The sequence below is a fragment of the Pseudomonas sp. LM13 genome (assembly GCF_041381355.1).
Lineage (GTDB): Bacteria > Pseudomonadota > Gammaproteobacteria > Pseudomonadales > Pseudomonadaceae > Stutzerimonas > Stutzerimonas frequens.
This window is the reverse complement of sequence record NZ_JACBXH010000006.1, coordinates 1-110,516: the sequence shown is the minus strand read 5'-3', so window position 1 is coordinate 110,516 and position 110,516 is coordinate 1. Positions and strand designations below refer to the sequence as shown.

112 protein-coding genes, 1 tRNA gene, 1 other RNA gene, 1 pseudogene and 1 riboswitch (1 of these 116 running past the window's edge) are annotated in these 110,516 nt (G+C 63.5%); of the genes and pseudogenes, 52 read left to right on the top strand and 63 right to left on the bottom strand.

Annotation, left to right across the window (positions count from 1 at the left end):
- Together rhlB and HZR81_RS07285 are read left to right on the top strand one after the other, a co-directional pair.
- Window positions 1–1,305 carry the 3' portion of an ATP-dependent RNA helicase RhlB gene (gene rhlB / locus HZR81_RS07290; protein WP_500127702.1) on the top strand. The gene continues 126 nt to the left of window position 1, outside the view, so the window shows 1,305 of its 1,431 coding nt (coding positions 127–1,431); its start codon lies off the left edge, out of view; the stop codon is at window positions 1,303–1,305.
- 123 nt (window positions 1,306–1,428) lie between these two features.
- The gene (locus HZR81_RS07285; protein ID WP_013982033.1) at window positions 1,429–1,593 is read left to right on the top strand and encodes a hypothetical protein; all 165 of its coding nucleotides are present in this window, start codon (window positions 1,429–1,431) and stop codon (window positions 1,591–1,593) included.
- Window positions 1,594–1,597: 4 nt separating this feature from the next.
- Here HZR81_RS07285 and moaE read toward each other — a convergent pair whose 3' ends face one another.
- The 5 genes from moaE to dmeF form a co-directional block, all read right to left on the bottom strand.
- Window positions 1,598–2,056, bottom strand: coding sequence for a molybdopterin synthase catalytic subunit MoaE (gene moaE, locus HZR81_RS07280; RefSeq protein WP_500127701.1), 459 nt, complete (start codon window positions 2,054–2,056; stop codon window positions 1,598–1,600).
- Window positions 2,057–2,058: 2 nt separating this feature from the next.
- Complete coding sequence (locus HZR81_RS07275; protein ID WP_500127700.1) at window positions 2,059–2,307, bottom strand: MoaD/ThiS family protein; 249 nt, start codon at window positions 2,305–2,307, stop codon at window positions 2,059–2,061.
- Entirely contained in the window at window positions 2,304–2,774 is a 471-nt protein-coding gene (moaC, locus tag HZR81_RS07270) for a cyclic pyranopterin monophosphate synthase MoaC (RefSeq protein ID WP_063544663.1), read from the bottom strand. The genes HZR81_RS07275 and moaC overlap by 4 nt, the downstream gene beginning before the upstream one ends.
- A gap of 97 nt (window positions 2,775–2,871) precedes the next feature.
- Complete coding sequence (locus HZR81_RS07265) at window positions 2,872–4,260, bottom strand: PhoH family protein (protein WP_063544661.1); 1,389 nt, start codon at window positions 4,258–4,260, stop codon at window positions 2,872–2,874.
- Window positions 4,261–4,518: 258 nt separating this feature from the next.
- The gene (gene dmeF / locus HZR81_RS07260) at window positions 4,519–5,487 is read right to left on the bottom strand and encodes a CDF family Co(II)/Ni(II) efflux transporter DmeF (protein WP_500127699.1); all 969 of its coding nucleotides are present in this window, start codon (window positions 5,485–5,487) and stop codon (window positions 4,519–4,521) included.
- 132 nt (window positions 5,488–5,619) lie between these two features.
- Here dmeF and yaaA point away from each other — a divergent pair, with 132 nt between their 5' ends.
- On the top strand, window positions 5,620–6,399 hold the full coding sequence (gene yaaA, locus HZR81_RS07255) for a peroxide stress protein YaaA (protein WP_208217661.1): 780 nt from the start codon (window positions 5,620–5,622) through the stop codon (window positions 6,397–6,399).
- Between the two features lie 464 nt (window positions 6,400–6,863).
- Here yaaA and HZR81_RS07250 read toward each other — a convergent pair whose 3' ends face one another.
- Window positions 6,864–7,022, bottom strand: coding sequence for a hypothetical protein (locus HZR81_RS07250; protein ID WP_500127698.1), 159 nt, complete (start codon window positions 7,020–7,022; stop codon window positions 6,864–6,866).
- A gap of 141 nt (window positions 7,023–7,163) precedes the next feature.
- Between HZR81_RS07250 and HZR81_RS07245 the strand changes: the two genes are divergently transcribed.
- Both HZR81_RS07245 and HZR81_RS07240 read left to right on the top strand, forming a co-directional pair.
- On the top strand, window positions 7,164–8,609 hold the full coding sequence (locus HZR81_RS07245) for a mannose-1-phosphate guanylyltransferase/mannose-6-phosphate isomerase (RefSeq protein WP_500127697.1): 1,446 nt from the start codon (window positions 7,164–7,166) through the stop codon (window positions 8,607–8,609).
- Between the two features lie 316 nt (window positions 8,610–8,925).
- Window positions 8,926–9,147: a hypothetical protein gene (locus tag HZR81_RS07240; protein WP_110777896.1), complete on the top strand. Its 222-nt coding sequence runs from the start codon at window positions 8,926–8,928 to the stop codon at window positions 9,145–9,147.
- A 79-nt stretch (window positions 9,148–9,226) separates the two neighbouring features.
- Here HZR81_RS07240 and HZR81_RS07235 read toward each other — a convergent pair whose 3' ends face one another.
- From HZR81_RS07235 to purU, 3 genes are read right to left on the bottom strand one after another with little or no spacing between them, the layout of a single operon-like run.
- The gene (locus HZR81_RS07235) at window positions 9,227–10,693 is read right to left on the bottom strand and encodes a helicase HerA-like domain-containing protein (RefSeq protein WP_316959177.1); all 1,467 of its coding nucleotides are present in this window, start codon (window positions 10,691–10,693) and stop codon (window positions 9,227–9,229) included.
- Between the two features lie 42 nt (window positions 10,694–10,735).
- Window positions 10,736–10,909, bottom strand: a complete 174-nt coding sequence (locus HZR81_RS07230) for a hypothetical protein (RefSeq protein WP_500127696.1) — start codon at window positions 10,907–10,909, stop codon at window positions 10,736–10,738.
- 12 nt (window positions 10,910–10,921) lie between these two features.
- Window positions 10,922–11,773 (bottom strand): formyltetrahydrofolate deformylase, encoded by an 852-nt coding sequence (gene purU / locus HZR81_RS07225; RefSeq protein ID WP_063544647.1) that lies wholly within the window; start codon window positions 11,771–11,773, stop codon window positions 10,922–10,924.
- A gap of 339 nt (window positions 11,774–12,112) precedes the next feature.
- On the opposite strand from purU, the gene mvaT reads away from it, so the two are divergent.
- Entirely contained in the window at window positions 12,113–12,493 is a 381-nt protein-coding gene (gene mvaT / locus HZR81_RS07220; protein ID WP_200594600.1) for a histone-like nucleoid-structuring protein MvaT, read from the top strand.
- Window positions 12,494–12,612: 119 nt separating this feature from the next.
- Here the strand turns inward: mvaT and sbcB are convergent, their stop codons facing one another.
- Window positions 12,613–14,049, bottom strand: coding sequence for an exodeoxyribonuclease I (gene sbcB, locus HZR81_RS07215; protein WP_500127695.1), 1,437 nt, complete (start codon window positions 14,047–14,049; stop codon window positions 12,613–12,615).
- Window positions 14,050–14,278: 229 nt separating this feature from the next.
- On the opposite strand from sbcB, the gene HZR81_RS07210 reads away from it, so the two are divergent.
- From HZR81_RS07210 to HZR81_RS07185, 6 genes are read left to right on the top strand one after another with little or no spacing between them, the layout of a single operon-like run.
- A complete protein-coding gene (locus HZR81_RS07210) occupies window positions 14,279–14,986 on the top strand; it encodes an RDD family protein (RefSeq protein ID WP_063544641.1) in 708 nt (235 codons plus the stop codon).
- Entirely contained in the window at window positions 14,983–15,966 is a 984-nt protein-coding gene (locus tag HZR81_RS07205; RefSeq protein WP_500127694.1) for a stage II sporulation protein M, read from the top strand. The genes HZR81_RS07210 and HZR81_RS07205 overlap by 4 nt, the downstream gene beginning before the upstream one ends.
- Window positions 15,953–17,506, top strand: coding sequence for a DUF4129 domain-containing protein (locus HZR81_RS07200; RefSeq protein WP_500127693.1), 1,554 nt, complete (start codon window positions 15,953–15,955; stop codon window positions 17,504–17,506). The genes HZR81_RS07205 and HZR81_RS07200 overlap by 14 nt, the downstream gene beginning before the upstream one ends.
- Window positions 17,503–18,678: a DUF4350 domain-containing protein gene (locus tag HZR81_RS07195; RefSeq protein WP_500127692.1), complete on the top strand. Its 1,176-nt coding sequence runs from the start codon at window positions 17,503–17,505 to the stop codon at window positions 18,676–18,678. The genes HZR81_RS07200 and HZR81_RS07195 overlap by 4 nt, the downstream gene beginning before the upstream one ends.
- Window positions 18,675–19,688, top strand: a complete 1,014-nt coding sequence (locus HZR81_RS07190; RefSeq protein WP_500127691.1) for an AAA family ATPase — start codon at window positions 18,675–18,677, stop codon at window positions 19,686–19,688. The genes HZR81_RS07195 and HZR81_RS07190 overlap by 4 nt, the downstream gene beginning before the upstream one ends.
- Entirely contained in the window at window positions 19,685–21,016 is a 1,332-nt protein-coding gene (locus HZR81_RS07185; protein WP_500127690.1) for a DUF58 domain-containing protein, read from the top strand. The genes HZR81_RS07190 and HZR81_RS07185 overlap by 4 nt, the downstream gene beginning before the upstream one ends.
- A 5-nt stretch (window positions 21,017–21,021) precedes the next feature.
- Here HZR81_RS07185 and HZR81_RS07180 read toward each other — a convergent pair whose 3' ends face one another.
- From HZR81_RS07180 to HZR81_RS07170, 3 genes are read right to left on the bottom strand one after another with little or no spacing between them, the layout of a single operon-like run.
- The gene (locus HZR81_RS07180) at window positions 21,022–21,450 is read right to left on the bottom strand and encodes a PilZ domain-containing protein (protein WP_500127726.1); all 429 of its coding nucleotides are present in this window, start codon (window positions 21,448–21,450) and stop codon (window positions 21,022–21,024) included.
- Between the two features lie 44 nt (window positions 21,451–21,494).
- Window positions 21,495–21,917: a DUF4124 domain-containing protein gene (locus HZR81_RS07175; protein ID WP_102840645.1), complete on the bottom strand. Its 423-nt coding sequence runs from the start codon at window positions 21,915–21,917 to the stop codon at window positions 21,495–21,497.
- A gap of 30 nt (window positions 21,918–21,947) precedes the next feature.
- A complete protein-coding gene (locus HZR81_RS07170) occupies window positions 21,948–22,325 on the bottom strand; it encodes a tetratricopeptide repeat protein (protein WP_253747612.1) in 378 nt (125 codons plus the stop codon).
- Window positions 22,326–22,476: 151 nt separating this feature from the next.
- On the opposite strand from HZR81_RS07170, the gene pyk reads away from it, so the two are divergent.
- Window positions 22,477–23,925 (top strand): pyruvate kinase, encoded by a 1,449-nt coding sequence (gene pyk / locus HZR81_RS07165; RefSeq protein ID WP_500127689.1) that lies wholly within the window; start codon window positions 22,477–22,479, stop codon window positions 23,923–23,925.
- Between the two features lie 51 nt (window positions 23,926–23,976).
- Here pyk and HZR81_RS07160 read toward each other — a convergent pair whose 3' ends face one another.
- Window positions 23,977–24,924 carry an iron-sulfur-binding ferredoxin reductase gene (locus HZR81_RS07160; RefSeq protein ID WP_500127688.1) on the bottom strand — a complete coding sequence of 316 codons (948 nt, stop codon included), beginning with the start codon at window positions 24,922–24,924 and terminating at the stop codon, window positions 23,977–23,979.
- Window positions 24,917–26,047 (bottom strand): GGDEF domain-containing protein, encoded by a 1,131-nt coding sequence (locus HZR81_RS07155; protein WP_500127687.1) that lies wholly within the window; start codon window positions 26,045–26,047, stop codon window positions 24,917–24,919. The genes HZR81_RS07160 and HZR81_RS07155 overlap by 8 nt, the downstream gene beginning before the upstream one ends.
- Before the next feature lie 195 nt (window positions 26,048–26,242).
- Between HZR81_RS07155 and HZR81_RS07150 the strand changes: the two genes are divergently transcribed.
- Window positions 26,243–27,766 (top strand): fumarate hydratase, encoded by a 1,524-nt coding sequence (locus tag HZR81_RS07150; RefSeq protein ID WP_253747604.1) that lies wholly within the window; start codon window positions 26,243–26,245, stop codon window positions 27,764–27,766.
- A gap of 72 nt (window positions 27,767–27,838) precedes the next feature.
- Here the strand turns inward: HZR81_RS07150 and HZR81_RS07145 are convergent, their stop codons facing one another.
- The 4 genes from HZR81_RS07145 to HZR81_RS07130 all read right to left on the bottom strand — a co-directional run bounded on the left by HZR81_RS07145 (window position 27,839) and on the right by HZR81_RS07130 (window position 31,090).
- Window positions 27,839–28,060: a VF530 family protein gene (locus tag HZR81_RS07145; RefSeq protein WP_020306428.1), complete on the bottom strand. Its 222-nt coding sequence runs from the start codon at window positions 28,058–28,060 to the stop codon at window positions 27,839–27,841.
- Between the two features lie 83 nt (window positions 28,061–28,143).
- Complete coding sequence (locus HZR81_RS07140) at window positions 28,144–28,725, bottom strand: DJ-1/PfpI family protein (protein WP_014596005.1); 582 nt, start codon at window positions 28,723–28,725, stop codon at window positions 28,144–28,146.
- A gap of 53 nt (window positions 28,726–28,778) precedes the next feature.
- The gene (locus HZR81_RS07135) at window positions 28,779–29,936 is read right to left on the bottom strand and encodes a phospholipase D-like domain-containing protein (RefSeq protein ID WP_500127725.1); all 1,158 of its coding nucleotides are present in this window, start codon (window positions 29,934–29,936) and stop codon (window positions 28,779–28,781) included.
- Window positions 29,937–30,196: 260 nt separating this feature from the next.
- Window positions 30,197–31,090, bottom strand: a complete 894-nt coding sequence (locus HZR81_RS07130) for an acyl-CoA dehydrogenase middle domain-containing protein (protein ID WP_500127686.1) — start codon at window positions 31,088–31,090, stop codon at window positions 30,197–30,199.
- Window positions 31,091–31,256: 166 nt separating this feature from the next.
- Here HZR81_RS07130 and olsB point away from each other — a divergent pair, with 166 nt between their 5' ends.
- The 3 genes from olsB to HZR81_RS07115 are packed head-to-tail and all read left to right on the top strand — an operon-like array spanning window position 31,257 to window position 33,383.
- A complete protein-coding gene (gene olsB / locus HZR81_RS07125; RefSeq protein WP_048328673.1) occupies window positions 31,257–32,000 on the top strand; it encodes an L-ornithine N(alpha)-acyltransferase in 744 nt (247 codons plus the stop codon).
- Entirely contained in the window at window positions 32,001–32,774 is a 774-nt protein-coding gene (locus HZR81_RS07120) for a lysophospholipid acyltransferase family protein (RefSeq protein ID WP_500127685.1), read from the top strand. It abuts the gene before it with no gap.
- A 39-nt stretch (window positions 32,775–32,813) separates the two neighbouring features.
- Window positions 32,814–33,383: an acyl carrier protein phosphodiesterase gene (locus HZR81_RS07115; RefSeq protein WP_500127684.1), complete on the top strand. Its 570-nt coding sequence runs from the start codon at window positions 32,814–32,816 to the stop codon at window positions 33,381–33,383.
- A gap of 12 nt (window positions 33,384–33,395) precedes the next feature.
- Here the strand turns inward: HZR81_RS07115 and HZR81_RS07110 are convergent, their stop codons facing one another.
- Both HZR81_RS07110 and HZR81_RS07105 read right to left on the bottom strand, forming a co-directional pair.
- The gene (locus tag HZR81_RS07110) at window positions 33,396–34,172 is read right to left on the bottom strand and encodes a class II aldolase/adducin family protein (RefSeq protein WP_110777915.1); all 777 of its coding nucleotides are present in this window, start codon (window positions 34,170–34,172) and stop codon (window positions 33,396–33,398) included.
- Between the two features lie 105 nt (window positions 34,173–34,277).
- Window positions 34,278–34,730, bottom strand: a complete 453-nt coding sequence (locus HZR81_RS07105) for a flavodoxin (protein ID WP_102840636.1) — start codon at window positions 34,728–34,730, stop codon at window positions 34,278–34,280.
- Window positions 34,731–34,935: 205 nt separating this feature from the next.
- On the opposite strand from HZR81_RS07105, the gene HZR81_RS07100 reads away from it, so the two are divergent.
- The 7 genes from HZR81_RS07100 (at window position 34,936) to HZR81_RS07070 (ending at window position 38,476) form a co-directional block, all read left to right on the top strand.
- Window positions 34,936–35,562 carry a hypothetical protein gene (locus tag HZR81_RS07100; protein ID WP_063544601.1) on the top strand — a complete coding sequence of 209 codons (627 nt, stop codon included), beginning with the start codon at window positions 34,936–34,938 and terminating at the stop codon, window positions 35,560–35,562.
- A gap of 67 nt (window positions 35,563–35,629) precedes the next feature.
- The gene (folM, locus tag HZR81_RS07095) at window positions 35,630–36,334 is read left to right on the top strand and encodes a dihydromonapterin reductase (RefSeq protein WP_063544599.1); all 705 of its coding nucleotides are present in this window, start codon (window positions 35,630–35,632) and stop codon (window positions 36,332–36,334) included.
- 17 nt (window positions 36,335–36,351) lie between these two features.
- Complete coding sequence (folX, locus tag HZR81_RS07090; protein ID WP_003285881.1) at window positions 36,352–36,726, top strand: dihydroneopterin triphosphate 2'-epimerase; 375 nt, start codon at window positions 36,352–36,354, stop codon at window positions 36,724–36,726.
- Between the two features lie 76 nt (window positions 36,727–36,802).
- The gene (locus HZR81_RS07085) at window positions 36,803–37,096 is read left to right on the top strand and encodes a DUF1244 domain-containing protein (RefSeq protein WP_063544771.1); all 294 of its coding nucleotides are present in this window, start codon (window positions 36,803–36,805) and stop codon (window positions 37,094–37,096) included.
- On the top strand, window positions 37,093–37,431 hold the full coding sequence (locus HZR81_RS07080; protein WP_500127683.1) for a HopJ type III effector protein: 339 nt from the start codon (window positions 37,093–37,095) through the stop codon (window positions 37,429–37,431). The genes HZR81_RS07085 and HZR81_RS07080 overlap by 4 nt, the downstream gene beginning before the upstream one ends.
- A 213-nt stretch (window positions 37,432–37,644) precedes the next feature.
- Window positions 37,645–38,400 (top strand): sulfate transporter CysZ, encoded by a 756-nt coding sequence (gene cysZ, locus HZR81_RS07075; RefSeq protein ID WP_500127682.1) that lies wholly within the window; start codon window positions 37,645–37,647, stop codon window positions 38,398–38,400.
- Window positions 38,366–38,476 (top strand) — tRNA-OTHER (locus tag HZR81_RS07070). The genes cysZ and HZR81_RS07070 overlap by 35 nt, the downstream gene beginning before the upstream one ends.
- Window positions 38,477–38,575: 99 nt before the next feature.
- Here the strand turns inward: HZR81_RS07070 and HZR81_RS07065 are convergent.
- The 4 genes from HZR81_RS07065 to HZR81_RS07050 all read right to left on the bottom strand — a co-directional run bounded on the left by HZR81_RS07065 (window position 38,576) and on the right by HZR81_RS07050 (window position 41,571).
- Window positions 38,576–39,685 carry an NADH:flavin oxidoreductase gene (locus HZR81_RS07065; RefSeq protein ID WP_500127681.1) on the bottom strand — a complete coding sequence of 370 codons (1,110 nt, stop codon included), beginning with the start codon at window positions 39,683–39,685 and terminating at the stop codon, window positions 38,576–38,578.
- Between the two features lie 15 nt (window positions 39,686–39,700).
- Window positions 39,701–40,345 carry a TetR/AcrR family transcriptional regulator gene (locus tag HZR81_RS07060; protein ID WP_500127680.1) on the bottom strand — a complete coding sequence of 215 codons (645 nt, stop codon included), beginning with the start codon at window positions 40,343–40,345 and terminating at the stop codon, window positions 39,701–39,703.
- Between the two features lie 143 nt (window positions 40,346–40,488).
- Window positions 40,489–40,971, bottom strand: a complete 483-nt coding sequence (locus tag HZR81_RS07055) for a glutathione peroxidase (protein ID WP_500127679.1) — start codon at window positions 40,969–40,971, stop codon at window positions 40,489–40,491.
- A 114-nt stretch (window positions 40,972–41,085) separates the two neighbouring features.
- On the bottom strand, window positions 41,086–41,571 hold the full coding sequence (locus HZR81_RS07050; protein ID WP_063544587.1) for an FKBP-type peptidyl-prolyl cis-trans isomerase: 486 nt from the start codon (window positions 41,569–41,571) through the stop codon (window positions 41,086–41,088).
- A gap of 239 nt (window positions 41,572–41,810) precedes the next feature.
- Between HZR81_RS07050 and HZR81_RS07045 the strand changes: the two genes are divergently transcribed.
- The 3 genes from HZR81_RS07045 (at window position 41,811) to yihG (ending at window position 46,298) form a co-directional block, all read left to right on the top strand.
- Complete coding sequence (locus tag HZR81_RS07045) at window positions 41,811–42,998, top strand: acetate kinase (protein WP_208217626.1); 1,188 nt, start codon at window positions 41,811–41,813, stop codon at window positions 42,996–42,998.
- A gap of 163 nt (window positions 42,999–43,161) precedes the next feature.
- Window positions 43,162–45,258, top strand: a complete 2,097-nt coding sequence (pta, locus tag HZR81_RS07040) for a phosphate acetyltransferase (RefSeq protein WP_063544583.1) — start codon at window positions 43,162–43,164, stop codon at window positions 45,256–45,258.
- Window positions 45,259–45,389: 131 nt separating this feature from the next.
- Window positions 45,390–46,298 (top strand): 1-acylglycerol-3-phosphate O-acyltransferase, YihG family, encoded by a 909-nt coding sequence (yihG, locus tag HZR81_RS07035; RefSeq protein ID WP_500127678.1) that lies wholly within the window; start codon window positions 45,390–45,392, stop codon window positions 46,296–46,298.
- 7 nt (window positions 46,299–46,305) lie between these two features.
- On the opposite strand, the gene HZR81_RS07030 is transcribed toward yihG, so the two are convergent.
- From HZR81_RS07030 to HZR81_RS07015, 4 genes are all read right to left on the bottom strand, one after another.
- Window positions 46,306–48,435 (bottom strand): two-component system response regulator, encoded by a 2,130-nt coding sequence (locus HZR81_RS07030; RefSeq protein WP_208217624.1) that lies wholly within the window; start codon window positions 48,433–48,435, stop codon window positions 46,306–46,308.
- Between the two features lie 125 nt (window positions 48,436–48,560).
- On the bottom strand, window positions 48,561–52,277 hold the full coding sequence (locus HZR81_RS07025; RefSeq protein WP_500127677.1) for a CHASE domain-containing hybrid sensor histidine kinase/response regulator family protein: 3,717 nt from the start codon (window positions 52,275–52,277) through the stop codon (window positions 48,561–48,563).
- 215 nt (window positions 52,278–52,492) lie between these two features.
- Complete coding sequence (locus tag HZR81_RS07020; protein ID WP_063544575.1) at window positions 52,493–53,146, bottom strand: YiaD family glycine zipper/OmpA-like lipoprotein; 654 nt, start codon at window positions 53,144–53,146, stop codon at window positions 52,493–52,495.
- A 140-nt stretch (window positions 53,147–53,286) separates the two neighbouring features.
- Window positions 53,287–53,931, bottom strand: coding sequence for an MBL fold metallo-hydrolase (locus HZR81_RS07015; RefSeq protein ID WP_500127676.1), 645 nt, complete (start codon window positions 53,929–53,931; stop codon window positions 53,287–53,289).
- 180 nt (window positions 53,932–54,111) lie between these two features.
- Between HZR81_RS07015 and HZR81_RS07010 the strand changes: the two genes are divergently transcribed.
- Complete coding sequence (locus HZR81_RS07010) at window positions 54,112–56,076, top strand: hybrid sensor histidine kinase/response regulator (RefSeq protein ID WP_500127675.1); 1,965 nt, start codon at window positions 54,112–54,114, stop codon at window positions 56,074–56,076.
- Between the two features lie 9 nt (window positions 56,077–56,085).
- Here the strand turns inward: HZR81_RS07010 and HZR81_RS07005 are convergent, their stop codons facing one another.
- Entirely contained in the window at window positions 56,086–57,765 is a 1,680-nt protein-coding gene (locus HZR81_RS07005; RefSeq protein WP_500127674.1) for a fatty acid--CoA ligase, read from the bottom strand.
- A gap of 106 nt (window positions 57,766–57,871) precedes the next feature.
- Window positions 57,872–58,501 carry a LysE family translocator gene (locus HZR81_RS07000; protein WP_079328469.1) on the bottom strand — a complete coding sequence of 210 codons (630 nt, stop codon included), beginning with the start codon at window positions 58,499–58,501 and terminating at the stop codon, window positions 57,872–57,874.
- A 71-nt stretch (window positions 58,502–58,572) separates the two neighbouring features.
- On the opposite strand from HZR81_RS07000, the gene HZR81_RS06995 reads away from it, so the two are divergent.
- From HZR81_RS06995 to HZR81_RS06980, 4 genes are all read left to right on the top strand, one after another.
- A complete protein-coding gene (locus HZR81_RS06995; protein WP_500127673.1) occupies window positions 58,573–59,532 on the top strand; it encodes a 2-hydroxyacid dehydrogenase in 960 nt (319 codons plus the stop codon).
- A 70-nt stretch (window positions 59,533–59,602) separates the two neighbouring features.
- Window positions 59,603–60,601, top strand: coding sequence for a methyltransferase (locus HZR81_RS06990; protein ID WP_500127672.1), 999 nt, complete (start codon window positions 59,603–59,605; stop codon window positions 60,599–60,601).
- 54 nt (window positions 60,602–60,655) lie between these two features.
- Window positions 60,656–60,772, top strand: a riboswitch (yybP-ykoY riboswitch).
- 90 nt (window positions 60,773–60,862) lie between these two features.
- Window positions 60,863–61,450 carry a TMEM165/GDT1 family protein gene (locus HZR81_RS06985; RefSeq protein WP_200600098.1) on the top strand — a complete coding sequence of 196 codons (588 nt, stop codon included), beginning with the start codon at window positions 60,863–60,865 and terminating at the stop codon, window positions 61,448–61,450.
- Window positions 61,451–61,534: 84 nt separating this feature from the next.
- The gene (locus HZR81_RS06980; RefSeq protein ID WP_063544561.1) at window positions 61,535–61,978 is read left to right on the top strand and encodes an ester cyclase; all 444 of its coding nucleotides are present in this window, start codon (window positions 61,535–61,537) and stop codon (window positions 61,976–61,978) included.
- A gap of 26 nt (window positions 61,979–62,004) precedes the next feature.
- Here the strand turns inward: HZR81_RS06980 and HZR81_RS06975 are convergent, their stop codons facing one another.
- Window positions 62,005–62,823: a M48 family metallopeptidase gene (locus tag HZR81_RS06975; protein WP_063544559.1), complete on the bottom strand. Its 819-nt coding sequence runs from the start codon at window positions 62,821–62,823 to the stop codon at window positions 62,005–62,007.
- A gap of 121 nt (window positions 62,824–62,944) precedes the next feature.
- Here HZR81_RS06975 and HZR81_RS06970 point away from each other — a divergent pair.
- Together HZR81_RS06970 and HZR81_RS06965 are read left to right on the top strand one after the other, a co-directional pair.
- Window positions 62,945–64,507 (top strand): annotated as a pseudogene (locus HZR81_RS06970) (methyl-accepting chemotaxis protein); the annotation flags it as partial.
- A 15-nt stretch (window positions 64,508–64,522) separates the two neighbouring features.
- Window positions 64,523–65,365: a methyl-accepting chemotaxis protein gene (locus tag HZR81_RS06965; RefSeq protein ID WP_500127724.1), complete on the top strand. Its 843-nt coding sequence runs from the start codon at window positions 64,523–64,525 to the stop codon at window positions 65,363–65,365.
- A gap of 39 nt (window positions 65,366–65,404) precedes the next feature.
- Here HZR81_RS06965 and HZR81_RS06960 read toward each other — a convergent pair whose 3' ends face one another.
- From HZR81_RS06960 to HZR81_RS06950, 3 genes are read right to left on the bottom strand one after another with little or no spacing between them, the layout of a single operon-like run.
- On the bottom strand, window positions 65,405–66,022 hold the full coding sequence (locus HZR81_RS06960) for an SOS response-associated peptidase (RefSeq protein ID WP_500127671.1): 618 nt from the start codon (window positions 66,020–66,022) through the stop codon (window positions 65,405–65,407).
- A gap of 11 nt (window positions 66,023–66,033) precedes the next feature.
- On the bottom strand, window positions 66,034–66,294 hold the full coding sequence (locus tag HZR81_RS06955; RefSeq protein WP_063544553.1) for a putative signal transducing protein: 261 nt from the start codon (window positions 66,292–66,294) through the stop codon (window positions 66,034–66,036).
- A complete protein-coding gene (locus tag HZR81_RS06950) occupies window positions 66,294–66,476 on the bottom strand; it encodes a CPXCG motif-containing cysteine-rich protein (protein ID WP_063544551.1) in 183 nt (60 codons plus the stop codon). The genes HZR81_RS06955 and HZR81_RS06950 overlap by 1 nt, the downstream gene beginning before the upstream one ends.
- A gap of 239 nt (window positions 66,477–66,715) precedes the next feature.
- Between HZR81_RS06950 and HZR81_RS06945 the strand changes: the two genes are divergently transcribed.
- Window positions 66,716–67,882 (top strand): 1-acyl-sn-glycerol-3-phosphate acyltransferase, encoded by a 1,167-nt coding sequence (locus HZR81_RS06945; RefSeq protein ID WP_063544549.1) that lies wholly within the window; start codon window positions 66,716–66,718, stop codon window positions 67,880–67,882.
- 54 nt (window positions 67,883–67,936) lie between these two features.
- Here the strand turns inward: HZR81_RS06945 and HZR81_RS06940 are convergent, their stop codons facing one another.
- A complete protein-coding gene (locus HZR81_RS06940) occupies window positions 67,937–68,212 on the bottom strand; it encodes a hypothetical protein (RefSeq protein ID WP_102840615.1) in 276 nt (91 codons plus the stop codon).
- A gap of 355 nt (window positions 68,213–68,567) precedes the next feature.
- On the opposite strand from HZR81_RS06940, the gene HZR81_RS06935 reads away from it, so the two are divergent.
- Complete coding sequence (locus tag HZR81_RS06935) at window positions 68,568–69,917, top strand: DUF1329 domain-containing protein (RefSeq protein ID WP_125868301.1); 1,350 nt, start codon at window positions 68,568–68,570, stop codon at window positions 69,915–69,917.
- Window positions 69,918–70,043: 126 nt separating this feature from the next.
- On the opposite strand, the gene HZR81_RS06930 is transcribed toward HZR81_RS06935, so the two are convergent.
- Window positions 70,044–70,628, bottom strand: coding sequence for a YajG family lipoprotein (locus tag HZR81_RS06930; protein ID WP_125868300.1), 585 nt, complete (start codon window positions 70,626–70,628; stop codon window positions 70,044–70,046).
- A 174-nt stretch (window positions 70,629–70,802) separates the two neighbouring features.
- Between HZR81_RS06930 and HZR81_RS06925 the strand changes: the two genes are divergently transcribed.
- The gene (locus HZR81_RS06925; RefSeq protein ID WP_500127670.1) at window positions 70,803–70,994 is read left to right on the top strand and encodes a hypothetical protein; all 192 of its coding nucleotides are present in this window, start codon (window positions 70,803–70,805) and stop codon (window positions 70,992–70,994) included.
- 75 nt (window positions 70,995–71,069) lie between these two features.
- Here HZR81_RS06925 and mqo read toward each other — a convergent pair whose 3' ends face one another.
- Complete coding sequence (gene mqo / locus HZR81_RS06920) at window positions 71,070–72,575, bottom strand: malate dehydrogenase (quinone) (RefSeq protein WP_256076047.1); 1,506 nt, start codon at window positions 72,573–72,575, stop codon at window positions 71,070–71,072.
- A 331-nt stretch (window positions 72,576–72,906) separates the two neighbouring features.
- Complete coding sequence (locus HZR81_RS06915; RefSeq protein WP_044316277.1) at window positions 72,907–73,194, bottom strand: PA4642 family protein; 288 nt, start codon at window positions 73,192–73,194, stop codon at window positions 72,907–72,909.
- A gap of 193 nt (window positions 73,195–73,387) precedes the next feature.
- On the opposite strand from HZR81_RS06915, the gene dauA reads away from it, so the two are divergent.
- Window positions 73,388–75,118, top strand: a complete 1,731-nt coding sequence (gene dauA, locus HZR81_RS06910) for a C4-dicarboxylic acid transporter DauA (protein ID WP_152480922.1) — start codon at window positions 73,388–73,390, stop codon at window positions 75,116–75,118.
- A gap of 41 nt (window positions 75,119–75,159) precedes the next feature.
- Here the strand turns inward: dauA and HZR81_RS06905 are convergent, their stop codons facing one another.
- Window positions 75,160–76,071 (bottom strand): SDR family oxidoreductase, encoded by a 912-nt coding sequence (locus HZR81_RS06905; RefSeq protein ID WP_102840611.1) that lies wholly within the window; start codon window positions 76,069–76,071, stop codon window positions 75,160–75,162.
- A gap of 727 nt (window positions 76,072–76,798) precedes the next feature.
- Between HZR81_RS06905 and HZR81_RS06900 the strand changes: the two genes are divergently transcribed.
- The 10 genes from HZR81_RS06900 (at window position 76,799) to HZR81_RS06855 (ending at window position 83,562) form a co-directional block, all read left to right on the top strand.
- Entirely contained in the window at window positions 76,799–77,386 is a 588-nt protein-coding gene (locus tag HZR81_RS06900; RefSeq protein WP_102840610.1) for a cytokinin riboside 5'-monophosphate phosphoribohydrolase, read from the top strand.
- A 381-nt stretch (window positions 77,387–77,767) separates the two neighbouring features.
- Window positions 77,768–78,238: a DUF2726 domain-containing protein gene (locus tag HZR81_RS06895; protein WP_267932294.1), complete on the top strand. Its 471-nt coding sequence runs from the start codon at window positions 77,768–77,770 to the stop codon at window positions 78,236–78,238.
- 121 nt (window positions 78,239–78,359) lie between these two features.
- Window positions 78,360–78,845, top strand: a complete 486-nt coding sequence (locus HZR81_RS06890) for an SgcJ/EcaC family oxidoreductase (protein ID WP_500127669.1) — start codon at window positions 78,360–78,362, stop codon at window positions 78,843–78,845.
- 140 nt (window positions 78,846–78,985) lie between these two features.
- Entirely contained in the window at window positions 78,986–80,008 is a 1,023-nt protein-coding gene (locus HZR81_RS06885) for a DUF5924 family protein (RefSeq protein ID WP_500127668.1), read from the top strand.
- A 58-nt stretch (window positions 80,009–80,066) separates the two neighbouring features.
- The gene (locus HZR81_RS06880) at window positions 80,067–80,585 is read left to right on the top strand and encodes an MgtC/SapB family protein (RefSeq protein ID WP_110779018.1); all 519 of its coding nucleotides are present in this window, start codon (window positions 80,067–80,069) and stop codon (window positions 80,583–80,585) included.
- 29 nt (window positions 80,586–80,614) lie between these two features.
- Entirely contained in the window at window positions 80,615–81,955 is a 1,341-nt protein-coding gene (locus HZR81_RS06875; protein ID WP_500127667.1) for a PQQ-dependent sugar dehydrogenase, read from the top strand.
- A gap of 57 nt (window positions 81,956–82,012) precedes the next feature.
- Entirely contained in the window at window positions 82,013–82,354 is a 342-nt protein-coding gene (gene osmE, locus HZR81_RS06870) for an osmotically-inducible lipoprotein OsmE (protein ID WP_014595977.1), read from the top strand.
- Window positions 82,355–82,405: 51 nt separating this feature from the next.
- Entirely contained in the window at window positions 82,406–82,804 is a 399-nt protein-coding gene (locus tag HZR81_RS06865) for a Rho termination factor N-terminal domain-containing protein (protein ID WP_013981970.1), read from the top strand.
- Entirely contained in the window at window positions 82,804–82,953 is a 150-nt protein-coding gene (locus tag HZR81_RS06860; RefSeq protein WP_013981969.1) for a hypothetical protein, read from the top strand. The genes HZR81_RS06865 and HZR81_RS06860 overlap by 1 nt, the downstream gene beginning before the upstream one ends.
- Before the next feature lie 75 nt (window positions 82,954–83,028).
- The gene (locus HZR81_RS06855) at window positions 83,029–83,562 is read left to right on the top strand and encodes a ferritin-like domain-containing protein (RefSeq protein ID WP_011912275.1); all 534 of its coding nucleotides are present in this window, start codon (window positions 83,029–83,031) and stop codon (window positions 83,560–83,562) included.
- A gap of 91 nt (window positions 83,563–83,653) precedes the next feature.
- On the opposite strand, the gene lpxC is transcribed toward HZR81_RS06855, so the two are convergent.
- The 18 genes from lpxC to rsmI all read right to left on the bottom strand — a co-directional run bounded on the left by lpxC (window position 83,654) and on the right by rsmI (window position 102,950).
- Window positions 83,654–84,565 (bottom strand): UDP-3-O-acyl-N-acetylglucosamine deacetylase, encoded by a 912-nt coding sequence (gene lpxC, locus HZR81_RS06850; RefSeq protein ID WP_125852637.1) that lies wholly within the window; start codon window positions 84,563–84,565, stop codon window positions 83,654–83,656.
- A 115-nt stretch (window positions 84,566–84,680) separates the two neighbouring features.
- Complete coding sequence (gene ftsZ / locus HZR81_RS06845) at window positions 84,681–85,862, bottom strand: cell division protein FtsZ (RefSeq protein WP_063544521.1); 1,182 nt, start codon at window positions 85,860–85,862, stop codon at window positions 84,681–84,683.
- A 48-nt stretch (window positions 85,863–85,910) separates the two neighbouring features.
- Window positions 85,911–87,158, bottom strand: coding sequence for a cell division protein FtsA (gene ftsA / locus HZR81_RS06840; RefSeq protein WP_063544519.1), 1,248 nt, complete (start codon window positions 87,156–87,158; stop codon window positions 85,911–85,913).
- A gap of 12 nt (window positions 87,159–87,170) precedes the next feature.
- Complete coding sequence (locus HZR81_RS06835) at window positions 87,171–88,028, bottom strand: cell division protein FtsQ/DivIB (RefSeq protein ID WP_102840602.1); 858 nt, start codon at window positions 88,026–88,028, stop codon at window positions 87,171–87,173.
- Between the two features lie 3 nt (window positions 88,029–88,031).
- Window positions 88,032–88,976, bottom strand: a complete 945-nt coding sequence (locus tag HZR81_RS06830; RefSeq protein ID WP_125877271.1) for a D-alanine--D-alanine ligase — start codon at window positions 88,974–88,976, stop codon at window positions 88,032–88,034.
- A complete protein-coding gene (murC, locus tag HZR81_RS06825) occupies window positions 88,973–90,430 on the bottom strand; it encodes a UDP-N-acetylmuramate--L-alanine ligase (protein ID WP_253747555.1) in 1,458 nt (485 codons plus the stop codon). Before murC ends, HZR81_RS06830 begins: the two co-directional genes overlap by 4 nt.
- On the bottom strand, window positions 90,423–91,493 hold the full coding sequence (gene murG / locus HZR81_RS06820) for an undecaprenyldiphospho-muramoylpentapeptide beta-N-acetylglucosaminyltransferase (protein ID WP_152480915.1): 1,071 nt from the start codon (window positions 91,491–91,493) through the stop codon (window positions 90,423–90,425). Before murG ends, murC begins: the two co-directional genes overlap by 8 nt.
- Entirely contained in the window at window positions 91,483–92,706 is a 1,224-nt protein-coding gene (gene ftsW, locus HZR81_RS06815) for a putative lipid II flippase FtsW (RefSeq protein WP_063544509.1), read from the bottom strand. Before ftsW ends, murG begins: the two co-directional genes overlap by 11 nt.
- Window positions 92,706–94,049 (bottom strand): UDP-N-acetylmuramoyl-L-alanine--D-glutamate ligase, encoded by a 1,344-nt coding sequence (gene murD, locus HZR81_RS06810; RefSeq protein WP_500127666.1) that lies wholly within the window; start codon window positions 94,047–94,049, stop codon window positions 92,706–92,708. The genes ftsW and murD overlap by 1 nt, the downstream gene beginning before the upstream one ends.
- Window positions 94,050–94,055: 6 nt before the next feature.
- Entirely contained in the window at window positions 94,056–95,138 is a 1,083-nt protein-coding gene (mraY, locus tag HZR81_RS06805; protein ID WP_063544505.1) for a phospho-N-acetylmuramoyl-pentapeptide-transferase, read from the bottom strand.
- On the bottom strand, window positions 95,138–96,514 hold the full coding sequence (locus HZR81_RS06800) for a UDP-N-acetylmuramoyl-tripeptide--D-alanyl-D-alanine ligase (RefSeq protein WP_500127665.1): 1,377 nt from the start codon (window positions 96,512–96,514) through the stop codon (window positions 95,138–95,140). The genes mraY and HZR81_RS06800 overlap by 1 nt, the downstream gene beginning before the upstream one ends.
- On the bottom strand, window positions 96,507–97,970 hold the full coding sequence (locus HZR81_RS06795; RefSeq protein ID WP_500127664.1) for a UDP-N-acetylmuramoyl-L-alanyl-D-glutamate--2,6-diaminopimelate ligase: 1,464 nt from the start codon (window positions 97,968–97,970) through the stop codon (window positions 96,507–96,509). Before HZR81_RS06795 ends, HZR81_RS06800 begins: the two co-directional genes overlap by 8 nt.
- Window positions 97,970–99,697 carry a peptidoglycan D,D-transpeptidase FtsI family protein gene (locus HZR81_RS06790; RefSeq protein WP_500127723.1) on the bottom strand — a complete coding sequence of 576 codons (1,728 nt, stop codon included), beginning with the start codon at window positions 99,695–99,697 and terminating at the stop codon, window positions 97,970–97,972. Before HZR81_RS06790 ends, HZR81_RS06795 begins: the two co-directional genes overlap by 1 nt.
- Entirely contained in the window at window positions 99,697–99,978 is a 282-nt protein-coding gene (gene ftsL / locus HZR81_RS06785; protein ID WP_202634168.1) for a cell division protein FtsL, read from the bottom strand. The genes HZR81_RS06790 and ftsL overlap by 1 nt, the downstream gene beginning before the upstream one ends.
- A gap of 5 nt (window positions 99,979–99,983) precedes the next feature.
- A complete protein-coding gene (rsmH, locus tag HZR81_RS06780) occupies window positions 99,984–100,931 on the bottom strand; it encodes a 16S rRNA (cytosine(1402)-N(4))-methyltransferase RsmH (RefSeq protein WP_253747547.1) in 948 nt (315 codons plus the stop codon).
- Complete coding sequence (mraZ, locus tag HZR81_RS06775) at window positions 100,928–101,383, bottom strand: division/cell wall cluster transcriptional repressor MraZ (RefSeq protein WP_063544493.1); 456 nt, start codon at window positions 101,381–101,383, stop codon at window positions 100,928–100,930. Before mraZ ends, rsmH begins: the two co-directional genes overlap by 4 nt.
- Window positions 101,384–101,683: 300 nt before the next feature.
- Window positions 101,684–102,043: RNase P RNA component class A (rnpB, locus tag HZR81_RS06770), an RNA gene on the bottom strand.
- 73 nt (window positions 102,044–102,116) lie between these two features.
- On the bottom strand, window positions 102,117–102,950 hold the full coding sequence (gene rsmI, locus HZR81_RS06765; protein ID WP_500127722.1) for a 16S rRNA (cytidine(1402)-2'-O)-methyltransferase: 834 nt from the start codon (window positions 102,948–102,950) through the stop codon (window positions 102,117–102,119).
- Window positions 102,951–103,103: 153 nt separating this feature from the next.
- On the opposite strand from rsmI, the gene HZR81_RS06760 reads away from it, so the two are divergent.
- The 4 genes from HZR81_RS06760 (at window position 103,104) to HZR81_RS06745 (ending at window position 106,551) form a co-directional block, all read left to right on the top strand.
- On the top strand, window positions 103,104–104,921 hold the full coding sequence (locus HZR81_RS06760) for a penicillin-binding protein activator (RefSeq protein ID WP_500127663.1): 1,818 nt from the start codon (window positions 103,104–103,106) through the stop codon (window positions 104,919–104,921).
- The gene (locus tag HZR81_RS06755; RefSeq protein WP_125868282.1) at window positions 104,918–105,280 is read left to right on the top strand and encodes a YraN family protein; all 363 of its coding nucleotides are present in this window, start codon (window positions 104,918–104,920) and stop codon (window positions 105,278–105,280) included. Before HZR81_RS06760 ends, HZR81_RS06755 begins: the two co-directional genes overlap by 4 nt.
- A 102-nt stretch (window positions 105,281–105,382) precedes the next feature.
- Entirely contained in the window at window positions 105,383–105,976 is a 594-nt protein-coding gene (locus HZR81_RS06750) for a phosphoheptose isomerase (RefSeq protein WP_063544485.1), read from the top strand.
- Window positions 105,973–106,551, top strand: a complete 579-nt coding sequence (locus HZR81_RS06745; protein WP_063544483.1) for a BON domain-containing protein — start codon at window positions 105,973–105,975, stop codon at window positions 106,549–106,551. The genes HZR81_RS06750 and HZR81_RS06745 overlap by 4 nt, the downstream gene beginning before the upstream one ends.
- 47 nt (window positions 106,552–106,598) lie before the next feature.
- Here the strand turns inward: HZR81_RS06745 and HZR81_RS06740 are convergent, their stop codons facing one another.
- From HZR81_RS06740 to petA, 5 genes are all read right to left on the bottom strand, one after another.
- Window positions 106,599–107,003, bottom strand: coding sequence for a ClpXP protease specificity-enhancing factor (locus tag HZR81_RS06740; protein WP_110777973.1), 405 nt, complete (start codon window positions 107,001–107,003; stop codon window positions 106,599–106,601).
- A gap of 14 nt (window positions 107,004–107,017) precedes the next feature.
- Window positions 107,018–107,635 (bottom strand): glutathione S-transferase N-terminal domain-containing protein, encoded by a 618-nt coding sequence (locus HZR81_RS06735; protein WP_500127662.1) that lies wholly within the window; start codon window positions 107,633–107,635, stop codon window positions 107,018–107,020.
- A gap of 89 nt (window positions 107,636–107,724) precedes the next feature.
- A complete protein-coding gene (locus HZR81_RS06730) occupies window positions 107,725–108,504 on the bottom strand; it encodes a cytochrome c1 (RefSeq protein WP_133456146.1) in 780 nt (259 codons plus the stop codon).
- Window positions 108,504–109,715 carry a cytochrome b gene (locus HZR81_RS06725; RefSeq protein WP_063544475.1) on the bottom strand — a complete coding sequence of 404 codons (1,212 nt, stop codon included), beginning with the start codon at window positions 109,713–109,715 and terminating at the stop codon, window positions 108,504–108,506. The genes HZR81_RS06730 and HZR81_RS06725 overlap by 1 nt, the downstream gene beginning before the upstream one ends.
- A complete protein-coding gene (gene petA, locus HZR81_RS06720; protein WP_063544473.1) occupies window positions 109,715–110,308 on the bottom strand; it encodes a ubiquinol-cytochrome c reductase iron-sulfur subunit in 594 nt (197 codons plus the stop codon). Before petA ends, HZR81_RS06725 begins: the two co-directional genes overlap by 1 nt.
- Between the last annotated feature and the right edge of the window lie 208 nt (window positions 110,309–110,516).

Below are 110,516 nucleotides of genomic sequence, written 5' to 3'. Positions count from 1 at the left end.
GAAGCCCAACCCAAGCCGCAAGCCACCCAGCGCACCGCTGAAAAGCCGCGCCGCCAGCGCAGCAGCAAACCGCCCAAACCCGCCGCCCCGGCCTGGAAGCTGGAAGACTTCGTGGTCGAACCGGCCGAAGGCAAGACCCGCTTCCATGACTTCAAGCTCGCGCCAGAGCTGATGCACGCCATTCACGACCTGGGCTTTCCTTATTGCACGCCGATCCAGGCTCAGGTGCTCGGCTACACACTCGCTGGAAGGGACGCCATCGGTCGCGCCCAGACCGGCACGGGCAAGACTGCCGCATTTCTGATTTCCACCATTACCCAGTTGCTCGAGACGCCGCCACCGAAAGACCGCTACATGGGCGAGCCGCGTGCCCTGATCATCGCTCCGACTCGCGAACTGGTGGTGCAGATCGCCAACGATGCGCTGGACTTGACCAAGTACACCGGTCTCAACGTGATGAGCTTCGTCGGCGGCATGGATTTCGACAAGCAGCTCAAACAGCTGGAATCGCGTTACTGCGACATCCTCGTTGCCACCCCCGGCCGCCTGCTGGATTTCAACCAGCGCGGTGAGGTGCACCTGGACATGGTCGAGGTGATGGTCCTCGACGAGGCCGACCGCATGCTCGACATGGGCTTCATCCCGCAGGTCCGCCAGATCATTCGGCAGACCCCGCCCAAGAGCGAACGCCAGACCCTGCTGTTCTCCGCCACCTTCACCGACGACGTGATGAACCTGGCACAGCAATGGACCACCAACCCCGCCGTGGTCGAGATCGAACCGGAGAACGTCGCCAGCGATACCGTCGAGCAACATGTCTACGCCGTAGCCGGCAGCGACAAGTACAAGCTGCTGTACAACCTGATTACCCAGAACGACTGGACGCGGGTGATGGTATTCGCCAACCGCAAGGACGAAGTGCGACGCATCGAGGAACGCCTGACCAAGGACGGCATCAGTGCCGCGCAGATGTCCGGCGACGTCCCGCAGCACAAGCGCATCCGCACGCTGGAGGGCTTTCGCGAGGGCAAGATTCGCGTGCTGGTGGCCACCGACGTCGCCGGTCGCGGCATTCACGTCGATGGCATCAGCCATGTGATCAACTTCACCCTGCCAGAAGACCCGGACGATTACGTGCACCGCATCGGTCGGACCGGCCGCGCCGGCACCAGCGGCACCTCCATCAGCTTCGCTGGCGAGGACGACGCCTTCGCTCTGCCGCCCATCGAGGCACTGATCGGCCGCAAGATCCAGTGCGAGATGCCGCCGGCGGAACTGCTTGCGCCCGTTCCCCGTTCGCGCTGAACCCCTTGCTGCCCGGAGCCTGCCCAGGCGAGCCGGTCGCCTGGCACCGATGACCTGGGTCAGGCCGCTTCTGACTCGAAGCGACTAAAGTAGTACCCAGATATCGAATCAGGAGGATCACCGATGGACAGCATGCACTGGTTATTGACCCTCATCGTCGTCGGTTTTGTCCTGCTCTGCGTGGGCTTCAACTACCGGGACAAGCAATGGGGCGTCGGACTGCTGAGCCTCGGCATTCTCACGATGTTTTCTACGCTGGCCTTCAAGATGTACATCACCTTCTACTGAAGGCTCAGCTTTTCTCGTTCCAACGCTCGGCTGCCAACTGATCACTGGCACGGCCTTCCACCCAGCGCGGGCCGGCCGAGGTGTTTTCCTTCTTCCAGAATGGCGCCCGGGTTTTCAGGTAGTCCATGACGAAGCGGCAGGCGTCGAAGGCGGCGTCGCGATGGGCACTGGCCGCACCGACGAACACGATCGGCTCGCCAGGCTCCAGCGATCCAACGCGGTGCAGCACATCCAGGCGCAGCAGTGGCCAGCGATGCTCGGCCTCCTGCACGATCTTCTCCAGCGCCCTCTCCGTCATGCCGGGGGCATGCTCAAGAAACATGCCGGCCACATCCTGCCCGTCATTGAAGTCCCGCACGTAGCCGACGAAGCCGGCGACCGCGCCGATTCCCAGATTGGCGGCATGCAGCGCGTTCAGCTCCGCGCCGGGATCGAACGAGCCCTGTTGAACACGAACCGCCATGCTCAACCTCCGGTCACGGTAGGAAAGAAGGCCACCTCGTCGCCATCGACAACGGCTTCCTCTAGGCCACACAGCTCCTGATTGCGCGCGCACATCAGATTCTGCTCGCCGAGTACCTCCCAGACGCCACCGCGCGCCAGGAGGTACTGGCGTACATCATCCACACTGCCGAACGATTCATCCCATTGGATGCGCTCGCCATCGCTGCCAAGGGTTTCCCGATATCGGGCGAAGAACTGAACCGAAATCATGCCTGCACCTGCCAATGTCCGCTCTTGCCGCCGAGTTTTTCCAACAACCGCACCCCTTCGATCACCATGCCGCGGTCCACGGCCTTGCACATGTCATAGATGGTCAATGCGGCGACGCTGGCAGCGGTCAGCGCCTCCATCTCCACCCCCGTCTGGCCCGCCAGTTTGCAGGCCGCGCGGATCAATACGCTGTCGTCACCATCGGCCTGCAGTTCGACCTTGATGCTGGTCAGCAGCAGCGGGTGACAGAGCGGAATCAGTTCATGGGTTTTCTTCGCCGCCTGGATGCCGGCGATGCGTGCCACGGCGAATACGTCGCCCTTGGGATGGCCGCCCTGCTGAATCATCTGCAGGGTCTGCGGCAGCATGCGCACGCGTGCCTCCGCTACGGCCTCGCGCGCCGTCACGGCCTTGTCGGTGACGTCGACCATGCTGGCGCGGCCTTGCGAATCGAGATGGGTGAGCATTTGGCGCTCCTGAGCTGAAAATCAGGAGTCTACCCCAGCCGCCGGCGATGGACCCGCCTCGTAAGAGGTACTCCGAGCATCGCCAGCCTCGAGCCCTCTACATGTGCGCTTCGGCGTATTCGGCCAGTACCGAGCGCGGCACGCCCTGCAGGGTGATATGCACGCCGTGGGAGAAGTCCTTGAAGCGTTCGGTGAGGTAGGTCAACCCGGAACTGGTAGCGGACAGATAGGGCGTATCGATCTGCGCCAGGTTGCCGAGACAGACCACCTTCGAGCCGTTGCCCGCGCGGGTGATGATGGTCTTCATCTGGTGCGGCGTGAGGTTCTGGCATTCGTCGATCAGGATCAGGCTCTGCTGGAAACTGCGCCCGCGGATGTAGTTCAGCGATTTGAACTGCAGCGGCACCTTTTGCAGGATGTAGTCGATGCTGCCGTGGGTGTTCTCGTCCTCCATGTGCAGCGCTTCGAGGTTATCGGTGATCGCGCCGAGCCAGGGCTCCATCTTCTCGGCCTCGGTGCCGGGCAAGAAGCCGATGTCCTCGTCCAGCCCCTGTACGCTACGGGTGGCGATGATGCGCCGGTAGCGCTTGCTGACCACGGTCTGCTCGATGGCTGCAGCCAGCGCGAGAATGGTCTTGCCCGAACCGGCGGCGCCGGACAGGTTGACCAGATGAATATCCGGGTCGAGCAGCGCGAACAATGCCAGCGCCTGATGAATGTCACGCGGGCGTAGGCCCCAGGCTTCCTGATGCAGCAGCGGCTCCTGGTGCAGGTCGAGCAGCAGCAGTTCATCGGCCTTGATGCCCTTGATCCAACCCACGAAGCCCTGTTCGTCGATGATGAACTCGTTGATATGGACGGCCGGTAGATTGTCGGTCAGCTGCACCCGATGCCAGGTACGTCCGTGCCCCTGATGGGTTTCCACCTTGCTCACACGATCCCAGAACGAACCGGTGACGCTGTGATAGCCCGGCGAAAGCTGTCCGACGTCGTCGACCAGCTGGTCGGTATGGTAATCCTCCGCCGCCACGCCACAGGCCCGCGCCTTCAGGCGCATGTTGATGTCCTTCGTGACGAGTACCACCGGCACCCCGGGGCGCTGTTTGCTCAGCTCGACCACCTGATTGATGATCTTGTTGTCGTTCAGGTCCTCTGGCAGCGCGCTGGATTCACCGCGCTTGCTCATCAGAATCGATAGGCTGCCGCACGGCCCGCTTTTGCCACGCTGGATCGGCACACCGAGCTCGACTTCCTCCGGCGTGGCATCGCCCAACAGCCTGTCGATCAGACGAATCGCCTGACGGCACTCGGCTGCCACACTGTGCTTACCGGTCTTGAGCTGATCGAGCTCCTCCAGCACGGTCATGGGTATCGCGACCTGGTGCTCCTGGAAATTCAGCAAGGCATTGGGATCGTGGATTAGAACGTTCGTATCGAGGACGTAGAGCGTGGGCTGGGTCGCGCGGGATCTGCCGTAGTCATCCATACCGATCACCTTCTTCTAGGGTCAGAAGCGAAGCGGATACGCGCTCCGCCGCAGAGTGACCGCCGTGCGATTGAGGTGAGCGGACGAGGGAAGCCAGTGGATTCGGGGCTACCCAGGAGCCGCCACCTGTGTCGCAGGGTCCGGCGGTCTGGATTCGGTAATACCGTAAAACTTATGACAGACAAAAGACTTTTCCGTTGAATGTCGGTTTTTTTCACGAATCGACCGCAGGTGCTTGGCTCACTCCGTTTTCACGCGTTAATGTCGACGATCAAGGTGCGCGCTTTCGCCGCAGCGATTCACCTCGGCGGTGATGTGCACCAGCTGGGTAAAGGGCTGCAGCGCAGCCTTGTAGCGATCGGCGGTATGTCCCTGATGCGTGACCACGCTGATGATGCAGCTGTACTGCGAACGCCCTACACGCCACAGGTGCAGGTCGGTCACTTCGGTATCGGGCACCCGTTCCAACGCTTCGCGAACCTGCTCGACGAGCGGGTCATCCATCTCCCGATCCAGCAACGCCATCGCCGTATCCCGCAACAAACCACGCGCCCATACGAGAATCACCACGGCACCGACGATGCCCATGGCCGGATCGAGCCAGCCCCAGCCAAACAACTTACCCCCCAGCAAGGCGACGATGGCCGCCACCGACGTCAGGGCATCGGTTAGCACATGGATGAAGGCGGCATGACGGTTGAGGTCCTTGCCTGACTCCCCATGTGCATGCGCATGGCCATGCTCGTTATGGCCATGGCTATGGCCGTGATCGTGCTGATCACGCAACAGCCAGGCCGATAGCAGATTCACCAGCAGGCCGATCACCGCAACCAGCAACGCCTCATCGAAGCCGATCGCCGCAGGCGACCAGAATCGCTGCAGCGACTCGCCGATCATGAACAGCGCCACGACTACCAGCAGAAGCGCACTGGCGAAGCCGGCGAGCACCTCGATCTTCCAGGTGCCGAAAGCGAAGCGCTGGTCCGTCGCGTAGCGTCGCGCCAGTAGATAGGCAAGCGCAGACAGACCGATCGCGACCATGTGCGAAGCCATGTGCCAGCCGTCCGCCAGCAATGCCATCGAGTTGAACCAGTAACCGGCGACTATCTCCACCACCATGGTGAGCCCGGTAAGCAGCACCACGCCCCAGGTCTGCCGCTCCGCGCGGCGTTCCAGAGGACGGTAGTCGTGTGGCGGCTGCCATTGCGCGTGATTGCAATCAGTCATACGAACTCCGAATCGATGGCCACAGCTTGCACCTTGTCATGCAGGTAAGGTCAACAGCGCGTCTATGGCATCCATAGCTGGAGCCGTTCCGGTCACCACCCTACAATCGCGCCATCAGAAAGGAGACCCTACATGCTGATGGTGATTTCCCCAGCCAAGACACTCGATTACGAAACACCACCGATAACCGAACGTTTCACCCTGCCGCAGCACCTCGACCATTCGCAGCAACTGATCGAGCTGCTTCGAGACTATTCGCCAGCGCAGATCAGCGAACTCATGCACCTCTCGGACAAGCTCGCTGCGCTCAATGTGGCGCGTTACGGCAGCTGGACCGCCGAGTTCACGCCGGACAACGCTAAACAGGCCTTGCTGGCCTTCAAGGGCGACGTCTACACCGGGCTCAATGTCGACGATTTCACCGACGACGACCTGCTGTTCGCCCAGCAGCATCTGCGCATGCTTTCGGGGCTCTACGGGCTGCTGCGTCCGCTCGACCTGATGCAGCCCTATCGGCTGGAAATGGGCACCAAGCTCGTCAACCCGCGCGGCAAGGACCTATACGCGTTCTGGGGTGAGCGAATCAGCGACTGGCTGAACGAAGCCCTTCGCGAACAGGGCGACGATGTTCTACTCAACCTGGCGTCCAATGAGTATTTCAGTTCAGTCAAGCGCAAGGCGCTGAATGCGCGGGTCATCGATGTCGATTTCAAGGACATGAAGAATGGCCAGTACAAGATCATCTCGTTTTATGCCAAGAAGGCGCGCGGCCTGATGGCACGCTGGGTGATCAAGGAACGCATTGCCAAGCCCGAACAGCTCTCGGCGTTCGATTACGAGGGCTATCGCTTCAGCGCGGACGATTCCTCGGCCAACCATCTGGTATTCCTGCGCGATACCGACCAGCAGTAACCGTAGCCGCGGTGCCAACCCGCCGGTTGGCGCCGCCCTGCCCGCACGGGCAGCACGAACTCATCCCGCCGCGCCTGACAGCGCACCGAGGCCCGCCGTGGTCTCACCCTTAAGCAGCCATCGTCCGCTGAAACCGTTCGAAAAATCTCACCGATCAACGGCAGTCCACGCGGGAACTATCGCGCATGGCCGGCAATCATAAGCGCGTACCGACAATTCCAGGTGGAAAGGGACGTCGCACATGAACGTGCATTGGGTCACCAATCATGCAATTCGCTCCGCTTCCGGTCGCATGACGGCTGCGACAGGAGCGAAACCTCGGGCAGCGAGGCTGCCGGACATCAGGCCAACGGCCGAGGCGTCGACCAGTGCCAACGCGGCATTCGGGCAGACATACGCCGAGCAAGGCACGAACAGAGGGTTACGGCCATGCAACAGCACCGCTCCTTGCCGACCAGCAGACATCACGCATCGCTCACGACGATGGCGCTCTTCGTCGTGCCGTCGGCCATCGGAGATTCGCCGTGCCGACATTTCTGACCGGCAATCAACCACAGCGCCATCGGGCCTGAGCGGTCCTGGCGCAACCAATGCCGGCCATTGAGACTGACAGCATATTCCATTCCCGAGGCGGCGCCTCGGGACCGAGCGGCTATCGCTCCGAGCGATCGGCGATTCCCTCGATGAACAACCCGGGCGCCGCCAGATGGCCGGCGTCGACGAACAAGTAGAACGACCTTCGAAACGATTCAGGAGAGAGCACTATGATCCCGGTTATTCTTTCAGGTGGCAGCGGTTCCCGACTGTGGCCCCTTTCCCGCAAGTCGTTCCCCAAGCAGTTCCTGGCCCTGACCGGTGAACAGACATTGTTTCAGCAGACCGTCGAGCGCCTGGCCTTCGACGGCATGCAGCAGCCTCTGCTGGTGTGCAACAAGGACCATCGCTTCATCGTCAAGGAGCAGCTGGCGGCGCGCAAACTGGGCGTCCAGGGCCTTCTGCTCGAGCCGTTCGGCCGCAACACGGCGCCGGCCATCGGCATCGCCGCGATGAAGCTGATCGAAGAAGGCCGCGACGAGCTGCTGCTGGTCCTGCCGGCCGATCATGTGATCGAAGACCAGAAGGCTTTCCAGCGCTCCCTGGCACTGGCGACCAACGCCGCCGAGAACGGTGAGATGGTGCTCTTCGGCGTCCCACCGACCCGTCCCGAGACGGGCTATGGCTACATCCGTGGCAGCCAGGACGCCAATACGGGCCTGCCAGAAGGCATCAAGCGCGTCGCCCAGTTCGTCGAGAAGCCCGATGAGGCACGCGCCCAGAGCTATCTGGAATCTGGCGACTACTACTGGAACAGCGGCATGTTCCTGTTTCGCGCCAGCGTCTTCCTGGATGAATTGAAAAAGCACGACCCGGACATTTACGACACCTGCTGGGCAGCGCTCGAGCGCAGCGTGAAGAATGGCGATGAAGTGCTGATCGACCCAGCGACCTTCGCCTGCTGCCCGGACAACTCCATTGACTATGCCGTGATGGAAAAGACGCAACTGGCCTGCGTGGTGCCGATGTCTGCGGGCTGGAGCGATGTCGGCTCCTGGTCCTCGATCTGGGACGTGCATGAAAAGGACGAGAACGGCAATGTGCTCAAAGGCGATGTGATCGCCGAAGACACACGCAATTGCCTGGTTCACGGCAACGGCAAGCTGGTCACCGTGCTGGGTCTGGAAGATGTCGTCGTGGTGGAAACCAAGGACGCCATGATGGTCGCTCACAAGGACAAGGTGCAGGACGTCAAGAAACTGGTGAGCAAGCTCGATGCCCAGGACCGCAGCGAAACCAAGAATCACTGTGCCGTCTACCGGCCGTGGGGCTGGTACGACTCGGTGGATATGGGCGGTCGCTTCCAGGTCAAGCGTATCTGCGTTAATCCCGGCGCCAGCTTGTCACTGCAGATGCATCACCACCGGGCAGAGCACTGGATCGTGGTTTCCGGTACAGCGCAGGTTACATGTAACGAGAAGACCTTCCTGCTCACCGAAAACCAGTCGACTTATATTCCGATCACCTCGGTACATCGCCTGGCCAACCCTGGCAAGATTCCGCTGGAGATCATCGAAGTCCAGTCCGGCAGCTATCTGGGTGAAGACGACATCGAGCGTTTCGATGATGTTTATGGTCGCGCGGAGCAGAGCAACGAAGCCAAAGTGGCCCGTTGATCAATTCAACCGATAGTGAAAAGCCCGCGCACATCGCGGGCTTTTCTTTTTCCATGCCCCTGGCCCGCCTTGCTCGAAAGCAGGCATACTTTCACTCGGCGCGGATGCTGAATTCCGTACGGATAGCGATGTACGTTCACGCCTATTTTTTTGAACTACGCCTCGCTTCTCCGGCTTGCGCCCATTCTGCGCAAACCTTTTCAATTGAACCACGTCATAACAATCACGGTTACCGGGAAAACTCCGGCAAACTTCAGTTACAACTAGGCAATTCCAGGCAACTTACAAGCAATCGCTTCAATACAGGATCTCTTACGTGACGAAAGACGAACTGCGCGCCGAACTCGAACGCCAGGCACAGCGCTTTACGAAAGTCTACGGAGGCGAGATTACGACCTATGCCGCCGAACGCGAGCCTGAGCGTAAACCCTGGCGAAAAAAACCTTCGCTTAGAGATCAGGTGTTTCAACAGGAACTCGAGAAGCTCGAACAGGAAAAACGTGCCGGATTCGAGAGTTCGGCTGCACCACAAGCCTGAACGCTAACCAAACGACAGTCGAAGCACCGCGCGCCGCAATAAGGATGCTGCATCGATAGCTCAGCAGTAATTCTTTAATTCAGCGCTTACCGCCCAGTAGCGAGCCCAGCAGCCCCCTGGCCAGTTGTCGGCCCAGTTGGCCAGCCGCCTGACTCAGGGCACTTTTCACGACCCGCCCGGCCAGCTCACCCAGATCGATGTCGTCACGCCCTCTGCCCTGCTTCGGCTTTTGCGCCTGCGGCTCGCTGGCCTGCCTGGCGCGAGCACTCAATATTTCGTACGCGGATATCCGGTCGACAGGCTTGTCGTAATGACCTCGCAGGGCAGAGCCGGCGATCAGCGCCGCACGCTCCGCATCACTCAATGGCCCGATGCGTGATTGCGGGGGCGCGATCGCCACTCGCTGCACCATGGCCGGCATACCCTTTTCCTCCAGCCCACCGACCAGCGCCTCGCCAATCCCCAGCTCCGTCAGGACCTCCAGCGTCTCGAAATCTGGATTGGCGCGAAAACCGTCAGCCACTGAGCGCAACGCCTTCTGCTCTCTGACGGTGAAAGCGCGGAGCCCGTGCTGGATGCGCAGCCCCAGCTGCGCCAGCACCTGATCCGGGAGATCGCTCGGCGATTGCGTGACGAAATACACGCCAACCCCCTTGGAGCGGATCAGCCGGACCACCTGCACCAGACGTTCCTGCAGCGCCTTCGGCGTATCGCCGAAGAGCAGGTGCGCCTCATCGAAGAACAGCGCAAGCAGCGGACGATCGGCGTCACCGCGCTCCGGTAGCTGTTCGAACAGTTCGGCCAGCAGCCAGAGCAGAAAGGTCGCATACACCTTTGGCGCCTCATGCACCAGCACACTAGCATCGAGCAGATGGATGGGGCCACGCCCGTCAGCGGCAGGCCGCAGCAGATCCTCAAGTTGCAGCGCGGGCTCGCCGAACAGCGCCTCGGCACCCTGCTGCTCCAGCGTCGCCAGACGCCGTAGCAACGCCTGGGAAGATGCTCCGGTGAACAATGCACTGTCTTCGCCGAGCAGCTCGGGTTCTGCCTTGAGATGGGCGAGCAGCGCCTTGAGGTCTTTCAAATCCAGCAGCAGCAAGCCTTGCTGATCCGCCACCTTGAACGCCGCATACAGCGCCGACTGTTGACTGTCTGTCAGCTGCAGGAGATTACCGAGCAGCAGCGGGCCCATTTCGCTCAGAGTCGTTCTCAGCGGATGGCCGCTGCGACCATGCACATCCCACAGGGTGACGGGATAGGCCCGCGGCTGGTGCTGCAGCCACGGCATGCTGGCGATGCGTTCGGCGATCTTGCCCTGCGGCGCGCCTGCAGCACCGAGACCGCAGAGGTCGCCCTTGATGTCAGCGGCAAAAACCGCAACGCCGGCATCACTGAATTGCTCGGCCAGGCGCTGCAGGGTTACGGTCTTGCCAGTGCCGGTCGCGCCAGCGATCAGGCCATGCCGATTGGCCAGTCGCAGGGACTGAGTGCTGGGCTCGCCGGTTACCTCGGCGCCGAGTACCAACCGATCGTTCGAAGCCTTCATCAACCCTCTCCTTCTCGTTCCCCGCACACTGCCACAGCCGCATCAATGCTCGTCGACGGGCTCCCGATCGGCTTGCAGCTCGGCCCAGAGCGCCTCGGCTTCCGGAAAGTCGGTGCCCAGCTCGGACGACAGCGCCTCGGGATCGTATCGCCGGGTACAGCCACCACCAATGATAGGCGGTGCCTTGGCAGCGGCGCGCTCGAACGGATCGGCCATCGTCATCCCCTGTCAGTTGAATACCAACGTCTTGTTGCTGTGCACCAGCACACGATCCTCAAGGTGATAGCGCAGGCCGCGCGACAACACCATCTTCTCTACGTCCTTGCCGAGCCGCACCATGTCCTCGATGCTGTCGCGATGACTGACCCGCACCACGTCCTGCTCGATGATCGGGCCGGCGTCCAGCTCCTCGGTGACATAGTGACAGGTGGCGCCTATCAGTTTCACGCCGCGCAAGGATGCCTGGTGATAAGGCTTCGCGCCGACGAAGGACGGCAGGAAGCTGTGATGGATATTGATGACCCGCTGGGCGAACTCGTCGCACAGCTCTGCCGGCAGGATCTGCATGTAGCGCGCCAGCACGATCGCGTCGGCACGCTGCTCGCGCACCAGTCTGGTCACCTCGGCGAACGCCTCCTGCTTGTTCATCGGATCGACCGGAACATGGAAATACGGAATGCCATGCCACTCGACCATGCTGCGCAGGTCATCGTGGTTCGAAATTACGCAGGGAATATCGCAATCGAGTTCGCCGCTGTGCCAGCGATGCAGCAGATCCGCCAGACAATGGGACTCGCGGCTCGCCATCAGCACGACCCGCTTGCGCTGCTCGGAGTCGGTGATGCGCCACTCCATGGAAAACTCACGGGCAATCGGTGCAAAGGCGTGACGAAATCCGTCCAGGTCGAAGGGTAGCGAGTCCGCGCGGATCTCGTGGCGCATGAAAAACCAGCCACTCTGATGATCGGAGTGATGGTTGGCCTCGGTGATCCAGCCGTTGTAGGTAGCGAGAAAGTTGCTGACCTTGGCGACAATGCCAACGCCATCTGGACAGGCAATGACCAGCCTGAAAGTGCGCATTAACGGTTACTCCGGCTCAAAGGAAACGCGGCATTCTAGCCCAGCTGACAAAAGCACAGCCATCGCATTAACGGCAACGTTTCCGTCAACTAGCAGCATCGAGCGCGGAGGTGCATCGCCCGGAAGATTGGCATCCGGCAGTACCCCGGCTGAAAACACCAAGAAAGTTGTCCATTTAAACAGGCATACATTCATTAACCCGTTGTTTCGACGCATGTCCGTACGTGAAATATCCCTTCAAATAGTAATCCCGCTTTTTTAACCGGCTATATTTACTTGCGCATACGGCAGGACTATGATTGCCAACACTTGCGTTCAAGCCTATCTCAAGGAAGCCACATGTCACTGATCAACGAGTATCGCGCCACTGAAGAGGCCATCAAGGAACTTCAGGAGCGACTGAAGTCCCTTTCCGAAGATGACAAGCTGAAAAAGGAACTGGAGTTCGAGGGTAAGCTGCGCGAACTCATGGGCGAATATCAGAAGTCGCTGCGAGACATCATCGCCCTGCTCGATCCGGAAGCCTCGCGCAGCAGCAAGAGTCCGCGCGCTGCAAAGACGCCTACCACCAGCAAGCGCGCTCGCCGCGTGAAGCAGTACAAGAATCCGCATAGCGGCGAAGTAATTGAAACCAAAGGCGGCAACCACAAGACGCTGAAAGAATGGAAAGCCCAGTGGGGTTCCGACACCGTTGAAAGCTGGGCCACTCTTCTGGGCTAAGCAATAACGGTTAATAGAAACGCCGTTTCTCGATGCGCTTATCGAGAAACGGCGTTTTTCATTTCAGGCCTTGCCAGTACTGCGTTGCAGCAGGATTGTCGGAAGGACAGCTGACGACGTCAGAGGCGCAATCCATAACGCTCGCCCAACCCTCGGCCATACTCGAGCCATTGTTGCAGCAGTTGTTGCTGCGCCACGGTGGCAGTGGGCATCAGCCGCGCAATTTCAGTTTCAAACTGCGCCAGGGTATTCGGCCCGCCATGTGCCCCATCGCTCAGCCGCTGCTGACAGAACGACCTCCACTGCGATTGCTCCTGCACGGATAACCCTTCGGGAAAGTTGCGTGCGCGATAGCGAAACAGCAACGCCTCCAACCGCACATCTTCGAAGCGGCACGGGTGCCTGGCCAATTCGGCTGGCCCGAGCCCACGTATCTGCTCGCACAGGCGCCGGTCTCGCTCGCCGAGAAAGCCGTCATACAGCTGCTGCTCCGGATCGTCGCTGCCACCAAAGCCTTCCTCGGCATAGATCTCGGCCAGCTTATCGACCCAGACGTGCCGACGCTCGCGCAACAGCGCCGCCCGCTCATGACACAGCGACAGGTCTAGAGCCAGACGCCGGACGTCGGCGTCGCGCAGCACCTTGAGCGGCGCCAGCACCGGACACTTGTTGATGTGCACCAGCTTCAAGGGCACCGGCAGCTCACCCTCGCCAAGCTGCTCGCGACGCGTGTAGAGGCGCTGCCGCAACGTCTGTGCACTTTCCTGCCAGAGCGGCTCCACTTCGCCCTGCAGATCGCAGACGATCAGCGCATTGCGATTGCGCGGATGCCAGGCCAATGGCAGAACTATCGACAGGAAGTGGCGGCCTGCGGCGAAGCGCCCCGAGACATGCACAAGCGGCTCGAGCAGGGTGATCTGATCCATCACTGCCTGTTTGCGGCGCAAATTGAAAAGGTACTCATACAGACGTGGCTGGCGCTGGCGAATGAGCCTGGCCAGCGCGATGGTGGCGCGCACATCGGACAGCGCGTCATGGGCATTCAGATGCTCCAGCCCGTTGGCAGCGCTCAAGCGTTCGAGCTTGAGCGTCACTCGCCCGTCTTCCTCCGGCCACACCAACCCTTCGGGACGTAGCGCATAAGCCGTGCGCACCAGATCGATCAGGTCCCAGCGGCTGTTGCCGCCCTGCCATTCACGCGCGTAAGGATCATAGAAGTTTCGATAGAGGCTGTAGCGTGTGACCTCGTCATCGAAGCGCAGGCTGTTGTAGCCAGCGACACAGGTACCCGGGGTAGCCAGCTCCTCATGCAGACGGCGAACGAACTCCGCTTCGCTTAGCCCTTGCTGCTGCAGTGTTGCCGGCGTGATCCCGGTAACCAGGCACGCCGCCGGATGGGGCAGGATGTCGTCACTGAGACGGCAATAAAGATTCAGCGGCTCGCCAACTTCCTCGAGTGCTTCGTTGGTGCGAATACCCGCCACCTGCATCGGTCGGTCGCGGCTGGGCGATATCCCTGTGGTTTCGAAGTCGTACCAGAAAATGCTTGGAGTCACGGGAGGGTCCTTCTCGATCGGCGCGCAGCAGTCTAACAGCCCTCACGCCTGCAACGCGCCAGCGGCCGCTGGCGCAGCGACGACACCCGCGACGACAACTCTGCGAACGACATCCGACATCGACGCAGGCATTTGGCCATAATCGCGCCTCACGCACCGTCTCGTAGATTGCCGCCGGCACGCTTGGCGCATAGCATCGCCCTAGCCTGCACCTGGACGACCTTATCTCTTGCTCCCGACTCTCGCTCGATCACCGCTGCTGGACAATCGCCTGCGCGTGGAAACGCCAGAAGGCGTTGACCTGCTGTTGCGGCCTGCCGGCCTCGTTCCTCGCGCGCTGGCCTTCGCCGTGGATCTGGCGATTCGCGGCGCGATACTGCTCGCGCTGTTTATCAGCCTGGGCCTGCTGGGCAAGTTCGGGATGGGGCTCGGCGCGCTGCTGCTATTTCTGGTGCAGTGGTGGTACATGGTGCTCTTCGAGGTGCTGAACCAGGGGCGCACACCCGGCAAGCACTGGCTGGGCCTGCGCGTCGTGCACGACGACGGCACGCCGGTGGGCTGGGCCTCTTCGCTGACGCGCAATCTGTTGCGTTTCGTCGACCTGCTGCCGTTCGGCTATTTCCTCGGCGCTCTCAGCTGCCTCGGACATCCGGCGTTCAAGCGCCTTGGTGATATCGCAGCCGGCACGTTGGTCGTCTATCAGGAAAAGCCTGCCGAACGTCCTGCGCTTGCGCCGGCCGAACCGGTGGCGCCACCGGTCGGCCTCAGCCTTGACGAGCAACGTGCACTCATTTCCTTCGCCGAGCGCCAGGCCAGCCTGTCCCCGGACCGACGCCGCGAACTCGCCGCGATCCTCGCCGAGCCGCTCGCCACGACGCCTGAGGACGCCGAGCGAACTATCCAGGGAATTGCCCGCGCGCTGATGGGGGCAACGTGAAACAGGCCGAATTCGAACGTCAGCATCAGCAGCTTTGGCTGGCATTGACCACGCAGCTCGATCTGCTCGAACGGGGCCGGCCGCTGGACGAGCCTTCGCTGGACGCGTTCCCTTCCGCCTACCGTCGGCTTTGCCAGCATCTGGCGTTGGCCGAATCGCGTGGCTACAGCGGCCAGCTGATCGATCAGCTGCATCAGCTGGCCTTGCGTGGTCACCAGCAGCTCTACCGGCACCACAGTACCCTGCTTGGCCGGCTGCTGGGCTTCATCACTGGCGGCTTCGCCCGGTCGGCCCGCGAACAATGGCGTTACCTGCTGGCGGCCAGCCTGCTGTTCTACGGCAGCCTGCTCGGCATGGCTGCGCTGGTCTACGCCTTCCCTGATCTGGTCTACAGCATCCTGCCACCCGACCAGGTCGCGCAGATGGAGCAGATGTACGATCCGGACGCCAGCCGCTTGGGGCGCTTTGCCGAACGAGGTGCCGGCGACGATTGGCTGATGTTCGGCTACTACGTGATGAACAACATCGGCATCGCCTTCCAGACCTTCGCCAGTGGCCTGCTGTTCGGCCTTGGCACGCTGTTCTTCCTGCTGTTCAACGGCCTGACCATCGGCGCAGTGGCAGGCCACCTGAGCGGTATCGGCTATCACCTGCCGTTCTGGTCCTTCGTCATCGGCCACGGTGCATTCGAGCTGACCGCCATCACTCTCGCTGGCGCGGCGGGCCTGCAACTGGGCGTGGCGCTGCTGGCACCGGGTCGAATGACACGCGGCGATGCCCTGCGCCAGTCTGCCCGACAGGCTATCCGCCTGGTCGCTGGAGCTATCGTGCTCTTGCTGTTCGCTGCCTTCGTCGAGGCGTACTGGTCGTCCATGACGCTGAGTTCACCGACGATCAAGTTCATCGTCGGCGCATTGCTCTGGCTGCTCGTCGCCGCTTATTTCTCCTTCGCCGGACGCAGCCGTCATGCAGCTGACTGAAGCCAACGTCGCGATCCGCCCTCGCACCCCATGGGAAGCGATCGACCTCGGCACGCAGCTCGCCAGGCGCCATGCGCCGCTGTTGATGGCGGGCTGGGCCGCCGTCACGCTGCCTGTCTTCGCCGTGCTCAGCCTGCTGCTGTGGCAACACCCGAGCCTGGCACTGCTGCTGTTCTGGTGGCTGAAGCCGCTGTACGAACGACTGCCGCTGTTCATCCTTTCCAAGGCACTGTTCGGCGAAACACCCAGCCTCGGAGAGAGCCTGAAAGCGGTCCCCGGGCTGTGGCGCCCACAATGGTTCAGCAGCCTCACCTGGCGTCGGTTGAGCATGACGCGAAGCTTCGACCTGCCGGTTCAGCAACTCGAAGGGCTCGACGGCAACGCCCGCAGACAGCGACTGGTGACGCTCGGTCGACGCGGCGGGCGCGCCGCAAGCTGGCTGACCGTAGTCGGAGTGCATCTGGAGGGCGCCCTCTGGCTCGGCCTGCTGGGGCTGCTCTACCTCATGCTGCCCGCCCAGCTGGTGCAAAGCTGGAACTGGGAGGATCTGCTCGGACTCAGCGCGCAATGGCTCTGGCTGGAGCATCTATCCAACCTGCTCTATGCGCTGCTGTTGATCATCTGGGAACCGGTCTACGTTGCCTGCGGATTCAGCCTATACCTCAATCGCCGCACCCATCTGGAGGCGTGGGACATCGAGCTGACGTTTCGCAAGCTGCGCCAGCGCCTGCTCGGTACTCTGCCGCTGCTTGCGCTTGCCTGCAGTCTTTTGCTCGTCCCGGCCGAGCGCACCGCCTGGGCAGCTGCCGAAACCGCTACGGACAGCGCTTCGCCCGGCCCGGACAGCGGCAGGCTGCTCAATCAACCTCTGACCAGCGAGGCCTCGCGCCAGCGCATCGGCGAGCTGTTGGATCAGCCGCCCTTCCAGCACCGCGAAACGGTTACCCGCTGGCGTCTGGGCGATGCCGACCAGGCGGAAGAAACCGGCACGCTGGCACGCCTGATCGAAAACCTGCTGAAAGGCGGCTCCTTCTGGCGCAGCCTCGAACATCTGGCGCAGGTGCTGGAGGTGCTGCTGTGGAGCGCGCTGGCGATTCTGGTCGTGCTGCTGTGCTGGCGCTATCGCGACTGGCTGCGCACCTTCGCGGGCCGGAGTCGAATACCGACTCGAGCGCAGGACCCGAGCCCCACGCAGATGTTCGGCCTGGACGTCGCCCCGGAAAGCCTGCCGAGCGATGTCGCTGGCGAGGCTGAGCTACTCTGGAGCGAAAACCCCAGAGCCGCGCTCGCACTACTCTACCGCGGCCTGCTCAGCATCCTGCTGCATGAGTTCCGGCTGCCGCTCAAGACTGCGCACACGGAAGGCGAAGTACTGGCCGCCGTGCACCGACTGGCTCAGCCGCAGCTGGTGCGGTTCGCCGAGTGCGTCACTCAGCACTGGCAGCGCCAGGCCTATGGACATCAGGATGCGGACGAGACTGTACGCGACAGACTCTGCGCCGAGTGGCGAGCCCTGTTTTCGACGGCGAGGCCGAGATGAGCCGACTTGGTTCGCGCCTGCTGATCGCGGCCTTCGTGGTGCTCGTCGCGCTCGCGGCCAGCTGGCTGTTTGCCAAGCTGCAGCCCTATGAGGAGGTGGTCGAACACGGCCCGTCTCCTGAAGCACAGCGCAATGCTTATCTCGCCGCCGAACTGTTCCTGCGCTCTCTCGACCTGCAGGTGACTCAGCTCGAGAGTTCGGCGGGCCTCGAGACCCTGCCGAGCCGTGGTCAGACCCTGCTGTTACTCGGCGACCGGCGCAACCTGACGCCGCGACAAACCGATCGCTTGCTGGAGTGGGCCGCAGCTGGCGGTCACCTGGTCGTGGTCGCCGAGCGAATCTGGGATGAGCAGGCGGGCAAGAGCGGCGATCTGCTGCTCGACCGCCTGAACATCCAGCAGTACCAGGCCGAGGATCTGGACGACGAAAGCGCACGCGCTTCCGTCCAGGGTACGGCCGACGATCATCCTCAGCTGACCAAGCTCTATCTGGAAAACGAGACTGCGCCGGCCTACCTGGCCTTCGATACCGACTATCACCTGTACGACGCCGACAATCGCGCCCACGCCTGGGCCAACAGCGCCGGCGCCACCCACATGCTGCAGCTGCAACATGGCGATGGGCTGATCACCGCACTGACCGACAGCTGGCTCTGGCAGAACCGCAACATCGGCAAGTACGACCATGCCTGGCTGCTCTGGTACCTGACCCAGGACAGCGCAGTGACGCTGGTGCACCGCAGCGAGCATGACGGATTGTTCACGCAGTTGCGCCGCTACTTCCCGGAGCTGCTGGTCATTCTCGGCCTGCTCATCCTGCTCGGGGCCTGGCACGTCGGCCAGCGCTTCGGCCCGCTGCAACCGCCGGCCAATAACGCCCGCCGCCAGCTGCAGGAGCACCTGCGCGGTACGGCAGAATTCCTGCTTCGTCACGGTCGCCAACATGGCCTGCTGCAGCGCCTGCAGCACGACATCCGGCGCAGAGCCAATCTTCACCATCCCGGCTTTGACCGGCTTACCGAGCCTGCACAGCGCTCCGTGCTCGCGCGCCTCAGCAACATGCCGGTCGCCAGCATCGAGGCGGCCATGCAACCACGGCCTGCGCAACGGATGTCAGCGGTTGAATTCACCCGGCAGGTGACCCACCTGCAAACCCTCAGGAATGCGCTATGAGCGAATACACCCCCGAATCCAGCAGTCCCGCCTCGAACAGCAATCCAAGCAGCCAGCGCATGCGAGCCAGTCAGCTGGCCCAGGCCCTGCGCGATGAACTGCACAAGGCGGTGATCGGCCAGAACGAGGTCATCGACGGTGTGCTGACCGCCTTGATCGCTGGTGGCCATGTACTGATCGAGGGCGTGCCCGGCTTGGGCAAGACGCTGTTGGTACGCGCTCTGGCGCACTGCTTCGGTGGCGGATTCTCGCGCATTCAGTTCACGCCAGACCTGATGCCCAGCGACATCACTGGCCACGCCGTGTACGACCTGCAAAGCGAGCAGTTCAAGCTGCGCAAGGGGCCGGTGTTCGCCCATCTGCTGCTGGCAGACGAAATCAACCGCGCGCCCGCCAAGACCCAGGCAGCATTGCTCGAGGTGATGCAGGAGCGTCAGGTGACCCTCGAAGGCAAGGCGCTGGCCGTACCCCAACCCTTCCTGGTCATGGCCACGGAGAACCCCATCGAGCAGGAAGGCACCTACCCGTTGCCCGAAGCCGAACTCGACCGCTTCATGCTGATGTTGCGCATGGACTATCCGCAGGCCGAGGAAGAACTGGAGCTGGTGCGTCAGGTCACCCGTTCGGCACGTGCCGACATGCTCGATGTCAGCGCCCTGCGCCAGCTGGTACAACCGCGCGATGTGCTGGCACTGCAGAAAATCGCCAGTGAGCTGCCACTGGACGATCAGGTACTGGACTATGCCGTACGCCTGGTGCGCAGTACCCGCAGCTGGCCGGGACTGACACTGGGGGCCGGGCCGCGCGCATCGATCGCACTGGTTCGCGGCGCCCGCGCACGGGCGCTGCTGCGCGGCGGCGAGTTCGTGACGCCGGACGACGTCAAGGCCTGTGCAACGGCCGTGCTGCGCCATCGCGTACGACTCTCCGCCGAGCTGGACATCGAGGGAGTCGCCGTCGATCAGGTTCTGCAGCAGCTGCTCGACCAGGTGGCGGCACCGCGCGCATGACACCGTCTCGCCGTCTCCTCGCTGCGCTGGGCGCATTGGCGCTGCTGGCTTTGCCGCTTGGCGTCTGCGCCGCGCTCGATGTAGCGCTGGCCGACAGCTGGCACAGCGCATGGTGGGGGGCTTTGCTGGCTCTCTTCGGGTTTGCTTTGTTCGATGCCCTCGCCCTGCGGCGTTTGCCCGTTCCGGCCGTACAACGGCAGCTGGCGGGCAATCTGCCGCTCGGACACTGGAGCGACGTGCAGCTGGTGGTTCGCAACCACCACACCCGCGCGCTGCAGATCGAGCTGTTCGATCATGTCCCGAATGGCATGCGTTTCGAACAGCTGCCACAAGGGCTGCGCCTGCCACCAGGGCAGCACTGCCTGCTGCACTACCGCCTTCGCCCGCTTCAGCGCGGCCATTTTCAGTTCGAGCGCTGCGATATCCGGCTGACCAGCCCTTTGTGTCTTTGGCGCCGCCGCCATCGCGTGGAGCGGGTCGACGAGACGCGGGTCTATCCTGACTTCGCCCAGCTGCAGGGCGCCGGCATGCAGGCCATCGACCTCTGGCTGAACCGCCTTGGTGTACGCCCGCAACCTCGCCGCGGCCTGGGGCTGGAGTTTCACCAATTGCGCGAGTTTCGCGAGGGCGACACGCTGCGCCAGATCGACTGGAAGGCCACTGCCCGCACCCGGACGCCGATCGCCCGCGAATACCAGGACGAACGCGACCAGCAGATCATGCTGATGCTCGACTGCGGCCGCCGGATGCGCAGCCAGGATGACGAGCTGACCCATTTCGACCACGCGCTCAATGCCAGCCTGCTGCTGGCCTATGCCGCCCTGCGTCAGGGCGATGCCGTCGGGCTCTGCACCTTTGCCAGCGACAGCCCCCGGCACATCGCGCCAGCCAAGGGCCAGCAGCAGCTACGGGTGCTGCTCAACGCGGTCTACGATCTGCAGGCCACTCAGCGCCCCGCCGACTACAGCGAGGCGGTAGAGCGGCTGCTTTCCCGCCAGCAACGGCGGGCACTGGTCATCGTGCTGAGCAATCTGCGTGATGAGGATGACGCCGGCCTGCATGCAGCGCTGACACGCCTGTCGCGCCGACATCAGGTGCTGATGGTGAGCCTCAGGGAGGAGATATTGGACCGGCTTCGCCTGCGCCCGGTACAGACCCTTGAAGATGCCCTGGACTACTGCGGCGCGCAGGACTACCTGTGTATCCGCGAGAGTCTGCACAAGCGCCTGCATGCCCGCGGAGTGCCTGTACTCGATGCACGCCCCGGCGATCTGGGGCCGGAGCTGGTCGGGCGCTACCTGGCCTGGAAGAAAGCCGGATCGCTGTGACCGCGCTACAAGCCGTGACAGCAATCCTTGTCCGTAAAGCGGTTGGACGAAGGGCTCGGATGATGCGCCATGGGTACGTGCGGCATCGGAAGAAAACTGAAGTAATGGTGCAAGGCCAGGATCATGTCGCGGATTTCGATCGGTGGCTCGATCAGCGAAAAGCCGGTGTCGTAGCTGCCCGGCGTGACATCCTCGTGGCTCCAGAGACTGAGCGCACTGAAATCCACATGACGCAGCTGCCCGGCCTTCCCGGGAATCTTCAGGCGCATTTCGAAACGCACGCCGAGCATCATCGGATAGGGGCTGATCAGCATGAGCCCGCCTTCGGACAGATTGCCGATGAAACCCAAGGGCCTGTCGGTGAAACGGTTGAATACGTTGAGGTAGTACGGCAACTGTTGCCGCTGAATACGACGCTGGTTCGCCATGTTCATGTCGTCGAAGCCTTCTACCTTAGCCTTGTGCGAGTCCTTTCGGCTCAGCTGCATACCTGGCTGATTCGCGCCGCCAGGTGCTGTCGAGCCGCCTCTAGTTCACTGTCACTGTAGTAGACGCGCTCTCCGGCTGCATCGTTACGGAAAAAGCGTCCGCCGAGCTGCAGCTGCGATAAACGGTTGCGCAAGCTCTGACATTCCTGCTCCTGCGCCGCCCGAGTCTGGCTGGCCTGCTCTCGTGCCGCCTGCTGTTCCTGCCGGCGCGCATCGAAGAAGCGCTCGCTGCGCGCTTCGCGCTCACGGGTCTGATCGTCGCGCTCGACAACCTGTGGCCGCACCTCGATCTGCTCGGCTCCGGCAGCAGGTCGCTGGCCGAAGTGGACACGCCCCTCGGCGTCCGTCCAACGGTAGATCTGCGCTGATGCAAGGGTCGGCAACAGCAGGGTAATCAGCAATAGAGTTCGCATGGTCCCTCACATGAACAGTTCGCTACGGCATCAAGGTTTCGCCGGGTGAATTGCCGGCTGCGCCTCGGCATCATAGTGGCCAAGCTGTCGCAGCGTCTCCAGTCGGGCGCGGGCACGATAGGCATATTCGCTCGCTGGGAAGCGCTCGATGATGAAGCGGTAGGTTTGCGCGGCATCGACGAACAGGCTCTGGCGCTCCAGGCATTGGCCGCGCAACAGCGAAATCTCCGGCTGCACCTGGCTATGCGGCTTGCTGCTACGCTCGGCCTGCGACAGTGACTGCATCACCCGCTCGCAATTGTCCGCTTCGTAATGCCGGTATGCCTCATCCAGATGGCGATCAGACGCATGACGGGCGCTGCAGCCAACGGTGAGCAGGGTCAGAAAAAGGATCATCAGGGTGCGCATGGGGTTCCTCCGTTTTGCCGCTGTATCGACCGCGCCGGAAAAACCTGCAGACAGCCCGTCAAATGCGCCGAAAGAGTAGTGGCTGGCGAGCGATGACTACAACGGACGAGCATAGTAGCCTCGCTGCCACCCAGAAAAAGGAGCCATTTGAATGATTCAGCGTCGCACCAAGATCGTCGCCACCCTGGGCCCGGCCAGCAGCTCACCGGAGGTGCTGGAAAAGATGATCATCGCCGGGCTGGATGTCGCCCGTCTGAACTTCTCACACGGCAGCCCCGACGAGCACCGTGCCCGGGCCGAACTGGTCCGCGAGATCGCCGCCCGTCATGGCCGTTTTGTCGCACTGCTGGGCGACTTGCAGGGCCCGAAGATCCGCATCGCCAAGTTCACCGACAAGCGCATCGAGCTGAAGGAAGGTGACCAGTTCCGCTTCTCCGTCACCCACCCGCGCGACGCCGGCACCCAGGAAGTGGTCGGCATCGATTACCCGGATCTGGTCAAGGATTGCGGTGTTGGCGACGAGCTGCTGCTGGACGACGGGCGCGTGGTAATGCGCGTGGACAACGCCACGGCCGATGAACTGCACTGCACCGTGCTGATCGGCGGCCCGCTGTCGGACAACAAGGGGATCAACCGTCGTGGCGGCGGTCTGACCGCGCCGGCGCTGACCGCCAAGGACAAGACCGACATCAAACTGGCCGCCGACCTCAAGCTGGACTACCTGGCGGTTTCCTTCCCGCGCGATGCCGCCGACATGGACCTGGCGCGCCGCCTGCGCGACGAAGCCGGCTCCAGCGCCTGGCTGATCGCCAAGATCGAACGAGCCGAAGCCGTGGCCGATGACGAGGCGCTGGACGGCCTGATCCGCGCCAGCGACGGTGTAATGGTGGCGCGCGGCGATCTCGGCGTGGAAATCGGCGATGCCGAGCTGGTGGGTATCCAGAAAAAGATCATTCTGCACGCGCGCCGTCACAACAAGGTGGTGATCACCGCGACCCAGATGATGGAGTCGATGATTCACAGCCCGATGCCGACCCGCGCCGAGGTATCCGATGTAGCCAACGCAGTACTCGACTACACCGACGCGGTGATGCTCTCGGCGGAAAGCGCCGCTGGCGAATACCCGATCGAAGCGATCAAGGCCATGGCGCGCGTCTGCTGCGGTGCGGAAAAGCACCCGACCAGCACCAAGTCCGGTCACCGCCTCGGCCAGCAGTTCGAGCGCTGCGACGAAAGCGCGGCGCTGGCGGCGATGTACACCGCCAACCACTTCCCCGGCGTCAAGGCGATCATTGCGCTGACCGAAAGTGGCTACACGCCGTTGATCATGTCGCGCATCCGCTCCTCGGTGCCGATCTTCGCCTTCTCGCCGCATCGCGAGACCCAAGCGCGCGTCGCCCTGTTCCGCGGCGTGCAGACCGTGCCGTTCGACCCGGCCGCGCTGCCGGCAGACAAGGTCAGCCAGATGGCCGTGGAGGAACTGCTCAAGCGCAACATCGTGCAGCCGGGCGACTGGGTGATCCTGACCAAGGGCGACAGCTACCACGACAGCACCGGCGGCACCAACACCATGAAGATCCTGCGCGTCGGCGATCAGTAATCGCTCCAGCGCAGCAGTAGAAAGGCCGGCATTTGCCGGCCTTTCTGTTTTTCAGGGAACGTCGCCCCGATTGGCCCTGATGAAGGCATCACCGAATATCTGTCCGCGCGGCAGGCCGGCGAGGTACAGGCGCCTGGCACAGGCCTCGACGAACGACGGACTGCCACAGACCAGCGCGACATCCCGGCGCGAAGTGGGCCGCAGCGTATCCAACATACGGTCTCGCCCATCCGCCCCAATCCATTCCAGCTGCAGGTTGTCATGCGTCTGCGCGAGTGCCTGCAGCGGCTCCTTCAGGTAATGCCCGTCGCGACAGGTATGCAGCAACCTGATCGGGCCCCGGTGGCCTTGGCGCAGGCTCTCGCGCAGCAGGCCCCAGAGAGGTCCGAGGCCGGTTCCGGCCGCCAGCAACAGCAACGGCCGCTCGGCCCACTCCCGTTCGTAGTGCAGAGCGCCCCCGTGCAATTCACCCAGCCGCAGCACGTCGCCGGGACGCAGCTGCCGCGCGAAGTCAGAGAAAGCGCCGGGCCGGCTGCAGTCGATATGAAACTCCAGCCACGGGTCATCGTCGGGAAGACTGGCGAGCGAATACGGCCGAGCCACGCCCGTAGCCGTCCATAGCAGCAAGTGCTGACCGGCTCGATAGCGCAGCTGCCGCTCCGGCAGCACACGCAGGCGCAGCACGCTGCTGCCCAGCCATTCCAGGCTTTCCACGCGCGCCGCCAACCCATCGCGGCGGGGATCGAAGACCTCCAGGCTCAGATCGCCTTCGACCCGGCACTGGCATGCGAGCCGCCAGCCGGCATGACGTTGCTCGGGACGCAACAGGTCCGGCTGCAGGTCATGCGGCTCGCCCTCAAGACAGCGCACCAGGCAGGCGTGACAGCTTCCGGCCCGGCAACCGGAGGGTACCGGCACGCCGCCCTGGATCAGGGCATCGAGCAGGTTGCTTGCAGTTGCCACCTGCCAACGCCTCCCGGCACAGCAGAGTTCAGGCATTGCAGACATCCCACGCCGCCTCGCAGCGGTTACGCCCGGCGCGCTTGGCGCGGTAGAGCGCCTCGTCGGCACGTTGCAGCGCGGCATCCAGGTTATCCCCGGCATTCAGCAGGGTCAGCCCGATGGACAGGCTGAGATGTCCCGACGCGATGTCGGCATCCTCCGGCTCGGCATTGGCGAACGCTTCGCGCAAGCGCTCGCAGCAGGCGCGGAACTGCTCGGCGTCGGTTTCCGGCAGCAACAGCACGAACTCCTCGCCGCCGTAACGGGCCAGCACGTCGTCATCACGCAGACAGGTCCGCGCCACCTTGGCGAACGTCTGCAGCACGCGATCACCTGTGGCGTGGCCGTGGATATCGTTGATTCGTTTGAAGTGGTCGAGGTCGATCAAGGCCAGCCCGGACTGGTGCCCCCTGCGCAAGCGGCTCAGGTCGCCTTCGGCAATCCGCAGGAAGCGGCGACGGTTGTAGAGGCCGGTCAGCTCGTCGGTGGAGGCCAGATCCTCCAGTTGCCGCATCATGCCGCGCAGGGTGTCCTGATGCGCCTGCAGGGCGAATCGCCTTTGCCGCATGCGCTGCCGCAGGCGGTACACATGCCCCGTGAGCAGGCACATCCAGATCAGCGTGACCAGCAGCACGCAGGCCTGCAACAGAAACACCGTGGCATCCACCGTCCGCTGCAGGTAGTAGTCCATTGCGGCAAGCCCGATGAAGCTGAGAAAAGCCAACGTCGCGTAGCGAACGAAAACCTTCGGCGGCAGGAACACGGCGAACATCAGGACCAACAGATACAGCACCAGAAGCGAACCGCGGGCGCTGCCCAGGTTGAACAGGAAGTAAGTCAGCCACACCAGCGCGACCAGTACCTGAGGCTCCGTCAGGCTGGGGTCCTTGAAGCGCAGATTGATGTCGCGATAAAAAAGCCAGAAGAACGCCAGTTGACTCAGCACGATCAGCGCCGAATGCACGACCGCACTGGAAATGGTCGCCTGGTAGAAGCCGCCCGCCACCGCGACCCATGTCAGCAGCAGCGCAAGTCCATAAGTCACCGAAGCCATCGCGAAGCGCCGCGTCACCAACTGCTGCAGCGTCCGCTCATCGGTCTCGTCACGTACCGGGCTCATAGGGATCCATCCCACTGTGGCAATTTGCCGCACTCTACGCCTACCGAAAACAAAAACCTAGCCGGCATTCCCATCGCTCCTGGTCCGTCCGTGTACCGCGCAGCCCGACGCGTTATACTGCCGCGCATTTTTTCGCGGCGCGTCGACTGCCACTCCCGACGCGCCTCTTACCGCCCCGCCATGAGGACGCGCTGCATGACCGTGATCAAGCAAGACGACCTGATTCAAAGCGTCGCCGACGCTTTGCAGTTCATTTCTTACTACCATCCCGTGGATTTCATTCAGGCAATGCACGAAGCCTACCTGCGTGAAGAATCCCCGGCCGCGCGCGACGCCATGGCGCAGATCCTGATCAACTCGCGCATGTGCGCCACCGGTCATCGTCCGATTTGCCAGGACACCGGCATCGTCACCGTCTTCATCCGCGTCGGCATGGACGTGCGCTGGGACGGCGCCACCATGAGCGTCGACGACATGATCAACGAGGGCGTACGCCGCGCCTACAACCTGCCGGAAAACGTCCTGCGTGCTTCGATCCTGGCCGACCCGGCAGGTTCCCGCAAGAACACCAAGGACAATACCCCGGCCGTCATCCATTACTCCATCGTCCCGGGTGACAAAGTAGAGGTGGATGTGGCCGCCAAGGGCGGTGGCTCGGAGAACAAGTCGAAGATGGCCATGCTCAACCCGTCCGACTCCATCGTCGACTGGGTCCTGAAGACCGTTCCGACCATGGGCGCCGGCTGGTGCCCGCCGGGCATGCTCGGCATCGGCATCGGCGGCACCGCGGAGAAGGCCGCGGTGATGGCCAAGGAAGTGCTGATGGAATCCATCGACATCCATGAGCTGAAAGCCCGTGGCCCGCAGAACCGCATCGAAGAGCTGCGTCTGGAGCTGTTCGAGAAGGTCAACCAGCTGGGCATCGGCGCCCAGGGCCTGGGCGGCCTGACCACCGTGCTCGACGTCAAGATCATGGATTACCCGACCCATGCCGCATCCTTGCCGGTATGCATGATCCCCAACTGCGCCGCCACCCGTCATGCGCACTTCGTACTCGACGGCTCCGGCCCGGCCAGCCTGGAAGCGCCGTCGCTGGACGCCTACCCGGAAATCGTCTGGGAAGCCGGCCCGAGCGCACGCCGCGTCAACCTCGACAGCATCACCCCGGAAGAGGTGCAGAGCTGGAAGCCGGGCGAGACCATCCTGCTCAACGGCAAGATGCTCACCGGTCGCGACGCCGCGCACAAGCGCATGGTCGACATGCTGAACAAGGGCGAAGAGCTGCCGGTAGACCTCAAGGGCCGCTTCATCTATTACGTCGGCCCGGTCGATCCGGTCGGTGACGAAGTGGTTGGCCCGGCTGGCCCGACCACCGCGACGCGCATGGACAAGTTCACCCGTCAGATTCTCGAGAGCACTGGCCTCTTGGGCATGATCGGCAAGTCCGAGCGCGGCCCGATCGCCATCGAGGCGATCAAGGACAACAAGGCCGTCTACCTGATGGCCGTTGGCGGCGCCGCCTATCTGGTGGCGCAGGCGATCAAGAAGTCCAAGGTGCTGGCGTTCGCCGAACTGGGCATGGAAGCGATCTACGAGTTCGAAGTGAAGGACATGCCGGTCACCGTTGCGGTGGACACCAACGGCGAGTCGGTGCACATCACGGGACCTGCGATCTGGCAGAAGAAGATCGCCGACAGCCTGGCGGTCGAAGTGCAGTAATCGCCCCAGTGGAAAATGAAAAGCCCGGCCTCAGTGCCGGGCTTTTTCGTTGTCAGCTTCAGACCGGATCGATCAGCCGCGGCGGTGCAACTGGACGAACAGCGCTTCCACCTTCTGCCGCGCCCAGGGCGTCTTGCGCAGGAATTTCAGGCTCGACTTAATGCTCGGCTCGCTCTTGAAGCAGCGGATGTCGACGCGCTGGGCCAAGCCGTCCCAGCCGTAGTGGGCGTGCAGCTCGGTGAGTATGGCTTCCAGGGTGACGCCATGAAGGGGATCGTTGGGAGTTGCAGACACGGATGGCGCTCTTGCTAAAGCGGCACGAGCCGCGGGGTGGTCATGCGTGCCGCCGGCAAATGCGGGACGGCACGCAGCGCATCCTACAGCTTTATCTCGGTGCCGAGCAGCTTGAGAAAGCCGGCCAGCCAGGCCGGATGCGCCGGCCAGGCCGGGGCGCTGACCAGATTGCCTTCGGTGTGCGCCTGGTCCACCGGGATATCGACGTAGTCGCCGCCGGCCAGCTTCACCTCCGGTGCGCAGGCTGGGTAGGCGCTGCACGCGCGGCCCTTCAACACACCGGCAGCGGCCAGCAGCTGTGCGCCATGACAGACGGCGGCGATCGGCTTGCCGGCTTCGTCGAAGGCCCGTACCAGCGCCAGCACCTGCTCGTTCAGACGCAGATACTCCGGCGCGCGGCCGCCAGGAATCACCAGCGCGTCATAGTCCTCGGCACGCACCGCGGTGAAATCGAAGTTCAGCGCAAAGTTGTGGCCCGGCTTCTCGCTGTAGGTCTGGTCGCCCTCGAAATCATGGATCGCGGTGCGTACGGTGTCGCCGGCCTTCTTGTCCGGGCACACCGCATGCACGCGATGGCCGACCATCTGCAGTGCCTGGAACGGCACCATGGTTTCGTAATCCTCGGCGTAATCACCCACCAGCATCAAAATGTTCTTTGCTGCCATTGCATCGTCCTCTTTCGCGCGGGTTTGGAGCATCGCTCCGGTACGCAACGGCCTCAGCCATTGCGGTTGAAAATGTTCACCAGCAGGCGGTCCATTGCGCCCCACATGCGCTGATAGAGCCGCACGTGCAGCGGCCTGGCGTACCAGCCGGCCAGGTCGATCTCCTTGCTGTGCTGGAAGTCACGCTCGAAACTCTGCTGGACCTGCGCACTGAAGGCGGCATCGATGGCTTCGAGATTGGCCTCCAGATTCCAGCGCAGATTCCAGTAGTCGAAGTTGCACGAGCCGACGCTGACCCAGTCATCGACCAGCACCATTTTCAGGTGCGAGAAGTGTGGCTGATATTCGTAGATCCGCACGCCGGCACGCAGCAGGCGTGGGTAGAAGCGCTGACCGGCATAGCGCACCGGTGGATGATCGGTGTTGCGACTGGTGAGCAGAAGGCGCACGTCGACGCCACGGCGTGCCGCCCGGATCAGCGCGCGACGCACCTTGCCGGTGGGCAGGAAATAGGGCGTCGCCAGCCAGATACGATTCTGCGCGCGGCGCAGGTTGCGCAGCAGGCTGAGCAGGATATCGCGGTGTTGACGCGCCGCGGCATAGGCGACGCGGCCCAGGCCCAGTCCTTCGGGCACATGCGGAATGCGCGGTGCGCGGCTCGGCAGCGGCAACTGCCAGATCCGTCGCTTCAGGCAGTGCACCCATTGGCTGTCGAACAGCGCCTGCCAGTCCTGCAACAGCGGGCCGAACATCTCGACCATCACCTCGTGCCAGTGCACCGCAGGCTTGCGCGGGTTCCAGAAATCATCGGTGATGCCGGTGCCGCCGACGAAGCCGACGCAGCCGTCCACCAGCAACAGCTTGCGATGATCGCGGTGCAGATTGCGCAGCTTCAGGCGCAGCGACAGCGGGTTGTACAGCCGCAGCTCGACTCCGGCCGCGGTCATCCTATCGCGATTGGCCTGGCTCATCTTCAGGCAACCGAAGCCGTCGAACAGACAGCGCACACGTACGCCCCGCTCCGCCGCGCGCAGCAGCGGCTCGAGCATGCGTTCCAGACAATAGCCGTCCTCCACCAGATAGAGCTCGAGATCGATGCGCCGCTCGGCGCGCTCGATCGCTTCGATCATGGCGGGAAAGAACTGCGGCCCGTCGACCAGCAGACGGAAGCGGTTGTCGCTGCGCCAGGGGAATACCGCACCAGCCAGCATCACCTGGGAACACCCGGGTTGAACGCGCCAGCAGTCCAGCGAAACGACTTGGCAGACCAACAACGATACGACATGAAATCCCTTTTTCCGGCGGGCATCCCGAAGCAAAACGGAAGTGCTACATCGATCCGCGCAAGACGGACGCAGCGCGGTAGCTTACCCGCCCGTCTCGGCAAGGCAATGGCCGGCATCACCGACGCCGGCGCAATGCGGTGACTCCTATAGGCTCGCACCGAGCGGGCAGAGTTCCCGAATTGGACTTACCCCAGCCCGAGCGCGCTACAGGCCTGTTCCAGGCGTCGTGCCTGGGCACCGCGTGCAAGCGTCAGGACAGCTCGATCGCGTTGCCACAGCGCGGCGCAATGCCCTCCCGCATGCGTCATGGCCGAATCCAAATCGGGTTGCAGCGCAGCGAACTGCTCGAGCTGTGCAGCCAGCAAAAGATGCGTGGCGGGCTCTTTAGCCGGCAAGCGGGCCACTTCCGCAGCGCCGCCGAGAATCGCTAGCAGACGAAGCTGCAGGCCAAGCGGCCACCGCTCGCGCAGTGCCATGCCATAAAGCCAGGCGCTCAGCGCTGCCAGCACGTGCAGATCCTCATGGGTACGGAAGGGTTTGACGTAGTCGCTCCAGCCATCACCAGCCAGCCGCGTTGCCGGCGCACCATCGAGCTGCAGACGGGCGTGCGGGATGTCAGGCACGATCGGCAGGCTCGGCCCCTGCTTCAGCACCACGCTCGCAGCGGCTGGTTCGACGAAGAACAGACCGAGGCATGGTGCCTCGTCGACGCTCTCCTCACGGGCCGACACCAGCAACCACTGCACCGCATCGCCGGCCGTGACGAAGTCCTTGCTGCCGTTCAGCTGCGCGCCGTCCCAGCGCGTGGACATGTCCGCCGGCCGCAATGTGCGTCGCTCGGTGGTGCACAGCGCTCCCAGCCCTGCCGGCGCGTCGGCCCACAGCGCACGCAACGCCGCCTGATAACCGGCAAGAAAGGCCAGCCCCGGCGTCGCCGCCAGGCGCCCGCCGAGTACCGCCAGCCCCAGCGAATCTGCGTCGCCAGCCGCGCCGCACAGCGCTTCATACCAGCCACGTAGCCCGGCGCTTGCCGCGACGGGCTGCAGCGGCCCGATCAATCCTGCCCAAGACATGCTCATCTCCAAGGTTTCACGCCGTCATCCAACCATCATCCGTTCGTCACAGCGGCGACATGCCTGGTCCCTAGCCTGATCCAGCCAGACCAGGCGAGCCCAACGATAACAACCAGACGCTCGCGATGCATCGCCAACCCGCCACTGCCACGGCGGACAAGGAGACAGAGCAATGAATGCCATCGTCGACCGCAGCACACGCCAGCTTCAAGCCGAACGCCTGCAAGGCGCAGAGGCCCTGCGCGAAGCCCAGGCCCTGCGCTACCGCGTATTCAGCAGCGAGTTCGAAGCTCGGCTGCAGGGCGCCGAACTGGGCCTGGACATGGACGATTTCGATAGCCACTGCCGGCATATCGGCGTGCGTGACCTGGCCAGCGGCGAACTGGTCGCCACCACCCGCCTGCTGGATCACCTTACCGCTCGCCAGCTGGGCCGCTTCTACAGCGAAGGCGAGTTCGCCCTGCATGGCCTGGCCCAGCTGGACGAGCCGGTACTGGAGATCGGCCGCACCTGCGTGGCGCCGGCCTATCGCAACGGCGCGACCATCGCCGTGCTCTGGAGCGAGCTGGCCGAGGAGCTCAATCGGGGCGGTTACCGCTACCTGATGGGCTGCGCCAGCATCCCTATGCGCGACGGCGGCATCCAGGCCCACGCCATCATGCAGCGACTGCGCGACAGCCACCTCAGCACCGAGCTGCTGCATGCCGAGCCACGTACACCCCTGCCCGCGCAAGAGCTGCCGGACAACGTTACCGCCCAGCTGCCGCCGCTGCTCAAGGCTTACATGCGCCTGGGCGCGAAGATCTGCGGCGAGCCCTGCTGGGATCAGGAATTCCAGGTGGCCGACGTGTTCATCCTGCTCAAGCGCGAGGAGCTCTGCCCGCGCTATGCGCGCCACTTCAAGGCAGCGGTATAGATGCCGCGCCTGCGCCGGTACTGGCGCCTGCTGCGGATCGCCGGGGTGGTGCTGAGCGGTCTGATCGTGGCCGGTGCACTGGGTATTGCCGAACGCTGTGCGATACCCGTCTCGGCCCTGCGTAAGCAGCGGCTGACCCAGTGGTTCCTCACCCGGCTGGCGGCCGCCCTGCCCTTTCGCCTACGCGTCACGGGCGAGCTACCAACTCAGCCGATGCTGTGGGTCGCCAATCATGTCTCCTGGTGCGATATCCCGCTGCTGGGCATGCTCGCACCGCTATCATTTCTGGCCAAAGCCGAGGTCCGTGCCTGGCCGGCCCTCGGCTGGCTCGCTCAGGCCGCCGGCACGCTGTTCATCCGCCGCGGCGGCGGCGACGCGGCGCTGGTCAATCGGCAACTGGCCACGCAGCTGGTACAGGGGCGCCATCTATTGATCTTCCCCGAAGGCACCTCGACCGATGGCACCGACGTGCGAACCTTCCACCCCAGGCTGTTCGGCTGCGCGCTCGAGGCCGGCTGTGCCGTCCAGCCGGTCGCCATTCGCTATTGGCGCAACGGCAAGCCCGACACCGTCGCCCCCTTCGTCGGCGACGACGAATTGCCCGCCCATCTGCGCCGCTTGCTGACGAGTGATATCTGCGACGTGGAAATCCAGCTGTTGCCGCCGATCGATGTGATGGTGCTCGATCGCAAGGCCGTTGCGATGAACGCGCAGCAAGCGATCGCCAACGCGCTGCTAGTCGAGCCCCGCGCGGAGATCAGCAAGGCCGCCTGAGGCGTACGGAAAAACAGGTGGCTGCGCTAAGCTTCGCCCATGAACTATCTTGCACACCTTCACCTCGGTGGCCCGCGGCCGGGCGACCTGCTCGGTAGCCTCTACGGCGACTTCGTCAAGGGGCCGCTACAAGGTCGCTGGCCGGCCGAGATCGAAGCCGGCATCCGCCTGCATCGCCAGATCGACGCCTTCACCGACAGTCATCCGCTGGTGCTGCAGGCCAAAAGCCGCTTTCCCAACGAACGGCGCCGCTACGCCGGCATCCTGGTCGATCTGTTTTTCGATCATTGCCTGGCGGCCAACTGGGCGGACTACTCCACAGAACCGCTGGAGCGCTTCACCCAGCGCGTCTACGGCGTGCTGGCCGCCGAACCCGAACTGCCAGGCAAGCTCGCGGTGATCGCGCCGCACATGGCGGCGCACGACTGGCTGGGCAGTTATCGCGAATTCAATGTGCTTGAGCGGGTACTGGCCAACATGAGCCGGCGCCTGAGCCGACCGGATGGCCTCGCCGGCGGGCTGGCCGAGCTGGAGCAGCTATACGAGCCGCTGCTCCAGGACTTCCGTGACTTCTATCCAGCCCTTCAGCATTTCGCCCGAACGGCCTGAGCCGCTGCTGCCTCAGGCACCGTAGCCGGGGCTTTGCATATCCAGCTTGCGCAATAGGGCCGGCCAGGCCAGCGCACCACCCATGCCCGAGCGGGAACGGGTCACCCCGGCGGCCATGGCCTTGGCGCCGGCCAGGATCTGCTCCGGAATGGCGATCAGTTCGCTGCCACCGGATTGCGCCATGACCTGAATTTCGCAGGCGCGCTGGAAGATGAACATCATCAGAAAGGTGTCGGCGATGCTGCCACCGCAGGTCATCAGGCCGTGGTTGTGCAACAGCATGAAGCCGGTCTCGCCCAGATCGGCCTGCAGCCGCGCCTTTTCGTCGTGGTTCAGCGCAACGCCCTCGTAACCGTGCGTCGACAGGCTGGCCAGTACGAATAGCGATTGCTGGCTGATGGGCAGCAGGCCCTGGCGCTGTGCCGACACCGCGACCCCGGCGGAGGTATGGGTATGCATCACGCAGGCGACGTCGTGGCGTACCTCATGCACCGCACTGTGGATGGTATAGCCGGCGGGATTGATCTCGTACGGACTGTCCATCACCTTGTTGCCGGCCAGGTCGACCTTGACCAGGCTCGAAGCGGTGATTTCGTGGAACATCAACCCGTACGGGTTGATCAGGAAGTGCTCGGTGTCGGGAATCTTCGCCGAGATATGGGTAAAGATCAGGTCATCCCAGCCGTGCAGCGCCACCAGGCGGTAGCAGGCGGCGAGATCGACCCGCGCCTGCCATTCGGCGGGGCTGACCTGGGACTGAAGCGAAGGCAGGCTGTGCAGCGCAGTCATCGATGGCACCTCTTGTTATTGTCATGAAGGTGCCATCGATTCTAGCCAGCCGCCGACAGCGCGGCAGTTGCCTTTGCAGCCAGGCCGCTGACCCGGCGAGCCAGGTCAGCCACGCAGGGCCGCGGCGAACGCCTCCAGCCAGGGCTCGGCATCGCTTTCCGGGGTGACCGTCTCGCTGGCATCGAGACGCAGCATCTCCACCACCTCCCGCACGCCCAGCTCGGCGTACAGCTCGCGAATCAATTCGCCACCGCCACAAAAGGTATCGCCGTAGCTGGCATCACCCAGCGCAATGACACCACCGGGCAGGCCGCTCCAGGCTGGGAACTGGTCCCGAATGGCTGAATACAACGGAATGAAGCTGTCCGGCAGTTCACCCATACCAGTGGTCGAGGTTACGACCAGCAAGGCGTCGGGCGCGAAGTCGATGATCTGCTGCAGCTGGGCACGAGGGTCGTGCCAGGTTTCGAAGCCAGCGGCCTTGAGCTGGTGTTCGGCGTGGCGAGCGACATCTTCGGCAGTGCCGTAGACGCTTGCGGAAAGAATGGCGACTTTCATGTGCAGCTCCGAGACGAATCAAGCCGCGCATTATGCCGCATTCGCCGTCCGCGAGCGGCGCTGGCACGAGCGGCATGCCCATCGCTGAAGTTGAACTAAAATGAAAAACGCCAGTCATAGCGCCGATTGCCACAATGCAGCCAGCTGCTGCACCCGCATGCAGCGACGCTGGACGGGAGAGGCATTGCCCTCCGAGGTTATCCGCATGGCGGAACAGACGATTCTCAGCAAAGACGAACTGACCTTCATCCGCAAGTTGATGCAACGCAATGGCGAGGCCAGTGGCGAACGCCCGACAGGCTTCCGGATCGACGGTGGTACGCACTCCAACGAGCTGCTCATGCAACTGGCGGCCCGTGCCAACCTGTCGTTGCAAGCCGAGTTCGAAGATTTCTGCATGTCGTTTCCCGTGCAGCTCGAGGAGGACGAGCTTCACAGCCTCAATCTGCAGCTGGCGCCTCCGGTGATCTACGAACGCGGCCCGACGACGCGCGCCTGGCGTCTGCACCTGGACGAACCGCTACCCTTGCTGGAGAACGACGGTGGCAAAAGCTCGCTCAGCGTGCATGAGCTTTCTCCCCACGGCCTGCTGGTGGAGTCCGGCAAACATCGTAGGCCACCCAAGCATTTTCACCTGCGCCTGGCCCTGCCGGACGACGCACCGTTGGAAATCGATGCCCATCGCGTACGCGAGCTGACCGGAGGACTGGCCGCCTACGAGGTGGAATTCCCACAGGAACGGGACGCTGAGCGCATCCGCTCGTTCCTCTATCGTCAGCACCAGCGGCTACACCCCCGCCTGCAGCCTGAGCCGCCGACCGATCTGGTGTAAGCTGCCACGCCTGTAGCGGCCGCTGGCAAAGACCAGCGGCCCATTCATGATCCGGCAGTGGACTCTCATGCATCAGGCACCGATTCTAATCACCGGAGCCAGCCAGCGAATCGGCCTGCATTGCGCCGAGCGGCTGCTGGATGACGGCTTCCCGATCATCGTCACCTATCGTCGCGAGCGCGACAGCATCGCACGCCTGCGGGCCCGCGGTGCGCTGGCGCTGCAGGCGGACTTCAGCACCGAAGCCGGCATCCATGACTTCATTGCAGCCATCCGGCAACAGATCTCCAGCCTGCGGGCCATCATCCACAACGCCTCCGAGTGGCGCGCGGATACCCCGGGGCAGGAAGCCGAGGCGTTTCGCCAGCTGTTCCAGGTGCATATGCTCGCGCCCTATCTGATCAACCTGCACTGCGCCGAGCTGCTGCGCCATGGCGGCCCAGCGGATATCGTGCACATCGGTGATGACGTCACCCGCAAGGGCAGCAAGAAGCACATCGCCTACGCTGCGAGCAAGGCTGGTCTGGACAACTTGACACTTTCCTTCGCCGCCAGCCTGGCGCCGCAGATCAAGGTCAACGGCATTGCACCGGCGCTGATCCAGTTCAATCCGGACGACGACGAGGACTATCGGCGCAAGGCGCTGGCCAAGTCCGCACTGGGCATCGAGCCCGGCGCCGAGGTGATCTACCAGAGCCTGCGCTATCTGCTCGACAACCCCTACGTCACCGGCACCACACTGACCGTCAATGGCGGTCGCCATCTGATCTGACACGACAAGGAGACGACATGCCCAGACTGGAACCCGCGATGGCGCGCATCCGCGTCAAGGACCTACGGCTGCGCACCTACATCGGCATCAAGGAAGAAGAAATCCTCAATCGCCAGGACGTGCTGATCAACCTGACCATGCTCTACCCTGCCGCCGAAGCGGTACGCGAGAACGATATCGAGCAGGCACTGAACTACCGCACCATCACCAAGGCGATCATCCAGCACGTCGAGGACAACCGATTCGCCCTGCTGGAGCGGCTGACCCAGGAGATCCTCGATCTGGTGATGCGTTATCCGCAGGTCCGTTACGCCGAAGTCGAGGTCGACAAACCTCACGCGCTGCGCTTCGCCGAGTCGGTATCGATCACCCTGGCAGCCCATCGGGATTGACCCTGCGCAAGGCTGGTTCGCTCAACGACGCGAGGTTATGATCCGGCCGACCTCAGCCAACGCCGAGACCCGAGAGATGAACGAGCAAGAACGCACCGAACTGGAAGCTGCCGCTTTCCGCCGCCTGGTCCAGCACCTGCGCACCCGCCCCGACGTCCAGAACATCGAACTGATGAACCTGGCTGGCTTCTGCCGCAACTGCCTGTCGAAGTGGTACAAGGCCGCCGCGGACGACCTGGAAGTCGAAGTGAGCATCGACCAGGCCCGCGAAGAGGTATACGGCATGCCTTACAGTGAATGGAAAAAACGTTATCAGAAGGAAGCGAGCGCCGAGCAGCAGGCCGCTTTCGACAAGGCACAGAAACCATGAACGACCTCAAGGACTTCCGCGCCAGCCTGCGCAATCGCAACCACGCGTTCAGTGAAACGCTCGCCTTTATCGAGGCCGCCTACGACTACCAGCCCACTCGTTTCGTCAACGGAGCCATCGAGAACGCTGCTGGCGAGAACGAAGGTTCCTGCAAGACACTTGGTCTGGCGGTACTGGAAGGTTTCAGCACCGAAGAGGCCTTGCTCGCATTCGGCGAACACTACCAGGCGGTGCTGGCCAACCCGAACGGCAGCGACCACCGCAACATTCGCGCTCTGTTGGAAACCGGGTTGCCAGGCGTGCGCTTCGACAGCGTGCCGCTCAAGCGCAAGTAGACGCCGTGCGTTGCGAGCCGGTTCGCCCGACTCGACTGAAATAAAAAGGGTCATCCAAGCACTTGGGGAAGGCTTAAGGAGCGGATGACCCGAAAAGCGATGGGCGCCACCTTACCCATCACGCAGCGCTGCGGATAATTCAGTTTTCGCATCTCGCCCATAGTCATGGGCTATCCCGCCTTCCCGTCGCGACAACGCCTCACAGGAGATGCCATGCCCATATCCGCTCTTTCCGGCCCGCAGTACCTGCGCGAAGGCCTGCGGCTGATGCTCAGCCCGGGGCTGCGGCTGTTCGTGATCCTGCCGCTGACGGTCAACGTGCTGCTGTTCTTCGGCCTGATCTGGCTGGCCGTGGGCCAGTTCAGCGGCTGGGTCGACACCTTCATGCCGAGTCTGCCGAGCTGGTTGGCCTTTCTCGAATATCTACTCTGGCCGCTGTTCGTTGCACTGGTGGTGCTGATGGTGTTCTTCACCTTCACCATGCTGGCCAACATCATCGCCGCGCCGTTCAACGGCTTTCTCGCTGAAAAGGTCGAGGTGGTGGTACGCGGGGAAGATGCCGCCCCGCCGTTCAGCTGGACCGAGTTGATCGCCATGCTACCGCGCACCATCGGTCGTGAACTGCGCAAACTGGCCTACTTCGCACCGCGCGCGCTGGCCCTGCTGGTGCTCTCGTTCGTCCCGGTGCTGAACCTCGCAGCCGCACCGTTATGGCTGCTGTTCGGCGTGTGGATGATGACGGTGCAGTACATCGACTATCCGGCGGACAACAACAAGCTGAGCTGGGCGGACATGATGACCTGGCTGCGCCAGCGGCGCTGGCAGAGCCTGAGTTTTGGCGCGGTGACCTATGCGGCGTTGCTGGTGCCGGTGCTGAACCTGCTGATCATGCCCGCTGCGGTGGCGGGGGCGACGCTGTTCTGGGTGCGGGAAGGCGGGCCGAATCGACAGTTGGACCGACCCACATAGACGTCAGGCGTCGCGCTCGGCGGTCACGGTTCTAGCGCCGCAAGGTGTGAGAGTTCGAGTCTCTCCGTCCGCACCACGTCACCATGCTGACAGCTCAGCACGAAGGCCTGGCTAGACCGGATGCTGCCGGGTAAGGGGAAATCGGCAGCCAGATCGCCCTGGCTGCCGCCCTCACTCACGCCAGCGTCTTCAACGCCTCCCGACTGAATGGCAGAATCTCTTCCATCCGCCCCTCGCGAACCTTTACCGCCCATTCCGGATCGCAGATCAGGGCACGCCCGACGGCCACCAGATCGAACTCGGCCTTGTTCAGCCGCTCCAGCAATCCCTCGATGTTGGCCGGCTGCGCCACCTTGTCGGTCTTGACCATGAACTGCAGGAATTCGCCATCCAGGCCGACGCTACCCACGGTGATGGTCGGCTTGCCGGTCAGCTGGCGGGTCCAGCCGGCCAGGTTGAGCTCGGAGCCTTCGAACTCCGGCTCCCAGAAACGCCGCGTCGAGCAATGGAAGATGTCCACGCCGGCCGCCGACAAAGGTGCCAGGAACTCGCCGAGTTCTTCGGGCGACTGAACCAGGCGTGCCGTGTAGTCCTGCTGCTTCCACTGCGAGAAGCGGAAGATGATCGGGAAATCGGGGCCGACCGCTGCACGTACGGCCTGTACCAGCTCGATGGCGAAGCGCGAGCGGTTGGCCAGGCTGCCGCCGTACTCATCGGAACGCTGGTTGCTGCCTTCCCAGAAGAACTGGTCGATCAGATAGCCGTGAGCACCGTGAATCTCGACGCCGTCCATGCCGATCGCCTGCGCATCGCGGGCAGCCTGGGCGAAGGCCTCGATCACATCCTGAATGTCCTGCTTGGTCATGCCATGCACGACGACCTGCCCGTCCTTCTGCTTTTCCATCGGCCCATAACCCGGCACTTCCGGCTCCGGCTCGGTGCCCTTGCGGCGCACGTTGCCTACGTGCCAGAGCTGCGGGACGATCTTGCCGCCAGCGGCATGCACCGCTTCGACCACGTCCTTCCAGCCAGCCAGAGCATCCTCACCGTAGAAGCGCGGCACATGGGGATAGCCGTTCGCCGCGGCATGACCGACCGTGGTGCCTTCGGTGATGATCAGCCCGACCCCGGAGGCGGCACGCCGGCGGTAGTACTCCACCACGTCGGCAGTGGGCACGCCGTTGGGTGAGAACGAACGGGTCATCGGCGCCATGACCACACGGGTCGGCAAACGAAGGGCGCCCAATTCGAAGGGCTCAAACAGGGCTTGTACGCTAGCGGTCATCGATACGACTCCTTTTTATTCATCTGGGCAAGGCAACCGGGCGCTCGCGCTCGGTGAATGAGGTGCGACCGGCGCCAGCAGGCGCTCGAGCTGCTGGAGGAAAGCCTGCAGCGGTGCGACGCTGCCGCTCACTTTCATGCGTAGCAGCGCGCCTTCCCAGGCGTTGCTGATGAACTCGGCAACGACCTGGCTATTGCTGTCCGGCGCAAGCGCCCCCGTGTTGCGCGCCTGCTCCAGGCAGTGCGCGAGCAGCTCGACGGAGCGCGTCAGAATCTCGCTGAGCCGGGTGGCAATAGGCGAACACAATTCGGCCATCTCGAAGCTCAGGCTACCGATGAAGCAGTGATATTCGGGCTTTTCCTGGCGGGCGAAATGCGCAACGAGGTCGGCGTAGTAATCGAGGATGCGCTGCGCGGGCGGCAAGACGGCGTTGCTCAACGCCAGCCGATAGCGCTCCAGCCGCGGCGCATAGATGTACTCCAGCGCCTGCAGGGCGAAGTCTTCCTTGCTGGCGAAGTAGTGGTAGAACGAGCCCTTTGGAATACCGGCAGCCTGGACGATTTCCTGCACCCCGGTACCGTGGTAGCCGCGGCGGGTCATCACCTGAGCGCCCTTGGAGAGGATAAGGTCGCGCTTGTCGTTGCGTGCTGGATTGCTCATGCGCCGAGAATATGACCGGTCGTCTCGCCGGCACAGCATCATCCATGACGCTTATTCAGCCGCAACCATGGCAGCGATGGCATAACACGCAGAGCGGGAAGAAAGATGCGCGACCGCAATCGCGGCCGCGCGATCTGGCGGGATCAGCTCAGGGCGCTTTCGATCGCCTGGATCAGGGCGGGGTCGTCGGGCGTGGTGCGCGGTGAGAAACGGGCCAGCACACGGCCGTCCTTGCCCACCAGGAACTTCTCGAAGTTCCAGGTGATGTCCCCCGGAAAATCGGCACCTTCGCCAGCCAGCAAACGATACAGCGGATGGCGCTGCGGACCGTTCACCTCGAGCTTGCCGCTCAGAGGAAAGCTCACACCATAGTTGAGTGTGCAGAACGAGCGGATTTCCTCATCGCTGCCCGGCTCCTGCGCAGCGAACTGATTGCATGGCACGCCCAGCACGCTGAAGCCGCGGGCAGCGTATTGCTGCTGCAGCCGCTCCAGGCCGGCGTACTGCGGCGTCAGGCCACACTGCGAGGCGACATTGACCACCAACGTGATCCGATCGCCGAATTGCGCCAGCGGCAATTCCTCGCCACCCAGGCCTGGCAACACCAATTGATGGAATGCGCTCATGACATTTCTCCTGACAAAAAAACGCCCCGGCACACGACCGGAGCGCTCTCTTTTTCGATCGGCACGGCAGCCATTCCTGCCGCCGTGCGTGCGGTCGCCGTTAGGGCAGCCGGATCAGTGGTGGTGACCACCCTCGCCATGGATGTGACCGTGGGCCACTTCTTCCTCGCTGGCGTCACGCACGCTGACGACCTTGACGTCGAAGTTCAGGCGCTGGCCGGCCAGTGGGTGGTTGCCGTCGACGATCACGTCGTCGCCTTCGACGTCGCGAATGGTGACGATCTGCATGCCGCCATCGGGACCCGAGGCGTGGAACTGCATACCGACTTCGAGTTCGTCGACGCCTTCGAACATGGCGCGATTCAGCGTAGCGACCAGCTCCGGGCTGTACTCGCCGTAAGCGTCCTGCGGCTCGATGGCGACCTGAATCTGGTCACCGCCCTGCTTGCCCTCAAGCGCCTTTTCCAGGCCGGGGATGATGTTGCCTGCGCCGTGCAGGTAGACCAGCGGCGCGCCGCCGGCCGAGCTGTCGATCACCTCACCGGCGTCGTTGGTGAGTGTGTAGTCGATGGAGACAGCCTTGTTAGCGGCAATCAGCATGGGGCAGAACCTTTGCTTTAGAGAATGGATGTCGGAGTTTAACCATCCACCACGCCGATTGCGAACCGACCTTGGATGAACGGACCAATCGCCGCTCGTCGCAAGCGGTCACGATGTAGTCCCATCGAACGTGGGACTACAACCTTTGGATGGCATCGCTTTCATGGCCGATGTGCAAGAATCCGCGAAAAGTATCTTTGGCACCCATTTCAATAACATTAGCGATCCAAGGAGCACCGATGTCGGCTCGTAACATCCTGGTGATTAACTGTGGCAGCTCGTCGATCAAGTTCGCCCTGGTCAACGAAGCGCAAGCGACCTTCCCACTACAAGGCCTGGCCGAATGCATCGGCAGCCCGGAGGCCGTCATCCACTTCGAGAGCGCCGCTGGCAAGGAAAGCGTCAAGGTGCCCAATGCCGATCATCAGGCTGCTCTGGCCCAGATTCTGCCGCGCGTGGAAGACGCCGCCGGTGGCCACCTGGACGGCATCGGCCACCGTGTCGTGCACGGTGGCGAGAAGTTCTTCGCCTCGTCGCTGCTCACCGATGAAACCCTGGCCGGCATCGAAGCCAACATCCAGCTGGCACCGCTGCACAACCCGGCCAACCTGAGCGGTATCCACGCCGCCATCAATCTTTTCCCCGAGCTGCCACAGGTCGGCGTGTTCGACACCGCCTTCCACCAGACCATGCCCGAGCACGCCTACCGTTATGCCGTGCCGGACGTGCTCTACAAGGAGCACGGCGTACGCCGCTACGGCTTCCACGGCACCAGCCATCGCTACGTCAGCAAGCGCGCCGCGGAGCTCGCCGGCCTGCCGGTCGAGAACAGCAGCTGGCTGGTCGCTCACCTGGGCAACGGCTGCTCGACCTGCGCCGTGGTCAATGGCGAAAGCCGCGACACCAGCATGGGCCTGACCCCGCTCGAAGGCCTCGTGATGGGCACCCGCAGCGGCGACGTCGATCCGAGCCTGCACAACTTCCTGAACAAGACCCTGGGCTGGGATCTGGCCAAGATCGACAACATGCTCAACAAGGAGAGCGGCCTGAAGGGACTGTCCGGTCTGTCCAACGACATGCGCACCCTGGCCGAAGCGCGCCAGGCCGGCCATCCGGGCGCCGTGCTGGCCTTCGAGGTGTTCTGCTATCGCCTGGCCAAGTCGCTGGCCGCCATGTCCTGCGCCCTGCCGCAGCTGGACGGGCTGGTCTTCACCGGCGGTATCGGCGAGAACTCCTCGGCCGTACGCGAGCGCACTCTGGATCACCTCAAGCTGTTCGGCTTCAAGCTCGATGCCGAGGCCAACGCCCGCTGCACCCGCGGCGTTGCGGGCGAGATCCAGGCCGAGGGCAGCCCGCGCGTCATGGTCGTGCCGACCAACGAGGAGCGCCAGATCGCCCTCGACACGCTGGCCCTGCTGGACGCCTGAGCACAGCAGGCGAGCAGCGATACGAAACCCGACTGGCTCTGCCGTCGGGTTTCTGCTCTTGAGCGCCGCGGCAATCCGGCAGTTTCCGCCCCCCGGGCGAGTCGCCTAGCCTAGCCGGCGCCCAGCTCCCGTTACCCGAGCACCCTGTCCACTAGGAGATGCCATGCACACACTCTTCCTTGCCCCTACCGGTTTCGGCGGCGGCCTAAACTCCATCAGCCTTGGCCTGATTCGCGCGCTGGAAAGCGCCGGGCTGAAGGTCGGCTTTTTCAAGCCGATCGCCCAACCCTTCCCGGTCGATCAGGGCCGTGAACGCTCCTGCATCCTGGTCGAGCGCACGCTGAACCTGACTTCTCCCGAGCCGCTGCCGCTGGAACAGGTCGAGCGCCAGCTCGCCGATGGCGAGATCGACCTCCTGCTCGAGGACGTGGTCAGCCGCTTCCAGCAAGTTGCTGTGGGCAAGGATGTGGTCATCGTCGAAGGCATGGTGCCGACCCGCGAGTCCAACTACACCCAGCGCATCAACACCCAGCTGGCCAAGAGCCTGGACGCCGAGGTCATCCTGATCGGTGCCCAGGGCAGCGATAGCCTCAAGCGCCTGGCCGAACGCATCGAGATCCAGGCCCAGCTGTACGGCGGCGCCAAGGATCCGAAAGTGCTCGGCGTGATCCTCAACAAGGTCAAGACCGAGGAAGGTCTGCCGGCCTTTATCGACAGCCTCAAGCAGCACCTGCCGCTGCTGGGCAGCGCCGACTTCCAGCTGCTCGGCGCCATCCCGTTCTCCGAGGAACTCAACGCCCTGCGCACCCGTGACATCGCCGAACTGCTCGGCGCCCAGGTGCTCAACGCCGGCGAGGCCGACCAGCGCCGCGTGAACAAGATCGTTCTCTGCGCCCGCGCCGTGCCCAACACCGTGCAACTGCTGCGTTCCGGCGTGCTCGTGGTGACCCCGGGCGACCGCGACGACATCATCCTCGCCGCCAGCCTGGCCTCGCTCAACGGCGAGAAACTCGCCGGCCTGCTGCTGTGCAGCGACTTCGAGCCGGACCCGCGCATCCTCGAGCTGTGCAAGGCCGCGCTGGATGGCGGCCTGCCGGTGATGACCGTGGAGAGCAACTCCTACGACACGGCCAACAACCTGTTCGGCCTGAACAAGGAAACCCCGGCGGACGATATCGAGCGCGCCACCCGCGTGACCGAGTTCATCGCCAAGCACCTGCACCCGGAATTCCTCCACACCCGCTGCAGCGTGCCGCGTGGCGAGCTGCGCATGTCGCCGGCCGCATTCCGCTACCAACTGGTCAAGCGCGCCCAGGACGCCAACAAGCGCATCGTCCTGCCGGAAGGCAACGAGCCGCGCACCATCCGCGCCGCCGCCATCTGCCAGGAGCGTGGCATCGCCCGCTGCGTGCTGTTGGCCAAGCCGGAGGAAGTCCAGCAGGTCGCCCGCGAACAGGGCATCACCCTGCCGGCCAGCCTGGAAATCCTCGATCCGGACAGCATCGCCAACCGCTACGTCGAGCCGATGTGCGAAATGCGCAAGGCCAAGGGCCTGACGCCCGACGATGCCCGCGAGCAGCTGAAGGACACCGTGGTCCTCGGCACCATGATGCTGGCGCTGGACGAAGTGGACGGCCTGGTTTCCGGTGCCGTGCACACCACCGCCAACACCATCCGCCCGGCCCTGCAGCTGATCAAGACCGCACCGGGCTACAGCCTAGTGTCCTCGGTGTTCTTCATGCTGCTGCCGGACCAGGTACTGGTCTACGGCGACTGCGCGGTGAACCCGAACCCGAGCGCTACCGAGCTGGCCGAGATCGCCCTGCAGAGCGCCGAGTCCGCCGTGGCGCTGGGCGTCAACCCGCGTGTGGCGATGATCAGCTACTCCACCGGCAGCTCCGGCAGCGGAGCGGAAGTCGAGAAGGTCGCCGAAGCCACGCGCATCGCCCAGGAGCGCGCACCGGAGCTGCCGATCGACGGCCCGCTGCAGTACGACGCCGCCTCCGTGCTCAGCGTCGGCCGGCAGAAGGCGCCGAACAGCAAGGTGGCCGGCCAGGCCACGGTGTTCATCTTCCCCGACCTGAACACCGGCAACACCACCTACAAGGCCGTTCAGCGCAACGCCAACTGCCTTAGCGTCGGCCCGATGCTGCAGGGCCTGGCCAAGCCGGTGAACGACCTGTCGCGCGGCGCCCTGGTGGACGACATCGTCTTCACCATCGCCCTGACCGCACTGCAGGCCGCCAACCAGAAGGCCTGATCGGCCTCGACGATCGCTGTCGCCGCGCCTTGGGGCCGGCGGCAGCAATCGCCTTTCGCTCTCGATAGTTGCAGTTCAGCGCATAATCGCTACTCTTGGCGCCTCGAATCAGCCGTATCGATGAGAATTCCATGCTGAATTTCCTCCCCGCGCCAGTGCGAGGCGCCCTCGCCGCGCTGTTGCTGGCGCTCAATACCCTGTTCTGGTGCTGGCCGCTGTTCGCCCTCTCACTGCTCAAGTTGGCGCTTCCCATTCCAGCGGTACAACGCACACTGCGCTTCGGCATGCACTGGATCGCCGAGTCCTGGATCGCGATGAACAGCTTCTGGATGGACCTGGTCCGTCCAATCCGCTGGGACGTGCAGGGGCTGGATCAGGTCGATATGCATCACTCCTACCTGGTGACCAGCAATCACCAGAGCTGGGCGGACATTCTGGTGCTGCAGTACCAGCTCAACCGGCGCATGCCGTTCCTCAAGTTCTTCCTCAAGCAGGAGCTGATCTGGGTGCCCGTGATCGGCCTGTGCTGGTGGGCGCTGGAGTTTCCCTTCATGAAGCGCTTCAGCAAGGAATACCTGGCCAAGCACCCGGAAAAGCGCGGCGAGGACCTGGCCACCACGCGGCGGGCCTGCGAGCGTTATCGGACCAACCCGGTGTCGGTATTCAATTTCCTCGAAGGCACGCGTTTTACCGAGGACAAGCACGACGAGCAGGCGTCCCCTTACCGCCACCTGCTCAAGCCTCGGGCTGGCGGCATCGCCTTCGTCATCGACGCCATGGGCGAGCAGCTGACGGCATTGATCAACGTCACCATCCACTACCCGCACGGTCGACCGAGCTTCTGGGATCTGCTCGCCGGCAACATTCCCGAGGTGGTCCTGCGGCTCAAGGTGCAGCCGATCCCTGGCGAGTTCCTGCGCAGAAACTATGACCAGGACGAGGCCTATCGACTGAGCTTCCAGCAGTGGGTCAACGAACTGTGGAGCGAAAAGGACGCCGAGCTGGCGCAACTGCACGAGCAGTTTGCGCCGCGCCGCTGAGGCAGCTCTAGCGGCTCGGTGGCTGCCAGACGGGCTGCGCCGCAAAGGCGCGCGCCTGCTCAGCGGTAACCGCAGGGGACACGAGGAAGCCCTGCATGACATCACAGCCGTTTTCCACCAGCCAATCGCGCTGAGCGAGGGTTTCCACGCCCTCCGCCACCACTTCCAGCCCCAGGTTGCGACCCAGGTCGATGATGGTGCTGACGACCGCCGCATCGCGCGGCGAGTCCAGCATATTGGCGATGAACAGCTGGTCGATCTTCAGCGTGTCCAGTTCGAAATGCCGCAGATAGGCCAGTGATGAATAGCCGGTGCCGAAGTCGTCGATTGCCACGCGCACTCCGAGCTTGCGCAGCTGCCGCAGCTTCTCGCAGCTTTGCTCGAGATCCTGCATCAACGTGCCTTCGGTGACTTCCAGCTCCAGCTGAGCCGGGTTCAGCTGGTATTCATCAAGCAGCCGTCGCAGTGAATCGAACAGCCCGGCCCGGCTGAACTGCACCGGACTGACGTTCAGGCTGAGGATCAGGTCGGTGCCGAGGGCTGGCAGCCAGCGCACGTACTCGTTCATCCCTTCGCGCAGCACCCAGTCGCCTACCCGCTCGATCAGCCGGGTTTCTTCCAGCAACGGGATGAACACGCCGGGCTGGTTCTCGCCGGCCTCGCCCTGCGGCCAGCGCAACAGGCCTTCGAAACCGCGCAGGGCTCCGCTGTCGAGCATCACCTGCGGCTGGTAGAGCAGCTCGAAATCGTTGCGGTCGGTGGCGCTGCGCAGGTTCTCCTCCATCATCAGCCGCGCATGCGCCCGCTCGTTCATATCGCTGGAGAAAAAGCGATACTGCCGCCGACCGGCGCGTTTGGCCTCGTACATCGCCATATCGGCCGAGCGCAGCAATTGGTCGACACTGACTCCGCAGTCGGGAAAGTGCGCGATGCCGATGCTGGCGCCCAGGGTTACCTCGGTGCCATCGATCTTGTGCCGCACCGAGATCAGTTCGATGAGTTTTTCCGCGACCCGCGCGGCGTCCTCCGGCTGGTCTAGGGAATCGAGCAGCGCGGTGAACTCGTCGCCACCCATGCGCGCAATGATGTCGTACGGGCGCATGCAGGTTTCCAGCAGGCGCGCCACCTTGCAGAGGATTTCATCACCGGCGTCGTGGCCGAGCGAATCGTTGATGCGCTTGAAGCCGTCCAGATCGATGTAGAGGATCGCCATGCGCTTGCCGTTGCGATCGACCCGCGCCAGCGACGATTCCAGCGCCTGATGGAACCCACGGCGATTGAGCAGTCCGGTGAGCGAGTCGGTGACCGCCTGGGTTTCCAGCTGCGTGTGCAGGTTGCGCACCACTGACATATCCAGGGCGATCACCACCATCGAGCGCTGCTGGCGCGGCAGCGGCGAGCTCGATAGCGCCACCGGCAGCGGCGTTCCGTTGGCGGTATGCAGCTGCGCTTCGTGCAGGCGGAAGGTTGAGCCACTGCGCCAGTAACGATAGAAGTCCGACTCGTGCCACTCCGCGGGCATATCCGGTGCGGCCAGGTGTGACAGCAAGGGTGTGCCCTGCAGGTCTTCGACGCGGGTGTGCAGCATGCCGGCGATCGCTGGGTTGGCAAAGCTGATGATGCCGTCCTCGGCAACCACCAGAATGCCTTCGGCGGCGTTGCTCAGCACCGACGCGTTGAACGCGCGGGCACTGTCGAGTTGCTGGGTGAGCAACTGCAGATCGCGCCGGTTGTGCTCGTGGGCCAACAGCGTGTTGATCTTGTGCTTGAGCACCTGCGGGTCGAACGGCTTGAGGATGAAATCCACCGCGCCGGTGGCATAGCCGCGCAACACCGAATCACGGGTATGCGCGATGGCCGAGACGAAGATGATCGGCGTATAGCGGGTATGCGGACTGCCGCGCATCAAGCGGGCAACCTCGAAGCCATCCATGCCGGGCATCTGCACATCCAGCAGGACCAGCTCCACGTCGAGCTCCAACAACGCTTTGAGCGCAGCCTCGCCGGAGTTGACCGTATGCACCTGCCAGTCACCGTCGCCCAGCAGCGCCTCCATCGCCACCAGATTGGCCTCGCGATCATCCACCACCAGCAGCGTACGGCTGCGCGGTCTGGCCTTGAGCTGCGCCTGACTCATCGCCAACCTCCGGGCCGATACTGCAGGACCGTCAGCGGTGAACACCCGCCGACGGGAGCATGCACCACGTATACCGATGACTGCGCTACCAGCTTGAAATCACGTTGTTCAGCCTGTCCCACTCGCTACTCCTTCTCCGCATCGGTCGGGCCCTGCTCCAGGCCCAGCCTCCGCCGCACCAGTTCCAGCAACGCCGTATCCTCGACCGGTTTGGCCAGCACATCATCCACACCCGCCAGAAGAATAGAGTCCTTCGTCCGCGCCGCCTCGGGGCCGGTCAGCGCCACGATCGGCACTTGGCAATCGAGCTCATGCTTGAGGCGTCGAGTCACTTCCGGACCTTCCACCCCCGGCTGATCCATGTCCAGCAGTACCAGATCGAAGGCATCCTCCTGGAAACGCGCAATGGCCTCTTTGGCGCTGGTTGCCGGGACTACCTGCAGCCCCAGCGCGTCGAGCTGGGCCGTCAGCGAATAGATCAGACGCACGTCTTCATCCACCAACAGCACCCTTCGCCCAGGCGCCGACAATTGAAGCGCAACCACCGGGCTCGGTGCTGCAGAATCGGATTGTGGGCGCAGCACCTGACCCATGCGCTCGAGCGCTTCGGTCTTGGCCAACGCGGTCGCCGAATACCGATGCAGCCGCTTGAGGTCGGCGTCAGGAAGCGGCTCGCGACTGTTCAGCAGCACGGTCACGCCACGCAACGAGCGCACCTGGTCGAGCGCGTCCAGCAAATCCAGACCACTGCCGTCGGCCAGATCGTTGTCGACCACCAGCACCGGGAACACCTGCTCGGCATAGGCCAACCTCGCCCCGCCGGCGGTAACGGCGAGCGTGACGCGGTAGCCGAGCCGCTCGAAGTAGTTGCGAATCAGCTCGCGACGCTGCGAATCGGCCTCCACCAGCAACAGCCGTAACGGGTTGTGCTCATGCCGCGCCAGCTCGGAGAAGATGCGTTCGAGTTCAGCCTGCGCGACCGGCTTGACCAGGTAGCGAGTCCCATCGTCACGCCAGTCGTTGGGCTGCGGCACACAGGAAATGATCAGCACCGGCAAACCCTGGTGTCGCTCGTCGTTGCGTAGCTCGCGATGGACCTGCCAGCCGCTCATGTCCGGCAGCAGGATATCCAGAATCACTGCGGCGAAATGCTCTCGCTGCAGAGCCTCCAGGCCCTGCTGCCCGGTATTGCAGATCAGACTGGTGAAACCATGACTCTGCCCCACCTCGGCCACGACGGATGCGAAGTCGGCGTCGTCCTCGATGATCAACAGTCCCGGACCACGTCCACGACGCTGCGGCTGGCGTGGTAGCTCGGCGTGCGCCGGTGCAGCCGACGCACCAATCGGCAAGCGCACGGTGAAGATGGCTCCGTGGCCCAGTTCGCTCTGCACGCTGACTTCGCCGCCCAGCACCTCCACCAGCTGGCGGGTGATCGCCAGGCCCAGGCCAGTGCCGCCGTAGTGACGGCTGATCGAGCCATCAATCTGCTGGAACGCCTGGAAAATGCGCTCCTGCTGATCCGCGGCGATGCCGATGCCGGTGTCGCGCACCTCGATCTGCAGTTGCCGATCGGCCTCATGAGCGGCACTCGGGCAGCTCACCCGCAGCTCCACCTCGCCCTGCTCGGTGAACTTGAGCGCATTGGTCAGCAGGTTGTGCAACACCTGCCGCAGCCGCGCCCGGTCGGAACTCAGGCTGGACGGCACGTCGGGATCGACGCTGACCTTGAACAGCAGGCCGTTCTGCTCGGCCATCGGCCGCAGTGCCGACTCCAGTTCGCTCAGCAGCTCGCGCAGATTGAACGGCTCCAGCTTGAGCTGCATGCGTCCGGACTCGATCTTGGCCAGATCCAGCACATCGTTGATCAGCTGCAGCAGTTCATGACCGGCACGGTGAATGATGTCGGCATGGCGCACCTGCTTGTCGTTGAGATTGCCCGAGCCGTTCTGCCGCAGCTGGTCGCTGAGAATGAGGATGCTGTTGAGCGGGGTACGCAGCTCATGGGACATGTTGGCGAGGAATTCGGACTTGTAGCGATTGGCCACTGCCAGCTGGTCCGCCTGCTCGCGTAGCCGGCGCTCGGCCGCCTTGCGATGGCTGATGTCGATGATCACCGCCTGCACCAGTTGCTCGTCGCCGCTGCGCAGCGGTGACAAACCGATCTCCACCGGCAACGCACTGCCATCTCGATGGCGTCCGAACAGCTCGCGATTGCCGCCCATGCGCCGCGGCTCCGGATGCTCGGCGTAACCCTGGCGCAAGCCTCGATGGGCTTCGCGAAGAACTTCCGGCAGCAGCAGCTCGACCGGTTGCCCGAGCAGCTCCTGGCGGGTGTAGCCAAACAACAGCTCCGTCTGGCGATTGACCATGACGATTTCGCCGTGCTCATCGACCAGCACGAACGCGTTTGGTGATGCCTCGACAACGTTACGAAAACGTTCCTCATCCCGCTTGCGCGCCTGCAGGTCGAGCAGGTTGAGTACGTAGTACAGGGTCTCGTCGTGACTGAAGCTGGTCAGGCTGACCGCCAACGGGATCGGCCGACCATCGTCGCGCTGACCCTGCAACTCGAGCTGACTGGTTTCGCGCAACTGTCGCAGGATCTGCTCGCCGAGCACGCCCGGCACGTAGCGACTCACCCGTTCGCCGGCCAACAGTTCGGCCGTGCTGCCGAGCAGCAGCCCGGCACTCTGATTGGCCAGCTCGATGCGCCCACTGGCATTGCACAGCAGCGTCGCGACGGGAAGCTGCTCGATGAGCTGGCGAAAGCGTGCTTCACGTTCCTGCAGCTGCAGGCTGAGCGCCTGGCTGCTGCGCAACGCACGTTCGCGCAGATACAGGTAACCGCCAACCAGCAACGAGAACAGAGCCGCCGCCGTGAGAGCTGCCGCCAGGCTGAAGGCCCGGTTGTTGTCGCGCAGTACTGCCTCGTATTCCGGCGTGCTGGCGACCTGCAGCTGCCAGCTGCGGCCATACATGTAAATGTTGCGCACCCGCTGGAAGGCCGCATCGTTGCTGACCGGGGCTCGGCCAGCCAGCAACGGCTCGTCCGGATTCGCGGCGTCGAACAGTTGCAGCTGCAGCATTCGGCTGCGCGAACCGAGGATGCCTTCCATCAGATCGGTGAGGCGAAACGCACCGTGCAAGGTCCCAACGAAGGCTCGCTGGCGCTCCTCTTCCGTAGTTACCGGAGCGGCCGCAGCGTAGAGCGGAAGGAACAGCAGGACGCCGACCTGTATGTTCTGCTCGGTTTCCTGCTTCAAGCGCAACGGTCCGGTAAGCACCGGGTTACCACTGTTGCGCGTATTGATGATGGCTTCCCTACGGGTGGCCTCGCTGAACAGATCGAAGCCCAGCACCCGTCGGTTTCGCCAGTCGGTGGGATGGATGTAGTCGACGACCACGTACTCGGCCCGCTCACCGGCCGGGTACATGCGGAAGCGTTCACGCCCGCTGGCGCGAATCTGCTCGATCATGTCGTTGATGGTTTCCGGCGTGGCATGCCGGGCCAGCGCCACCGCCTGAATGCCGGGATAGAAGTCCTGCAACTGCAGCTGATCGGCAGCCCGCGCCCAGTCGTCCACCGTCACCAGATCGCTGCCCGCGACGACGCCGGCCAGGCCGCGCAGCACCATCTCGTAAGCGCGCATGCGCTCGCGCAGCGTGTGCTCGATGTCATCGACCGCGAAAGTGAAGCGCTGCTCCTGCTCGACCTTGCTGCGTTGCTCCTGGACATGCCACTGCCAGCCAATCCATCCACCCAGCCCCGCCATCAGGGTCAGAGCGACCAGTAATGGCAGCCAGGACCTGCGGGAATGGAGAGCGGGACGATCATCCATTCGACCTCCTCTGTGCCACTACTGGCGCGCTATCGAATGTCAGATTCGCATAGCGCAGAGAGGTTCCATGGTTGCGAGCACGAACGGATTGATGGCGTCTGAATAACGACGGCATCGACATCATTGCGATGTCGATGCCTATGGGGCGACACGTAAGCAGGCCCTGCAAACTCCGCCTGAGCGAGACTCAACCAACCGGCCGCCGGGGCCGGCGATTACAGCGGACGGAGATTGATCTCGACGCGGCGATTCTGCGCGCGACCAGCTGCAGTGTCGTTGCTCGCGATCGGCTGGCTCGGACCCGCGCCGTAGGACGAAATGCGCGCCGGGGCGACGCCATTGGCGATCAGGTAGGACGCGACGCTCTGCGCGCGGCGGTTGGACAGGTCCTGGTTGAGCTGCAGCGAGCCGGTGCTGTCGGTATGGCCGACGATATCGACACCGTTCTTGTTGAACTCCTTGAAGACCTGCACCAGCGAGTTCAGGGTGGGGTAGAAGCTGCTGGAAATGTCCGCGGAGTTGCTGGCAAAGGTGATATTGCCCGGCATGATGAGGGTCAGGTTGTCGCCGTTGCGCTGCACCTGAACACCGGTGCCCTGCAGCGTCTGGCGCAGCTTGGCTTCCTGGGTATCGACGTAGTAACCGTAGCCACCGCCCGCCGCACCACCCACCGCGGCGCCGATCAGCGCGCCCTTGGTACGGTCCTTCTTGCTTGAAGTCGCCGCGCCGATGACCGCACCGCTGACCGCACCGATGCCGCCGTAGATACCTGCCTTACCTGCCTGCTGCTCGCCGGTATAGGGATTGGTGGTGCAACCAGCCAGCAGGACGACACCCGCTGCGAGAGCGGTGATGTTCAGCTTTTTCATAGGTACTTCCTTCTCTCGACAGTTACCAGGGCGATCCCGTGCTCATGCGAGCCCAGCCCTGAGTGCGGCGCTAGATTAACACCGACCATGGCCAGCGATTGGAACCGTGCAGCAGAACCCGCGCAACGCCCCCTGCCTGCTCAGCCACGGACGAAAGGATTTTCGCGCATCTCGTCGCCCAGCCGGGTGTCCGGACCGTGGCCCGTCACCACCGTGGCCTCCTCATCAAGCGTGTAGAGCCGCTGCCTGATGGAGCGCTCGATCGCCGCGTAGTCGCCGCCCCACAGGTCGGTCCGCCCGATACCGCGGCGGAACAGGGTGCCACCGGCGATCAGAAGCTTGGCGTCGGCGAACCAAAAGCTCATCGAGCCCGGCGTATGCCCGGGTGTATGCAACGCCACGCCGCAGCCGCAGGCCAGCTCCTCGTCATCGGCCAGCCACCGATCGGGCGCCGGCACCGGCGTATAGGGCACGCCGAACAGGCGGCACTGCATCTCCAGATTGTCCCAGAGGAACTGATCGGCCTTGTGCAGATGCAGCGTGGCGCCGGTGCGCTCTTTCATCTTGCCGGATGCGAGAAAGTGATCCAGATGCGCATGGGTATGGATGATGCTCACCACTTTCAGCCCATGAGCGTCCAGCCGCGCCATGATCAGCTCAGGATCGCCGCCTGGGTCGACGACGATGGCCTTCTTGCTCAGCGGGTCGCCAATGATGGTGCAGTTGCACTGCAAGGGGCCGACGGGAAAGGTTTCGCGGATCAAGGTGAGTCCAGTGTCAGTCATGACATCCTCAAGCAGGGCAAGGTTAATCGCGGCGCTGGCGCAGCAAGCAACAGATTGCCGCCTGCGTGGACGACAGGCAATCACGCGGGCCGCCCGTGACCTGGCGGGCAATTTTCCCGCTGCGATGGAGTCACTACATAGACGCGCATGAGGCGCGCCGCAAAAGGGAACCTGATCGTTATGCATGATTTGCAGGCAATCATCGACGGCCTGCCCGGTATTTACCTGATCGTGGCGGCGGACGCCGATTACACCATGGTTGCCTGTAGTGATGAGCGACTGCGCATCACCATGACTCGCCGCGAGGACGTAATCGACAAGCCGCTATTCGAGGTGTTCAGCGACCAGCAACCGGACAACCCGAACTCGGGCGCCGCGACGTTGCGACGTTCACTGCAACAGGTAATCGCCACCGGGCAGCCCCAGCGCCTGACCCAGGTGCGCTACGCGATTCGGCGCCCCGATTCCAGCGGCGGTGGTTTCGAGGAACGCTTCTGGAACGTGGTCAACGCTCCGGTGAAGGATGCCGCAGGGCAAGTGCGCTATATCATCCACCGGGTCGAGGATGTCACAGCACAACGGCACGCCCAGGAGCTGGCTCGCGCACAGCTGCAGGAAAGCGACGAACGCCTGAATGCCGCATTGCTGGTATCAGGCACCGGAACCTTCTACTGGCAACTCGCGAGCCAGCGAATCGACATGGACACCGCCATGCTGCGGCTGATGGGTATGGAAGGCTTCGGCGAGATCTACCTGAGCGACCTGCTCGAGCGCGTGCATCACCAGGACCGCGAACGCATGGTGCTCCTCGGCGAGCGTTGCGCCATCGACGGCGATGACTTCGAGATGCACTTTCGCGTGCTGCTACCGGCCCTTGGGGAGCGTTGGCTGTTTGGCCGGGCAATGAATGTGCATGACCAAGCCGGACAGCCGTCCTATCTAATCGGCGCCTGCATCGACGTCACCGACCACAAGCGCACCGAACTGGCCCTGCAGCGGCTCAACGACACCCTGGAAAGTCGTGTCGAAGAAGCCATCGCCGCCCGCGCCGCCGCCGAATCGGCCCTGCACCAGGCGCAGAAGATGGAGGCGGTAGGTCAGCTCACCAGCGGCCTCGCCCATGACTTCAACAACCTGCTGGGTGGCATCGTCGGCGCGCTGGGCCTGCTCGGCCGGCGCCTGGAACAGGGACGTCATGACGAGCTGCGCCGCCATCTCGACAGTGCGCTGAGTTCCGCTGACCGGGCGGCAGCGCTTACTCACCGGTTGCTGGCATTCTCCCGGCGTCAGCCGTTGCATCTTCGCCCGACCGACGCCAACGCGCTGGTCGATGGCATGCGCGAATTGCTGCAGCGAACCATCGGCCCGCTGGTGACCTTCGACCTGGCATTGGCGCACAACCTCTGGCTGACCCGGTGCGACGCCAATCAATTGGAGAATGTATTGTTGAACTTGGCGCTCAATGCGCGAGACGCCATGCCCGACGGCGGCCGCCTGGGCATCAGGACCGCTAACCAGACACTCGATGAATCAGCTGCCGCGCGCCTGGGCATGACTGCAGGCGACTACGTGGTGTTGAGCGTGGAAGACACGGGCAGTGGTATCGCCCCGGAAAAGCTGCCCTACGTTTTCGACCCCTTCTTCACCACCAAGCCGCTGGGCGCCGGTACCGGGCTCGGCCTGTCGATGGTCTACGGTTTCGCCCGCCAATCGGGAGGCAGTGCTCAGATCGACAGTACGCCCGGACAGGGCACCTCGGTCTGCCTGTATCTGCCGCGCTACAGTGGCGCGCTGAGCGAGCAGACGGAGCAGACGGCACCGCGACAGCTGCCGAGCGGCATAGCCGGCCGGCGGGTGCTGGTGGTGGATGACGAGGACAGTATCCGCACGCTGGTCTGCGAGGTGCTGGAGGAAATGGGTCACCGGACGTTGCAGGCGGCCAATGGCGTCACCGCCCTCGACCTGCTGGCGGAGGCCGGTTCGATAGACCTGCTGATTACCGATATCGGCCTGCCGGGCGGCATGAACGGCCACCAGTTCGCCGAGCAGCCCTCTGCGCCAGCGCAGGAGCTGCTCGGCAAACCCTTCACGCTGGATGCCTTGCAGACGCGGGTGCAGACGCTGCTGGCGTCCACCCCCGCCTAGCCGAACGCCTCAGCGCGAGGCCTGTTGCGCACTCTCCTCCTGCCAGCGGGCGATTTCGCTGCGGATGCGCTTCTTGTCCAGCTTGCCGACGCTGGTCTTGGGAATCTCGCTCACCACGGCGATCTGCTGGGGAACCGCCCACTTGTTGATATGCCCTTCGGTGACCGCCGGTTCGAGGAAGGCGCGCAGCTGCTCGGCATTCAACTCGCGGCCTTCGGCCAGCACCACCAGCGCAAACGGCCGTTCGCCCCAGCGCTCGTCCGGCACACCGACCACAGCCACGTCACGCACCGCCTCGTGGCGGCTGATCAACCCCTCGAGCGTCAGTGACGACAACCACTCGCCACCGGTCTTGATCACGTCCTTGATGCGGTCACGGATCTCGATATTGGCCATCTCGTCGATCACCGCGACGTCGCCGGTGTGCAGCCAGCCGCCGGCCCAGAGCTCCTCACTCTTTTCCGGCTCGTTGTAGTAGCCCTGGGTCAGCCAGGGCGCCCGCAGTACCAACTCGCCCTGAGAGGCGCCATCCGCCGGCAGGAAACTGCCATCGGCGGCCTGGATCGCCGCGTCCACCAGCACCACCGGCACGCCCGCCTTGAGGTGGAAGGTGCTACGCGTGTCCTCGTCGGCCTCGAGCAACTCGTCGTTGATGTGCGCTCCTGAGATCAGCGGGCAGGTCTCGGACATGCCGTAGGCCGCGATCAGGTTCATGCCGCGGGCCTTGGCCTGGTCGTACAGGCCCCGAGTCAGCGCGCTGCCGCCGATGGTGATCTTCCAGCCCTTGAAGTCGGTGCCCTGGGCGGCCTTGGCATTGAGCAGCATCTGCACGATGGTCGGCACGCAATGGGAAAAGGTCACCTGCTCGCGGCGCCAGAGATCGATCAGGTACTCGGGGTCGTAGCGGCCCGGGTAGACCTGCTTCAGGCCGAGCATGGTGGCAACGTAGGGCAGCCCCCAGGCATGCACGTGGAACATCGGCGTGATCGGCATGTAGACGTCGTCCGAACCCATCAGTCGCGGGTTCTCCCGACAGCCGACGGTCACCGCCGCAGCCAGGGTGTGCAGCACCAGCTGACGATGGGTGAAATACACGCCCTTGGGATTGCCGGTGGTGCCCGTGGTGTAGAAGGTCGTGGCGACCGAGTCCTCGTCGAAGTCGGGGAAGTCGTAGCTCGGCGCTGCGGCGGCCAGCAGGCTTTCGTATTCGCCGACGCAGTCCGGCAAGCCGGCATCACGCGCCTCGCCATCGGTGAGCAGCAGCGTTTTCTGCACGGTGGTCAGCTGCCCGGCGATTGCCTGGTACAGCGGCACGAACTCGCTGTTGACAAGCACGAAGCGGTCGTCGGCATGGTTCATGGTGTAGAGGATCTGATCCGGCGACAGGCGCACGTTGATGGTGTGCACCACCGCGCCGATCATCGGGATGGCGAACATGCATTCGAGGTAGCGATGGCTGTCCCAGTCCATCACCGCCACCGTATCGCCCGGCTTGACCCCGGCCGCGGTCAGCACGTTGGCCAGCCGCGCGACCCGTTCGTTGAGGGTGCGGTAGTCGTAACGCAGCTGGTCGCGGTAGACGATTTCCCGGCTGCGCTCGTAGCGCACGCCGGACAGCAGCAGGCGCTTGATCAGCAGGGGATACTGGTAGGCGTTCGCCGCGGGCTTGATGACACGGGTCTGCAGCATGGAGGGCATCCTGTTCTTGTTGGACTTGTACGCTGCACTCTAGAGCGTCGCCCCCCGGGCAAAATCAGTCCAAAGGATTATTTTCCCCGCACCTCGTTTCAGCGTGTTAACCGATCTCGCTCAGGGCCAGGCGAGCGCCGAGGCCGATCAGCACCGCCCCCGTCAGCCGATCGAACCAGTGCCCCATGCGCGCAAAGCCAGCACGCACGCGGCCTCGGCTGAACAGCCAGGCCACCAGCAGAAACCACAGCGCAGTCGCACCGGCGAGGTAGAGACCGTAGCCGGCCTGCACCAGCAGCGGCGTATCGGGGCTGATCACGACGGTGAATAGCGAGAGGAAGAACAGCGTGGCCTTGGGATTCAGGCCATTGGTGACGAAGCCGATCACGAACGCCCGCCACGCGCTTCGCGCCACCGGTGCGTTCGCCCCGTCGATCGCCTCCAGGCTCATCGGCCGAGCCCGCAGCGCTCGCCAGCCGAGGTACACCAGATAAGCGGCCGCCAGCCACTTGAAGAGGTTGAACAGCACAATCGACTGCGAGACGATCAGGCCGATGCCGAGCAGGGAGTAGGCGACATGGACGAATATTCCGCAGCCGACTCCCAGCGCCGTCCAGCTACCCGCACGCCGGCCCTGCGCCACGCTTTCGCGCACCACCACCGCGAAATCCGGGCCGGGGCTCGCCACCGCGAGCAGATGCACCAGCGCCACGGTCATAAACTCCATCCAGTACACAATCCGCTCTCCACGCTTAAGCCGGGCTAGACATTGTCGTCCAGCCCCGGCGACTTCGAAAGGTACAGTTGATGCCCATTCGCGCCGTTTTCCTCGACCTCTCCCCGCTCGATCAGGGCGATCTCGATCTCGTCCCGCTGCGCAGCGCCTTCGACGAGCTGGTCTGCCATGAACTGAGTTCGCCGGACCAGATCGTCGAGCGTCTGCGCGGCGCCCAGGTGGCCATCGTCAACAAGGTGGCGCTTGATGCAGAGACGCTCGCCGCCTGCCCGGAACTCAAGCTGATCCTCGTCTCGGCCACCGGCGTCAACAACATCGACCTGCAGGCCGCCCGCGAACGAGGCATCGTCGTCAGCAATTGCCAGGCCTACGGCACCCCAACCGTCGCCCAGCACACCCTGATGCTGCTGCTGGCCCTGGCCACGCGGCTGCCCGACTACCAGGCCGCCGTCGCCCGCGGACGCTGGCAGGAAAGCGGACAGTTCTGCCTGCTCGACTTCCCCATCGTCGAGCTCGAAGGCAAGACCCTCGGCCTGCTTGGGCATGGCGAGTTGGGCAGCGCCGTGGCGAAGCTCGCCGAAGCCCTGGGCATGCGCGTGCTGGTCGGCAACCTACCGGGACGGCCGAAGCGCCCGGATCGCCTCGACCTGGACGAGCTGCTGCCGCAGGTCGATGCGCTGACCCTGCACTGCCCGCTGACCGAACAGACGCGCAATCTCATCGGTGCCCGCGAGCTGCAGTTGATGAAGCCGAGCGCCTTCCTGATCAACGCCGCCCGTGGCGGTCTGGTGGACGAACAGGCATTGGCCGATGCGCTGCGCCGCGGCCACCTGGGTGGCGCCGCCACCGACGTGCTGACCAGCGAGCCGCCACGCGACGACAACCCGTTGCTAGCCCCGGACCTGCCGCGCCTGATCATCACGCCGCACAGCGCCTGGGGCAGCCGCGAGGCACGCCAGCGCATCGTTGGCCAGCTGGCCGAGAACGCCACGGCCTTCTTCGCCGGCAGCCCACTCCGCCAGGTCAATTGAGCCGGCAACTACGGCTTGCGAGAGAAGCCACCGCGCCCCTAAGCTTCCGGCCTTTTTCAGGGAGACCCCAATGGACCCGCGAAGCGAAGTGCTGCTGCGTCAGGCCGAGCTGTTCGGCGGCCGGGTATTGCTCGCCGGCCTGCCGGCCGACGATCTGCTGGGGCAGCTGACAGGCGCTACCGCCTGGAGCTGGCACGCCGGCGAACAGCAGCAGCTGGACAAGCGCTTCGGCGGGCGCTGCAGCTTCGGCGTCGCCCCGCCGCAGGGGGCGTTCGACACGGCCGTGCTGTTCCTGCCGAAGTCCCGCGAGCTGACCGACTACCTGTTGCAGGCCCTGGCGGCACGTTTGCCCGGCCGACCGCTGTACCTGGTGGGCGAGAAGCGCGGCGGCATCGAGCGTGCCGCCAAGCAGCTGGCCAGCTTCGGCCGCGCACGCAAGCTCGACAGTGCCCGTCACTGCCAGCTCTGGCAGGTCGAGGTCGAGCAGGCGCCCGCCGCGCCGGATCTCGATGCGCTGGCCAGCCGCTTCACCCTGCAACTGACTGACGGGCCGCTCGAGGCGGTCAGCCTGCCCGGCGTGTTCAGCCATGGCCGCCTGGATCTGGGCAGCGCTCTGTTGCTCGAGCACCTCGACGACCTGCCCGGCGGCCGACTGCTGGATTTCGGCTGCGGTGCCGGCATTCTCGGCGCCACGCTGAAACGCCGTTATCCGCAAAGCGAGCTGGTGCTGCTGGACGTCGACGCCTTCGCCGTCGAGAGCAGTCGCCGGACGCTTGCCGCGAACGGGCTCGAAGCTGAAGTCATTGCCGGCGATGGCATCGTCGCCGCGCCTCGGCAACTGGCTGCGATCGTCAGTAACCCGCCGTTCCATCAGGGCGTGCACACCAGCTACCGGGCCAGCGAGACGCTGATCGAACGCGCCGCCGAGCACCTGATCAGCGATGGCGAGCTGCGGCTGGTGGCCAACGCGTTCCTCAGGTATCCCCCCCTGATCGAGCAGCATCTTGGCCCGTGCCACACGCTCGCCGAGCGCGACGGCTTCCGTATCTACCGCGCCTTGCGGCCCTGATGCCCGCGACCGGCGGTTGCACCGACCGGCCGGTTGCGGCAAACTCGCCGCCGTCCTTGGGGGAGTAGTCTCCGACGAGCGCCCTGCTCGTCCGGCATGCGTCAACATACTTGGTCCACAGACCATGGCGCATGCGACCGGCCAGCGCGTAACGATACGCCAGGCCAGGTTTGACAAGACCCATGACATGTACACCTGACCCGGGCGGGCAGGCTGCGCATGTCATGGTGAATCTGTCGACCCGCCCTAAAGGAATGCCGCTTGGAATCGTTTTTCGTCCCCACCCTGATCGTTGCGCTCGCCGAAATCGGCGACAAGACGCAGTTGCTCGCGCTGCTGCTGGCGGCGCGTTATCGGCGACCCTGGCCGATCATCTGGGGCATTGTCGTCGCCACCTTGGCCAACCACGCCGCCGCCGGTGCGGTCGGCAGCTGGGTATCGAGCCTGCTCTCGCCGGTAGCGCTGAGCTGGATACTGGCGGCCAGCTTCGCTGCGGTCGCGCTATGGACGCTGGTGCCGGACAAACTCGATGACGACGACGCCAAGCTCGGCCGCCCCTACGGCCCGTTTATCGCGACAACAATCGCCTTCTTCATTGCCGAGATGGGCGACAAGACCCAGGTCGCGACGGTGATGCTCGCCGCGCAGTATCCGGAATTCATGCTGGTCATCCTCGGCACCACGGTCGGCATGCTGCTGGCCAACGTTCCGGTGGTACTGGCCAGCCACTTCGCCGCCGACCGGCTGCCGCTGACGCTGATCCGCCGGGTCGCCGCCGCCGGCTTTGCCGCACTGGCGCTGTACGCCGGCTATCAGGCGCTGACCATGAGCACGATTGTCTCAGGCTGATACCCAGCGCAAATCTGCGCAACCGGGGAGCTGATAGAGTGCGCTACCGCAGCGCACATCAGCGCCCCGAGGAGATCAGGCTGCATGTCAGCGGATGGACGCAAGAAACGAGTCTGCAACCATATCGATCTGAGCTGGAACAAGGGCCGTCTGGCCCTTTCCGAACAGATGCAGAGCAAGTATTTCGCCTACAAGGGCTCATTCATTGGCCAGCCGCTGAACAGCGCAGGCTTCGCCGAGCTCGTGCGTAGTGTGCGTAGCGCCATGCCGGACCTGGAAGTGGTGGTGGATGAGTGCATCTGCGAGGGCCACAAGGTGGTCACCTCGAGCACGGTGATGGGAACACTGGCGACGCCGCTGTTCGGCTATTCGGCCACCGACAAGATCCTCGCCATCGCCGCGATGAGCGTCTGGACGCTCAATCCGGCCGGCGATATCGAGGAAATTCACACTCTGATCGATCTTGAGGGCGTGCACCAGCAGCTGGGTATCGAAACACCTCTCTCGACCCTGCTGTCGCCGACCTGAGCGGTCGGCGAGCCGCGTCGCCTCGGTCAGCGGCCGCTGCGGGCCTGCTCGTAGAGCGGCATCACTTTCGGAATATTGGCACGCAGCGCCGCGGTGCGAGTCGCCGAGGATGGGTGGGTGCTCATGAACTCAGGCGGAGCCGAACCACCGGCCGAGGCCATCTTTTCCCACAGCGTGATCGCCGCGTTCGGGTTGTAACCGGCACGGGCGGCCAGCTCCAGACCAATCAGATCCGCTTCGTTCTCGTTGCCGCGGCTGTTGGGCAGCGTCATCAGGTATTCGACGCCCATGTTCGCCAGCTGCAGGCCACCCGTACCGACACCCATGGCCGAACCCAACTGAGTCGCCATCTGCACGCCATAGGCCTTGGACATGGCTTCGCGGCCGTGCTCACGCAATGCGTGGGCGATCTCGTGCCCCATCACCGCCGCGATCTCGTCATCGGTGAGCTTCAGCTTCTCGATCAGGCCGGTGTAGAAGATGATCTTGCCGCCCGGGCCGCAGTTGGCGTTGAGCTCCGGACTGTCAATGACGTTGACCTGCCAATCCCATTGCGTGGCATCGGGACGGAACACTCCGACCTTGGCGATCAGCCGCTGGGCAATGCCGTTGACCCGCTTGGCGATTGCACTGTTCTTCTCCAGCACACCCTTGCTCGACGCCGCACTGAGCGTCTCCTGGTAGGACTGGGCATACATCTGGTTGACCTGCTCGGTCGACAGCATGCTGAACATGTACTGCTTGCGGTCGACGCCTACGGCGCCGCCGCTGGTGGTGTTGACGGCCTGACAGCCCGCCAGCACGACAGCAGCGGCCAACAGCGACAATCTGTGCGGCTTAAACATCGAGTTTCTCCGGAAAACCTGCGCCGTATCCTAGGGTCTGTTCCCGTTTCGTCGCAAGCCACGTTGCTGCGCCAAATGGCGCCATGGCCGGGCGGCGTTCCGCAGGCGCGGGACGCAGGTAATGGTGGTTCCCTTGCCAAGTCCCGCAACGCCGCATGGCGCCATTTGCCGCGCAACCCGCAGGGCCGGGCCGTTTTTTGCGCGATGCGGCGTTACTTGTCGCTTATTTGGAATGACCAAACTTCGCTCCTCGTGCCTTGCCTCGCGCAAAAAACGGCTCCGGCGCGGCCGCGTACGAAACGGGAACAGACCCTATCGCGGGCCCACCTGTCAGGCAACCGAACGTGCCGCTGCAGTTGTCGCAAATCCGGCCGATAGCCTGCCTATCCGCTGCGCAATTGGAGTTCCGCACATGTTCCGATCCATCCAGACCGCCTTTGCCGCGCTGGCCGGCACCTGCACCCTGGCCGTGATCGCCGCACTTCTGCTATATGCCATGGTTTCCGGCATGCGCAGCCAGGCGCTGGTCGAGGAGCGGACCCGCTCGCTGATCGACGGCATGGTCGAGCAGCGCGTCACCGCCCTCGCCCAGACCCAGGTCAGCCGGATCCAGGCGCAACTGCAGGCGCCTCTGCAGATCGCCACGAGCCTCGCGCGGGTGCACACGCTTACCGCGCTGACCGGCGACGACGGTATGCCGATGGCCAACCTCCGGCGCGAGGAACTGATCAACCTCGCCCGCCAGACGCTGATCGAGAATCCCGAGCTGACCAGCACCTATATCGCCTGGGAGCCCAACGGTGTGGATGCCAACGACCTGATGTATCGCGGCGACGAGCCGGGCATGGTCGACGGTCGCTTCGCCAGCTGGGTATACCGCGACGGCAGCGGCAAGCTGTTGGTCGACCGCCTCACCGATATCGAAGACACCCGACTGCTGGATACAGGCGTACGTGCCGGCGAGTACTACCTGTGCCCGCGCGAGCAACTCAAACCGTGCGTCGGCGATCCCGCCCCCTATGAGATGAATGGCAAAACGTCGCTACTGTCTTCGTTCAACGCGCCGATCATCGTCGACGGCAAATTCCATGGCATCGTCGGCGCGGACATCAGTGTCGACTTCATCCAGCAACTGCTGAGCAATGCCAATGCGCAGCTCTATGGCGGTGTCGGGCAGATCGCGCTGATCTCGAACAACGGCCGCCTGGCCGCCTACAGCAGCGACAAGAACCTGATCGGCAAGCCGGCAGCACAGATCCTCGACGCCGAGGAGCAAGCGCTCGTCCAGCGCCTGCCGGCCGGCCAAACCCATTATCAGATCGACCAGGCGAATGGCCACGTCGCATTGTTCCTGCCTTTCTCCTTTGACGGCACCGACGCCCGCTGGGTACTGATGCTGCAGCTACCGATTGCCGAAGTCATGAAGGACCTGGAACAGCTCATGGCGGCGCTCGGCGAGGAAAGCCGCAGCAGCCTGGCCACCATGCTGATCATCGGCATGCTGATCGGCCTTGCCGGCCTGCTGGCAATCTGGCTGGTCAGCCGGCGCATCACCCGTCCGCTGCGCGAGATGGTGGTGATGCTGGACAACATCGGCCAGGGCGAAGGCGACCTGACCCAGCGCCTGAACATCAACAGTCGCAACGAGCTAGGCCAGATTGCCGCCGGCTTCAACGCCTTCCTGGCACGCCTGCAGGGCATGATCGGCGAGGTGGTCGGATCAGTGCAGAAGGTCAGCGACGCTTCCGAGCACACCGCCGACATCGCTATCCGTACCGACAAGGGGGTGCAGACGCAACTGGCGGAAATCGAGCTGGTGGCCACCGCTGTGCACGAAATGACCGCAACGGCTCAGGACGTGGCGCGCAACGCGACCCAGGCGGCCGAAGCGGCGGGCAATGCTGACCGCGCCGCGAATCAGGGCCGGCATATCGTCCAGGACACCGGCTCGACCATCGCCGAACTGGCCGACGAGATCGGCCGTGCAGTGGAGGTGGTGCAGACGCTGGCTCGCGACAGCGAAAATATCGACGCCATTCTGGTCACCATTCGCAGCATCGCCGAGCAGACCAATCTGCTGGCCTTGAACGCCGCGATCGAGGCGGCGCGTGCTGGCGAGCAGGGCCGCGGCTTCGCCGTCGTGGCCGACGAAGTCCGCAACCTCGCGCAGAAGACGCAGCAGGCGACCGGCGAGATTCAGCAGATGATCCAGCAGCTGCAGAACGGCACCCGGGACGTGGTGCAGGTGATGGAGCAGAGTCAGAACCGCACCCAGCGCAGCGTCGAGCAGGCCGATGCGGCTGCCGAAGCGCTGCAGGCAATCACCCAGGCGGTCTCGCTGATCCACGACATGAACAACCAGATCGCCAGCGCCGCCGAGGAACAGAGCGCCGTGGCCGAGGACATCAACCGCAACGTCACCAACATCGGTCAGGTCGCACAGGAGGTCGCCGGTGGCGCCGAGGAAGCCAGCCAGGCCAGCGCCGGCCTGACACGTCTGGCCGAGCAGCAGCGCCGCCTGATCAATCAGTTCAGGGTCTGACCGGAGCTGTCGGCAGGACCGGGCAGCCAGGCGGATGTCTCAAGCGGGGGTGAGGCATTCTGGAGAATCGAGGCGCGGGTCGTTGACCAGCGTCGCCAGCGGCCGCTCGCGCAGCGTCGGGGCTGGTTGCAGCAACAATTGCTGAAGCGTTTCGGGAGGGGTGGCGGGATCGAGCCACGCCGCCTGCCCCGCCTCGTCGAGGATCAGCGGCCGGCGCAGCGTGGCCGCCGGCTGGGTCACGACAGCAGCACTGAGATAGGTGTGCCCCTGCACCGGATAGGCTTCCCAGAGCGCGGCGAAATAGGCGAGCGAGCCTTCGCAGGTCATCCAATAGGGGCGCTTGCGCGCCGAGCCGCGCCATTCATAGAAGCCGTTGGCTGGCAGCAACCCGCGGCGCAGGCGAAACGCCTCGCGGAACATCGGCTGCTCGCTGATGGTTTCCGCCCGCGCCTGGGCCGGCGTGCGCGTCAGATCGGTAAGCCAGGCCGGCGTCAGCCCCCAGCGCACGCGGCTGAGCTGCAGCTGCGCATCGACCTTGCGCAACAGCAGCACCGAAGCGCCGGGCGCGAGGCTCCAGTGCGGTTGCTGATCGGAGGGGAAGCCAGGCAAGGCAGCGAAGTCCTGGCTCCAGCGAAAAAGGGCATAGCGACCGCACATAAAAAGACTCGTCAGCAGATCAGTTCGCCGGGGTAACTCTCCGGTTCATCGCCCGGCAACGGCTCGGCGCCATTGTACGCAGCGATCAGCTGACGTGCCCGCTCGGCATCCTCATCCGCGACCATGAGTCCGAGTAGCCCGGCCGCCGGCAGTTCGCCCATGGCGCCGATCAGATGACTGCCCGCCAGGAATGCCTCGATGCCCTCGGCAACCAACATGCCGCTGAGCATTTCCGCCTCCAGCAGATCGCGCGGCTCGTAGATACGCCGCATCATTCGTCCTCCCCACGGGTTTCCAGCTGCCACTGCTCGCCGTCCGTATGCAGATCGAAGACGATCGGCCGGCAGCACACGGCGCAGTCCTCGATGTACTGCTGATCGCCCGCGCTGAGATCGAGAACGGCCTCGACCGGCTCGCCGCAATAGGGGCAATGAAAGAGCTGTGTTTCCAGCATCGGTCCTCCGCGTGACTTGTCGCTATAATCGCCGTCTTTAAAGGTCGCTGATTCGAGCCTTTAAGAAGACCGACTCGGTGTGTCCCGCAATTGGGCACCCTGGGCCGCAAGCAGGGTTTCACAGGCATGCGGCGAAACGGCCGTTTACTCGATGAGTATGAGCCAGCCGGCTCCGGTCCGTTCCGCGAATTGCCTGCCCACCCGCTGCAGGCCCGTTCCTCGTTTCCTTTACAGAGAGCATGATGGACGAATTCGAAGCCATCCGACCCTACGCCGACGCCGAAGTACCGCTGGTCATGGCGCGCCTGTTCGCCGATCGCGAGTTTCTCGACATTCTGGCGCACTTCCGTTTCCCGCGGCTGGCCGACAGCCTGGGCTGGCTGATCAAGCCGGTCATCTCGCAGCGGTTGCGCAAACAGTTCGCCAGCATCCATACGGTGGATGCCCTGCAGCACAAGATCGAGGCCTACATCGACCGCACCATCGAGCGTGCCACCGACGGCGTCACCTTCTCCGGGCTCGAGCAGCTGCAGAAAGGCCGAGCCTATCTGTTCCTGGCCAATCACCGCGACATCGTCATGGACCCGGCCTTCGTCAACTATGCGGTCTATCAGGCCGGCATCCGCACTCCGCGTATCGCCATCGGCGACAACCTGCTGCAGCGCCCCTTCGTCAGCGACCTGATGCGCCTGAACAAGAGCTTCATCGTGCGCCGCTCGATCACCGGCCGCCGCGAGAAGCTGGCCGCCTACCAGGTGCTTTCGGCATACATCAACCACTCGATCCGCAACGACGGCGAGTCGGTCTGGATCGCTCAGGCCGAAGGCCGCGCCAAGGACGGTGACGACCGCACCGACTCGGCCATTCTCAAGATGCTGCACATGAGTCGCAAGGACGAAGCCTTCGCCGAAGCACTGGCGGCGCTGCGCCCGGTGCCGGTGTCGATCAGCTACGAATACGACCCCTGCGACCAGGCCAAGGCCCGCGAGCTGTACATCCGCGCCACCACCGGGACCTACAGCAAGGCGCCAGGCGAGGATGACGCGAGCATCGCCCTGGGTATCACTGGCTATAAAGGCCGGGTGCACATCGCCTTCGGCACGCCAATGGAAAGCGTGCCCGAGGACGCCAAGCAGATGGCCCTGGTGGTGGATCGGCAGATTCTCGGCAGCTACCGGCTATTCCCGGTGCACTACCTGGCGTACCGCCTGTGGGACGAGCAGGACCCGGAAATCCAGGTGCCCAGCGCCGCCGAGCTATTCAGCCCCGAGGAAGTCGAGCGCGCCGAGGCCGAATGGAGCAAACGCCTGGCCGCCTGCCCGAGCGTGCAGCAGCCGTACCTGATCCAGCAGTACGCGACACCGGTGCGCAACCAGTATCGCCTGCTGGCGGGCATGGAACCCTGAGCGGTTGACGCGGCCCGCCGTGCATCGCCAGCAGGCCCGCTCTGAGCGCGACGCTCAGAGCATCCGCGAGGCCATGGAGAGGCCGAGGGCGAGCGCCAGAGCGCCCGCACCGAAGCGGTAGAAGGCCTGATTGATCCGAGCGGTCGAAGCCGCGCGGGCCGGCAGCGTAGAGGAGCCGACCGCGGCCTGAGTCGCCCGAGAACTGGCCCGCGCGATCCGCCACTGGGTCGCGACCAGCAGCCAACCGCCACAAAGGGCGCACACCAGAGCTAGCGCATTGAGAAGCAACGCCGGAGCCAGTATCAGCTCGGACTGCGCGTAAAACATCATTGGAATTCCTCGGGTTGCACTTCTTCTGGCCGATGCCAGGCAGCCGCCCAGTGTACTTGTGCCGAGCCGCTTCGCCACATAAGTCCGACGGGATGGCTAATCTTCGAAGCATTATCACTCCAGATTATGGCGTCATGTTCACCGGTCGGCCTTGACTTATGACCGGCCCCACCTTCACCCTCGGCATACCTCGAAACGGCGAAATAGAGCATGTGCGGGGGTGGACGGCGACAGCCATTGGCATCACCCGGAGTCGCTGCCGGCACACATCGCTACGCCGATCACTTGGTGCCGGCTTTGGCTGCGCCACGGGGAATCAGTATTCAGAAAACAGGACGAAATAATGAAAACAACAATGTTCACAACCGGAGCGTTAACCCTTTCGCTGCTGGCCAGTAGCGCCATGGCTGCGGTATCCGAGTCCGAGGCGGCGCGCCTGGGCAACGAGCTGACCCCGGTCGGCGCAGAGAAGGCCGGCAATGCGGCAGGCACCATTCCGGCCTGGACCGGTGGTCTGGCACAGGACGCCGCGCCGGTCACGCCCGATGGCTTCGTCGGCGATCCCTACGCCAGCGACAAGCCGAAGTTCACCATCACCGCGCAGAACTACGAGCAGTACAAGGACAACCTGACGCCCGGGCAGATCGCGATGCTCAAGCGCTACCCGAACAGCTACCGTCTGCCGGTCTATGAGACCCGCCGCAGCGCCGCGATGCCGCAGCACGTCTATGACGCCGCCGCTCGCAACGCCACGCAGACCAAACTGGTCCGCGGCGGCAACGGCCTGGAGAACTTCGACAAGGCGATTGCCTTCCCGATTCCCCAGGACGGCCTGGAAGTGGCCTGGAACCACATCACCCGCTATCGCGGCGGCTCCGCGCGCCGGGTCGTGGCACAAGCCACGCCGCAGGTCAACGGCAGCTTCAGCCTGGTCAAGTTCGTCGATGAGGTGGTCTACACCGATACCCTCACCGACTACAACCCAGAGAAGCATGGCAACGTGCTGTTCTACTTCAAGCAGCAGGTCACCGAGCCCTCCCGCCTCGCCGGCAACGTGCTGTTGGTGCACGAAACCCTGGACCAGGTGAAGGAGCCGCGCATGGCCTGGATCTACAATGCCGGCCAGCGCCGTGTGCGCCGCGCCCCGCAGGTCGCCTATGACGGCCCGGGCACTGCTGCGGACGGCCTGCGCACTTCCGACAACCTGGACATGTTCAACGGCGCGCCGGACCGCTACGACTGGAAACTGATCGGCAAGAAGGAGCTGTACATCCCCTATAACTCCTATCGCCTGGACTCGCCCGAGCTGAAGTACGAAGACATCGTCAAGGCCGGCCATATCAACCAGGATCTGACCCGCTACGAGCTGCACCGCGTATGGGAAGTGGAAGCGACCCTCAAGGCGGGCGAGCGCCATATCTATGCCAAGCGCCACTTCTTCATCGACGAGGACACCTGGCAGGCCGCGGTCGTCGATCACTACGATGGTCGCAACCAGCTCTGGCGCGTCGCCGAGGCGCACAGCCTGCATTTCTACAACGTACAGGTCCCGCTGTACTCCATGGAGACCCTCTACGATCTCATCTCGGGCCGCTATCTGGTCATGGGCATGAAGAACGAAGAGAAGAACCCCTACACCTATAACTACAAGGCCAACTCCAACCAGTACACTCCGGCCGCTCTGCGCAACTCCGGCGTACGCTGATACAGCCTGGTCGCCACTGACGCCCCGCCTCGTGCGGGGCGTCGTCGTTATTACCCATGCAAAAGAAAACCCCGCCGCGGACAGCCGCGGCGGGGTTCGGAGAGGCTTGCGGTATTGCGCGCAGGCTTACTCAGCCAGCAGACGACCGATGTTGTCGTCGCGGAACACCCGGCTCAGCGCGTCGCTCAAGACGTCACTGACCAGCTTGGTGTTGGTCTGCTCGTTGGGCGCCATGCCGAAGCGCTGATTCAACGAGGCCCCATAACGGCCGTTGTAGCGCTTGCCGGCATTCTGCACCTCGACCTTCAGCGTCGCGCCGATGTTGGCCTCGGTGACGTACAGCCCCTCTTTCGGCGACTGATACTTAAGCTCGGCCAAGGTCAGCGTCAGCTGCGGTGCGTTATAGGCGTTCGGCGATGGCGTGAAACCGAGCAGCCGCACGGCGGCTTCGGTCTGGGCCTGCAGCTTGGGGATGACCTTGGCACTCGGCACGATCACCGCGCTGGTTTCCGGATACAGGCCGCCACGAGTGCCGAGGGTCGGCGATGGGCGCGCATCGACCACCCGTACGACCACGGGCTGCCCCTGGCCAACGGGATTGATGGTGCCGTTGAGTTTGGGGTTGGGATCGAGCTGCTGCGGGCTGTGGGCACAACCGACCAGACTCATTCCAAGAACGGTGACAAGACCGAACAACAGGCGTTGCAGCATGCTGTTTTCTCCAGGGTTAGGGGCGATGAATGCGGCGCAGTATACCCACCGGCACGACGCGCCGACAGTGATGCGATTCAGACCGGCGGCGCCACTGCCGCGTTCCTTTTCACGCTGTTGTCACACGGCTTTGCGATAACGGCGACATGCCAATCATCATGAGTGCAGACCATCATGCGCCAGCTCATTTCCCTGTTGCGCCGCCGCCCGCCTCGCCATTTCGCCATGCTGGATGAACATGGCCGCTGCCGCATGCTGCTCAGCAGCGTCTGCAAGCCTGAGGGCGTCGCCTGGGTCGAGGTCGAGGAAGCTCGCCTGAGCTGGATTGGCCAGCCGCTTCCCGCCGAGAGCCTGCGCGCGGCGTGATGCGCAGGTAAACCCGGAGGCACAAAAAAGCCCCGTACGTTCGGTACGGGGCTTTTTTCGCTTCAGCGCAGCTGGTCAGTAGGTCAGGCCGAGGCGCTTGTCCGCCATCTGGCTGATCTCACGATAGGCTGCCGCGTCGTTCTGCAGCGTGGCTTCGCGTGCCGGGAACATTTCCTGCAGCTTGCTCGACCAGGCCTGCGAGCGGTACTGCTCGGGGAAGCAGCGCTCGAGCAGATCGAGCATGATGGACACAGTCACCGAAGCACCCGGCGATGCGCCGAGCAGCGCGGCGATGGTGCCGTCCTTCGCTGCGACCAGTTCGGTGCCGAACTGCAGAATGCCGCCCTTCTTCGGGTCCTTCTTGATGATCTGCACGCGCTGGCCGGCAATCTCCAGGCGCCAGTCTTCGGCCTTGGCCTCGGGATAGAAGCCGCGCAGCGTTTCCAGGCGATCCTCCATGGACTGCATCACTTCCTTTATCAGGTAGCGGGTCAGGTCCATGTTGTCGCGCGCCACGGCCATCATCGGGCCAATGTTGCTCGGACGAATCGACAGCGGCAGGTCCATGAACGAACCGCGCTTGAGGAACTTGGTGGTAAAGCCGGCATAGGGTCCGAACAGCAGGGACTTCTTGCCGTCGACGACGCGGGTATCGAGGTGCGGCACCGACATCGGCGGCGCGCCGACCGCGGCCAGGCTGTAGACCTTGGCCTGGTGCTGCTTGACGATTTCCTGGTTGTCGCAGCGCAGCCACTGGCCGCTGACCGGGAAGCCGCCGAAGCCCTTGCCTTCCTCGATACCGGACATCTGCAGCAGCGGCAGCGCAGCGCCGCCAGCACCCAGGAAAACGAAGCCGGCCTGCACCTGGCGCGAGTCGCCGGTGCGGGTGTTCTTGATGTCGACCTTCCAGCCGCTGGCCGTACGATCGAGGCCAGTGACCTTCTGGTTGTAGGACACCTTGACGCCACCGCTGCGCGACAGATAGCCAAGCAGTTGGCTGGTCACCGCACCGAAGTTGACGTCGGTGCCGTTCATGGCGCGTGTTGCGGCGATCGGCTCGCTCGGATCGCGGCCCGGCATCATCAGCGGCATCCATTCGGCCAGAGTCGCGCGATCCTCGCTGTACTCCATGTCCGCGAAGGCGTGATGGGTCTTCAGCGCATCGAAGCGACGCTTGAGATAGTCGATGTTCTTGCTGCCGCGCACGAAGCTCAGGTGCGGCACGGCATTGATGAAATCACGCGGGGAGCCGAAGCCTTCACGGTCGGCGAGGTAGGCCCAGAACTGCTTGGAGACCTCGAACTGCGTGTTGATCAGCACGGCCTTCTTGATGTCGATCGCGCCGTCTTTGCTGTCGGGGGTGTAGTTCAGCTCGCAAAGTCCGGCGTGACCGGTACCCGCGTTGTTCCACGGGTTGGAGCTTTCGATGGCTCCGGACTCCTGCAGCTCGACGATTTCCAGCTTGATATTGGGATCGAGTTCCTTGAGCAGTACCGCCAGGGTCGCGCTCATGATGCCGGCTCCCACCAGCACCATATCCACTGCTTCGCTATCGTGTTGCGTCATCAACGCGTTCTCCAGAATCACAGCATTAAACTGTCGAGACCGCAGTACGCGGCCCCGTAAAACCCACCAGCCAGACGGTCAGGAACGGAGCATGTGCCTGGACCGCTGCTCGGGAACATGTGCCCGAGAACAGGCAGCCACAGGCTGCCTGCCAGCTGTCGGAAGGGCGGCTTTTGGCCTCCTTCCTCTCGCTGCCGTCCCTCCGGAGCGGGCCTTACCCAATGCTCAACGGCGGACGCGGCGAGAAAAAACGATTGCGAATCTGTTGCCGAGCCTGATCGTCGTCGCGCTCGTATGGCGCGCACAGGCGATCCGATGCGTTCGATACGAAACAGCGACCGGCGGTTCAGTCGCGCATGGCTTCGATCAGCTCGATATAGGGCCTGGCCTGACGCTGGTCGGCAACCAGGTCGATAAAGCTCTGCCCTTTGGCATCCCGGGCGTCCAGGTCATAGCCGGCAGCCACGAAGAAGCCGAGGAAGCGTTCGAAGTCATCGATGCGCAGGCCACGATAGGCCTTGATCAGCTTGTGCAGCGAAGGGGGCGTATCGTCAGCCGGCTCAGGCTGAAGAAACAGCTTGATCGAATCGTCCGCGATCTCGTCGCCAATCACCTGTTTCTTGTCTTTACGCATGCCGCCTCCGGTCCACGGGGTCTCACGGGGGCGGCAGTTTACTCCTCGCAGCCGGCTCACTCAACGCGCCAGACCTGCTTGCGACCAAGGTCGTACATCGCCTGGCCACCATCGCGAGCGATTGTTCGTCACAAATAACAAGTGGTATCTGGCGCCTATAATGGCGCCCTCGCCTACAAGGAGCGTTCCGCACATGAAGTTCCCCCCTCTGTTTGCGGCATGGCGGCAGGCCCTGAGCCTGGGATACGGAGCCCGCGCGTTGCGCGGAGACATCAGTGCCGGCTTGACCGTCGGCATCATCGCCATCCCGCTGGCCATGGCGCTGGCGATCGCAGTCGGCGTGGCACCCCAGCACGGCCTGTACACGGTGCTGGTGGCTGCTCCGCTGATCGCACTGACCGGGGGCTCGCGCTTCAACGTTTCAGGGCCGACGGCGGCGTTCGTGGTGATCCTGTTGCCGATCACCCAGCAGTTCGGCCTTGGCGGGCTGCTGCTGTGCACCATGCTTGCCGGCCTGATCCTGATCACCCTCGGCCTGCTGCGCGCCGGCCGCCTGATCGCCTTCATCCCCTACCCCGTTACCCTCGGCTTTACCGCGGGCATCGGTATCGTCATCGCTACCTTGCAGATCAAGGACCTGTTCGGCCTGCCCCTCACCGAGCAGCCGCAGCATTACGTCGAGCAGGTCGGCCTGGTGCTGCGCTCACTGCCCGATGCACATATGGGCGATGCGCTGGTGGCGGCGATCTGTCTGGCGCTGTTGATCATCTGGCCGCGCTGGGTGCCGAAGGTGCCTGGTCATCTGGTAGCGCTGACCGTCGGCGCGCTGGCAGGTTTGCTGCTGGAATCGTCCGGATTGTCAGTGGCGACCCTTGGCGAACGGTTCAGCTATACCCTGGACGGCGTCACTCACCCCGGCATTCCGCCATTCCTGCCTGATTTCGCCTGGCCCTGGCTGCTGCCCGGAGCGGACGGCCAGCCCCTGGAACTGAGCTACGAACTGTTCCGCGAACTGCTGGCGCCGGCCTTCGCCATCGCCATGCTTGGCGCCATCGAATCGCTGCTCTGCGCCGTAGTGGCCGACGGCATGACCGGCAGCAACCACGAGCCCAACGGCGAGCTGATCGGTCAAGGCCTCGGCAATCTGGTTGCGCCACTGTTCGGCGGCATCACCGCGACCGCAGCCATCGCCCGCAGCGCGACCAATGTCAGAGCCGGCGCGTTTTCCCCGCTGGCCTCGATTATCCACGCCGGCGTGGTACTGGTGGCAATCCTCTGGCTGGCGCCGCTGTTCAGCTACCTGCCGATGGCAGCACTGGCAGCGCTGCTGGTGATGGTGGCCTGGAACATGAGCGAGGCGCCGCACGTGATGCATGTGCTGCGCATCGCGCCGCGCAGCGACGTGCTGGTGTTGCTGACCTGCCTGATTCTCACGGTACTGTTCGACATGGTGCTGGCCGTGGGTGTCGGCCTGCTGCTGGCGGCGGGGCTGTTCATCAAGCGCATGAGCGAGCTGACCGACACCACCACGCTCTCCCGCGAGCAGCGTCGCGTGCTTCAGGACATGCCCGAACATGTCGCCACCTATGCCATTCGCGGCCCGCTGTTCTTTGGCGCTGCGGAAAAGGCGCTGGGCGCGCTGCGGCGCTTCAATCCCGAGGTCAAGGTGGTGATCGTCGACATCAGCGCCGTGCCGATGCTGGACATGACCGCGTTGGCCGCATTGGAAAACGTGCTGGTGGATTACCGCAGGCTGGGCGTCACCCTCATCCTCAGCGGCAGCAGTGCGCAGGTCCGGCTGAAGCTGCGCCGTGCCGGCATCCATCGCCTGCAGGGGCATCTGCTGTACGTGCGCAATCTCAGTCAGGCGCGGGAAAAAGCGCTGCGCCTGTTGCGACCGGAGCCAGACGCGGCCCCGGCCTGACGATCCGCCGGCAGCCCGGCGGACGCTCATACGGAGGACGGTCAGCCGGCATACTTCTGCAGGTTGGCCATCATCTCCTTCAGCGCTTCGATGTTGTCGGCCGGATGCGCCGCGTTCTCGAAATTGCAGATCTGCTGCCATTGCGCCGCGACATCCTCGGCATCGAACCCGGCCTTCGGATCGAAGCCCACACCAAGGCTGCGCTCCCAACGTACCTTGCCCATCCAGCCGCCGCCCACTTCGAACAGGCCGCCGGTGTCCTGACACTGTTCGCTGCCCAGGTAGACGACCAGCGGGCTGACCAGCTCCGGCTTCAGCTGCTCGAACACCTGGGGCGGGATCAGCCCCTCGGTCATCCGGGTACCACCGGTAGGCGCAATGGCATTGACCAGCACATTGTTCTTGCGCCCTTCCAACGCCAGGGTCCGGGTCAGGCCGTACAAGCCGAGTTTGGCCATGCCGTAGTTGGACTGACCGAAGTTGCCGTAGATGCCGGAGGTCGAGGCGGTGAAGATCACCCGGCCATAACCCTGCTCACGCATATGGGACCAGGCGGCACGGGTCACCTTGTAGGAGCCCTCGACGTGCACGCGATAGACCAGATCCCAGTCGGCGTCATCCATCTTGTGGAAGGTCTTGTCACGCAGGATGCCCGCATTGTTGACCACCACGTCGATACGACCGTAGGTGTCCAGCGCCTGCTGAACGATGCGATCGCCGTCGGTGACCGAGTCATGATTGGCGACAGCCTGGCCACCGGCCTGGCGAATCTCCTCGACCACCCGATCGGCCGCGGAACTGTTCGCGCCCTCGCCCTGGGTACTGCCGCCCAGGTCGTTGACCACGACCCTGGCGCCATGGCGGGCGAACAGCAGCGCATGGGCGCGCCCCAGCCCACCGCCGGCCCCGGTCACGATCACGACCTTGTCTTCGAAGCGGATGGCATCAGTCATATGCGAACTCCCTCAGCGGTTTCTTGTTGGATGAGATGCGAGGACCGGAGTGTTCAACAGGCCTTGGCGCCGTCACAAGCAATCCGCCAGAAATGAATGCCGCGGCATAAGGGCTGGGGATGACCCGTCCTGATCAGTCATGGACCTGAGCGGATTTCACCCAGCATCGTCTCGGCCACGCCGTTAGCCGCCTGCGGCTTTGTTTACCCAAACAACTCACAGAGTTTTCCACAGCTTTCGTGGATAACCGGGGGCGATCCAACCGCGGGATATCATGGCCCTCGACTTTGACAAAACTCTCGTCAAGCCTTCTGCAATGCGGCCTGCAGTCGCACAGCACATGGTTGGGCAAAAAACGTACTAGCCGCCCCATGCCTTGCTGCGCTTCGCTTGCAGCCTGCCTTCCCAAGGTTATCCACAGAGTCACGCACACAATTCGGGGAAAACAGCAGCATAGACATGGCGCTATCGTCGTAATGGCCAAAAACTAAGAGCAACGCCGGCGCATGGGTCATAGCATGAGTCCATCAACGAAGCGAGGAGTCCCACCATGTTCAGCCACAGCCTGTTCGAGCGTCTGTTCGCCAATTACGCTTCGGCTGCCGCAGGGTGCTGAGCGACCGCTAAGTGTCATTTTCTGGCGCTCAATCCAAGACGTCGGTCTCCCTTGGCCCGCGGGGCATGGCGGCGTAACCTTCGCTGCCAGCCCCAACCAGCGGAGTAGCCGATGTCCCTGCGTTCCATCTGTGTTTTCTGCGGTGCCAGCCGCGGTACCAATCCCGTCTATGAACAAGCCGCCCAAGAGCTCGGCCGCACCCTGGCCGCCAACGGTATCCGCCTCGTCTACGGCGGCGGTGCCGTCGGCCTGATGGGGGTGGTCGCGGATGCCACCATGGCGGCCGGTGGCGAGGTCATCGGCATCATTCCGCAGAGCCTGAAGGATGCCGAAGTCGGCCACACTGGCCTAACCCGATTGGAGGTGGTCGACGGCATGCATGCGCGCAAGGCACGCATGGCCGAACTGGCGGACGCCTTTATCGCCCTGCCCGGCGGGCTGGGAACACTGGAAGAACTGTTCGAGGTCTGGACCTGGGGCCAGCTTGGCTACCATCCCAAGCCGCTTGGCCTGCTGGACGTACATCACTTCTACAGCAAGCTAAGCCACTTCCTCGATCACTTGGTGGAAGAGGGCTTCGTCCGCAGTCCACACCGCGAGATGCTGCAGCGCAGCGACGATCCACAGGCTCTCATCCAGCTGCTCGAGGCGTGGCAGCCTCCAGCGCACAGTCGCTGGGCAAAGGCTGCTCCCCGCTGAGCGGGTACGGCTGATCAAAATCCAACCAGCGCGCTGCAGGCCAGGGCACCACTGGCCTGCAGGGCAGCGCCCCCATGTTATCCACATGAGCATCCACAATAGCCGTGGATAAATCTCTGATAGCGTCCATCGTCCTAGCTCACTGCAGCCTCAAAGCCCTCGCGCAAGCGCTTGAGCCAATACTGCTCAAATCCTGAACAGTTCGCCCGAACGCTTGTCCGGCAGGCGTTACAGAAGACAACTCAGCGGTTATCCACAGCATCGCGCACAGCTATCGTGGATAAGCCAGACGAACCAATTCCATACTCAGCACTCAACTGGACGACATGCGCCGCGGCTTGCCGGCGCCGATCAGAAATCCAACCTTCGCTGGAGGCACCTATGAGCTGGCTCGCCTTGACGCTGGTGGCGTTCCTCTGTTTCGTGCTGGTGTTCTTCGTCAAGAATCGCCAGCTCAACCATCCGGCACTGCAGTATCCCTATCGTCTGAAGGACCCGGTGTTCTCACCGGCAGAACGTGAACTACTCGAGATGCTGCAACGCACCGTCGGCCAGACGTACCTGATTCTGCCCAAGGTCGGCGTTGCGGAGGTCGTCGAGGTGACCGCCATAGCCCGGCGAGCTTACTGGTATCGGGCCACCAACCGCATCGCAGCAGCACGTTTCGACTTCCTGCTGTGCGACAGCCAGACACTCCAGCCCGTCTGCGCGGTCGATCTGGACGATACCGACGATGAATTCAGGGAGCGGTTATGCAGTACCGTCGGCCTGCCGCGAGTTCGTTTGCCAGCGGACAAGGCCAGCTCCTACACCGCGGTGCACGAGGCGATCATGGCCGCCATCGAAGCCTGAGCGACCACTGGCGGGAATGACTCGGGAACCGGACGGTCACAACCGTGCGCGGCTTCGCTCGCGCCGCGCCGTATCACAGCGGATTCATTCCGCGTTTCGACCACCGTCCACGAGTCACGCCATGAAATACGCATTCCCCCTACTCCTCTCGCTTGCCGCATTCCCGGCCCTGGCGAATGACCAGGCTTGCCAGGCCACCGACGAAAAGCAGGTTGCCGCGCTGTTCGACCGCTGGAATGAAGATGTGCAATCCGGCGATCCGCAGCGGGTAGTCGAAAACTACACTCAGAACTCGATGCTGCTGCCAACGGTATCCAACACGCCGCGGGAAACGCCGGAAGCCAAACGGGATTACTTCGAACACTTCCTGGCATTGAAGCCCAAGGGCGAGATCGTCTCGCGGATGATCATGATCGATTGCAACACTGCGCTGGACACAGGGCTATACAGCTTCAGGCTGGGCGACGGCAACACGGTCCCGGCACGCTATACCTTTACTTACAAGTGGGTCGATGAGGCTGGCGAGTGGTTGATTACCAGCCACCATTCCTCAGCCATGCCACAAAAGGCGGAGGCCGCACAGCAGGCACCCAACAGCGCCCACTGAGTGCACCCTGGTCGGCCGGCGCTGTCCGGCCGAACCACTTGGTGGAGGCCAGGGGTATCGAGTCAGTAGCGCGTATGCAGCACTCCCGACATGCCTGATACTTCAGGCAGGCACGTCGCTTTAGAATCCTCGAGTCACTCATGCGCCTCAGACCCTTGCTGTCAAACCTGTTCGAACTGGCAAACCGGCTGATCCGGCGCTACCCAGGCACCGTCGCGCTGTTCGGGTTCATTTCCGGAGTCGCCAGTTTCGTGCTGGTCGAACGGCATGCCGGGCTGGCCAAGGTCATCGCGTTCATCATGCTGATCAGCTGGCTCTGGCTGGTGCTGGAGTCCAGTCTGCGCCGCAGCCTGCAGCGCTGGTTCGGCTGGCAGGTGCCGCGCCCTCTGTTGCGCTATGCGACGCAGATGGTGCACCAGGAGAGCCTGTTCTTCATCATTCCGTTCTTCGCCATCACCACCACCTGGAACAGCGGCCAGGCGTTGTTCACCGGCCTGCTCGGGGCGGCGGCACTGGTCTCGCTGATCGATCCGCTTTATTACCGATGGCTCGCCCCGAAGCGCTGGGTGTATCTCGGCTTCCATGCGCTGACGCTCTTCGCGGTGCTGCTCACGGCCTCGCCGATCATCGTCCACCTGTCGACGCCGCAGAGCTACCAACTGGCGCTCGCGGTGGCGGTGCTCCTGGCGCTACCCAGCCTCGGCGGGCTTTTTCCTCGTTGGCGCTGGCGCAACGTGCCGGGCGTCCTGCTGCTGGCGGTAGCGGTCGGCGCAGCCGGATGGCTGGGGCGCACCTGGGTCCCGCCGGCAACGCTCTGGCTGACCGATGTCGCCGTGACCATGAGCCTCGATGATCGCCAGCGCAAGCCCGGCAAAGGCCTGCGAGAGGTCAGTACCGCCGAACTGAGCATCAACGGCCTGTACGCTTACACCGCGATCAACGCGCCACGGGGTCTGAAGGAGCGCATCTATCACGAATGGACGCACAACGGCCGTCGCGTTGACCGGATCGCTCTGGACATCAGCGGCGGCCGCGAGGCCGGCTATCGGGCATGGACACACAAGCGCAACTTTCCCGCGCAGCCCGCAGGCCGCTGGCGCGTTCGCATCGTCACCGAAGCCGGCCAGATGATCGGCATGCTGCGCTTCCGTGTCACCGAGTAGCGAACCCCCGGCCACTGCCGCGACTCCATATCAGGACCAGCGTGGCATGGAGAAGGACATGGAATGGTGGGCGATCGTCTCCAGTACCGTAACCGCGGAGTTTTCCGATATCACCGACCTGGGGGATGCGACACGGGTCAGCAGCCGCCTGCTGATCGCCTCCTTGCTGGGGGGCCTGCTCGGCTACGAAAGGGAACTCAAGCGCAAGGCCGCCGGCTTGCGTACGCACATGCTGGTTGCCCTGGGTGCCGCGCTGTTCGTGCTGGTGCCAGTTCAGGTCGGCATGTCGCCGGAAGACATCTCCCGCGTCATTCAGGGGCTTGTCACCGGCATTGGTTTTCTCGGCGCAGGCACCATCCTCAAGGGCAATTCGGCCGAGGATGTGAAGGGGCTGACTACCGCTGCCGGTATCTGGCTGACTGCAGCGATCGGCGTCGCCGTCGGCCTGGGACACGAGGCCACGGCGGTGCTGAGCACCCTGCTGGCGCTCGCGATTTTCGTGCTGATGCCACGCCTGGAACGGCACTCCGCCCGACGCGCAGCACGCAAGCGACGCGAGGCCAATCGCGCGCCCTGACCGGCCATCGTTCAACCGAGGATCACTCAATGCTGTTCCATACACGGATCGTCACGCTGCTTCTCAGCGCCCTCCTCCTTGGAGGCTGCAGCGAAACCGCCAAGCTGCCGGTGGAAAGCGGCTATGGCCCGACACCGGCTCTGCCCGAGCCGAACAAGACGTTGCTGCCAACGGTTCACATCGCCCCGGCCAAGGGCTGGCCATCCGGCGCCAAGCCGCAGGCCGCGCCCGGTCTGCGCGTCAACGCATTCGCCACGGACCTGGACCATCCACGCTGGCTGTACGTGCTTCCCAATGGGGATGTGCTGGTGGCCGAAAGCGACGCGCCGCCGAAACAGGAGAGCCAGGGCCTACGCGGCTGGATCGCCAAGAAGCTCATGGCGCGCGCCGGCTCGGGTGGACCAAGCGCCAATCGCATTACCCTGCTGCGAGACAGCGACGGTGACGGCGTGCCGGAAGTGCGCAGCACCTTCCTTGAAAACCTCAATTCGCCGTTCGGCATGGCGCTGATCGGCGACAGCTTCTATGTGGCCAATACCGACGCGCTGCTGAGCTACCCCTACGAACGCGGTGCTCTCCGCATCACTGCGCCCGCGCACAAGGTAGTGGACCTGCCGGCGGGGCCGATCAACCACCACTGGACCAAGAACGTCATCGCCAGCCGGGACGGCTCGCGGCTGTACGTCACCAGCGGCTCCAACAGCAATGTGGCGGAGAACGGCATGGCCGCCGAGGTCAACCGCGCCGCGATACTGGAAGTCGACCCACAGGCTGGCACGCTGCGGATGTTCGCCTCCGGCCTGCGCAACCCCAACGGCCTGGCCTGGCACCCTGAAACCGGCGCTCTCTGGATCACCGTCAACGAGCGTGACGAGATCGGCAGTGATCTGGTTCCGGACTACATGACCTCGGTCCAGGACGGCGGCTTCTATGGCTGGCCCTACAGCTACTTCGGCCAGCATGTCGATGTTCGGGTCAAACCGCAGCGACCGGATCTGGTCGAACGCGCCATCGTCCCGGACTACGCGCTCGGCGCGCATACCGCCTCCCTCGGGCTCGCCTTCTACGAGGGCAGGCTGCTGCCATCACGCTACCTGCACGGCGCATTCGTTGGACAGCACGGCTCATGGAACCGCAGGCCCCGTAGCGGCTACAAGGTGGTGTTCATTCCCTTTCGCGATGGCAAGCCGGCCGGGCAGGCAGAAGACGTGCTGAGCGGCTTCGTCAACGCCGCGGGCGAAGCCATGGGCCGGCCCGTCGGCGTCGCGGTGGACCGGCACGGCGCGCTGCTGGTTGCCGATGACGTGGGTGACGTCATCTGGCGCGTCACTCCAGACGACCGCCGAGCCGCCGATGCGTCGCCACGTTGAACCTTGCGAGGCGCCCGATGGCCATAAAAGCATGACCGTCCGGCCTGAGGCTCTCACATGTTCAAGCGCACCCTTTTCTTCATCGCTCCGCTGGCTCTGTTGATCGGCTGCTCCGGCAACGTGCAGAACCCCGTCGACCGAATCACCTATCGCGACGAGCCGCTGGTACGGGACGTGGAAACCGGCATGACGCAGGCGCGCGTGCTCAGCATCGGCGGTGAGCCGTCCCGGGCTACGGCACGCACCGTGGTACCGGGCCTGTGTCACGACTACATCCTCAACCGGGACGGCAAGCAGCAGCCCTACTACGTCAGTTTCGACAGTGCCGGCCGGGTGGATGGCCAGGGTTTCCTGACCTGCAAGCAGCTCGAGGAAAACCAGCGCAACCTGCGTCGCTGAGGCTCGCATTCACGTCCAAGCACAGTGGTAGATGCCAGAGGAGGTTTCACCATGCCCCGTGGAGACAAATCCAAGTACACCGACAAGCAGCAGCGCAAGGCTGAGCACATCGAGGAAAGCTACGAGGAGCGTGGCGTCTCGGAGAAAGAGGCCGAAGCACGTGCCTGGGCCACGGTCAACAAGCAGTCCGGTGGCGGTGAACGCAAGGGCGGTTCCGGCAAGGGCAAGAGCGAAACGGCCAAGCGCGCCGACCGCAAGGATTCGGCCCATCGCGCCGCAGATGCGCGCAAGGGCAAATCGCCCAACAAGGGCTCGGCACGCGGCTCAGGTTCGTCCAGCACCAGCCTTGCCGACATGACCCGCGACCAGCTGATGGAAAAGGCTCGCGAGCGCGACATTCGTGGCCGCTCGAAGATGCGCAAGGACGAGTTGCTGAAGGCGCTAAGCTGATGATCTCAATCGAGACCAGCCAACAGCCTCCAGTGCCGGCACCGGGCAATCCCAAGCGCGAGGACCCAGACGAGCCGGTGCCCATCGACGAGCCCGGCCCTGGCCAGTCCGAACCGGAGCGTCCGCCACCGGAACAGGTGGCGGGCTAAACTTTTCGCCAGCATCCCGATCTCAATTGGCGAACCGTGAAGCACTGCACAGGGTACATAGACCAGGAGATGGCGATGAGTTACGTACAACTGAGCGACAAACAGAGCCTGCGCGAACGGGCCCGTCAACACGTCGAGAATGGCGCGGTCACCGAGAGCTATTCGGCCGACCGCGAGGTGGTGATCAACCTGCTGAACGAGGCGCTGGCCACCGAGCTGGTCTGTTACCTGCGCTACAAGCGTCACTACTACATGGCGACCGGACTGAAATCCAGCGTCGCCGCCGCCGAGTTCCTCGAGCACGCCAATGAGGAGCAGGAGCACGCCGATCGCCTGGCCGAGCGGATCGTTCAGCTGGGTGGCGAGCCCGACTTCAATCCTGACAGCCTCACCGAACGCGCCCATGCGCAGTACGCCGAGGGCAATGGCCTGCGCGACATGGTCTTCGAGAACCTGGTGGCCGAACGCATTGCCATCGACAGCTATCGCGAGATCGTCCAGTACATCGGCGACAAGGACCCTACCACTCGGCGCATCTTCGAAGACATCCTGGCGCAGGAAGAGGAGCATGCCGACGACTTGGCCGGCCTGCTGGACGGCATGAACTGAACCGCGATCCGCCGGCTCGCATGCCAGCTGCGTTACAGAATAAAAAAAGGCCACCCGAGGGTGGCCTTGAATTTAGGAAGAGAGGTACAACTTAGCCGGCTGCCACCGGACGCATGTAGGAGATCGGTGCGGTCTGCGGGTCATCGAAGGTCACCAGTTCCCACGCATCCTTCTGTGCCATCAGGGTGCGCAGCAAACGGTTATTCAACGCGTGACCGGATTTATAGCCGCGGAATTCGCCGATCAGGCTGGTGCCCAGCAAGTACAGATCACCGATGGCATCGAGAATCTTGTGCTTCACGAACTCGTCCTCGTAGCGCAGGCCGTCTTCGTTGAGCACACTGGTTTCGTCCACCACGATGGCGTTCTCGACGCTGCCGCCCAGAGCCAGGTTGTGCGAGCGGAGGAACTCGATGTCACGCATGAACCCGAAGGTACGTGCGCGGCTGACTTCCTTGACGAAGGAAGTGCTCGAGAAGTCCACACTGGCGGTCTGGGTGCGACCCTGGAAAACCGGGTGATCGAAATCGATCTCGAAGCTCACCTTGAAGCCGTCGAAAGGCAGGAAGGTCGCGCGCTTGTCGCCCTCCTCGACCGTCACTTCACGCTTGATGCGGATGAACTTCTTGTGGGCGTCCTGCTCCTGCAGGCCGGCGGATTGAATCAGGAATACGAAAGGCCCAGCGCTGCCGTCCATGATCGGCACTTCCGACGCGGAGAGTTCGACGTAGGCGTTGTCGATCCCCAGGCCGGCCATTGCCGAAAGCAGATGCTCCACTGTGTCGACCTTGACGTCACCGTTGACCAGCGTTGTGGACATGGTGGTTTCCCCAACATTCTCGGCCCGCGCGGGAATCTCCACAGGCGGGTTGAGGTCGGTGCGACAGAACACGATCCCGGTGTCCACCGGTGCCGGTTTCAGGGTGAGATAAACCTTCTCTCCCGAATGCAAGCCGACGCCGGTGGCGCGAATGATGTTCTTCAGGGTGCGTTGTCTGATCATGGCCTTTTGTTTCGCTGTAGCACTAGTTGCGAATAGTTTTCAACAATTGGCGGCGATAATAGCAGATGCCAACTTTGCTGAACACCAATCACAACAATACTCCTGATAACTTCAATCAATCGGCCTGACGACGCAGGAACGCCGGAATATCCAGATAATCCAGATCCTCCTGTGGGTTCAGCTTGGCCGCGGTGGCCGCCGCATGAGCCTGGTTGCGCATGACGGTCGGGCGCTCCAGATCGCGGTAGTTCACAGCCGCCTGCTCCTGCTGACGCGGGGCCGGCGCCGAGGCGGCAACGGTCTGCACGGTGTTGTCGATAACTTTCACCGGCTTTTCGTTGCGCGGACCCAGGCCGGTGGCGACCACGGTGACATGCAGCTCGTCGGCCATGTCCGGATCGATCACGGCACCAACCTTGACGGTGGCTTCATCGGAAGCGAAGGCCTCGATGATCTCACCCACTGCGGCGTATTCGCCGAGCGACAGGTCCAGACCAGCGGTGATATTGACCAGAATGCCGCGTGCGCCCTGCAGGTTGACGTCTTCCAGCAGCGGGTTGCGAATGGCCGCCTCGGTCGCTTCGCGGGCGCGGTTCGGGCCGGTGGAGCAACCGGTGCCCATCATGGCCATGCCCATTTCGCCCATGACGGTCTTGACGTCGGCGAAGTCGACGTTCATCAGGCCCGGACGCTGCATGATGTCGGAAATGCCACGTACCGCGCCGGTGAGCACGTCGTCAGCCTTGGCGAAAGCAGCCAGCAGGCTCGCGTCCTTGCCGAGGATGGTCAGCAACTTCTCGTTGGGAATGGTGATCAGCGAGTCGACGCACTCGGACAGCGCACGGATGCCCTCGTCGGCAACCTGCATGCGACGGCGGCCTTCGAACGGGAACGGACGGGTGACCACAGCGACGGTCAGGATGCCCATTTCCTTGGCGACCGAGGCGATGATCGGCGCAGCACCGGTACCGGTACCGCCACCCATGCCGGTGGTGATGAACACCATGTCCGCACCTTCCAGTACTTCGGCGATGCGCTCACGATCTTCCATCGCGGCCTGACGGCCGATGTCTGGGTTGGTGCCAGCGCCCAGGCCCTTGGTGATGGCCGAGCCGAGCTGCAGCACGGTACGCGCTTCGATTTTCTTCAGCGCCTGCGCATCGGTGTTGGCACAGATGAATTCGACGCCTTCGACGTTGTTGCGAACCATGTGGTTCACGGCATTGCCGCCACCACCACCAACGCCGATGACCTTGATGACTGCACTTTGCGGGGTATGATCTACGAGTTCGAACATTTCCCTCTCTCCTTCCAGCTTTCTAGTTTTGGTTTTACAGCGCACTGCTTAAAAATTGCCCTGGATCCAGCCCTTGAGCCGGTCCAGAACAGACGCCTTTGATTCGTCGGCGAAATTGCCGAGCCCAGGCACGGGAACGCCGTCGGCCTGCTTGTGCAGTCCGTACAGCAGCAGGCCCACGCCCGTCGAATAAATTGGATTGCGTACTACGTCGGTCAGTCCCTTGACGCTGTGCGGCACGCCCAGGCGCACCGGCATGTGAAAGATTTCCTCGGCCAGGTCGACGGCTCCTTCCATCTTCGCTGTACCGCCAGTGAGAACGATCCCGGCCGGGACCAGATCCTCGTATCCGCTACGCCGCAGCTCGGCCTGGATCAGGGTGAAGAGCTCGTCGTAACGCGGCTCGACCACCTCTGCCAGGGCCTGCCGCGAAAGTTCACGCGGAGGGCGGTCGCCGACGCTGGGAACCTTGATGGTCTCACCCGCACCGGCCAGCTTGGCCAACGCGCAAGCATAACGAATCTTGATCTCCTCGGCATACTGGGTCGGCGTACGCAACGCCATGGCGATGTCGTTGGTGACCTGGTCGCCGGCGATCGGGATGACGGCCGTATGGCGAATCGCACCCTCGGTGAAGATGCAGATGTCGGTGGTGCCCCCGCCAATATCGACCAGGCAAACGCCCAGTTCCTTCTCGTCATCGGTCAGCACGGCATGGGCCGAGGCCAGCTGCTCAAGGATGATGTCGTCCACTTCCAGGCCACAGCGGCGTACGCACTTCTCGACATTCTGCGCAGCGTTCACCGCGCAGGTGACCACATGGACCTTGGCTTCCAGGCGCACACCGGACATGCCCAGCGGCTCGCGCACTCCCTCCTGGTTGTCGATCACGTAGTCCTGCGGCAGCGTGTGCAGCACGCGCTGGTCGGCGGGGATCGCCACCGCTTGCGCCGCATCGAGCACGCGCTCCAGATCGGCACTGCTGACTTCGCGGTCGCGAATTGCCACGATCCCGTGGGAATTCAGGCTGCGGATATGGTTGCCGGCCAGACCGACGAATGCCGAATGGATACGGCAGCCGGCCATCAGCTGAGCTTCTTCGATGGCGCGCTGGATCGACTGCACGGTGGATTCGATGTTGACCACCACGCCCTTCTTCAAACCGCGCGAAGGATGGGTACCGATCCCCACGATTTCCAATTCGCCATCGGCGGTCACCTCACCCACCAGCGCCACCACCTTGGAGGTGCCGATGTCCAGGCCGACGATCATCTTGCCGCTTTGCACGCTCGACATGTGTTTCATTCCTCAATTCTTCGCAGCGACGGTCGCATCCGTCGCGGTCGGGATCGGCTCATGCCAGGCAACGGCCAGGCCGTTCGCATAGCGCAGATCGATCCGTGCGATCTTCTCGCTTTCCTGCTCCAGCGCCTTTTGATAGATGGCAGTGAAGCGACGCATTTTTTCTACAACCTGGTCCCGCCCTAGCAACAACTCGATGCCCTGGTTGGTGGTCAGGAACCAGCTTCCACGTTCACGCAGCTCGAGACGGGAAATGGAGAATCCCAGCGGGCGCAGCATCTGGCTGAGCATCTGGTATTGCTGCATGACCCGCTGTTGGGCCCGCTTCGGACCATACAAATGTGGCAAGTGTTCATATCGGCTCAGGTCATCCGGCGAGAAAGCCTGTCCTTTATTGTTAAGCAATGCTTCGCCTCCCCAACGGGCAATCGGCAACTGCTCATCCAGACGCACCATCACCTGATCCGGCCATACACGGCGAACCTCGACATGGGCGATCCAGGGCATCTGTTCGAGTTGGTGACGCATGCCGTTCAGATCAACCTTGAAGAAGCTCTGCTCGACGAAAGGTGCGATCCGCTGCTGGACCGCCTCACGGCTGACGTAGCCCAACTCGCCCTGCACGCTGACCTTGGCGATTGGCCGATCGGCATAGGGCAGCAAGCGCTCGCCCAGCTCGTACAAGCCGACCGCCAGACCGACCAGCAGCACGGGCCAGGCGAAGCGCTTCAGCCCGGCAAGGCTGGGCCTGGGCAGGCGCTGCGACAGCGGCTGTGGTGTCACCAGGCGACTCGCACCCCGTTGCACGGGCTTGCGCGAGGCACGTCCGTTGGCGGGTTGCGAATGGCGCAGCGTGGTGATCATGGCTTAGTTCCCCGCCTCAAGGCTGTCATCGAGAATGCTCAGCACCAGTTGCTGGAAATCCAGACCGGCGGCACGCGCCGCCATTGGCACCAGGCTGTGGTCGGTCATGCCCGGAACGGTATTCACTTCCAGCAGCCAGAAATTGCCCTCGGCGTCCTGCATCACGTCCACCCGCGCCCAGCCGCGGATACCCACCGCCTCGCAGGCGCGCGCCGAGAGGACCTTGAGCTCCTCTTCACGGGCCGCGTCCAGCCCGCAAGGGATCCGGTACTGGGTATCGGAGGCCAGGTACTTGGCGTCGTAGTCGTAGAACGTGTGAGGCGTGCCCAGGCCAATCGGTGGCAACACCTGACCGTGCAGCACCGCCACGGTGAATTCGGGACCCTGGATCCACTGCTCGACCAGCACCTGCGCGTCATAGGTGCTCGCGGCGCGCCAGGCGGCGACCAGCTCGGCGACATCGCCAACCTTGGCCATGCCGATGCTCGACCCCTCATGGGCCGGCTTGACGATCAGCGGAAAGCCCAGGGTCTCGGCCGCAGTCCGGCAATCGGCTTCGCTGGCCAGCACCGCATGCTGCGGCGTCGGCAGGCCGAGGCTTTGCCAGACCTGCTTGGTACGCAATTTGTCCATGGCCAGCGCCGAGGCGAGAATGCCGCTGCCGGTGTACGGAATCCCGGCACATTCCAGCAGGCCCTGCATGCTGCCATCCTCACCGCCACGGCCGTGCAGGACGATGAACGCGCGGTCGATCCGCTCACTGCTCAGCCGCTGCAGCAGGTCATCGCCAGCATCGATGCCGAAGGCATCCACGCCCGCCGCCCGCAGGGCTTCGAGCACAGCAGCGCCGGACTTGAGGGAGACCTCGCGCTCGGCGCTCTTGCCGCCGAAGAGCACGGCGACGCGGCCGAATTCCTTGGGGTCGCGCGTCGATTGCAAAGCCATCATTTGCTTTTCCTTGCGGCGTCTTCGCCACCGAACAGGGGACTCTTGAGAAGTTGCGGAGCCAGCCCGCCGATATCGCCGGCGCCCTGGCAAAGCAGGATGTCGCCGGCACGCAGCAGCGGCTTGACCAGCGGCGCCAGATCTACGCCGCGCTCGACGTAGATCGGATCGAGCTGACCACGCTGGCGGATGCTGTGGCACAGCTGGCGGCTGTCGGCGCCGGGGATGGGCTCTTCACCGGCCGGGTAGACTTCCATCAGCAGCAGCACATTGGATTCGCCGAGCACCTGCACGAAGTCATCGTAGAGGTCGCGGGTGCGGCTGTAGCGATGCGGCTGATACACCATTACCAGGCGCCGCTCCGGCCAGCCGCCACGCACCGCCTTGATCACCGCGGCGACCTCACGCGGGTGGTGACCATAGTCGTCCACCAGCATCACGCTGCCACCCTCGACCGGCAGCTCGCCATAAACCTGGAAGCGACGGCCGACACCAGCGAACTCAGCCAGGCCCTGGACGATGGCCTCGTCGTCGATGCCCTCGTCTGTGGCAATGGCAATGGTGGCCAGGGCGTTGAGCACGTTGTGGTTGCCGGGCATGTGCACCGACACGTCGAGCGGCTCGCAGCCGTCGCGCAGCACGGTGAAATAGGTGCGCATGCCTTCCTGGCGAACGTTGATGGCACGCACGTCGGCGTCTTCGCCGAAGCCGTAGGTGGTGATCGGACGGCCGATCTGCGGGATGATCTCGCGCACCACCGGATCGTCGACGCAGAGCACCGCCAAACCGTAGAACGGCAGGTTGTGCAGGAACTCCACGAAGGTCTTCTTCAGCTTGCCGAAGTCGCCGCCATAGGTGCTCATGTGGTCGGCGTCGATGTTGGTTACCACCGCCACCATCGGCTGCAGGTGCAGGAAGCTGGCGTCGCTTTCGTCCGCTTCGGCGATCAGGTAGCGGCTGCTGCCCAGCTGGGCGTTGGTGCCGGCCGCGGTCAAGCGGCCGCCAATGACGAAGGTCGGATCGAGCCCGCCTGCTGCGAACACCGAAGCCAGCAAGCTGGTGGTGGTGGTCTTGCCATGGGTACCGGCGACGGCGATGCCATGCCGATAGCGCATCAGCTCGGCGAGCATCTCGGCGCGCGGCACGACCGGGATGCGTTGCTCCAGGGCCAGAGCCACTTCCGGATTGGCCGAATTGATTGCACTGGACACCACCAGCACATCGGCACCGGCGACATTGCCTGCCTGGTGGCCGATGAATATCTGTGCGCCGAAGCTCTGCAGGCGCTCAGTACTGGCCGATTCCTTGAGGTCCGAGCCGGACACCTCGTAGCCGAGGTTGAGCAGCACTTCGGCGATGCCGCACATGCCGACCCCGCCGATGCCGACGAAGTGGATGCGACGGATACGGCGCATACGGCGAACTTCGGCTTTCACCGCGGCGGGAGACTTAGCCATGGGCCACCTCCAGACAGATATCGACCACGCGGCGGGTGGCGTCGGGCCGGGCCAGACGGCGCGCGGTGGCCCCCATGGCCTTGAGTTTTTCCGGCTGCATCATTACCTCGGTCAGCTGAGCGGCGAGCGTGGCCGCATCAGTCTTGGCTTGTGGCAGAAGGACGGCAGCGCCCTCCTTCGCCAGATATTCGGCATTGCGCGTCTGGTGGTCGTCGATCGCATGCGGCAGCGGCACCAGGAAGGACGGCAGCCCGGCGGCGGCCAGCTCGCACACGGTGAGCGCACCGGCGCGGCAGATCACCAGATCGGCCCAGGCGTACGCCCGCGCCATGTCCTTGATGAAGGGCGCAACCTCGGCCTCGACACCCGCCTCGGCGTAGCGCTGCTTGGTGATTTCGGCGTGCAGCTTGCCGGCCTGATGGAACACCTCCGGCCGCAGTTCCACGGAGACCTGCGCCAGCGCGGCGGGCAACAGTTTGTTCAGCGGCTCGGCACCCAGGCTGCCGCCCAGCACCAGCAGGCGCGGCCGGCGCTGAGCCAGGCTGTCGCGCGGGGTTTCCAGGAACAGCTCCTCGCGCACCGGATTGCCGGTGGTGCGGCGCTTGGCGCTGGCCTTGAAGGTGTCCGGGAAGGCCTCGCAGACACGGCTGGAAAGCGGTACGAGGCTACGATTGGCCGTACCGGCGACGGCGTTCTGCTCGTGGATCACCAGCGGCACGCCAGCCAGCTTGGCGGCCAGCCCGCCGGGACCGGTTACGTAGCCACCCAGGCCCAGCACACACACCGGGCGCAGCTCACGGATGATGCGGCGCGCCTGGAACAGCGAGCGGACCAGCTGCAGCGGCGCCTTGATCAACGACGCAAGGCCCTTGCCGCGCAATCCGCTGACCTGAATCAGATGCAGCGGCAGCCCAGCGGCAGGGACCAGTTCATTCTCGATGCCACGCGGCGTTCCGAGCCAATGCACGGCATAGCCACGCGCCTGGAATTCACGCGCGCAGGCCAGCGCCGGGAACACGTGGCCACCGGTACCGCCGGCCATGATCAGCACGTTAGCGGCCATGGGCGACCTCCTTGGCCGGCGGCTCGGCGAAGTCGGACTCGTCGAACTCGGTGTCCTCGCTGCCCAGCACGGTGCGGCTTTCCCACTCGATGCGCAGCAGCAGCGCCATGCTCGCGCAAGTCACCACCAACGAGCTGCCGCCATAGCTGAGGAACGGCAGCGTCAGGCCCTTGGTCGGCAACAGGCCGACATTCACCCCGACGTTGATCAGGAACTGGCCCAGCCAGAGGAACGCCAGGCCCCAAGCCACATAGGCGGCGAAGAACTGCCGGGCCTTCTCTGCCCAGAGGCCGATGTAGAGGGCACGCACGCCGACGAAGGCAAACAGGGCGATGGTCGCCAGCGCACCGATCATGCCCAGCTCTTCGGCCAGTACCGAGAACACGAAGTCGGTGTGCGCTTCGGGCAGGTAGAACTGCTTCTGCACGCTGTTGCCCAGACCGACGCCGAACCATTCGCCACGTCCGAAGGCGATCAGCGCCTGGGTCAGCTGATAGCCGGCGCCATACTGATCCGCCCAAGGGTCGGTAAAGGTGATCAGACGCTGCAGGCGGTACTCCTGAGTCTGCACCAGCACCACCACCGCCCCGACCGCTGCGATCACCAGCAGGCTGAAGCGGATCATGCCGACCCCGCCGAGAAACAGCATGGCCACCGCAGCGCCCATCATCACCACTGTCGCGCCGAAGTCGGGCTCCAGCAGCAACAGGAACGCCATTGGCAGCAGCACCAGGAACGGCTTGGCGAAGCCCCACAGGCTTTCGCGGACTTCCTCCTGGCGGCGCACCAGATAACCGGCCAGATAGATAACCACGAACACCTTGGCCAGTTCGGAAGGCTGCACGTTGAACGCGCCGAAACCAATCCAGCGCATCGAGCCATTCACCTCGCGACCGATGCCTGGCAGCAGCACCAGAATCAGCAGCCCGAACGCTGCCAGCAACAGCATCCAGTCAAGGCGCTGCCAGGCGGACAACGGCACCAGCAGAACGGCAACCGCTGCGCCAAGGCCCAGCAGCACATAGATCAGGTGACGGATCATGTGGTACAGCGGGTTGCCGGAGTTGACTGCGGCCACCTCCGACGACGCCGAGGTGATCATCACCAGGCCAAGCCCCAGCAGCGCCAGGCAGCCAGCCAACATAGGGAAATCCAGATCCACGCCGCGGCGGCCGAACAAAGGCGAAGGTGCATGACGCAGGAAGGCGAGCATCAGTCGAGCGCCTCCACCGCAGCGGCGAACAGGCGACCGCGCTCTTCGAAGTTCTTGAACATGTCCAGGCTGGCGCAGGCAGGCGAAAGCAGTACAGCATCCCCCGCCTGTGCATGTTCGGCAGCGCGCTGCACCGCCTCCTCCAGGCTGGCTACATGCACCAGAGGTGCTGCATCGCCCAGTGCCTCGGCCAGACGCGATGCGTCGCGACCGAGCAGAACCACGGCGCGGCAATAACGCGAGACAGGGGTACGCAGCCCGGAGAAATCGGCGCCCTTGCCGTCACCGCCGGCGATCAGCACCAGCTTGCCGTCAATATCCGCGCCCAGTCCTTCGATGGCAGCCAGTGCCGCACCCACGTTGGTGGCTTTGGAATCATCGTAATAGCTGACGGCCTGACGCTCGCCGACCCATTGACAACGGTGCGGCAAACCGGCGAAACGCCGCAGCGTCTCGAGCATGGGCTCGAATGGCAGACCTACGGCATGCCCGAGAGCGAGAGCCGCCAGCGCATTCGACTGGTTGTGTGCGCCACGGATCTTCAGCTCGCGAACCGGCATCAGCGCTTCGAACTGGAACGCCAGGTACTTCTCGCCGCGCTCCTCGAACAGCCCGAAGCCCTTGAAGTCAGGCTTGCCGAGACCGAAGGTCCAGGTCGGAACATCCTCACCCACCAGCGGCCGGCTGAGGCGGTCGTCGCGATTGACCACCACCTGGCGTGCACCACGGAAGATGCGGTGCTTGGCCTGGTGATAAGCCGGTAGCCCGCTGTAACGGTCCATGTGGTCTTCGCTGATATTCAGACAAGTGGCCACTTCGGCATTGAGCTGCTCGGTGGTCTCCAGCTGGAAGCTGGACAACTCCAGTACGTACAGCTCGACATCGTCGGCCAGCAGATCTAGCGCTGGCGTGCCAAGGTTGCCGCCAACCGCTACCTTGCGCCCGGCCGCAGCGGCCATCTCGCCGACCAGCGTGGTTACAGTGCTCTTGGCATTGGAGCCGGTGATTGCGACGATCGGTGCCTTGGCTTCACGGGCGAACAGCTCGATATCTCCAGACAGCTTGACCCCGCGGGCCGCCGCCGCCTGCAGCGCGGGAGTGCTGACCGGCAGGCCGGGGCTCACCAGCAGCTCGCTGGCGGTACAGAGGAAGTCCACATCCAGCTCGCCGCAGCGCACCTGCACGTCCGGGTACTCCGCCTGCAACGAGGCCAGCTCCGGCGGATTCGCACGGGTATCGACCACGGCAAACGGCAGCCCGCGGCGCGCCAGATGGCGAACCAGGGACATGCCGCTTTTGCCGACGCCGACAACGATGCGGAACTGGTCGGAAGCGATGAGCACGTTCGGTTACCTCAGTTTCAGGGTGGCGAGGCCAACCAGCACCAGGATCACGGTGATGATCCAGAAGCGCACGATTACCCGGGGCTCAGGCCAGCCCTTGAGTTCGAAATGGTGGTGGATCGGCGCCATGCGGAACACACGCTTGCCGGTGAGTTTGAAGCTGGCGACCTGGATCATCACCGAGAGGGTCTCCATGACGAACACGCCGCCCATGATGAAGAGCACCACTTCCTGGCGCACGATCACGGCGATGGTGCCCAGCGCCGCGCCCAGGGCCAGCGCGCCGACGTCGCCCATGAAGACCTGCGCCGGATAGGTGTTGAACCAGAGGAAGCCGAGGCCGGCTCCGATCAGCGCACCGCAGAACACGATCAGCTCGCCTGCGCCGGGAATGTAGGGAATGAGCAGGTATTCGGCGAAATTCACGTTACCGGAGAGGTAGCAGAAGATGCCCAGACCGCCGCCGACCATAACGGTGGGCATGATCGCCAGACCGTCCAGGCCGTCGGTGAGGTTGACCGCATTGCTAGAACCGACGATGACGAAATAGGTGAGCACCACGAAACCGATCCCGAGCGGGATCTCGATATTCTTCAGCAGCGGCAGGATCAGCGTGGTTTCGATCGGCGTTTGCGCCGTCATATATAGGAAGATCGCGGCACCGAGGCCGAAGACCGATTGCCAGAAGTATTTCCAGCGGCTGGGCAGGCCGCGGGAGTTCTTCTCGATCACCTTGCGATAGTCATCGACCCACCCGATCGCGCCGAAGAGCAGGGTCACCGCCAGCACCACCCAGACATAGCGGTTGGCCAGATCCGCCCAGAGCAGCGTGGAGATGCCGATGGCGCTGAGAATCAGCGCGCCGCCCATGGTAGGCGTGCCGGATTTCGACAGGTGCGACTGCGGCCCGTCGGTGCGCACCGCCTGGCCGATCTGGCGCAGCTGCAGGGTGCGGATCAGCCAGGGGCCCATCCACAGCGAAAGTACCAGCGCGGTGAGGACGCCGAGGATTCCACGCAGCGACAGGTACTGGAAGACCGCGAAGCCCTTGTGGAACTGTTGCAAATACTCGGCGAGCAGCAGCAGCATCACTGTTTCTCCATGGATGGCCCGGCGAGCGCATCGACGACTTTGTCCATCGCCGCGCTACGTGAACCCTTGATCAGAATGGTGGTACCGCTGCCCTGTTCGGCACGCAGGCTCTCGATGAGGCTGGTCTGGTCGGCGAAATGGCGGGCGCCCGGGCCGAAAGCGACAACCGCATGCGCCATCAGTGGCCCGACGGCGAAAAGCGTGTCGACCTTGCCCGATGCATAGGCGCCCACGTCACGATGGCCCTGCTCGGCCCACTCGCCCAGCTCACCCATATCGCCCAACACCAGAACGGTGCGTCCGGCGAAACTGGCGAGCACGTCGATGGCGGCGCAGAGCGATGCGGGATTGGCGTTGTAGCTGTCGTCGATCAGACGCACGCCGTTGTCCAGCATCTGCGCCACGGCGCGCCCCTTGACCGGCTGCAGGCTCTGCAGGCCGGCGACGATGGACTCGGCGGTGATGCCCATGGCAAAGGCGGCAGCGGACGCAGCCAGGGCATTCGCCACGTTATGGCGACCCAGCAGGTTGAGCTGCAAGCGCAGATTACCCAGCGGGCCGGTCAATACGAAGCTCGGGCAACCGCGCTGGTCGTAGGCGATTGAACCGGCAGAGAAGTCCGCGAGCGGGTTGTCCAGACCGAACGACACGATGCGCTTGCCGGCCACGCGCTCGGCCCAGATCGGGTAGGCCTTGTCGTCACGGTTCAGCACGGCGCAGCCTGTTGCGCTCAGCCCTTCGAGGATTTCGCCCTTGGCCTCGACGATCTTCTCCGGCCCGCCGAACTCGCCGACATGGGCGCTGCCGGCGTTGGTGATCAGGCTGACATCCGGACGCACCAGCTTGACGGTGTAGGCGATGTCGCCCACGCGCGAGGCACCAAGTTCGATGACCGCGCTGCGGTGTACGGCGTCCAGCTCCAGCAGTGTCAGCGGCGCGCCGAGGTCGTTGTTCAGATTGCCGCGGGTGGCGAGCACAGCATCCTGTCCATGAGCGCTACGCAGGATGCTGGCGAGCATTTCCTTGACGCTGGTCTTGCCACTGGAGCCGGTGATAGCGGCGACCGCCCCCTTGAACGCGTCGCGGTTGAGCGCGCCCAGGCGGCCCAACGCCAAACGGGTGTCGGCGACCACCAGCTGTGGCAACGGCGCGTCTTCCACTTCGCGTGCGACCAGTGCAGCCACCGCGCCCTTGGCTGCCACTTCAGCCAGGTAGGCATGTCCATCGAAGCGCGGACCGGTCAGCGCGATGAACAGCTGTCCCGGCTGGATCGCCCGGCTGTCGGTGCTGACAGCCGAGAAGCTGGCATCGCCGCCCACCAGACGGCCCGACAAGGGGCCCTGCAGCTCGCTCAGGCGCATGGCTTCAAGCATGGGGCTTCTCCCAGGTGGCCAGTGCCGCAACGGCTTCCTCGATATCGGAGAACGGCAGCCGTTCGCCGCGAATTTCCTGGTAGTCCTCGTGCCCCTTGCCCGCGAGCACTACCACGTCGTCGGCATTCGCGGCCGCGATAAGGCCGGCAATCGCCTGGGCGCGACCGTGCACGAAGGTCACCGTGTCAGGATTGACGAAGCCACTGCGGATATCGTCGAGAATTCGCTCCGGCGCCTCGTTGCGCGGGTTGTCATCGGTAACCACGATGCCATCGGCCAGTCGCTCGGCGACCTTGGCCATCAGCGGGCGCTTGCCGCTGTCACGGTCACCACCGCAGCCGAACAAGCAGAACAACCGGCCACGCGCATGCGGGCGCAACGCAGTGAGCACCTTTTCCAGCGCATCCGGAGTATGCGCATAGTCGACCACGACGAGCGGATGATCACCGCCACCCAGACGTTGCATGCGTCCGGTCGGCCCTTCCAGTTCGGGCAGCACGTTCAGGATTTCGTCCAGCGGGTAATCCATGCCCAACAAGGCGCCAACGGCGGCCAGCACGTTACTGACGTTGAAGCGCCCCAGCAGCGGGCTGCGCAGCGAGCGCTCGCCCTGCGGCGTGATCAGGCGCGCGTGGATACCGCTGTCGTCAAGCCGGGCCTCGGCGCAGAACAGATACGCCGACGGGTCTTCCAGGCTATAGGTGATCAGCCGAGACTCATGCTCCCGACCCGCCAGCTCACGACCGAAACCGTCATCAATATTGACCACCCGGCAGCGCAGGCAGGGGAAGTCGAACAGACGTGCCTTGGCGGCACCATAGGCGTCCATGGTGACGTGATAGTCCAGGTGATCGCGGGACAGATTGGTGAACACCGCGACGTCGAAGTCCAGCGCGGCAACCCGCCCCTGATCCAGGCCATGCGAAGACACCTCCATCGCCACCGCCTTGGCACCTTCCTGCTTCAGGCTGGCCAGCGTCGCCTGCACGCCGATCGCATCTGGCGTCGTATGCCGTCCCTGCTCAAGCTGGCCATGAAAACCGTTGCCCAGCGTACCGATGATGCCGCACGGCTCGCCGAGCCGATCCAATGCCTGCGCGATCAGCTGACTGACGCTGGTCTTGCCGTTGGTTCCGGTGACACCGACCAGGCGCAGATTGCGACTCGGCTCGCCATAGAACCGCCCGGCAATTGCCGAGAGCTGGTTGCTCAGGTGCAGAACCGGAACCATGACGGCAGCACCGGCCAATGGTTCGGCGAGCCCCTCGCTTTCATAGGCAACCGCGGCTGCACCTCGGGCTATCGCATCCGCGACGTGGTCGCGTCCGTCTTGCTGCAAGCCCGGAACCGCCAGGAACAGATCGCCGCCGCGCACCTTGCGGCTGTCGAGCGTGAGCTCGCGGATCAATACATCGCTGCCGGCCTGCGGCAGAAAATGACTCAACGGCATTGGCATCAGCTGCGCCCTCCCTTGCCTTCAGAGGTCTCTGCGGTCTGCAGCTCGGCTGGTGGCGGCAGATTGTCCGGCGCTACGTTCATCAGCCGCAGCGCGCGGGCCATGACCTTGCCGAACACCGGCGCTGCGACCAGACCGCCGTAGTACTGCCCCTTGCTCGGCTCGTCCACGACCACTACCGCGGCGATACGCGGATTGGAAAGCGGCGCGACGCCAGCGAAGAATGAGCGATAGGCGTCCTTGGTGTAGCCACCTGTGCCGGAAATCTTCTTCGCGGTACCGCTCTTGCCACCCACGTGATAGCCCGGCACCTTGGCGCGCGCGCCGCCACCGCCCTCTTCTTCGACGACTGCGCGCAGCATCTGCAGTACGGTGGCGGAAATCTGCTTGTCGATCACCTGCACGCCATCCTGCGTCTGATCCAGCCGCAGCAGGGAGAGCGGGACATTGACGCCCTGATTGCCGAGTACGGCATAGGCATGCGCCAACTGAACCGCGGTAACAGACAGGCCATAGCCATATGCGAGCGAAGCGGTCTCGGCATCCCGCCACTTGCGATGATTGGGCAGATTGCCGACGCGCTCGCCCGGGAAGCCGAGCCCGGTATCCTGGCCGAAGCCAGCCTGCTGCATCACGGCATAGACCGGTTCGGCGCCAATATCCAGGGCGATCTTGCTGATCCCGACGTTGCTCGACTTCATCAGGATGCCGGTCAACGAGAGCATGCCGCCGCGCGACACATCGCGGATCGTGTAGCGACCAATGCGCATCCAGCCCGGCAAGGTGTTGACCACCGAGTCTGGCTGATACTTGCCGGTGCCCAAGGCCGCAGCAATGCTGAACGGCTTGACGGTCGAGCCAGGCTCGAACACGTCGATCATGGCGCGGTTGCGCATGGCCGCCGGCTGCAGATTGCGACGGTTGTTCGGGTTGTAGGTGGGCTGGTTGGCCATGGCGAGGATCTCGCCGGTCTTGACGTCGACCATGACCAGACTGGCGGCCTTGGCGCCATACTCGTGCACCACATTGCGCAGCTCGCTGTGGGCCAGATACTGCAGACGCAGGTCGATCGAAAGCGCCATGGCTTTGCCGGCCTTGGCGTTCTTCACCACTTGCACGTCCTTGATAAGACGCCCACGACGGTCCTTCAACACCTGGCGCTTGCCCGGTACGCCCGCGAGCCACTCGTCATAAGCGAGCTCCATGCCCTCGCGGCCACGATCATCGATATCGGTGAAGCCCACCACATGGGCGGCCACTTCGCCGGCTGGATAGAACCGACGAAACTCCTCTTGCGAGTAAACGCCTGGAATCTTCATATCCAGCACGTCCTGCCCCTGCTCAGGAGTGAGCCCGCGCACCAGATAGATGAACTCGCGCGAGGCCTGCGACTGAAGTCGCTCGCTGAGAGATGCTGCGTCCTGCCCCAGTGCCTTGGCCAGTTCCGGCCAACGCGCGCGAGCAGCCTGCAACTCCTTTGGATTGCCCCAAAGCGTGGTAACCGGCGTGCTCACCGCAAGCGGTTCGCCGTTGCGGTCAGTGATCAGCCCGCGGTGGGCGGGAATCGGGATGTGGCGAACACTGCGTGCATCGCCTTGCCCTTGCAGGAAAGCCTGGTCCATGACCTGCAGATCGACGATACGCCAGGCGATCACACCGACCAGCAGCGCCAGCAGCGTTAATACGATGCGAAAGCGCCAGGGATAAAGTGCGCCCTTGATGGTCATCATGGCTTCACCAGCCTGACGTCGGCCGCCGCGGGAATATGCATGCGCAGCTGCTCGGTCGCCAGCGTCTCGATGCGGCTGTGAGCAGTCCAGGTGCTCTGCTCGAGAATCAGGCGCCCCCACTCTGCCTGCGCCTTGTCACGCACGCTGAGCTCGCCGTAGAGCTCGTTGAGCAGCTGACGATTCCAGTGCGCACAGTAAGCCACCGCAATTGCCGACAGCAGGACACTGACGAACAGCACCAGCATCAGCAGACTGCCGTTGGGCATGGATCGCAGCATGCGACTCACCGCAGCTTCTCCGCGACACGCATTACCGCGCTGCGCGAGCGCGGATTGGCCCGAACCTCCGGCTCGGAGGCGTACTGCGGCTTGCCTATCAATTTCAGCCGGGGCTCGAAGGCCTTGGGAATGATCGGCAGATCGCGCGGGAGCTTGTCCGCTTCGCCCTTGGCGTGGCGCCGCATGAACTGCTTGACGATGCGGTCTTCCAGCGAGTGGAAACTGATGACAACCAGACGGCCGCCCACAGCCAATGCATCCAGCGCAGCATCAAGGCCGCGCTCCAGATCGCCCAGCTCGTTGTTGATATGAATGCGCAACCCCTGGAAGGCCCGCGTTGCGGGGTTCTTGCCTTTCTCCCAGGCGGGATTGGCGTCGGTCAGCACCTTGGCGAGATCAGCCGTACGCTCGAAGGGCGCCACCGCACGGCGCTGCACCACGGCTCGCGCCATGCGCTTGGCGAAGCGTTCCTCGCCATAATCCTTGAACACGCGAGCGATCTCGTCCTCATCAGCCCGGGCAATCCACTCGGCCGCACTGACACCGCGTGCCGGGTCCATCCGCATGTCCAGCGGGCCATCATTGAGAAAGCTGAAGCCTCGCTCAGGATCATCCAGCTGCGGCGAGGAAACCCCGAGATCCAGCAGAACACCGCTGACAGTCCCGTTCCAGCCGCGTTGCGCGACCTCCTCTCCCAGTTCGGCAAAACTCCTCTGCACAACGACAAAGCGGCCGTCCTCGGCCGCCAGCTCTTGCCCCGTAGCAATGGCTAATGGGTCCTTGTCGAACCCTAGTAAGAGGCCATCAGGCCCAAGCTGCTGAAGCAGTAACCGGCTGTGCCCGCCGCGACCGAAGGTTCCGTCGACATAGCGGCCATCCGGACGCACGTTCAGCGCCGCGACGGCTTCGTCGAGCAACACGGTGATATGTCGCAGGCTGCTGATCTGGCTCACAGGATAAGGTCACGTAGTTCTTCCGGCAGGCCGCCGGGTTGTTTGATGGCCGCCAGGTCCGCGTCGGATATCGCGTTCCAGTCGTCCTCGTTCCACAGTTGAAACTTGTTGAGCTGCCCTACGAGCATCGCTCGCTTGTCCAGCCTGGCGTATTCGCGCAGACGCGGCGGTACCAGCACACGACCGCTGCCATCCATTTCCAGATCGACAGCATTACCAATCAGCAAGCGCTGCAGTCGCCGTGCCTCCTCACGTAACGAGGGCAGCTCGCGCAGCTTCGCCTCGATCAACTCCCACTCAGGCAATGGGTAGATACAAAGGCAGCGGTCCACGGCATCGATCGTGATGATCAGCTGGCCATCGCCACGGGAATTCAGCTCGTCACGATACCGGCTGGGCATGGCTAGCCGGCCTTTGGCGTCGAGACTGATGGCGTTAGCTCCGCGAAACACGCTTGCGCTTCCCCTGAATTAGCTATCCGTGCCCATATCTACCCACTTTCTGCCACTTCCTACCACTTGTGCGCACTATAGAAACGCCGTAGCCCCACCGTCAAGGCGAGCCAGACGGGAAAAACCCTTACGGAGCGGCAATTTAGCGATGCTTAGGGAAGGCGCGACGGAAATCGGAGGCGAGAGCGGAAATCTAGTTCCAGCACCACGGGGAGTTACTCAACAAAGTTAAAGTGCTTTGTTAAGAGAAAGAATCTTTCGGAATTAAAAACGCGCGTCACGAAAGTGAGATAGCGAAAGGAGGAGAGTCGATCTGTAAGCCGGGTTCTGTCGAGGACAGCCATTCCTCTACGACAGCCATCACTGACTGCCTCTAGCAACCTACCCGGATCCAGCGCGGGCCACGCCAATGGATCCCTATTTGGTCTTGCTCCAAGTGGGGTTTACCTAGCCACGGACTGTTACCAGCCGTGCGGTGCGCTCTTACCGCACCTTTTCACCCTTACCGGCGCCGAGGCGCTTAGGCGGTTATTTTCTGTGGCACTTTCCGTAGGCTCACGCCTCCCAGGCGTTACCTGGCACTTTGCCCTGTGGAGCCCGGACTTTCCTCCCTCCCTTCTTGCCGGAACAAAAAGAGACAGCGACTGTCCGATCGACTCTCCGGGCGTCAGGGTATCGTCGCAGCCCCCGCGCTGCAAGCGCAGCGGCGACAGCTATCTGCCCAAAACGTCGATTACTTGCGTTCCAAGGCCGCCTGATAGAGGAGATTCTTGCGCACCCCAGTGATTTCCGCGGCGATCGCCGCGGCCCGCTTCAATGGCATTTCAGCGAGAAGAAGATCCAGAATACGCAACGCATCGGCGCTGACAGCTTCCTCGCCCTGCGGCGCCTGCCAGCCCTCGACCAACAGTACGCATTCACCACGCTGCTGATTGCTGTCGGCCTCGACCCAGCTACGCAGCTGCCCCAGCGGCAACCCCTTCAGCGTCTCGAATGTCTTCGTCAACTCCCGCCCGAGCACAGCAGAGCGGGCCTCGCCGAACACGGCCTCGAAATCGCAGAGCGACTCGAGAATACGATGCGGAGCCTCGTAGAAGATCAAGGTCCGAGGTTCCTCTTTAAGCGCCTCCAGCCGCGCACGACGCGCGACAGCCTTGGCCGGCAGGAACCCCTCGAAAACGAAGCGATCCGAAGGCAACCCCGCGGCCGAAAGCGCCGCAATCAGTGCGCACGCCCCGGGAACCGGAACCACGACAACGCCGGCCGCACGAGCCTGACGCACCAGGTGATAACCCGGGTCAGAAATCAGCGGCGTACCCGCATCCGATATCAACGCTACGTCTTCACCGGCCCGCAGCCGCCCGATGAAGCGTCCCCCTTCATCGCGCTCGTTATGCTCGTGGCAGGCAGCCAGCGGCGTCTGGATCCCGAAGTGCGCCAGCAAGCGCGACGAATGCCGAGTATCTTCCGCAGCAATCAACGCCACTTCACGCAATACTCGCAACGCACGAGCACTGATGTCCTCCAGATTGCCGATCGGTGTGGCTACGACATAAAGCGTACCCATGCCGGAATTCATACCATCGCTGGCAGTCACAGGGCTTACCTCTGTCACGGAAATGCGCATTGTAGCCCGATTCGCCGCCGCAACATCGCGACCGCTTCGGTGCTTGGGTACAATCCGCCAACTCCCGCCAGCGCACCCAGGAACGACATACCAATGGCCTGCTTACGCCCCTTTTTCTTCCTCTTTCTCACCGCCGTCCTTGCGGCATGCTCGAGCACTCCCTCCTCCACGCTAGGCGAACTACCGCGCACTCCGCAGGCGACCACTCAGCAACTGCTGAGCAAAGCAGACCAGAGCGATCCCGAACTGGCTGCCCAACTGCGCCTGGCGGCGGCAGATCAGAGCCTGCGGCAGGGTAATGCCGCCCAGGCTCGCAGCATCCTTGAACAGGTTCAGCTGGAAACCCTCAAGCCCGCGCTACAGATATTCGCCCTCACGCTTCAGGCAGAGCTTGCCTTGGCCGCCAGCGAGCCACAGAAGGCCGAGCAGGCTTTCCAACACCCCGCCTTCGAGCGCCTAGCCGAGCTTCCCGTCGAGCAGCAGGTGCGCAGCCAACTGGCACGCGCCCAGGCTCTGGAGGCTAACGGCAAGCCAATAGCAGCTGCTCGCGAGCGAGTCTTCACCGCACCACTGCTGAGCGGCAAGCAAGCCCAGGCGAACCATGAAACCATCTGGGAGCTGGTTTCCGCCCTGCCCGAGACTCAGCTACAGAGCGCTGCGAGCACCGACACCGACACCGACCTAGCAGGCTGGCAGACTCTCGCGTTATCGCTGAAGCGTGCCGGCACGGTCGCTCAACAACAGCGAGCAATCGACGACTGGGTTGCACAGAATCCGCAGCATCCGGCTGCACGACAGCTACCAGAGCCCTTGCAGAAACTGCGCGAACTGGCAGACCAGCCACTGACCCACGTGGCGCTACTGCTACCAATGGACGGCCAGCTGGCTAGCGTCGCCCGCGCGCTGCGCGATGGCTTCCTCGCGGCACACCTGCACGCCCAGCAGGCCGGCCAGGAAATGCGCATCGAGCTGTACGACAGCACCCGCATCAGCTCCGTCGACGACTTTTACCGTCAGGCTCAGGCAGCCGGGGTGCAACTTGTGGTCGGGCCCCTTGAGAAGGATCTGGTACGCCAACTCGCCGAACGAGACCAGCTACCGATCACCACGCTGGCACTCAACTACAGCGATGCCGGACAACAAACGCCGCCCCAGCTGTTCCAATTCGGCCTCGCTGCGGAAGACGAAGCCCGGGAAGTGGCCCGACGGGCCTGGGCCGACGGACATCGCCGAGCTATCGCACTGGCACCGCGCGGCGAGTGGGGCAATCGCATCCTAGAGGCATTCCGCCACAGCTGGCAGGAGGCCGGAGGGACTCTGGTCGCGGCCGAACCACTGGCCGAGCCGGTCCAACTGGCCAATCAGATCGCCGACCTGCTGCAGCTGCGCAATAGCGAAGAGCGCGCACGCCGCGTCGAGGGCACACTGGATGCGTCGGCCGCCAGCCGACCCACCCGTCGCCAGGACGTGGACTTCATTTTCCTCGCGGCCACCCCGCAACAGGCGCAGCAGGTAAGGCCCACGCTGATCTTCCAGTACGCCGGCGACCTGCCGATCTATGCGACATCCCACCTGCATTCGGCCAGTCAGAATCGCACCCAGTATCTTGACCTCGAGGGCATCCGTTTTGCCGAAACACCCTGGCTGCTGGACGAGCAGCTGCCGTTACGCCAGGAGGTCGAGCAAAAGTGGCCGCAGGCAGGCGGTAGCCTGGGCAGGCTGTACGCCATGGGAGCCGATGCATATCTGCTTGCACCTCGGCTGAACCAGCTATTGGCCCTGCCCGATACGCAGCTCGACGGGCTTTCCGGCATGCTGCAACTGAATGGCGATCAACGCATAGAGCGGCAGTTACCGTGGGCTCAGTTTCGCGACGGCAAGGTCGAGCGCCTGGATAACCAGCCACTATGAGCGATGCCCAGAGCAGCGGACGCTCTGCCGAAACACTCGCATTGCAGCACCTCTGCAACAGCGGGCTTCGCCTGCTCGCGCGCAACTGGTCCTGCCGCAGCGGCGAGCTTGATCTGGTCATGCTCGACGGCGATACAGTAGTATTTGTCGAGGTCCGCTACAGGCGGCATGCCGCCTGGGGTGGCGCCCTGGAAAGCGTCGACGCGCGCAAGCAGCAGAAGCTGATCAAGACCGCCCAGCTGTTTCTGCAAAACGAAAGCCGCTGGGCCCGCAATCCCTGCCGTTTCGACGTGATCGCCATCGCACCAGCAGGCCAGACACAGGACCTGAACTGGATCCGTAACGCGTTTGATAGCTGAGCGACAATAAAGCAATTGCGCCACCACCTAGCCGATCAGCTCCGAGAACCGCAAGCGCGTCGCCCGCAACCGCTGGGCACGCACACTGAAGGTCAACCACCGATGGACATGCAAACCCGAATCCGCCAGCTCTTCCAGGCCAGCATCGACACCAAGAAGCAGGCAATGGATGTGCTCGCGCCCAGCATCGAGCAAGCCGGCCAAGTCATGGTCAACGCCCTGCTGAGCGAAGGCAAGATACTCACCTGCGGCAACGGCGGCTCGGCCGGCGATGCGCAACATTTTTCGTCCGAGCTACTGAACCGTTTCGAGCGTGAGCGCCCTAGCCTGCCGGCAATCGCACTCACGACCGACAGCTCGACAATTACCTCGATCGCCAACGATTACAGCTATAACGAAGTCTTTTCCAAGCAAATCCGCGCACTGGGGCAACCAGGCGATGTACTGCTCGCCATCTCCACCAGCGGCAATTCCGCCAACGTCATCCAGGCCATCCAGGCCGCCCATGACCGGGAGATGACCGTCGTTGCGCTAACCGGTCGAGACGGGGGCGGCATGGCCTCGCTGCTGTTGCCAGAGGACGTCGAAATTCGCGTGCCAGCCAAAGTCACGGCGCGCATCCAGGAAGTCCATCTGCTAGCTATCCATTGCCTCTGCGATCTGATCGACAATCAACTGTTCGGGAGTGAGGAATGAACCTGTTTCGCCTGTGCGCCATCACGCTAGGGCTGTGCCTGACCATCAGCGGTTGCAGCTCGGTGTTGACCGCCACCCGTGACGAGCCGATAGCCGACGACCGTGGCACCCGTACAATCGGCAGCAAGATCGACGACTCACTGATCGAAACCAAGGCCTCGGTAAACATCGCCAAGGCGCACCCGGATCTGGACCAGGCGTCCCACATCGTCGTCGCTAGCTACAATGGCGTGGTCTTGCTGGCAGGGCAAACCCCACGGGCAGAACTGAAGCAAATGGCCGAGCAGGCTGCCAGTCAGGTACAGCGGGTCAAGCGCGTTCACAACGAACTGCAGGTCCTGCAGCCCTCATCCGCACTGGCCCGCAGCAACGACTCATGGCTCACGACCAAGATCAAGGCGCAGATGCTTGCCGACAATAGCGTGCCCGGCTCCCGGATCAAGGTCATCACCGAGAACGGCATCGTTTACCTGCTTGGCCTGGTGACCCGCCAGGAAGGCAATCGCGCCACCAATCTTGTGCAAGGCGTCTCGGGCGTTCAGCGGATCGTCAAGCTGTTCGAATACATCGATTGATCAGCCTTACGCCCGGACGGCAAATGCCGACCGGGCTTCCCCATCGCTTATTTGACGACCTTCAAGCTAGGTCGCGGGCCAGGGCGAGGAGCGCCACCTTCGCCAGCAGCGCCCTCCCCAGCCCCGCCATCATCAGGCGGGGTTGGCTCGATCTCGAAGACCATTCCCTGCCCGTTCTCCCTGGCGTAGATAGCCATCACCGCGGCAGACGGCACATTGAGCGAATGGGCCACGCCACCGAAGCGCCCTTCGAAGGTGATCACCTCGTTATCCATGTGCAGATGCCGCACGGCACTTGGCGCAACGTTCAGGACAATCTGTCCGTCGCTGGCGAATCCGGGGGGCACCCGAACCCCTGGATAATCGACGTTGACCAGAAGGTGTGGCGTACAGTCGTTGTCGACGATCCACTCATAGAGCGCTCTTACCAGATAGGGTCGGCTCGAATTCATGACGGCATCCTCTCTCAGCGCATGTTGCGCTCGGCGGCGGAAAGACTGGCCTGAAAGGCCTCGCGAGCAAAATTGCGCTCCATGTAATCGAGCAGCGGCTTGGCCGCTCGCGGCAAATCAACCCCGAGTCTGGGCAAACGCCAGAGGATAGGCAACAGGCAGCAGTCGACTAGGCTGAGCTCGTCGCTCATGAAGTAAGGCATTTCGGCAAAGACCGAAGAGACCCCCGTCAGGCTTTCACGCAGCTCCTTGCGAGCCTGCGCACGCTGCGACTCGGGTACACGGGCATCGAGAATGCGGTCGACCAGGCTGCACCAGTCTCGCTGGATGCGATGCACCAGCAATCGGGTATTGGCTCTGGCGACGGGATAAACCGGCAGCAGCGGCGGATGCGGATAACGCTCCTCCAGATACTCCAGGATGACCCCCGGCTCATACAGAGCGAGATCCCGGTCGACGAGGGTCGGGACACTGGCGTAGGGATTCACCTCAACCAGCTTTTCAGGACACTGACCGGGCTTGACGTCAAGAATCTCAACGCCGACACCCTTTTCGGCAAGTACGAGACGAACTCGGTGGCAGTAATGGTCGGCGGGATCGGAGTAGCAGCTCAACCGGTTGGTTGCAGCCATAGGTCCTTCCTCACTCAATTATCTGGAGGCAGAAAAAACACGCGCGCCCATAGGGCGCGCGCAGGATACAGCGATGGCAGCAAAGCTGCTTAGTGAATGTCTTTCCAGTACTCGCGCTTGAGCAGGTAGGCAAACACGAAGAACACCGCCAGGAACAACAGTACGTAGGTACCGATGCGCTGGCTCTCCAGCTTGACCGGATTGGCCGAATAGGCCAGGAAGGTCACCAGGTTCTTGATCTTCTCGTCGTACTCAGCCTCGGTAAGCGAACCGGTACCAGGCTCTACAACCATCTGATCACAAGCTTCTTCGGTAATCGGCGTACCAGTCAGGGGGTCGAACTGCTTGCGACCATCCTCGACAACCTGCACCTGCTTGCAGCCCACTACACGACGCCCTTGTAGCGGAGCCAGCACGTGCGGCATACCCACGTTAGGGAACACCGTGTTGTTGACGCCATAAGGCCGCGCCGGATCTTCATAGAAACTGCGCATGTAGGAGTACAGCCAGTCGTTGCCACGCACACGGGCCACCAGCGTCAGGTCCGGCGGAGCAGCACCAAACCAGACCTTGGCATCTTCAGGCTTCATGCCGATCTTCATGTGATCGCCAAACTTGGCATCGGTGAAGACGATGTTCTCCATCATCACTTCTTCTGGGATGCCAAGATCAGTGGCCACGCGCTCATAGCGCTGATACTGGGCGCTGTGACAGCCCATGCAATAGTTTGCGAATGTCTTCAAACCATCTTGCATGGCAGCCTTGTCGGTCAGGTCGATCTCGACCTTGTCCAGCTGAACCGACGGGCCCGCCGCGAAGGTGAAGGCCGGCAGAATTGCAAGAATCAATGCAGCAAATTGCTTTTTCATCAGCCATCCACCCTTTGCGGAACCACTTTGGTCTTCTCGAGCTTGGTGTAGAACGGCATCAGGATGAAGTATCCAAAGTAGATAGCAGTACAGATCCGCGACACCAGAGTACGCTCAGGCGTCGGAGCGAGGACGCCCAGCACACCGAGAATGATGAAGGAGATGCAGAACGCCAGCAGCGCGATCTTGCTCATCCAGCCCTTGTACTTCATGGACTTGACCGGACTACGGTCGAGCCAAGGCAGAACGAACAGAACAGCGATGGCCGCGCCCATGGCGATGACACCGAGCAGCTTGTCCGGTACCGCGCGCAGAATCGCGTAGAACGGCGTGAAATACCAAACTGGCGCGATGTGTTCCGGAGTCTTGAACGCATTGGCCACTTCGAAGTTCGGCTTCTCGAGGAAGTAACCGCCCATCTCCGGGAAGAAGAACACGACAGCGCAGAAGACGAACAGGAACACCACCACACCAACGATGTCTTTCACGGTGTAGTACGGGTGGAACGGAATACCGTCCAGCGGCACTCCAGCCTCGTCCTTGGTCTTCTTGATGTCCACGCCCATCGGGTTGTTCGAGCCGACTTCGTGCAACGCCAGAATGTGCAACACCACCAGACCCAGAATCACGATTGGCAGGGCGATCACATGCAAGGCGAAGAAGCGGTTCAGCGTGATACCGGAGATCAGGTAATCACCGCGGATCCACTGAGTCAGATCGTCGCCGATGACCGGAATGGCACCGAACAGCGAAATGATCACCTGGGCACCCCAGTAGGACATCTGACCCCACGGCAGCAGATAGCCCATGAAGGCCTCAGCCATCAGCGCCAGGTAGATCATCATGCCGAAGATCCATACCAGCTCGCGCGGCTTCTGGTAGGAACCATAGAGCAGACCACGGAACATATGCAGATAGACCACGACGAAGAACGCCGAAGCACCGGTCGAATGCAGGTAGCGGATGATCCAGCCGTATTCGACATCACGCATGATGTATTCGACGGAGGCAAAGGCGCCCTCGGCCGACGGCTCGAAGCTCATGGTCAGCCAGATACCAGTCAGGATCTGATTGACCAGCACCAGCAGCGCCAGCGAACCGAAGAAGTACAAGACGTTGAAGTTCTTGGGGGCGTAGTACTTAGAAAGATGGTCTTCCCACATCTTGGTGGCGGGGAAGCGGGCGTCAACCCATTCCATGAACTTGCTCATCAGGCGTTCTCCTGGTCCACACCGATGATGATCACATTATCGGTCTCGTACGAGTGCGGGGGCACCGGCAGGTTCAAGGGAGCTGGCTGCGCCTTATAGACGCGCCCGGCCATATCGTACTTCGAGCCGTGACAAGGGCAGAAATAACCGCCCAACCAATCAGCACCGAGATCGGCTGCAGCCACCTCGGGGCGGAAAGACGGTGCACAACCCAGGTGGGTACAAAGCCCCACAACAACCAGAAGCTCCGGCTTGATGGCGCGGTTCTTCGGATCAACGTATGCGGGCTGATCAGAAGCCTTGGACTCGGGATCGGCCACCTGTGGGGCAACCTTTTCCAGATTTGCAAGAATCTCCTCGGTTCGACGCACGATAAATACCGGCTGACCGCGCCACTCGGCGACCATCTGCTGCCCCGGCTCGATCTTGCTGATATTTACCCTTACCGGCGCACCGGCAGCCTTGGCCTTGGCACTAGGGAACCACGATCCCACGAACGGGACCGCAGCACCTACCGCTCCTGCAGCACCCACCACCGAAGTGGCGGCCACAAGGAAGCGACGCCGGCCTGCATTCACGCCGTCATTGCTCATTCAGTCGTCTCCCATCAGCTTCTTATGGCCTGCTCAGGAGCAGGCATGTACCACGTAAAATTGGGCCGCGAAAAATTCGCTAAATGGTAAAGAAAAGGCCTCCTTATGACAAGGTAATAGCCTGTCACAATGCCTCTGCAACGCAGCCAAATCAGGGCTTTCGGCGCGCGACACGCTGTCGCACCAGTAGTGGAAGGGCAAAAAAAAA

What these genes read in the sequence shown, in the direction of transcription:
- HZR81_RS07285 (WP_013982033.1), top strand. Translation starts at nt 1,429, where the DNA reads ATGGACAGCATGCACTGGTTATTGACCCTCATCGTCGTCGGTTTTGTC.
- moaE (WP_500127701.1), bottom strand. Translation starts at nt 2,056, where the DNA reads ATGGCGGTTCGTGTTCAACAGGGCTCGTTCGATCCCGGCGCGGAGCTG.
- HZR81_RS07275 (WP_500127700.1), bottom strand. Translation starts at nt 2,307, where the DNA reads ATGATTTCGGTTCAGTTCTTCGCCCGATATCGGGAAACCCTTGGCAGC.
- moaC (WP_063544663.1), bottom strand. Translation starts at nt 2,774, where the DNA reads ATGCTCACCCATCTCGATTCGCAAGGCCGCGCCAGCATGGTCGACGTC.
- HZR81_RS07265 (WP_063544661.1), bottom strand. Translation starts at nt 4,260, where the DNA reads ATGGATGACTACGGCAGATCCCGCGCGACCCAGCCCACGCTCTACGTC.
- dmeF (WP_500127699.1), bottom strand. Translation starts at nt 5,487, where the DNA reads ATGACTGATTGCAATCACGCGCAATGGCAGCCGCCACACGACTACCGT.
- yaaA (WP_208217661.1), top strand. Translation starts at nt 5,620, where the DNA reads ATGCTGATGGTGATTTCCCCAGCCAAGACACTCGATTACGAAACACCA.
- HZR81_RS07250 (WP_500127698.1), bottom strand. Translation starts at nt 7,022, where the DNA reads ATGGAATATGCTGTCAGTCTCAATGGCCGGCATTGGTTGCGCCAGGAC.
- HZR81_RS07245 (WP_500127697.1), top strand. Translation starts at nt 7,164, where the DNA reads ATGATCCCGGTTATTCTTTCAGGTGGCAGCGGTTCCCGACTGTGGCCC.
- HZR81_RS07235 (WP_316959177.1), bottom strand. Translation starts at nt 10,693, where the DNA reads ATGAAGGCTTCGAACGATCGGTTGGTACTCGGCGCCGAGGTAACCGGC.
- HZR81_RS07230 (WP_500127696.1), bottom strand. Translation starts at nt 10,909, where the DNA reads ATGGCCGATCCGTTCGAGCGCGCCGCTGCCAAGGCACCGCCTATCATT.
- purU (WP_063544647.1), bottom strand. Translation starts at nt 11,773, where the DNA reads ATGCGCACTTTCAGGCTGGTCATTGCCTGTCCAGATGGCGTTGGCATT.
- mvaT (WP_200594600.1), top strand. Translation starts at nt 12,113, where the DNA reads ATGTCACTGATCAACGAGTATCGCGCCACTGAAGAGGCCATCAAGGAA.
- HZR81_RS07200 (WP_500127693.1), top strand. Translation starts at nt 15,953, where the DNA reads ATGCAGCTGACTGAAGCCAACGTCGCGATCCGCCCTCGCACCCCATGG.
- HZR81_RS07195 (WP_500127692.1), top strand. Translation starts at nt 17,503, where the DNA reads ATGAGCCGACTTGGTTCGCGCCTGCTGATCGCGGCCTTCGTGGTGCTC.
- HZR81_RS07190 (WP_500127691.1), top strand. Translation starts at nt 18,675, where the DNA reads ATGAGCGAATACACCCCCGAATCCAGCAGTCCCGCCTCGAACAGCAAT.
- HZR81_RS07185 (WP_500127690.1), top strand. Translation starts at nt 19,685, where the DNA reads ATGACACCGTCTCGCCGTCTCCTCGCTGCGCTGGGCGCATTGGCGCTG.
- HZR81_RS07180 (WP_500127726.1), bottom strand. Translation starts at nt 21,450, where the DNA reads ATGAACATGGCGAACCAGCGTCGTATTCAGCGGCAACAGTTGCCGTAC.
- HZR81_RS07175 (WP_102840645.1), bottom strand. Translation starts at nt 21,917, where the DNA reads ATGCGAACTCTATTGCTGATTACCCTGCTGTTGCCGACCCTTGCATCA.
- HZR81_RS07170 (WP_253747612.1), bottom strand. Translation starts at nt 22,325, where the DNA reads ATGCGCACCCTGATGATCCTTTTTCTGACCCTGCTCACCGTTGGCTGC.
- pyk (WP_500127689.1), top strand. Translation starts at nt 22,477, where the DNA reads ATGATTCAGCGTCGCACCAAGATCGTCGCCACCCTGGGCCCGGCCAGC.
- HZR81_RS07160 (WP_500127688.1), bottom strand. Translation starts at nt 24,924, where the DNA reads ATGCCTGAACTCTGCTGTGCCGGGAGGCGTTGGCAGGTGGCAACTGCA.
- HZR81_RS07155 (WP_500127687.1), bottom strand. Translation starts at nt 26,047, where the DNA reads ATGAGCCCGGTACGTGACGAGACCGATGAGCGGACGCTGCAGCAGTTG.
- HZR81_RS07150 (WP_253747604.1), top strand. Translation starts at nt 26,243, where the DNA reads ATGACCGTGATCAAGCAAGACGACCTGATTCAAAGCGTCGCCGACGCT.
- HZR81_RS07140 (WP_014596005.1), bottom strand. Translation starts at nt 28,725, where the DNA reads ATGGCAGCAAAGAACATTTTGATGCTGGTGGGTGATTACGCCGAGGAT.
- HZR81_RS07135 (WP_500127725.1), bottom strand. Translation starts at nt 29,936, where the DNA reads ATGCTGGCTGGTGCGGTATTCCCCTGGCGCAGCGACAACCGCTTCCGT.
- HZR81_RS07130 (WP_500127686.1), bottom strand. Translation starts at nt 31,090, where the DNA reads ATGAGCATGTCTTGGGCAGGATTGATCGGGCCGCTGCAGCCCGTCGCG.
- olsB (WP_048328673.1), top strand. Translation starts at nt 31,257, where the DNA reads ATGAATGCCATCGTCGACCGCAGCACACGCCAGCTTCAAGCCGAACGC.
- HZR81_RS07120 (WP_500127685.1), top strand. Translation starts at nt 32,001, where the DNA reads ATGCCGCGCCTGCGCCGGTACTGGCGCCTGCTGCGGATCGCCGGGGTG.
- HZR81_RS07115 (WP_500127684.1), top strand. Translation starts at nt 32,814, where the DNA reads ATGAACTATCTTGCACACCTTCACCTCGGTGGCCCGCGGCCGGGCGAC.
- HZR81_RS07110 (WP_110777915.1), bottom strand. Translation starts at nt 34,172, where the DNA reads ATGACTGCGCTGCACAGCCTGCCTTCGCTTCAGTCCCAGGTCAGCCCC.
- HZR81_RS07105 (WP_102840636.1), bottom strand. Translation starts at nt 34,730, where the DNA reads ATGAAAGTCGCCATTCTTTCCGCAAGCGTCTACGGCACTGCCGAAGAT.
- HZR81_RS07100 (WP_063544601.1), top strand. Translation starts at nt 34,936, where the DNA reads ATGGCGGAACAGACGATTCTCAGCAAAGACGAACTGACCTTCATCCGC.
- folM (WP_063544599.1), top strand. Translation starts at nt 35,630, where the DNA reads ATGCATCAGGCACCGATTCTAATCACCGGAGCCAGCCAGCGAATCGGC.
- folX (WP_003285881.1), top strand. Translation starts at nt 36,352, where the DNA reads ATGCCCAGACTGGAACCCGCGATGGCGCGCATCCGCGTCAAGGACCTA.
- HZR81_RS07085 (WP_063544771.1), top strand. Translation starts at nt 36,803, where the DNA reads ATGAACGAGCAAGAACGCACCGAACTGGAAGCTGCCGCTTTCCGCCGC.
- HZR81_RS07080 (WP_500127683.1), top strand. Translation starts at nt 37,093, where the DNA reads ATGAACGACCTCAAGGACTTCCGCGCCAGCCTGCGCAATCGCAACCAC.
- cysZ (WP_500127682.1), top strand. Translation starts at nt 37,645, where the DNA reads ATGCCCATATCCGCTCTTTCCGGCCCGCAGTACCTGCGCGAAGGCCTG.
- HZR81_RS07065 (WP_500127681.1), bottom strand. Translation starts at nt 39,685, where the DNA reads ATGACCGCTAGCGTACAAGCCCTGTTTGAGCCCTTCGAATTGGGCGCC.
- HZR81_RS07060 (WP_500127680.1), bottom strand. Translation starts at nt 40,345, where the DNA reads ATGAGCAATCCAGCACGCAACGACAAGCGCGACCTTATCCTCTCCAAG.
- HZR81_RS07055 (WP_500127679.1), bottom strand. Translation starts at nt 40,971, where the DNA reads ATGAGCGCATTCCATCAATTGGTGTTGCCAGGCCTGGGTGGCGAGGAA.
- HZR81_RS07050 (WP_063544587.1), bottom strand. Translation starts at nt 41,571, where the DNA reads ATGCTGATTGCCGCTAACAAGGCTGTCTCCATCGACTACACACTCACC.
- HZR81_RS07045 (WP_208217626.1), top strand. Translation starts at nt 41,811, where the DNA reads ATGTCGGCTCGTAACATCCTGGTGATTAACTGTGGCAGCTCGTCGATC.
- pta (WP_063544583.1), top strand. Translation starts at nt 43,162, where the DNA reads ATGCACACACTCTTCCTTGCCCCTACCGGTTTCGGCGGCGGCCTAAAC.
- yihG (WP_500127678.1), top strand. Translation starts at nt 45,390, where the DNA reads ATGCTGAATTTCCTCCCCGCGCCAGTGCGAGGCGCCCTCGCCGCGCTG.
- HZR81_RS07030 (WP_208217624.1), bottom strand. Translation starts at nt 48,435, where the DNA reads ATGAGTCAGGCGCAGCTCAAGGCCAGACCGCGCAGCCGTACGCTGCTG.
- HZR81_RS07025 (WP_500127677.1), bottom strand. Translation starts at nt 52,277, where the DNA reads ATGGATGATCGTCCCGCTCTCCATTCCCGCAGGTCCTGGCTGCCATTA.
- HZR81_RS07020 (WP_063544575.1), bottom strand. Translation starts at nt 53,146, where the DNA reads ATGAAAAAGCTGAACATCACCGCTCTCGCAGCGGGTGTCGTCCTGCTG.
- HZR81_RS07015 (WP_500127676.1), bottom strand. Translation starts at nt 53,931, where the DNA reads ATGACTGACACTGGACTCACCTTGATCCGCGAAACCTTTCCCGTCGGC.
- HZR81_RS07010 (WP_500127675.1), top strand. Translation starts at nt 54,112, where the DNA reads ATGCATGATTTGCAGGCAATCATCGACGGCCTGCCCGGTATTTACCTG.
- HZR81_RS07005 (WP_500127674.1), bottom strand. Translation starts at nt 57,765, where the DNA reads ATGCTGCAGACCCGTGTCATCAAGCCCGCGGCGAACGCCTACCAGTAT.
- HZR81_RS06995 (WP_500127673.1), top strand. Translation starts at nt 58,573, where the DNA reads ATGCCCATTCGCGCCGTTTTCCTCGACCTCTCCCCGCTCGATCAGGGC.
- HZR81_RS06990 (WP_500127672.1), top strand. Translation starts at nt 59,603, where the DNA reads ATGGACCCGCGAAGCGAAGTGCTGCTGCGTCAGGCCGAGCTGTTCGGC.
- HZR81_RS06980 (WP_063544561.1), top strand. Translation starts at nt 61,535, where the DNA reads ATGTCAGCGGATGGACGCAAGAAACGAGTCTGCAACCATATCGATCTG.
- HZR81_RS06975 (WP_063544559.1), bottom strand. Translation starts at nt 62,823, where the DNA reads ATGTTTAAGCCGCACAGATTGTCGCTGTTGGCCGCTGCTGTCGTGCTG.
- HZR81_RS06965 (WP_500127724.1), top strand. Translation starts at nt 64,523, where the DNA reads ATGATCGGCGAGGTGGTCGGATCAGTGCAGAAGGTCAGCGACGCTTCC.
- HZR81_RS06960 (WP_500127671.1), bottom strand. Translation starts at nt 66,022, where the DNA reads ATGTGCGGTCGCTATGCCCTTTTTCGCTGGAGCCAGGACTTCGCTGCC.
- HZR81_RS06955 (WP_063544553.1), bottom strand. Translation starts at nt 66,294, where the DNA reads ATGCGGCGTATCTACGAGCCGCGCGATCTGCTGGAGGCGGAAATGCTC.
- HZR81_RS06950 (WP_063544551.1), bottom strand. Translation starts at nt 66,476, where the DNA reads ATGCTGGAAACACAGCTCTTTCATTGCCCCTATTGCGGCGAGCCGGTC.
- HZR81_RS06945 (WP_063544549.1), top strand. Translation starts at nt 66,716, where the DNA reads ATGATGGACGAATTCGAAGCCATCCGACCCTACGCCGACGCCGAAGTA.
- HZR81_RS06940 (WP_102840615.1), bottom strand. Translation starts at nt 68,212, where the DNA reads ATGATGTTTTACGCGCAGTCCGAGCTGATACTGGCTCCGGCGTTGCTT.
- HZR81_RS06935 (WP_125868301.1), top strand. Translation starts at nt 68,568, where the DNA reads ATGTTCACAACCGGAGCGTTAACCCTTTCGCTGCTGGCCAGTAGCGCC.
- HZR81_RS06930 (WP_125868300.1), bottom strand. Translation starts at nt 70,628, where the DNA reads ATGCTGCAACGCCTGTTGTTCGGTCTTGTCACCGTTCTTGGAATGAGT.
- HZR81_RS06925 (WP_500127670.1), top strand. Translation starts at nt 70,803, where the DNA reads ATGCGCCAGCTCATTTCCCTGTTGCGCCGCCGCCCGCCTCGCCATTTC.
- HZR81_RS06915 (WP_044316277.1), bottom strand. Translation starts at nt 73,194, where the DNA reads ATGCGTAAAGACAAGAAACAGGTGATTGGCGACGAGATCGCGGACGAT.
- dauA (WP_152480922.1), top strand. Translation starts at nt 73,388, where the DNA reads ATGAAGTTCCCCCCTCTGTTTGCGGCATGGCGGCAGGCCCTGAGCCTG.
- HZR81_RS06905 (WP_102840611.1), bottom strand. Translation starts at nt 76,071, where the DNA reads ATGACTGATGCCATCCGCTTCGAAGACAAGGTCGTGATCGTGACCGGG.
- HZR81_RS06900 (WP_102840610.1), top strand. Translation starts at nt 76,799, where the DNA reads ATGTCCCTGCGTTCCATCTGTGTTTTCTGCGGTGCCAGCCGCGGTACC.
- HZR81_RS06895 (WP_267932294.1), top strand. Translation starts at nt 77,768, where the DNA reads ATGAGCTGGCTCGCCTTGACGCTGGTGGCGTTCCTCTGTTTCGTGCTG.
- HZR81_RS06890 (WP_500127669.1), top strand. Translation starts at nt 78,360, where the DNA reads ATGAAATACGCATTCCCCCTACTCCTCTCGCTTGCCGCATTCCCGGCC.
- HZR81_RS06885 (WP_500127668.1), top strand. Translation starts at nt 78,986, where the DNA reads ATGCGCCTCAGACCCTTGCTGTCAAACCTGTTCGAACTGGCAAACCGG.
- HZR81_RS06880 (WP_110779018.1), top strand. Translation starts at nt 80,067, where the DNA reads ATGGAATGGTGGGCGATCGTCTCCAGTACCGTAACCGCGGAGTTTTCC.
- HZR81_RS06875 (WP_500127667.1), top strand. Translation starts at nt 80,615, where the DNA reads ATGCTGTTCCATACACGGATCGTCACGCTGCTTCTCAGCGCCCTCCTC.
- osmE (WP_014595977.1), top strand. Translation starts at nt 82,013, where the DNA reads ATGTTCAAGCGCACCCTTTTCTTCATCGCTCCGCTGGCTCTGTTGATC.
- HZR81_RS06865 (WP_013981970.1), top strand. Translation starts at nt 82,406, where the DNA reads ATGCCCCGTGGAGACAAATCCAAGTACACCGACAAGCAGCAGCGCAAG.
- HZR81_RS06860 (WP_013981969.1), top strand. Translation starts at nt 82,804, where the DNA reads ATGATCTCAATCGAGACCAGCCAACAGCCTCCAGTGCCGGCACCGGGC.
- HZR81_RS06855 (WP_011912275.1), top strand. Translation starts at nt 83,029, where the DNA reads ATGAGTTACGTACAACTGAGCGACAAACAGAGCCTGCGCGAACGGGCC.
- lpxC (WP_125852637.1), bottom strand. Translation starts at nt 84,565, where the DNA reads ATGATCAGACAACGCACCCTGAAGAACATCATTCGCGCCACCGGCGTC.
- ftsZ (WP_063544521.1), bottom strand. Translation starts at nt 85,862, where the DNA reads ATGTTCGAACTCGTAGATCATACCCCGCAAAGTGCAGTCATCAAGGTC.
- ftsA (WP_063544519.1), bottom strand. Translation starts at nt 87,158, where the DNA reads ATGTCGAGCGTGCAAAGCGGCAAGATGATCGTCGGCCTGGACATCGGC.
- HZR81_RS06835 (WP_102840602.1), bottom strand. Translation starts at nt 88,028, where the DNA reads ATGATCACCACGCTGCGCCATTCGCAACCCGCCAACGGACGTGCCTCG.
- HZR81_RS06830 (WP_125877271.1), bottom strand. Translation starts at nt 88,976, where the DNA reads ATGATGGCTTTGCAATCGACGCGCGACCCCAAGGAATTCGGCCGCGTC.
- murC (WP_253747555.1), bottom strand. Translation starts at nt 90,430, where the DNA reads ATGGCTAAGTCTCCCGCCGCGGTGAAAGCCGAAGTTCGCCGTATGCGC.
- murG (WP_152480915.1), bottom strand. Translation starts at nt 91,493, where the DNA reads ATGGCCGCTAACGTGCTGATCATGGCCGGCGGTACCGGTGGCCACGTG.
- ftsW (WP_063544509.1), bottom strand. Translation starts at nt 92,706, where the DNA reads ATGCTCGCCTTCCTGCGTCATGCACCTTCGCCTTTGTTCGGCCGCCGC.
- mraY (WP_063544505.1), bottom strand. Translation starts at nt 95,138, where the DNA reads ATGCTGCTGCTGCTCGCCGAGTATTTGCAACAGTTCCACAAGGGCTTC.
- HZR81_RS06800 (WP_500127665.1), bottom strand. Translation starts at nt 96,514, where the DNA reads ATGCTTGAAGCCATGCGCCTGAGCGAGCTGCAGGGCCCCTTGTCGGGC.
- HZR81_RS06795 (WP_500127664.1), bottom strand. Translation starts at nt 97,970, where the DNA reads ATGCCAATGCCGTTGAGTCATTTTCTGCCGCAGGCCGGCAGCGATGTA.
- HZR81_RS06790 (WP_500127723.1), bottom strand. Translation starts at nt 99,697, where the DNA reads ATGACCATCAAGGGCGCACTTTATCCCTGGCGCTTTCGCATCGTATTA.
- ftsL (WP_202634168.1), bottom strand. Translation starts at nt 99,978, where the DNA reads ATGCTGCGATCCATGCCCAACGGCAGTCTGCTGATGCTGGTGCTGTTC.
- rsmI (WP_500127722.1), bottom strand. Translation starts at nt 102,950, where the DNA reads ATGGGTACGCTTTATGTCGTAGCCACACCGATCGGCAATCTGGAGGAC.
- HZR81_RS06760 (WP_500127663.1), top strand. Translation starts at nt 103,104, where the DNA reads ATGGCCTGCTTACGCCCCTTTTTCTTCCTCTTTCTCACCGCCGTCCTT.
- HZR81_RS06755 (WP_125868282.1), top strand. Translation starts at nt 104,918, where the DNA reads ATGAGCGATGCCCAGAGCAGCGGACGCTCTGCCGAAACACTCGCATTG.
- HZR81_RS06750 (WP_063544485.1), top strand. Translation starts at nt 105,383, where the DNA reads ATGGACATGCAAACCCGAATCCGCCAGCTCTTCCAGGCCAGCATCGAC.
- HZR81_RS06745 (WP_063544483.1), top strand. Translation starts at nt 105,973, where the DNA reads ATGAACCTGTTTCGCCTGTGCGCCATCACGCTAGGGCTGTGCCTGACC.
- HZR81_RS06740 (WP_110777973.1), bottom strand. Translation starts at nt 107,003, where the DNA reads ATGAATTCGAGCCGACCCTATCTGGTAAGAGCGCTCTATGAGTGGATC.
- HZR81_RS06735 (WP_500127662.1), bottom strand. Translation starts at nt 107,635, where the DNA reads ATGGCTGCAACCAACCGGTTGAGCTGCTACTCCGATCCCGCCGACCAT.
- HZR81_RS06730 (WP_133456146.1), bottom strand. Translation starts at nt 108,504, where the DNA reads ATGAAAAAGCAATTTGCTGCATTGATTCTTGCAATTCTGCCGGCCTTC.
- HZR81_RS06725 (WP_063544475.1), bottom strand. Translation starts at nt 109,715, where the DNA reads ATGAGCAAGTTCATGGAATGGGTTGACGCCCGCTTCCCCGCCACCAAG.
- petA (WP_063544473.1), bottom strand. Translation starts at nt 110,308, where the DNA reads ATGAGCAATGACGGCGTGAATGCAGGCCGGCGTCGCTTCCTTGTGGCC.